We start from the raw sequence: 114,351 nt of genomic DNA, 5'->3' as shown, positions 1-114,351 counted from the left end.
AGGATGATCCGAACGCCCGAATTCAGGAAAGCCAGTTCGCGCAGGCGTTTTTCCAATGTCTCGAATGAGTATTCAAGGTTCGAGAATGTGTCGGTCGAAGCCAGAAACCGCACCTCTGTTCCTGTCCGGTCCCCGCATTCGCCAACAACCTTCAGGTGCTCAACGGTTTCGCCACCTTCAAATCGCGCGATGTGCTCTTTGCCATTGCGCCAGACGCGCAGTTCCAGCCAATCCGAAAGCGCGTTCACCACGGAAACACCCACACCGTGCAGGCCGCCCGACACCTTGTACGAGTTGCTGTCGAATTTCCCACCGGCGTGCAGCTGGGTCATGATGACCTCGGCCGCCGACACGCCTTCTTCCGGGTGGATGTCCACCGGAATACCGCGTCCATTGTCGCTGACCGAAACACTGGAATCGGCGTGAATTTTCACCGTCACATGGTCGGCATGACCCGCCAAAGCCTCGTCAATCCCGTTGTCGACAACTTCATACACCATATGGTGCAGACCCGAGCCATCATCCGTGTCCCCGATATACATGCCGGGGCGTTTGCGAACTGCCTCCAAGCCCTTGAGAACCTTGATAGAATCTGCGCCGTATTCTTGGGGGGCCTGTGCGTCTTCGGACATTCAGTCAGTACCTATATTATTTTGGTAACTTATACGTTTTCTGGTAGGGATTGTCACGCCATCCCCCAATATTTTGTGTTGTTCCGGATCGTTTTTTGCCGCCCGAAAAAGGGATCACAAACGATCGATATCAGAAGCGATATCCGCGGCAATTTCCAACGCGTCGACATCCTTGCGCTCGGCCGACAATCGCAGCCCGAGAATGTCCGACTGATACCGTGCCGCCAGTCGATCCGGATCATGTCCCGCCCCGATTTCACCGGCATCCTGAGCCCTGCGAAACAGATCAGCGAAACAGCCTTTCATTTCCGCCATGTGATGCGCCGCCTGATCCGCAAGGTCATGATCCTTCGCCTTCAACTCGGCATATGTCTTTGCCAACATGCAGGCCTTTGCCGGGGTCTCGACCGCTTCGATCACCAATCGGGGCTGCGCTTTCAGCGCCTCCTTCGGACCCAGTCTCTCTGCCAGGGCCTTTAAGCGCGCCACACCTTCTTGCGTATAACTCTCCAGCGTCAGCGCATAGAGCGCATCTTTCGACCCGAACGCCGCATAAAAACTGCCAGGCTTCAGCTTCAGTTCCCGCTCCAGATCCTTCAGCGATGTACCAGCCCAGCCCTGACGCCAGAAGATATCCTTCGCCTTCGCGATCAACACGTCACGATCGTATGCGGGTTTGCGGGGCATCAGCATCACCAATTTTTGAACGTTCACTCAAGTATATACTTGAGCGTTCACTCAAGAAACCCTAAATACGACCCATCGCGCCAGAAACAGGAGTTCCGACATGGCCAATTTCCCGTCTCACGACCTCGAAACCGCGCCTGAAGCGTCCAAACCGCTGCTGCAAAAGTCTCAGGCCGCTTTTGGTCGCTTGCCCGGCCTGCATAAGGTCATGGCCGAAAGCCCTCAGCATCTGGAAGGCTATCAGGTTCTGCACGGCCTGTTCCTGCAAACTGATTTCGACAATGATGAGAAAACCGTCGTCTGGCAGACCATCAATGTGGAAAACGAATGCCACTACTGCGTGCCCGCCCACACCGGGATCGCCAAGATGATGAAGATCTCGGACGAGATATCGGACGCCCTGCGTAACGAAACTCCGTTGCCTTCAGCCAAACTCGAAGCACTGCGCACCTTCACCCTGCAAGTGATGGAAACCCGCGGCAACCCGACCGAAGACCAGCTTCAGGCGTTCTTTGACGCGGGCTATTCACACCGCGCGGTTCTGGATGTCGTGCTGGGTCTGGCCCAGAAAACCATGTCGAACTACGTCAACCACATGGCCAAAACCCCGGTGGACGAGGTTATGCGCGGCTTTCTGTGGGAACGCAAAGTCAGCGAACCGGCCTAAGCGGTCACGACCGAGCCCTGATCGCTGTCGGTAACGATCAGCGTCTGGGCCCGGTCGCCCATTTCCGCAAACAGCTCAGGCCCGGTACCCGTCATCCAGGCCTGAGCGCCCAGCGCGCAAATCTCGTCATAAAGCGCTGCACGCCGCCCAGCATCCAGATGCGCGGCCACCTCATCCAGCAGAACGATCGGAGGTGCGCCCAGCATCGCCGCCAGCGCCCGCGCATTGGACAGGATCAGCGACACCAAGAGCGCTTTCTGCTCACCAGTGGAACACTCCCGTGCCGGCACGCCCTTGGCCGCGAACACACCGTACAGGTCGGACCGATGCGGCCCCACCAGGGTTCGGCCCGCTGCCAGATCCTTGAACCGGCTCTCGCTCAACGCGTCTCGCAAATCTTCCGCTGTCTCGGGCATTGCGCCTTCGGTTTGCACCAACTCCAGTTCGGCCGAAGGAAAGACCGTTTCCGCCCGGTCCTGCGCCGCCCGTAGAAGATCCAGCGACCTCAACCGCGCGGTATGGATGCGGTGCCCCGTCTCGGCCAACTGCCCTTCAAGCGCGGCGTACCAATGCGCGTCCCTGATCTGCTCTTTCAGCAGACGGTTACGTTCGCGCATCGCTTTTTCATAAATCAGCGATGTTTCGGCGTGGGCCGGGTCAAAACTCAGCGCGATACGGTCCAGAAACCGACGGCGTCCCTCAGCCCCTTCAATCCACAGACGGTCCATGGACGGGGTCAGCCAGACTACCCGTGCAAGTTTCCCCAGATTGATCTGGGTCGCCGACTTGCCATCAATTCGCACCTGTCGCGCTGCGCTGCCCTCGGACCAGGTTTCGATTTCAAACCGCTGCCCCTGAGCGTCCAGCAACCCGGACAGTTTCCAACCCAACGCCTCGGGCCGACGGGTCATCTCGGCCGCGCTCGCCCGCCGCATCCCGCGACCGGGCGAAAACAACGACACCGCTTCAAGAATATTGGTCTTCCCGGCCCCGTTCGGCCCGTGAATGGCAACCGGTCGGCCGTCCAGAGACAACCGCGCCAGCTTATGAGATCGAAAATGCGAGACCGTTAGCTCGGTCAGGGCCAATCCCATGACCCCTCCCTTCATCTTTTCAAAAATACTCCCGCCGGAGGCATCGCATCCGCGCGATCAGACGCGCATCGGCATGACGACGTATACAGCGCTCAGATCGTTGCCTTCACGCATCAATGTCGGGTCACCAGCCGAGTTGAACAGGAAAACTGCATTCTCACGATCCACCTGAGACGCAATCTCCAACAGGTATTTGGCGTTGAACCCGATCTCCAACCGCTCATCTCCGTAAGCGACAGCCAATTCCTCCTCGGCCGCGCCGCTGTCAGGAGCATTCACCGACAAGATCAGCTTGTCGCCTTCCAATTGCAACTTCACTGCCCGCGACCGTTCCGACGAAACAGTCGCCACGCGATCTACGGCCTGCGCGAATTCAGCAGCATCCACTTCAAGCTTGCGGGTATTTCCTTGTGGGATAACACGTGTGTAGTCGGGGAAGGTGCCGTCAATAACCTTCGACGTCAGCGTGATATCCGGCGTGGCAAAGCGTACCTTGGTTTCACTGACCGAAACGGCGATATCCATCTCGTCGTCATCCAACAGCTTGCGCAACTCGCCCACTGTTTTGCGAGGCACGATCACGCCGGGCATATCCGCCGCGCCAGCTGGCAAATCTGCGTCAATTCTCGCAAGCCGGTGGCCATCGGTGGCCACACAACGCAACACTTTTCCACCCTCGGACCCATCTGCCACATGCATGTACACACCGTTCAGATAGTACCGGGTCTCTTCGGTCGAGATGGCGAATTTTGACTTGTCGAACAACCGGCGCAGCAATGCTGCCGACGCGCTGAAATTCGATTGATATTCCGAGGACGCCATCACCGGAAAATCTTCTTTTGGCAGTGTCGCCAGCGAAAAATTCGACCGACCCGCTTCAACTGTCAGCCGTCCTGCGGCGCTGTCAGCAGTCAATGTCACCAGCGCACCGTCCGGCAGTTTGCGCACAATCTCATGCAGGGTTGTTGCCGCGACGGTCGTCGCGCCCGCCTTTTCGACCTGTGCGGGTGCCTTATCGACCACTTCGATATCCAGATCGGTGGCACGGAACTGGACCTGATCGCCTTCGGCCTCGATCAGGACATTGGCAAGTATAGGAATGGTATTGCGACGTTCTACAACGGACTGAGCCTGCGAAACGGCTTTAAGAAGGGTGCCGCGTTCAATGCTGATCTTCATACCCTCAATTCCTCTGACTTGCGTACCGACATGGGCGGGACTGGCACGTTAGCGGTTCCACCCCGAGGCACAAGGATTTTTTACGGATTTCTGGGTTGGAATGCACCAACCGTCAAGTGCGGCGTGCCCCACACGCCTCAGTTCTGGTGCAACCGTGGATTCTTACGCACAAAAAACGCCCCGGCACAGAAGTCCGGAGCGTTTCTTAGCACTACTGGCCCGGTTCAGGCTTCGAGAGAACGGCGCAGCATTTCCACGTCTTCAGCGATCTGACCATCGGTCAGTTTCAGCTCTTCAATGCGCTTGACGCCATGCATGACCGTGGTGTGGTCGCGCCCGCCGAACCGGCGGCCGATCTCTGGCAGCGACCGGCTGGTCAGCTGCTTGCACAGATACATCGCCACCTGACGAGGGCGCGCGTAGGATCGCAGGCGCTTGGGACCGATGATATCAGACATGCGGATGTTGTAGTATTCGGATACTTTCCGCTGAATCTCTTCAACCGTGATCTTACGCTCGGATGCGCGCAGGACATCTGCCAGACAATCCTGCGTCAGCTCCATGTCGATCTCGCGTCCAACCAACGAGGCAAAGGCAAACAGACGTGTCAGAGCACCTTCCAGCACGCGGACATTGGTCGAGATACGATGAGCCAAAAATTCAAGGACGCCATCTGCAATCGTCAGGTCGGGATAGGAACTGCTATATTGCTGGACCTTGTTCTGAAGAATGCCCAGACGCAATTCATAGTCGGTCGGATGCAGGTCAACGACCAAACCACATTGAAGGCGGGACTTTACACGATCTTCCAGATCCTTGATTTCGCCCGGGGCGCGGTCGGCCGAGATGATGATCTGCTTGTTCTGATCCACCAGCGCATTGAACGTATGGAAAAACTCTTCCTGAGTAGAATCCTTTCCGGCAATGAACTGCACGTCATCGACCATCAACACATCGACCGAACGGAACAAATGTTTGAAATCCATCATCCGGCGTTCCCGCAGGGCCTGCACGAAGCGATACATGAACTGTTCGGCTGACAGGTACAGGACATTCAGTTCCGGATGCTTGGTTTTCAGCTCCCAGGCAATTGCGTGCATCAGGTGGGTCTTACCCAGACCCACTCCACCATACAGAACAAGCGGGTTGAATGTTACCGGGCCACCTTCGGACACACGGCGCGCGGCAGCATGGGCCAGCTCGTTGGGTTTGCCCACCACAAAACTGTCAAAGGTGAAACGTGAATCGAGCGGCGCGGCCTGCAACGACTCCAAAGCGTTCTGCGCACTATCCGTCGCCGCTAAGGGTACCGGCTCTGGCTGAGTTTCGGTGACCACCTTGGCTGCGGGCTTGGGACGCGCGGGCGAGTTGGCAGCAACACGGAAGTCCAGACGCTGAACGGTTTCCCCAGCCGTATTCAGCTCGTACAAGATGAGGTCCGCAAAATTCTGGCTGACGTAGTTCCCCATAAAGTTCGTTGGCACGGAAAAAACCGCCACACCATCCTGCAGCTCTTTAAATTCCAGAGGCTCGATCCATGTGGTGTAATTATTCCGACCGACAGCCTTCAGCAATTTGTTACGCAGTAGTCCCCATTTCTCTTGTGTCATTCAGCGCCTCACGCATCCCATTCTTATTGGCCTGTCGGCCTTATCATACGAAGCCGGTTGCCCGGTCTTGCATTCACACGCCCAAAGGGAACCTGTCGCCAAACCTAACGGCTTGGCGGGATCGCCCCTGAAAGTTCGGTGCACCCGGATTTTCGACGCTCAACAATAAATGAGCGTCCCGAAACTCGGGCTGCACGTCACAATCTCATTTTTCAGACAGGGCCGAGAATCCCGGATAATCCGGACTTCGCGGCAGATCGGCAGCCCAGCTTGCGCCAGTCGTCGACGAATGTTTCCTGATCGATCTGATGCCCGTCAGTCCGATCGAGTAAACAGCCTGTCCCCCCAAGCGAGTGAATCGCTGACATCAGTGGTAGCAACTTGAAATGGGGCGCGGCAACGAAACTCTGATATTGACTCGGGTCTTTGGTCGAAAGAATCTCTCGGTTTCGTGAAGGCGCGGTATTCCGGCAACACGAAAAAAGGCGCCGCAATGCGCAGCGCCTTTGACATTAGTTCAGCCTTGCTGACTTGACCTAGGGTAACCCGCAGGCTTCAACCCAGAGCTTTGACCCGGGCCGACAGGCGCGACATTTTACGCGCAGCAGTGTTCTTGTGGAACACGCCTTTGGTGACGCCGCGCATCAGCTCGGGCTGGGCGGCGCGCAGTGCTGCGGTTGCCGCATCTTTGTCACCGGATGCAATCGCTTCTTCGACTTTACGCAGATAGGTGCGGATGCGCGAACGACGCGCTTTGTTAACAGCGAAACGCTTTTCGTTCTGACGGGCGCGTTTCTTTGCCTGGGGCGAATTTGCCATGTGTCTCTGACCTTCGTTCGGTACGGTTATCAAGGGTTGCGCGCCACGGACATATCCGCACCGGATCAGAAATCACGAGTGTGAGTCGGGCCAAGCGGGCCGCACGCGCATGTATTGCGGCGCTCATTACCGAACATTTCAAGGATTGCCAAGCCGATTCTTGGATCTCACAGACCCGGCAAAGAAAAGGCGGGCAACACCCGCCTTTCATTAGTCTCTTGCGTTCTACTTGTCACGAAACTGCGCAGCCCGCTTTTCAAGAAACGCCGCCATGCCTTCTTTCTGGTCTTCGGTGGCAAACATGGAATGGAAGACCCGACGCTCAAACAGCATACCTTCACTCAGCGGAAGCTCGTAACTGCGATTGACCGCTTCTTTTGCCGCCGCTGCCGTCAGTGCCGATTTCTCGGCTATTTTTTGCGCCGCACCGACGGCTTCTTCGATCAGCTTCTTGGCCGGTACGACCCGGCTGACCAAACCAGCGCGCTCGGCTTCGTCCGCGTCCATGAACCGCCCAGTCAGGTTCATGTCCATCGCCTTGGACTTGCCGACAAAGCGCGTCAAACGCTGGGTGCCGCCCAACCCGGCTATGACGCCAAGGTTGATTTCAGGCTGGCCGAATTTTGCAGTGTCCGCAGCAATGATGAAATCGCAAAGCATTGCCAACTCGCATCCCCCACCCAGAGCATAGCCCGCGACCGCGGCGATGATCGGTTTGCGAATCGCCGAAACCCGATCGTTTGCATCAGCAAAAAGGTTGGTTGTGTAGACATCGACAAAGCTCATCTCGGACATTTCCCTGATGTCCGCGCCTGCGGCAAAGGCCTTGTCCGATCCGGTGATGACGATGCAACGCACCTTGTCGTTGCTGTCCGCCTCTTCCAGCGCGGTACACAACTCACCCAGTAACTGGGAGTTCAGCGCATTCAACGCATCTGGTCTGTCGAGTTTGATTAGGGCGACGTGGTCTTCGATTTCGACGATGATCGTCTCAAAAGCCATGAGAAAAAAGCTTCCGGTTGTTCCGTTCAGTTACGAGTCCTTACCACGCGAATTCTCTGGATCAAGCTATCTTTGGCATTGCGCACAGTAGAAGGATGAGCGACCGGACTGGGTGATTCTCTGGATCAGACCATTGCAACCCTCGGTTCGGCAGGGCTTTCCTTCACGACCGTAGACATCAAAACTGTGCTGAAAATATCCAAGTTCTCCATCAGCTTGCCGGAAATCCCGCAGGGATGATCCGCCTGCTTGGATCGCGTCCTGCAACACCTTCCGAATGATGGGAACCAGCGATGCGACACGCGCCGCAGAAATTTGCCCTGCTTTGCGACGTGGCGACACCTTGCCGCGATAAAGCGCTTCGCAAACATAGATATTCCCCAATCCGGCAACGATTCCCTGATCCAGCAGGGCTGATTTGACTGGGGTATTCCTGCCTTTGAGCGCCTCAATCAGGTGTTGCTCGTGGAAATCATTGCCCAAGGGCTCTGGTCCCAGAACCGCCAGAAGCTTGTGATCCTCGGCTGTGGCTGTGGGCAGCAGGTCCATCGCTCCGAACCGGCGTGGATCGTTAAATGTGATACGCGTCCCGTTGGCCATGTGAAAAACAACATGGTCATGTTTATCAGCGGCAGGATGTTCGCGCAGGAAATGACCTAGTGGATCCCCTGACACCGTCATTCGCCCGGACATCCCCAGATGGATCAACAATGTCTCGCCGCTGCTGAGATCGGCCAGGATATATTTTGATCGCCGCCGTAACCGATCCACGCGCTGCCCGGTCAGCCGTTCTGCCATGCGTTCGGGAAATGGCCAGCGCAGATCCGGGCGATTCACATCGGCGCGTTCGATCTCGACCCCCTCCATCGCAAGGCTCAGGCCGCGTCTTACGGTCTCGACCTCGGGCAATTCCGGCATTACAGGGCTCCTATTCCAAAGGGCCGCATTGTGCCCCGCTTCCAGAGCCCTATAACAGAAGCGAAATTCGACAAACGGCAAGGCTTATGTCCGACAACAGCGACAACACCACTCATTTCGGGTTCGAAACCGTACGCGAGGCTGACAAGGCCGGGCGCGTGCAGGGCGTGTTCAACTCGGTCGCCTCGAAATATGACGTGATGAACGATGTCATGTCGATGGGTATCCACCGGGTCTGGAAAGACGCGATGATGGACTGGCTAGCTCCGCGTCCCGGTCAGCGTTTGCTGGATGTTGCGGGCGGAACCGGTGACATTTCCTTTCGCTTTCTGAAACGTGCAGGCTATGGCCATGCCACGGTTCTTGATCTGACAGAACCCATGCTGGTCGAAGGCCGGCAACGCGCCGAAGCCGACCAGATGGCCGACAGCCTGAACTGGGTGGTGGGCGATGCCATGGCCCTGCCGTTCGAGGACAACACCTTTGACGTCTACACGATCTCGTTCGGCATCCGGAACGTGACGCGCCCGCAAGAGGCCCTGAACGAAGCCTTTCGCGTGCTGAAACCCGGTGGCCGCCTGATGGTGCTGGAGTTCAGTCAGCTTCCTAATGACGGGTTGCAAAAGCTCTATGACCTCTACAGTTTCAATGTCATTCCACGCATGGGAAAACTGATCGCGAATGATTACGACAGCTATCAGTATCTGGTGGAGTCGATCCGTAAGTTTCCTGATCAGGAAACCTTCCTGAACATGGTCCGAACTGCTGGCTTCGAAAACGCCAAATACCGCAATCTCAGCATGGGTATCGCCGCGCTGCATTCCGGCTGGAAAATCTGACACATGCGTGGCCCACATAATATCATCCGCCTGATCCGAACGGGTGCCACGCTTGAGCGCACCGGTGCCATGAATGTCGTGCTGGATGCATTCGAAGCCCCGCGCCCGCTTCGCGTCATCGCTCATGCTTTGGGCAAACCGTTTCAGTGGCTGGGCTACAAAGGCGACCCGCAGATGCCACCCGCAACCCGTGCCCTGACCGCTTTGGGTCCGGCATATATCAAATTCGGGCAGGTGCTTTCCACCCGCCCTGATGTCGTCGGCAACGAACTGGCAGAACAATTACGTGTCCTACAGGACAAACTCCCGCCTTTTTCCCGGACAAAAGCCATGGCCGAGGTTGAAAAGGAACTTGGACAGCCTGTGGCGGACGTGTTCTCTGAGTTCAGTGAACCTATTGCAGCCGCGTCCATCGCTCAGGTCCACAAAGCCAAACTGGTTAACACAGGCGAAGATGTCGCCGTCAAAGTTCTGCGCCCGGGGATCGAGCGCGCATTTCGTAAGGATGTGGATGCATTTTATTTCGCTGCTCGCATCGTGCAGCTTTTCGCCCCCGGTGCCCGCCGTCTGAGGCCCATGGAGGTCATTGAACATTTTGACGGCGTTGTTCGGGGCGAACTGGATCTGCGTCTGGAAAGCGCTGCCGCCTCGGAATACGCGGCCAACACAAAAGACGACACAGGGTTCTGGCTGCCGCCCGTCTTGTGGTCACTGTCGGCACGGCGCGTGATGACACTCAGCTGGGCCGACGGTGTTGCATTGGGTGAAAATGACGCACTGGACGCCGCAGGCCACGATCGCCGCGACCTGGCTGAACGTGTGCTGCGTCTATTCCTTCTTCACGCCTTGCGCGACGGCTATTTCCACGCCGATATGCATCAGGGCAACCTAAAGGTCGCCGCCAACGGTGACATCATCGCTTATGATTACGGTATCATGGGCCATATCGACGAATACACGCGCCGGGTCTATGCCGAGATCCTGTTCGGTTTCATCCGCCGCGACTACAAGCGCGTGGCCGAAGTGCATTTCGAAGCCGGTTACGTTCCTGCACATCAGGACGTCGATGAATTCGCCCGCGCCCTGCGTGCGGTTGGCGAACCGATCTTCGGTATGGATGCCTCGCATATTTCGATGGGCCGTTTGCTAAGCTATCTGTTCGAAGTGACAGAGCGTTTTGGCATGGAGACACGTACCGAGCTGATCCTCCTACAGCGCACGATGGTCGTGGTTGAAGGTGTTGCCCGGTCACTGGATGACCACATCAATATCTGGGAAGTCGCCCGCCCCGTGGTCGAAGATTACATTAAACAATCCATCGGCCCGCGCGCCGCGCTTCGTGACTTTGCCAAAACCGCTTTGGTTCTGGCACGCTTTGGTCCGCGCCTGCCGACATTGGTCGAAAACGCGTTGATTGCACAGACACACAAAGAAGAACCGAAAAACTCGGGTCTTTTGCCAAAAATCCTGCCAGCCGCTCTCGGTGCAGTTGCCGGCGCAGCCATAGTTTTGTTGATCACGACACTCGGCTGGTTGTGATCCGCAGCTTCATCTGGCTGAAAACATCCTCGGGGGGAATCGCGCCTTGCGCGATGGGGGGGCAGACAGCCCCCCTTGCCCAAACCTGGATCAGAGCCGCTCGATGGCAATGGCTATCCCCTGACCGCCACCAATACACATGGTGATCAACCCTTTTGATCCACCTGTACGCTCCAACTCGTAAAGTGTCTTCATGGTAATGATGGCGCCCGTCGCGCCTACAGGGTGCCCCAGCGCTATCGCGCCTCCATTCGGGTTCACTTTCGCTGCATCCAACCCAAGCTCCTGATTGACGGCCAGCGCCTGCGCGGCAAATGCTTCGTTGCTTTCGATCACATCGAAATCTTCCACCGAAAGACCCGTCTTCCTGAGCAGGTTTTGCACGGCCGGTACCGGGCCAATACCCATGACTTCGGGGCGCACGCCAGCATGTGCATAGCCGATTACACGCGCTTTTGGCTTCAACCCGGCCTTTTCCGCCGCATCCGCCGTTGCCAGAACCATCGCCGCCGCGCCATCGTTGATGCCCGAGGCATTGCCTGCCGTTACACGCCCATCTTTCTTGAACACAGGTCGCAACCCGGCCAGCGCTTCGGCGGTCGTCGCTTTGGGATGCTCATCAACTTTGAAATCCACCATGTCCCGCTTGACCTTCACCTGAACGGGCACGATCTGGCTTTCGAAATATCCGGCTTCAATTGCGGCGGCCCCGCGGGTCTGGCTGGCAAGGGCGAATTCGTCCATCTGTTCACGGCTGATCTGGTGTTCATCGGCAACGTTCTCGGCCGTCACACCCATGTGCCCTGTGCCAAAGGGGCAGTTCAACGCACCCAGCATCATGTCCAGTGATGTGACATCACCCATTTTCGCGCCCCAGCGTGCCTGTGGAACAATGTAAGGGCTTCGCGACATGCTTTCTGCCCCACCTGCCACGGCAAAATCGGCATCGCCAAGCATCAAGGACTGCATTGCCGACACGATCGCCTGTGCGCCTGAACCACACAGTCGGTTTACATTCATCGCAGGGGTGCCGTTCGGAATCCCGGCCTGCATCGCGGCAACGCGCGACAGGTACATGTCCCGAGGCTCGGTGTTGATGACATGACCAAACACAACATGCCCGATTTGAGCACCTTCTACCCCTGACCGCTCCAAGGCCGCTTCGGTGACCACCGTCGCCAGATCAATGGGCGCGGTTGACGCAAGTGCGCCACCAAAAGTTCCAATCGCGGTGCGCGCACCATCCAACAATACGATGTCTGTCATGTCTTTCTCCTCTTGGAATCGTCGTCAGTATGCACATGCAGCATGATCCTGTCCTATAGGACGTGCCGTCACGGATGGAATTGACAAGCGGGGTCCCAACACGCATGGATTCCGTCATGACGGAGAACACAGACGATATCCTGAACCTTTTGCCCGCCCGCCTGAAAAACGCACGCCGGGCCAAAGGACTGTCGCTGGAAGCAGTCGCAAACCTGAGTGGCGTGTCCAGATCCATGGTTAGCCAGATCGAACGCGGGGAAAGTAGCCCGACGATCTCGACCCTCTGGAACCTGACCCGTGCGCTACAGGTGGATTTTGCCGGTCTTCTGGAAGGTTCAAAAGCCAGTGATCAGATCGAGGTGCTGCGCGCGTCCGAAGTGCCCAGCATCGACAATATGGGGCAGAACTGCCGCATTCGCATCCTGTCCCCGCCGGAAGAGGCCGGAGGTCATGAGGTTTACGATATCGAGTTCGACAAAGGCGGGGCCTTGAACAGCCAGCCCCATGCGCGCGGCGCGCGTGAGCAGCTGACCGTGCTGGAAGGCGCCGTCAAGGTTACATCGGGCAGTGCCGTGTCGGAACTGAGCCAAGGGGATACCGCCCGCTATGCCGCGGATATCGTGCATTCCATCTCGGCCAAAGAACCAGCGCGGGTGTTTCTGATCGTAAAGAACGCCTAACATCAGCAGATTTCCGCCTTCACGGAAAATTTTCCTGTATATTGAAATTCCCCTATTTGGGAAATCCATCCGCTATGTTAGACGTGCGACTCAGTTGAACGGAGGTCGCCATGGCAGATGCATTCCTGTCCCACATCACGGACACACTCGCGCAGATCGAATCCGAGGGGCTGTATAAGCGCGAACGAATGATCACCTCGCCTCAGGGCGGTGAGATTACGGTTGGCGGCAAACGGGTGATCAACCTGTGCGCCAACAACTATCTGGGTCTTGCGGATCACCCCGCGCTGATCGAGGCCGCAACAAATGCGATGGGTCCGAAAGGATTCGGTATGGCCTCGGTCCGGTTCATCTGCGGGACGCAGGATATTCACCGTGAACTGGAACAGCGGTTGGCGAAGTTCCTGAACAAGGACGATGCGATCCTGTTTGCGGCCTGCTTTGATGCCAATGGCGGGCTGTTCGAACCGTTGCTGGGGCCTGAAGATGCCATCATTTCGGACAGTCTGAACCACGCCTCGATCATTGACGGGGTGCGGCTGTGCAAGGCCAAGCGCTATCGCTATCTGAACAATGACATGAACGACCTGGAAGCGTGGCTGAAGCAAGCGCGCGAGGATGGCGCGCGTCACATCATGATCGCAACCGATGGCGTGTTCTCGATGGATGGCTATCTGGCCAACCTGCCGAAAATTCGCGAACTGGCTGACAAATACGACGCCATCGTGATGGTCGATGATTGCCATGCAACGGGCTTCATGGGGCCGCGCGGTGCAGGAACACCGGATCACTTTGGTGTTGATGTCGACATTCTGACTGGAACTTTGGGCAAGGCACTTGGGGGGGCAATCGGCGGCTACATCGCCGGGCCGCAGCCAGTGATCGACCTGCTGCGGCAGCGGGCGCGGCCCTATCTGTTCTCGAACTCGCTGCCGCCATCCATCGTCGCCGCAGGGATTGAGGCGATCCGCCTGGTCGAAGAAGGCGACATTCTACGCGCGCAGTTGTTCGGAAACGCAAAGTACTGGCGTGCCGGTTTGGAAAAGCTTGGCTTTGACGTTTTGCCCGGCGAACATCCGATCATCCCTGTCATGCTGGGCGACGCGACGCTGGCACAAGAGATGGCCACCAAGCTGTTTGACGAGGGCGTGTATGTCTCGGGCTTCTTCTTTCCTGTTGTTCCCCGCGGGCAGGCGCGGATCAGAACACAGATGAACGCCGCCCTGACGCGGGACGAACTGGACCGCGCTCTGGCGGCCTTTGGCAAAGTCGGCAAGGAACTGGGGGTGATCTGATGCGACCCAACACGATGAAAGCGCTGGAAAAGTCGAAACCCGAAGAGGGGTTGTGGATGGTACAGGCCCCGGTCCCGGAAATTGGGCCTGATGAGGTGCTGATCAAGATCAACAAGACCGGAATTTGCGGTACCGACATTCACATCTGGAACTGGGATGAGTGGGCCTCTCACACCGTTCCGGTTCCGATGATCACTGGTCATGAGTTCGCTGGGGAAATCGTTGAGATTGGGCGCAACGTAACCGGCCTGAACGTTGGGCAGCGCTGTTCCGGCGAAGGGCATCTGATCGGCACTGAAAGCCGTCAAAGCCGCGCAGGCAAGTTTCACCTCGACCCCGGCACGCGCGGGATCGGGGTGAATGAACAGGGCGCGTTTGCGCAATACCTGAAACTGCCTGCCTTCAATGTTGTTCCCCTACCGGATGATATCCCGGATGAGATCGGGGCAATCCTTGATCCGCTGGGCAATGCGGTACACACCGCGTTAAGCTTCGATCTTCTGGGCGAAGATGTCCTGATCACCGGCGCAGGACCCATTGGCATCATGGCCGCCGCCGTTGCCCGCCATGCAGGTGCCCGTAACGTTGTGATTACCGACATAAACGCTGAACGATTGAAACTCGCGGAACATGTCGTGCCGTCGGTGCGGACCGTTGATGTTTCCAAACAAGATTTGCACGACATCATCGCACAGCTAGGAATGAAAGAAGGCTTTGATGTGGGGCTTGAAATGTCCGGCTCACAAGCCGCGCTTGACCAGATGGTCGAAGCGCTTGTGATGGGTGGGAAAATCGCCTTGCTGGGGATACCGCCGGGGAAATCTCCAGTCGACTGGTCGCGTATCGTTTTCAAGGCGATCACAATCAAGGGTGTCTATGGTCGCGAAATGTTCGAGACCTGGTACAAGATGATCGCCATGCTGCAAAATGGCTTAGATGTGTCCCGCGTGATCACGCATCGCTTTGCGGTTGATGATTTCGCGGATGGTTTTGCCGCGATGAAATCCGGCCTCTCAGGCAAGGTTGTCCTTGACTGGACCTAACCCGCTGGAAAGTTACGAACTCAACGCCTAGACAGGTGCAAGGATCGCACAACGGAGGCATGAGATGGGCGAGAACAAAGACGATCGTCTGTTGCAAAGAGGTGTCGAAGACACTCTGATCACTGATTTCGCCGAGACACATCGCAAAAGCTATGGAGATTTTCTGCAACTCAAAACGCTGCTGAATCTGCAAAAGACCTTTCAGGACCCTGCGCAGCCGGACGAGATGCTGTTCATTATTATCCATCAGGTCAGCGAACTGTGGCTGAAACTGATGCACCACCAACTGGTCGAGGTGCGCCGTTTTCTGCAACAGGATGAATTTGGCCCAGCCATGAAAAACCTCGACCGAATCAAGGCCATTCAACGGCAGTTGATTGCGGCTTGGGAAACCCTGCTGACCATGACGCCTGCCGACTATATGACGTTTCGGCAGGCTCTTGGCAGCTCGTCAGGGTTTCAGAGCTACGGGTATCGGCAGATCGAATTCATTCTCGGCAACAAGGATGCCTCAACACTGAAGGTCCATACGCATGACCCAGAGGTGATGGAGATGCTGAATGCCGCACTGACCAAACCGTCGCTTTATGACGAGGTGTTGCACATGTTGGCCCGCCAAGGGTTCGATGTGCCCAAAGATCTGATCGAACGCGATTACGCCCAACCCTATTCCGGCGATTCGCGCGTGGTGCAAATTTGGGTGGAGGTGTTTCGAAACACTGAAAAATACTGGGATCTTTATGCTTTGGCCGAAAAGCTGATGGATGTGGAAAGTTTGTTTCAACGCTGGCGCTTTGACCATGCCACCGCGGTTGAGCGCGTGATCGGGATGCAACCTGGCACTGGTGGCTCAAGCGGCGTGGCCTTTTTGCGAAAGGCGCTAGAGCTGCGGTTTTTCCACGACCTTTACGACGTGCGTACGGAATTGATATATAGCGGGCAGAACTAAGACATGTTGTATCGAGGATTTTCGCAATCCGATCTGGAGCGGGAGTACTCTCCCAGCACAATGATCGGCGGCGACCTGAGCCCCTATCTTGCCAGTTATCAGGCGCTGAGTGCTCAGGCGCGGGCCGGCTTTCCGGTACGGGAAAGTCTGGCTTATGGTGACAGCCCCCTTCAAGTTTTGGATTTCTTTCCCGCTCGCGATGACAAGGCACCCCTGCACGTCTTCATTCACGGCGGGTACTGGCAGGCGCTCAGCCAGAATGAGTCGTCTCTGATGGCGCCGGGGCTGTTGGAACACGGGCAAGCTTTTGCGACTGTGAACTACACGCTGGCACCCGATGCCCGGATTGGCGACATGATCGACGAGTGCCGTGACGCGTTGTTGTGGCTGGCGGCCCAGGCTGAGGAGTTGGGGTTCGATCCGTCGCGGATCACCCTGTCAGGTCACAGTGCAGGCGCGCATCTGGCGGCGATGGTGATGGCAACCTCATCAGACGCCCTTGCCAAAGCGGGGCTCCGGGTGCGGGATGTGCTTCTGATCAGCGGCATATACGACCTGGAACCGATCAGCCTGATGTCGGTGAACGATCCGCTGCAATTGACACCGGTCGAGGTCAACGATCTGTCACCCATCCGCAATCTGCCCCGGCCCGGTCCTCGATACCATGTTTCGGTGGCCGAACGGGATACGGATGAGTTCATTCGCCAAAGCCGTGACTATGCCGAAAGGCTGCGAAAGTCCGGACACTCTGTCAGCTTTATGCTCGCGCAAGGAATGCATCATTTCGATATCATCATGCATTCAGCTACGTTTCTGCCCCAAACAAAATAAGCGCCTCGACAAATGAAAACAGCGGCCTAAGGGGGTCGCTGTTTTTCGTTTTCAACTTATGCCGGGTTAGTCCAGCGTGCGGGTGACTTCTTCGCGCTCGAAGATTTCGATCACGTCGCCTGCGCGAATGTCATCGTAGTTCTCGAATGCCATACCGCATTCCTGACCCGACTGAACCTCGGCCACTTCGTCCTTGAAACGCTTCAGTGTTTTCAGCGTGCCTTCGTGAATCACCACGTTGTCGCGCAGCAGGCGGACACCGGCGGAACGGCGCGCCACACCTTCGGTAACCAGACAGCCGGCAACCTTGCCAACGCCGGTGACCTTAAAGACTTCGCGGATTTCGGCGTAACCGATGAACTTCTCGCGAATCTCGGCGCTCAACAGACCCGATGCGGCAGCTTTCACGTCGTCCACCAGATCGTAGATAACCGAGTAATAGCGAATCTCGACACCTTTCTGGTTTGCCGTGTTCCGGGCAGACGCATTGGCCCGCACGTTGAAACCCAGGATCGGAGCACCCGAGGCCTCGGCAAGACCGACATCGGTTTCGGTGATTGCACCCACGCCCGAATGCAATACGCGCACGCGTACCTCGTCGTTGCCGATCTTCTCCATCGCCTGAACGATGGCCTCAGCCGAGCCCTGCACGTCCGCTTTCATCAGAATCGGCAGTTCGGTGACGCTTTCGTCTTCCTTGGCCTTCTGCATCAGCTGCTCAAGGGTGGTAGCGGCACCGGCGGCAGCGCGTTTGTCCTTGGCGGCCTGCTCGCGGTAGGCGGCGATCTCGCGCGCCTGTGCTTCAGTCTCGGTCACGTTCAGAACGTCACCGGCTTCCGGTGTGCCATTGAGACCCAGAACCTCGACCGGAACCGAAGGACCCGCTTCCTGAACGCGTTCACCCTTGTCATTGATCAGCGCACGGACCTTACCGTACTGCTCACCCACAACAAAGATATCGCCCTGACGCAGCGTGCCGTTCTGAACCAGAACGGTCGCGACCGGACCACGGCCTACATCCAGCTGCGCCTCGATCACGGCACCCTGGGCTGCGCGATCGGGGTTGGCTTTCAGTTCCAGAATCTCGGCCTGCAATGCGATGGCTTCCAGCAGCTCGTCCAGACCCTGACCGGTGATGGCGGACACTTCTACGTCCTGAACCTCACCCGACATTTTCTCGACGATCACCTCGTGTTGCAACAGATCGGTGCGCACCTTGTCCGGATTTGCATCATGCTTGTCGATCTTGTTGATCGCCACGATCATCGGCACTTTGGCCGCCTTCGCGTGATTGATCGCCTCGATTGTCTGCGGCATGACCGCGTCATCGGCAGCGACAACCAGAACCACGATATCGGTCACCTGAGCACCGCGCGAGCGCATCGAGGTAAACGCCGCGTGGCCGGGTGTATCCAGGAATGTCAGCGTCGATCCACCATCGGTTTTCACCTGATAGGCGCCGATATGCTGGGTGATGCCACCGGCCTCACCAGCCACAACGCGCGCATCGCGGATTGCATCCAGCAGCGATGTTTTCCCGTGGTCGACGTGACCCATGATGGTGATGACGGGCGGACGAGGCTTCAGATCGTCTTCGCTGTCTTCGACCTCTTTGATGACGTCCTCAACATCCGAATCAGAGACGCGTGTGACCTTATGGCCAAACTCTTCGATGATCAGTTCGGCAGTATCAGCGTCGATGGTCTGGTTTTGCGTGACCATCATACCCATCTGCATCAACGATTTGACCACGTCAGCCACACGCTCGGCCATACGGTTGGCCAGTTCCGAGACCATGATCGCCTCAGGCAGTTGTACGTCGCGGATCACCTTTTCACGCTCGACCGAACCGCCCATGGCTTTCTGACGGGCGCGTTCCTGCTTGCGCTTCATCGCTGCCATCGACCGCTGGCGGCTGCCTTCGTCACCAGTGGCCTGACCCAGTGTCAGCTTGCCTGAACGACGGTTGTCTTCGCGGCCCTTGCCACGACCGCGCTGTTCGCGTTCGCGATCCTGCTTGCGAGGCGCGGCTGCAGGCGCAGGTTTGCTGGCCGGGCTACGTGCAGCTTTGGCTTCTTCAGGGGCCGGCGAAGCAACAGCAGCAACAGCAGCACGCTTGGCTTCTTCTTCAGCCTCCACGCGCTTGCGCTCTTCATCTTCGGCTTTCTGACGGGCGCGCTCTTCGGCTTCACGCTGCTCGCGCTCTTTCGCTTCCTGTTCCGCACGGCGGCGCACGCGCTCTTCTTCGCGTGCCTTTTCAGCGGCTTCGCGTTCAGCGGCCTCTTCGACCTCGCGGGCCTTGGCAGCCTGCAAAGCTTTCATACGGCGCGCCATTTCCGCGTCGGAAATACCTGCGGGACGACGCGACGGATCACCCGAAGGGGCGGCACCGCCACCCGGCTTTGCCGCGCCCGGCTTGGGGACCACCACGCGCTTGCGTTTGGTTTCCACCACGACATTCTTGGTGCGTCCGTGGCTGAAACTCTGTTTCACATTTCCGGGGCGTGCCCCGCCACGAAGACCCAATGTCTTTTTGCCGTCACTATCGCTCATAAAGCTTCTTACCCTTCCGCGCGGCCCTTGCCGCCGTCATCCGTTTCGCGCAAGCCACGCAGGCGCTGCGCTTCCTCTACAACACGTTTGGCGAGTCCGCCAGAGGCCAAGGCCGCATGAATCACCGTTTGGCGCCCAAATGCTTGCCCTAATTCGTCTGCCGTCAGCCAACCGATGTATTTTCCTAAGTGCGGCGTACTGAGCTTCGACTTGCCGCGCCCCGATCCATCAGTGGCCTGAATCAGCACCTGAGCCTCTTCCCGGTCCAGCCACGACTTGACCTTTTCATACCCGGCAACCGCGTCGCCGGACTTGCGCGCCAGACTGAGCAACTCAATCACACGGCGCGCGATCTGTTTTTCAACCTCTGCCGTCAGGTCTTGAGGCACGGTCACCTGTGCCTTGAACCCCCGCGCAAACAGTTTCTTGCCAATGGCCTTGTCCAGCGCGGCACGATCCGCCGCCACATAAACGCCCCGCCCCGGCAACTTTGCCGCGACATCCGGAAAGACCTGACCGTCCGGCCCCGTCACAAAGCGGATCAAGCCATATTTAGGCTGAACCTCGCCTGTGGCGATGCACTTGCGTTCGGGTCCGTCAGACCGATCCTTATGGACGCCACCGCGACCCATACGCGCCACCCGAGACCTGAGATCAGGCCTCGACCTCCTCGTCTGCTGCGTCGTCGTCGATGTCTTCTTCCGCCTGCTCCAGCTCGGCCGGATCAACCCAACCCAACAGGATACGCGCTGTCATGACCATGTCTTGTGCTTCTTCGAGCGTGACGCCAAAGGGCTCCAGAACGCCATCATCCTTGACGCGTTCACCGTCAACTGTGGTCCAGCCACCGGCCAGTTCCCAGTCTGCACAGGTTGCGAAGTCTTCCAGCGTCTTCACATCGTCCTTGGCCAGAGCCTCTACCATCTGGGGTGTCAGGCCTTCGAATTCAATGAGGCTATCCTCGGCACCCAGTGCGCGCGCGGCATCCAGAGCGGCTTTGGCCTGGGCTTCCAGGAATTCACGCGCCCGGGTCTGAAGTTCCTGCGCGGTGCCTTCATCGACGCCGTCAATGACCAGAAGTTCATCAATCTCGACATAGGCAACTTCTTCGAGATTGGTGAAGCCTTCGGACACCAGCAGCTGCGCAAAGAATTCGTCCAGATCCAGACTGTCCATGAACAGCTTGGTACGAGATTCGAATTCCTTCTGACGGCGTGCTGATTCTTCAGCTTCGGTCATGATGTCGATGTCCAGGCCGGTCAGTTGGCTTGCCAGACGCACGTTCTGACCGCGACGACCGATTGCAAGAGACAGTTGCTCTTCAGGAACCACAACCTCGATCTTGCCTGCTTCTTCGTCCAGAACAACCTTCGAAACCTCGGCAGGTTGCAACGCGTTCACCAGGAAGGTCGGTTGGTCTTCGTTCCACGGGATGATGTCAATCTTCTCACCCTGTAGTTCGTTCACAACGGCCTGTACGCGGCTGCCGCGCATACCAACGCAGGCGCCAACGGGATCAATCGAGCCGTCATAGGAAATTACAGCGATCTTGGCGCGTGAACCTGGGTCACGGGCCACGGCCTTGACCTCGATGATACCGTCATAGATTTCCGGTACTTCCATCTTGAACAGCTCGGCCATGAATTCCGGAGCGGTACGCGACAGGAAGATCTGGTGGCCACGCACTTCGCGGCGGACTTCCTTGATATACGCGCGCACACGATCATTCGGGCGATAGCTTTCGCGCCCAATCTTGTCGTTGCGGCGCAGAACGGCCTCGGCACCGCCCAGATCGACGATAACATTGCCGAATTCTTCGCGCTTGACGGCACCGTTGATGATGGTGCCCGCACGATCCTTGAATTCTTCATACTGACGATCACGCTCGGCTTCGCGGACCTTTTGCAGGATCACTTGCTTGGCGGACTGCGCCGCGATCCGACCCATTTCGACCGGCGGCACTTCTTCAACAAAAACGTCACCGACCTGCGGGTCTTCCATGTACTGTTTGGCCTGTTCGACGGTGAATTCGGCCTGATAGTTCTCAAGCTCGTCATCCTCGACCACGGTGCGCACACGGGTGAATGTCGCCTTGCCGGTCTTGCGGTCGATCGACACGCGAATGTCCATCTCGGCGCCGTAGCGGCTCTTGGCAGCGCGGGCGAGCGATTCCTCCATCGCTTCGACAACCAGACCGGGGTCGATCATCTTTTCGCGGGCCACGGCCTCGGCAGTCTGCAGCAGCTCCAGCTGGTTGGCTGAGGTAATTGCCATCAGTTCGTCTCCTCTTCGGACCCTTCGGTCTCAATCTCGTCGAAAGCTTTTTCGTTCAGGGCGCCCATATCTTTGCGCTGGCGCAGCATTTCTTTGATCAGATCATCGGTCAGGACCAGCTTGGCATCACTCAGCCAGTCGAATTGCAGGCCGATTGTGATCGTCTCGGACCCTTCGGGAATATTGATCAGAACCTCTTCCCCTTCGATCCCGGCCAGTTCCCCTTTGAACCGGCGGCGGCCATCGATCAGTTCAGAGGTTTCGATCTTGGCCTCATACCCCTCAAAAGTCTCAAAATCCTTGAGGCGCGTCAGGGGGCGGTCGATACCGGGGCTGGACACCTCAAGCGTATAGGCGTCGAGGATCGGGTCCTCCACATCCAGGGTGGCGCTGACCGCATTCGAAATCTCGGCGCAGTCATCCACTTCGATGCCGCCTTCGGGTTTGTCAGCCATGATTTGCAGCGTGGTCTGCTTGCCACTCATCAGCCGGACACGGACCAGCTCATACCCCAGGTCTTCGATCACCGGGGTGATGATCTCGGCAAGTCGCCGGTCGATGGCAGCTTTGGCTATCAGGTCGTTTGTCATCAGGTTCTCTACCCTGTCAATCGGGCACAAAAAAACGGGCGCGCGGCCCGTCGAATTTTCCGGTGGAGCCTTGGACCGGAAGTCCAACGCGCCGCTGTTGAAACTGCATATACGCAGGATGATCCGAGTCTGCAACCCCCGACAGAAGTATCACCCGGAATTACACGATCCACCACCGTTCAGCGATACGACCGTCGTCCAGAACCGTGCGTCCGGCAATCTGCCGCGGCAATCCCACCGTCCCAGAAACGGCCAGTGCCATATCGGTCTCGGAAGGATGGAAGCGAAGACCGCGCGTACTGCGGATCTCGGACGGATCTGGGAAAGCCGCAATATCGACGTAGCCATCGCGCAATGCCTCGGCGCGGACACGGGCATCGGGAATAACGATCACTTCGAATGCATCGACCCAACCGGCCTGACCGTCCTTGTAATGTCCCGAAACACGGCGACCCAGGAAATGTCGCCCGTCTTCGGCGCGCTCGACACGGTAGCAACCCGTACCGTTGGCCCTGTGTAGCGGCGTGACGTCTTCGCCATTGCGGGCAATGACAAAACGACTTTCCGCCAAAAGGAATGGAAGGCCCGGATTTGCCTCGGCCAGTTCCAGCCGCAAACGGTTGGCGGTCAATGCCTCGGTATACCCGACTTCGGCCAATACGGTCGCAACGTCTGAGATGTCCAAAGGCGCGCCGTCGTGGAACACCGCATCATTGCGCAGATCAAAGCTCCAGACCCTCGCATCGGCGTCGGTTTGCCAGCCCGTCGCAAGCTCGCCCCGCAAAGTGCCATCCGGGGCGATCTCGGTCAGCGTGTCGAAAACAGCACCGCGCGCCACCTGCTCAAGACTGTCGTCGCGCGGCACGGCCAATCGCAGCGTTCCGCCTTTCTCGGGTCTGTCCGCCAGAGACGCGCCTGTCGCGGCAAGCAGCGCGGCGGCGGCACCCGAAGCAAACAAGGCACGGCGGTCGATGCGTGTCATGCCAAACCCTCCGCCACGCGATCCATGATCCGGATCAGTTCTGCGCTGATCCCGGGTTCAGAAAGCGCATGACCGGCCTGACGTACCATCTTGATCTCGGCATTCGGCCAGCGTTCGCTTAGCGACCAGGCGGCCTGCGGCGGGCAAATCATGTCGTATCGCCCCTGCACGATGTGACCCGGGATATGAGCGATCCGGTCCATTTGATCTAGGATCTGCCCATCCTTTTCCAGAAACACCTTATTGTAGAAATAGTGATTCTCGAGCCGCGCAAATGTACGGGCGTATTCGCCGGGACTTTCGCCCACTGATCCGTTCGTATGGATCGATGCCAGCGCATTTTCCCAGTGCGACCATGCCCGCGCATACAGGGTCTCGGTCGCGCGGTCCCCCGAGAACAGGCGTTTGTTATAGGCGGTGATGGTGTCCTTCAGCTCGGCCTCGGGCAAAAGCGCGGTGAATTTCTGCCACTGCTCCGGCCAGAAACGCCCCACTCCGCCGCCATAAAACCAGTCAAGTTCAGCCTGAGTTGCCAGAAACACGCCCCGCAGCACCAAACGGCTGACCCTGTCGGGATGCGACTGCGCGTAGATCAAGGCAAGGGTCGCGCCCCAGCTGCCGCCAAAAGCTATCCATTCATCAATCTCGAGCAGGTCGCGCAACCGTTCAATGTCGGCCACCAAATGCCATGTCGTGTTGTTTTCAACCGAAGCCGTGGGGCGAGACCGGCCACACCCACGCTGATCAAATAGAATCACCCGGTAGACACGCGGATCAAAGTAGCGGCGCATTGCAGGGCTGCAACCGCCACCCGGACCGCCATGCAGGATCAGCACCGGTATGCCTTCGGGATTACCGCATTGTTCCACATAGATACGGTGCCCGTCGCCCATATCGACCATACGCTGGTCGAACGGGTCGATCGGCGGGTACAGATATTGAACTGCGCGCTTTTGGTCCGGGTACTTGTCCATTATGGCCCTATATAGTCCTTAAGCGTAAAAGAGCATACGGAGACAGGAATGCAAGCGCATCCGAACACGGTGGATCCATCCGAGATCGCAAAATTCGAAGCGATGGCGGCGGAATGGTGGGATCCTCATGGGAAATTCAAACCCTTGCACATGCTGAATCCTTGCCGTTTGGATTATATCACACAGCAGATCGCCGGTGAATTCGACCGCGATCTGAAAGCGCGGAAACCGTTCGAAGGTCTGCGCCTGTTGGATATCGGTTGTGGCGGTGGTCTGCTGAGCGAACCGATGGCGCGTCTGGGGGCCGAGGTCGTCGGGGCCGATGCCGCCGGAGGCAACCTGCCTGTTGCGCGTATCCATGCCGAGCAGTCCGGTTTGCAGATCGACTATCGCCACACCACAGCCGAAGACATGGCCGCCGCGGGTGAGCAGTTCGACGTGGTCCTGAACATGGAAGTGGTGGAGCATGTGGCCGACCCGGAGGGTTTCCTGACCGCCTCGCAGCAGTTGCTCAGGCCCGGCGGGCTGCTGATTTGCTCAACCATCAACCGCAACCCGAAATCTTATGCGATGGCTATTTTCGGGGCCGAGGTGGTAATGCGCTGGCTGCCGCGCGGCACGCATGAGTGGAACAAGTTCATCACCCCTGACGAGTTGTTCGACCTGCTGCGCCAAGCCGGGGTCGAGCCGGTGGACCGCAAGGGATTCGTGTTCAACCCGATCCTGTGGAGCTGGTCGATTTCGGACCGGGATTTGAGCGTGAATTACGTAACGGCAAGTGTGAAACCGGGTTGAAGGTTATTCCCCTTCCAGCTGCTTTCTCAGATCGCGCAGCACCGGCAGTGTCGAACGAACACGGTCGTCCCCCAACTCTCCGACCACGCGGTTGATCAACGGGGCAATCGAGGAAATCGCCTGATCCCGCGCGCGTTTACCGGCGGGGCTGATCGCCACCATCTTGCGGCGGGCATCGTCCCAATCGGGTCGGATGTGGATGTATCCGGCCCATTCCAGCTTGGCCAAGGTGTTGGTCATCGCGCCGCGGGTGACGTGGAACGTGTTGGCCAGCTGCGCCGGGCTGCGCTCATCCGCGACAAAAGCCAGGTGGTTCAGAACCGAGAAATGCGAGATTTCCATGCCCTTGGGCAGCACGCGACTAAGCCGGTTCCGCAATAGCTGGTCGGCGGTCAGGATCTCGCTGAACAGCGTGACCGCAAGGGCATTGGTGTCGTCTGTCATTGTTCCGTTCTGTCAGGGTCCGTCGAAGGATCGGCGGTGGTGCAGTGAAGGGACACGTCGGCGTGCCTCAGTTACAGAACTATCATCCAAATCGAAAATGTGAATGCCTGGATCGGTCCCTGCGTCGATCAGCACCTTTCCCCACGGGTCGACGACCATGCTGTGACCGTGAGTATAACGTGTTTTGCTACCGGTTTTCGGGTGTTCCCCTGTCTGGGCCGGGGCCAGCACCCAACACCCGGTTTCGATTGCGCGTGCGCGCAGCAAGGCCTCCCAATGCGCGGCGCCCGTGACCGGTGAGAACGCGGCCGGGACGGTCAGAATGCGCGCGCCCGCCTGCGCCAGCGCCGCGTGCAAATATGGAAAGCGGATATCGTAACAGATCGTCAGACCAACCTTGCCGAAATCCGTTTCGGCGATGACCGCTTTTTCGCCAGGGCGGTAGTTTTTTGATTCGCGGAACGTCTCGGTCTCGGTGACCTGCACATCGAACATATGGATCTTGTCATACCGCGCCACGATCTGACCTTGCGGTCCGATCATAAAGCAGCGGTTGGCAAAACGACCGTCATTGTCATGAGTCTTGAGCCCCAACGAGCCGATCAGAAGCCATACACCCAGATCAGCAGCCTGTTCGCGCAGGCCCGCCAAGGTGATGTCATCTTCTTCATGTTGTAAAACCGCGCGCTGCCGTGTGGTGCTGGTCGAAACGCAATTCGTAACCTCTGGCGTCAGAACAAAGCGGGCGCCCTGTTCTGCCGCTTCAGCCATCAGGCCTCGTACCATCCCGACGTTTTCAGCCGGATCGTCCGACGAGGTGATTTGCAGCAGCGCGGTTTTCATCAGGCCGCAAGCAGACGGTCAAGCTTGCCCTGACGCTCCAACTCGTACAAATCATCGCAACCGCCGACATGCGTTGTGCCGATGAAAATCTGCGGGACCGTGCGTTTGCCTCCGGCACGTTGAATCATTTCAGGTTTGCGTTTGGGGTGCATCAGCACGTCGATTTCCTTGAACTCGACACCTTTCTGGTTCAGCAGGCGTTTGGCTGCATGACAATACCCGCACAGTGGCGATGTATAGATCTCTACCGACTTCATTTTCCGTTCCCTTCGGATTTCGCGCAATCTTGGGCGAATTAGGCATTCTTAGCAACGCGCGCCAGAGCCAACACAAAAATATGATTTGCCCCCGCCGCCTGACAGACCCGAGTGCATGCGGCCAGTGTTGCCCCGGACGTCATCACGTCGTCTACCAGCAAGACGTTCCGGCCAGTTAGATGGCGGGCATTTCGGGGCTGAAGGCATATCGCGTCTTCCAAGATCTGTGCCCGCTCGGCTGCTGTTTTGCCGTCCAGCACCGGCGTCTTTTTTTTGCGAATCAACAAATCGGGCACGCATTCCAATCCTGTCTCACGCCCCAGGTTCCGCGCCAAGAGAGCTGACTGGTTGTATCGCCTTTTGAGCAAGCGCGACCAATGCAGAGGAACCGGAGCAATCACCATACCCGCTCGCAGCAATGGGCGCCCTGCCTGCGCCATCCACTGCGCGGCAGGGCGGGCCAGTTCGGGCCGATCACCATGTTTCAACGCCAGGATCAGTGACCGCGCCTTGCCGTCATACAAAAGCGCGGCGCGGCCTGCCCTCCAGGGGCGCGCGGTCTTCAGGCAATCGTCGCACTCAGTCCGAAACCCGTCCTGCCCCCCAATCAGGGGCAAACCGCAGCTTTCGCAGACCGTGCCGCCAATGAATGGCGTTTCCCGCCAGCATGGGCCACACAGGCCAAAATCGGACTCGGTCAGGTCGCCGCACCCCATGCAACGTGGTGGATAAATCAGCGCAAGTGCGGTTTGAATCCGTTGCGCGATACGATACTTGCCAGCTATGAAACTGCCCGAACCCACTGCACCCTCACTTTTTGACCGTGCCGCCATTCTGCGTCATCGCAGCCGCGTGCAGGATGACGCTCTTTTTCTGCACCGCGCCGCGATGGACGAGGTTCAGGATCGGCTCTCCATGGTTAACAAAACCTTTACGGCGGCAGCGATCGTGACGGCCTACCCACAGCTTTGGACGGACGCTTTTCCCGCGGCCTCGATCATTGCGGATAACGACGTGCTGGCACTGCAACCCGGCGCACATGATCTGGTGATCCACGCCATGACACTGCATTGTGCAAACGATCCGGTAGGTCAGTTGATCCAATGCCACCGCGCGCTTAAGCCCGATGGGTTGTTGCTGATTGTTTGTCTGGGCGGCGAAACGCTGCACGAATTGCGCGCGGCGTTGGGTCAGGCCGAGATTGACGTTACCGGTGGCCTCAGCCCCCGCATCGCTCCAATGGCCGAGCTGCGGGACATGGGCGGTTTGTTGCAGCGGGCCGGTCTGGCCTTGCCCGTCGCAGACTCGGTGACACTCACGGCTGAGTACCGTGACATCTGGCACCTGATGCACGATCTGCGGAATATGGGTGAGGCCAATGCGTTATCCGCGCGCCTGAAACACCCGACCAAACGCGCAGTATTTGAAACCGCGCAAAACGTCTACGCGACTCATTTCACCACGGGGTCCGGGCGCCTGGCAGCCACGTTCGAACTGATCTGCCTGACGGGATGGGCCCCCCACGACAGTCAACCAAAGCCACTGCGTCCCGGGTCGGCGCAAACACGTTTGGCTGACGCCTTGCGCACCGACGAGGGCAAACTGCCCGATTGACGCGCGACCAAATCCCCTTATTTCAGGCCCTAACGCAAGAAATTCAGGAAGCCTCATATGTTTGATGCCACGCGACCCGCTCATGCTCCTACGGATCACCCCAAGATCAGGATGGGGCGCGTCGGCATATTGCTGGCCAATCTGGGCACGCCGGACGATTACACCTATTGGCCGATGCGTCGGTATCTGAATGAGTTTTTGTCGGATCAGCGCGTCATCGATTATCCGAAATGGAAATGGCAGCCGATTCTGCAGGCGATCATCCTGACTAAACGGCCATTCAGTTCCGGCGAGGCATACAAATCAATCTGGAATCAGGAAAAGGGCGAAAGCCCGCTGATGACCATCACCAAGGACCAGACTGCCAAGCTGAGCCAGGCCATGCACGCACGATACGGTGATCAGGTCATGGTCAATTTCTGTATGCGTTACGGCAACCCGTCGACCAAATCCAAAGTGCGCGAGATGGTAGCGGCAGGGTGCGATCGCATCTTGTTCTTTCCGCTTTACCCTCAATACGCTGGCGCAACGACGGCCACCGCCAACGACCAGTTCTTTCGCGCGCTGATGGACGAAGCCTGGCAGCCCGCCACGCGAACCGTTCCGGCCTATTTCGATGAACCTATTTATATCGATGCGCTGGCACAGTCAGTTGAACGTGCATACGAGGCTATGGAAACAAAACCCGACATTCTGGTCTGCTCATATCATGGGATGCCCGAGCGGTATTTGCAGCAGGGCGATCCCTATCACTGTCAGTGTGCTAAAACGACGAGGCTGTTAAAGGAGCGACTGGGCTGGACGGATGATCAATTGGTATCGACCTTCCAGTCGCGCTTTGGCCCCGAAGAATGGTTGAAACCTTACACTGTGGAACACGTGGCCGACCTGGCGAAGCTAGGCAAAAAGAACATTGCTGTTATTGCCCCGGCGTTTTCTGCGGACTGCATCGAAACGCTGGAAGAGATTAACGAAGAAATCAAAGAGAGCTTCGAAGAAGCAGGCGGCGAGACGTTTACCTATATTCCATGCCTTAACGATGACGGCGCCCATATCGCGGCACTTGGAAAGGTGATCGAAGACAATCTGCGCGGGTGGCTGGCGTAAAGCGTTTCCAGAACACAAGCCGCATTTCTCATGAGAACGTCAGGCTCGGCTTGATACTGGCGCGTCAGTATCCCTTCGGCGCGCAACAGGCTTGAAGACCTGTTGGAATTAAAAAAGGCGGTGGATTGCTCCACCGCCTTTTTCATGAATTCCGTGTCGGATTAGCTTGCAGCAACAGCAGCAGCAACAACGACCAGCAGGATCAGCGGCAGCAGAATGCCCTGCGACGAACCCTGAGTTTCTTCAACAACAACAGGTGCTTCAACAACCGGCTCATTCAGGTTGCCAGCATATGCAGTCGAAGCTGCTGCAGTCAGAGCTGCGGCGAGAACGAGTTTCTTCATATTAACCTCCAGAATTTGCACGGTTCCAATATCCGGAGCCGCACATCTAAGACTTACCTCGTAGTTTTTTCTAATCAGCATTAGAGCGGGAATGCAATTGCAACTTGACCTGTAAGCGGCTTCGCACATGAAAATGTCGTCATATTAGCAACACTTGCGTGCCAACCTTTGCCATCGAAAACAGCTCGGCGATGTCTTCGTTGAAAAGGCCGATACATCCATTCGACGATCTGCGACCAATTTTACGCGTATCATGGGTGCCGTGAATGCGATAATACTTCCAGCTCAGATATAAAGCGTGCGTTCCCAATGGGTTATCAGGACCCGGAGGAATATAGTCCGGCCATTCCGGATTTCGCTTTTTCATCGACGGCGTCGGAGACCAGCTCGGGCCTTCGACCTTGCGGATCACACTGGTGCGCCCGCGCCGGGTAAGGTCTTCGGTCAGCGGAACCGACGACGGGTACAATTTGTACACCGATTGATCATCCGACCAATAATGCAGCGCTCTTGAGACGGTATCGACCAATATGGCGCCATTTCTGGTGTTCGAGAAATACGGTTGCCAATCCAATGCCCGGAACCCGGATACGTTGCGGCGAACCGCTGGTTCACTCTCGGGCGCGGGACGTAGCGGGTCGCCTGGGATATACTGCGCCAGTGCAGGTGTCGCCAGAGTGGCGGTAGCCCCTGCTAGAAATCCCCTGCGGGTAGGCGAAAGAATGCGCTTTTTGACCATGACAACGGGTCCTGTGTTTTGGTGAAGTCTGAAATCAGAGGCATTCTATGGCCAGAATGCTTCAGTCGCAAACCAAACCGGCAGAATCACGCAAGTTGTGGCCATTGCACGTTTGCTCAGAACAAGCAGGCACGCTATGCCCTGTTGTGATACAATAATCAGGTCGAACATGACGCGCATCGTTTCTTTACTGTTGATTTGCTTTGTCGCGCTTGCGGCATGTACTAACACTGGCTCAACCACCCTGGGATCTGATGGTCGCCCATTGCCGACCGTATATAAGATCCGCGGCAATCCGGAAAAGCTGCAGTTCCGCATGCTTGATTCCGTCAATGCCTTGCGTCAGGCCCAGGGATTGCAGCCCGTACAGCTGAACGCGCAGCTGAACGCAGCGGCGGCGACTCATTCGAAGGATATGTCGCGGCAGAACCGGCCCTGGCACTTTGGTTCAGACGGTTCATCACCGATCGACCGGGCAGCGCGTGTTGGCTATTTCGGCACGTTTCTGGGGGAAGCCATTTCCGAAACTTACGAGACCGAGACTGAAACGCTTGCCGCCTGGATGCAGGAACCCGGACCGAGGGCTGTCATAATGGACGCCAAGGCCACCCAAATGGGATTCGCCTGGCATCAGGAAGGCGGTGGTAAAATCTGGTGGACGCTGGAAATGGGAACCGGCGGCTGATCCGGCCAAACGGAAAGAAAAAAGCCCCCGGTTTTCGGGGGCTTTTTTGTTAATCAGGCGGCTTGCATAGACTGCGCCTCGGTCAGGATCGCATAGAGCTTTACCGGATCAGGGTTCGCCCGGAGCTTGGTGCAAACCGAAGTATCCCGTAATGTGCGAGACACTAGAGCCAGAGCTTTGAGGTGATCAACGCCCGCCTCTTCCGGTGCAAACAGCGCGAAGGCAATGTCCACAGGCTGGCGATCAACCGAACCGAAATCGATCGGCTTCTCAAGCATGACAAAAACACCTGACACCGAATCAAGATCGGGCAGGCGCGCATGTGGCAACGCCACACCATGGCCGACACCGGTCGGTCCAAGGCTTTCCCGCTCCAGCAGGAAATCAACCGCTTCCTGAGGATCGATACCCAGCGTCGCCGCGGCGACGTCACCGATTTCCTGAAACAGCCGCTTCTTGCTGGAAGCCGCGGACAAAACACGCACCGCTTCGGGCTTCAGTATGCTCGAAAGCTCCATGATCACGCTCCATGGCACGCACCCGCATCAGCGGGCGCGGCCCCGTATCCTTGCCTGTTACGGATCAATCCAGCCGATATTACCGTCATCGCGACGATAAACGACATTCAATCCGTCCTTGTTTTCATTTCTGAACACCAGTACTGGCGCACCGGCAAGTTCCATTTGCATAACGGCCTCTCCGACGCTCAAAGATGGGATTTTTGTTTCCATCTCGGCCACAATCATTGGCTGAAGCGATTCGGGTTCATCGGCCGACTCCGATTCGTTAGAAGCGAGGATATAAGAGGACGCCCCAAAGAGTTCAACCGGTTCGACCCGATCCTTGTGGTGGTCCTTCAGGCGACGCTTGTAACGACGCAACTGTTTTTCCATTTTATCACAGCATGCCTCAAATGCCGCGTAGATCTCGGTTGCATGGGCTTTGGCCTGAGCCGTCAGGCCAGTGGACAGGTGCACTGTTGTCTCGCATACATATTCATGCGCCGAACGGGAAAAGACGACGTTTGCATCCGTAGGCCGCTGCGCATATTTGCCCACGACCTCATTCAGTTCGGTCTGCACGTGTGTCTGCAACGCCGCACCGATGTCGATCTGTTTTCCGCTGATTTGGTAACGCATGTGATCTCCTTCACAATTCACACCCATTCTGACGCCGCGAAACGCGACGAGCTTGTTTTTATCGGGTGGGGGGTCGAGACATTTTCCGCGGTTGCCTTGTTTCCAGCCCTTCGAAGAAGGGACATCGAGATCCAGACTGGAGCCGGGTAAATGCCATAAGCCAATTGAGGCAAGAGACGAGGGAAGAGTCAATCAAAACAGATGTGTATATACGCGATTTCCGCCATGCAATTGGCACAACTCCGCGCAAGATTATGAAATGCGGAAATTCTCGCCCAGATAGACGCGGCGCACATTCTCGTTTTCGACAACCTCATCAGGTGTGCCGGACATCAAAACCTGACCGTCATGCAGGATATAGGCCCGGTCGACAATTTCCAGCGTTTCCCTGACGTTGTGATCGGTGATCAGCACACCAATACCGCGTTTTTTCAGATCCGCGACCAGATGGCGAATATCCCCGACACTGATCGGGTCAACGCCTGCAAACGGTTCATCCAGCAGCAGGTATTTGGGGTCTGCGGCCAAACAGCGCGCGATCTCGACCCGGCGGCGCTCGCCGCCTGACAACGCCAATGCCGGGGCCCGGCGCAAGTGTTCGATCGAGAAGTCCGACAGCAGCTCTTCCAAACGCTCTTTGCGCTTATGCGCATGAGAGACCGTGATATCCAGAACGGCAGCAATGTTGTCCTCGACGCTCATGCCGCGAAAGATCGACATCTCCTGCGGTAGATAGCCGATCCCCATCCGCGCCCGCCGGTACATCGGCAAAGTAGTCACATTCTGGCCGTCTATCGTGACTTTTCCCGCCTCGGGGAATACAAGTCCCGCAACTGAATAAAACGTTGTGGTCTTACCTGACCCGTTCGGCCCCAGCAGCGCTACCACTTCGGACCGGCCCAACGTCATCGAGACATCGCGGATCACCGTCTTTTTTTTGTAGGACTTCCGCAATTTCTCGATGCGCAGCCCGGAACTGCCCTCGGTCAGTTTCAGGTCGGGACGCGCCATCAGTTGTTTCCCTGCTGCAAGATCGTTTTGACCCGCCCGGTCATGGTCGCAGTGCCCGTAGTCAGGTTGGCGTTCATCTGATCGCCACTGATGATGCTGGGGCCCTGTGTCAGCAGGACATTGCCCTTCATGACAATCTCACCCGAACCGATCTTGTATTCAGCCCAGTCGCCTTCCGCTGCATCCGGCGGGCTGACCAGAACCACATTCTCGGTCGCTTCCATTCGCTCGATCGCCGAGCGTTCCTGATTGTAGATAACCAGCACGCGTTCGGCTGTCAGGCGCATTTCACCCTGCACGACGATAACGTTCCCGATGAACTCGGCCGATCCGTCCTCTTGATTGACGTTCAGGGTTTCCGATGTCACCTCGACCGGCAGGCTCGGATCGGCATTCGCGGACCCAAAAGCCACCTGCGCCTCCTGCGCGATCACGGGCGCGGCGCCCGCGATCAACGCGAGGCACAAAGGAACAAATCGAAAATCGAACACAAGTTATCTTTCTGCTTTTTCAGGCTCGTATACCAGCTTCACACCATCTGTAAAAACAATATGGACTGGCCCGTCCGTTTTTTCAGTGCCAAAGGTCATACGCCCCGCAGAAAAGTTACCGATCGGACCGGTTCCGTTCACCTGCCCCGGCGTGTCGCCCCGGACTTCATCCAACGAGGTATTGAGCAGATCCGTCGTAACCTTGAGACCATCCGCCGTGGTGATGACCACGTCACCAACAAAGGTTGCTGTTCCACTATCCGGACGGATCTGGCCGGAATTCGAATCCAGGGAAATTGTGCCGCCATTGAGCAGCCCAAAGCGGCCGCGAAACTCGGACGCGGTCGGAACCGACGCCTCGGTGCCCTGCCTGGCTTGCACAGCCTCGATATGCACGGTCTCTCCCTTGCGGGTCGTTCCGCGGTAATCCGGCCGCGTTACCACCTGTTGTTCCAGTCTCTCATCAATGTCTTTCTGCGCGAAGGGCACGGATACGTTTGTTTCGATGCTGCGGGACAGCAAGAATACCGTGGACAACATCACAATAGCCGCGAGCGGCAACAGCACCTTAAGGAACTGCACCATGCGGGAATATCTGTCCACTTCAGCCTCCCTCAGCCCAGACCGACACGCAGGCAGTCGTGGATATGAAGCAGCCCCAAAGCCTGACCTGATGTAGCCTCGTCAACCACGAAGAGCGAGGTGATCTTACGGTCATTCATGATCGCGACCGCTTCTTCCGCCAACGCACCCGGGGATATGGTTGTGGGGTTGGGGGTCATTACCTGCTCGGTCGTTTTGTTCAGCAACCCATCCATGTGGCGCCGCAAGTCACCGTCTGTAATGATCCCGGCCAACTGACCCTGCGGGTCCGTTACACCAGCAACACCAAACCCCTTCTGGCTGATTTCGATCAGCGCATTGCTCATCGGAGTATGCGCCGCAACCAGAGGCAGGGCCTCTCCGACATGCATCAAATCCTGTACCGTACTCAATTGCGCACCCAGTTTGCCGCCGGGATGGAAGGCGCGGAAATCCTCGGGTCGGAAATCGCGGTATTTCATAAGGGCAATCGCCAATGCATCGCCCATGGCAAGGGTCAGCGTCGTGGAAATCGACGGCACCATACCATAGCCACAAGCCTCGCCCATCGACGGGATCAGAAGATGTACGTCGGCCTGTTTCATCAATGTGCTGTCAGGTTTGCTGGACAATCCGATCAGCGGAATGCCAAAGCGGCGCGTAAAGGCCAGCAGATTAGCAAGTTCCGGTGCCTCTCCCGAATTCGAGATCGCGAGAACCACATCACCTTTGGAGACCATGCCCAAATCCCCATGGCTGGCCTCTGCCGGATGCACGAAATAGGCAGGCGTTCCGGTGCTGGCCAGCGTGGCCGCAATCTTGTGACCTATGTGGCCTGACTTGCCGATACCGCTGATGATGATGCGCCCGGTGGCCTGAAGGATCAGTTGCACCGCTTCGGCAAAATGCTTGTCCAAACTGTCGGCAAGGACGTCCAGCGCGCGGGCTTCGTCTATCACCACCTGACGGGCGGTTCTCAGGAATGCTTCGGTATCGGTCATGAGTGCGCAAAGATATCCGTTTCGGGCCAACCGGCAAGGTCCAGTTTCGCACGCATCGGCAGGAAGTCAAAACAGGCCTGCGCCATTTCAGTCCGGTCCTCGCGAACCAGACGAATGTTTAGCGCATCGCGCAGCTGATGCAGATAGAGTACGTCTGACGCAGCATAATCCAATTGAGCGTCTGTAAGTGAGACTGCGCCCCAGTCGCTCATCTGTTGCTGTTTGGAAATATCGACACCGATGAGTTCCTGACACAGGTTCTTGAGCCCGTGCCGGTCGGTATAGGTCCGCACCAGGCGGCTGGCGATCTTGGTGCAATAGACCGGCGCGGCCAGAGCACCAAAGGTATGGTACATGGCGGCGATGTCGAAGCGCCCGAAATGGAACAGCTTCAGCACGTCAGGGTTTTCCAGCATGGCACATAGGTTCGGCGCCTCTGTCTGGCCTTTTTCCACCTGCACGATATGGCTGTTGCCGTCTCCACCCGACATCTGAATCACACACAAGCGGTCACGATGTGGGTTCAGACCCATGGTTTCACAGTCAATGGCCACAACGGGGCCCAGATCCAACCCGTCCGGCAGGTCGTTTTTGTACAAATGGTTCGCCACCCGATTATTCCTTTGTGCGATATCGCCTCCGAGATAGGCGGTTTGGTCCATAAACTCAACGCCGTCTAAAAGTCACGGGCAGATCCCCGCAACAGGATTGACAATATCCTCATGGGGGGGATAGGGATACATCATGACAAATTTACCCCGCGAGTCGCATCCGCATATCACGGCAAGGCTGAAACGGGCCCACGGGCATCTGGCAAAGGTCATTGCCATGCTTGAAGGTCAGGCGCCCTGTTCTGACATCGCCCAACAGCTGTTTGCCGTTGAAAAAGCGGTCACCAACGCCAAGCGCGCCTTGATCCATGATCACATCGACCATTGCCTGTCTTCCGATGGCGATAGCGGCGGGATCGAGGATTTTAAAGCCATCACGAAATACCTCTGAACCATGCTGAGCATTCTAAAAAACCGGACCTACCGCCACCTGTTTGCTGCCCAGATCGTCGCCCTGACCGGAACCGGGCTGGCCACAGTCGCGCTTGGGCTGCTGGCCTTTGATCTGGCCGGAGACGCTGCTGGCCTTGTGCTGGGCACCGCGCTGACAATCAAGATGGTGGCCTATGTCACCGTGGCCCCCCTGGCCGCCGCTTTTGCCGAACGGCTGGACCGTCGGAAAATGCTGGTTTTTCTGGACCTGATCCGCGCCGCAGTCGCCGTATGCCTGCCTGTCGTGACCGAGGTCTGGCAAATCTATGTGCTGATCTTCGTGCTCCAATCCGCCTCGGCCGGGTTCACGCCCGCCTTTCAGGCGACGATCCCGGACGTCTTACCAGATGAAAACGAGTATACCCGCGCTTTGTCTCTGTCACGTCTGGCCTACGACATGGAAAGCCTGCTGAGCCCGATGTTTGCCGCGGCACTTCTGTTGCTGGTCAGCTTCAACAGCCTGTTCTGGGGCACAGCGCTGGGGTTTGTTGCCTCGGCATTTCTGGTTGTCTCGGTCGCCCTGCCCTCGCCCAAGCCCAGCAAACCACGCGGAATCTATGACCGCACTACACGCGGAATTCGCATCTACCTGAAAACGCCCCGGCTGCGTGGGCTGCTTGCACTCAATTGGAGCGCGGCAGCGCTGAGTTCGATGGTGATCGTCAACACAGTGGTCATCGTGCGGGCCACGCTTGGCCTGTCCGAAAGCGCCGTGGCCATTGCACTGGCCGGATTTGGGGGCGGGTCGATGCTTGCGGCGTTCACTCTGCCCCGCCTGCTGGATCGGATCGAGGATCGCAAGGTTATGCTGTCCGGAGCCATTCTTGCGTCGGGCACTATGGCCGTCGCCTCGGTTCTGACCGCGACGATCCCGCTTACGCTGGGTGTCCTTGCCGTTTTTTGGGCCTTTACCGGCTTTGGGTATTCTACAACCCTTACGCCTTCGGGCCGTTTGTTGACTCGTTCGGCCCATCCTGAAGACCGCCCCGCTGTCTTTGCTGCACAGTTTACTCTGTCGCATGGCTGCTGGTTGGTGCTTTATCCGCTGGCTGGGTGGATAATGACCGTCTATGGACCGACTGTCGCGCTCGGCAGTATGTCTATTCTGTCCATGACGGGTGTGATTGTAGCAGTCAGCCTTTGGCCGCGTGACGATCAGGAACCGGTTGTTCACAATCACCCCGATCTGCCGACCGATCATCCGCATCTGGCCGGGGTAGGCCCGCACGCGCACCCGATCATTATCGATGATCTGCACCCACGCATGCCGCGTGAGCCTTGAGAAAGGGCGTCAATCTGATCTAAACCCGGACTTGCCGCAAACCGGAGCCCCAATGGACCAGCTTGACCGCCGTATCATCGCCGCCCTTCAAGCCAATGCGCGTGCCTCGACCACGCAGATCGCGGCCTCGCTGGGTGTGGCCCGCACGACTGTGCATGAACGGATCAGTCGGCTGGAACATCGCGGCGTAATCACGGGATACACCGTGCGCCTTGGGTCCACGGAAGACACGCCTAAAGTGCAGGTCATCGTTATGCTGGAAGTGCAGCAGAAGGAAACCAACCGAATCCTTAAACGGCTCGAGGCCTATCCCGAGGTCAAACTGTGCCTGTCGATCAACGGCGAATTCGATCTGATGCTGACTGCAGATGCCCCGAGGCTGGAGGATCTGGACATACTGGTGGACGATCTGGCGAAGATCCCCGGTGTCCTGCGCACCAATACAAGCGTTGTTTTCGGGCGCAGGATCGACCGAAACTGAGGCTGCGATAACACTCTGTAAACCGATCGGCGTCTAGCTTGGCCGGGAACACCAGAATCCCGGACCGGCAGAATGCCAATTCACAGAATACCGATTGCTTTCATGATACTGCATGTGCTGTTGGCGCAGGCGGGTACCGCCATGCACAATGTGCCAACAGGCGGGCTTTGTGATCAGGCCGCGCGCCGTGCATCACTGTCCGAAGATGTTCCGCTGGACGTACTGCGCGCCATAACACGCGTTGAAACCGGGCGAACAGTTGGCGGAATGTTGCAGCCCTGGCCCTGGACTATAAATGTCGAAGGTCAGGGGTATTGGTTCAAGTCCGAGGCCGAGGCCAAGGCCTATGTTTTCGATATTCTCAAAGCGGGCTCTCGTAGCTTTGACGTCGGGTGTTTTCAGGTCAATTATCGATGGCATGGCAAGGCCTTCCGCTCGATCGATTCGATGTTCGATCCGGATGAAAATGCGACCTATGCCGCCCGCTTCCTGAAAGACCTTTATTTCGAGCTTGGTTCGTGGCCGGCTGCGGCCGGGGCTTATCATTCCCGTACGAATGCTCTGGCCAAGGCTTATCGTGGTCGGTTCCAGACAGTGATGGCCCAGTTGGACAACCCGTCCTCGTACGGATTTTCTCGTATGTCACTCGATCCGTTCACAAGGGCCGCAGCGCCCTTGATTCCGATGCTAGTGGCCACACCCGCCACCACTGCCCTGGGCTCTCTGGTCCCGACCAATAGCACAGCAACTGCTTTCATCCCTTTCAATTAGGATACCTGCGTGCCCCAGTTTGACATCCGGTCCCTGTTATCACCTACTGTCTTGTTGGTAGTGGCGCTGATGACCGTCATCGTCATGATGATCCTGCCCATGCCCGCCTGGGTGCTGGACGTCGGGCTAGCCGCCTCTTTCGCGCTTGCCATCCTGATTTTCACGCTGACGCTGTTCATCGAGCATCCGTTGGATTTCTCATCCTTCCCAACGATTCTTCTGGCATCGCTGATGTTGCGCCTGTCGCTGAACGTCTCGTCAACCAAACTGATCATCGGTCAGGGGCATACCGGACCCAACGCAGCGGGTGACGTGATCGAAGGGTTCGCCAATTTCGTCATGGGCGGCAGCATCTTTCTGGGTCTTGTTGTATTCGGCGTGCTGCTGATCGTGAACTTCATGGTCATCACCAAAGGGGCCGCCCGTATGGCCGAAGTGGGCGCTCGCTTTGCCTTGGACGGGATGCCGGGCAAGCAGCTTGCCATCGACAGCGACATGTCAGCCGGGGCCATCGACCATCAGCAAGCAAAGGGTCGGCGGGAACGCGAACAGCAGGAGACAACGTTCTTCGGCTCGCTCGACGGTGCGTCGAAATTTGTCAAAGGTGATGCCGTTGCCGGTCTTCTGATCACTCTTTTGAACCTTGTTATGGGTTTGGTCATGGGGGTGATCGTGCACGGAATGCCAGTGTCTTCGGCGTTCGAGACATATGCAATCCTGACCGTCGGTGATGGTCTGGTCTCGCAGATCCCCGCTGTTATCATCTCGATTGCCTCTGCATTGCTGCTGGCGCGCGGCGGAACACAGGGTGCCACTGACAATGCCATTTTCTCCCAACTCGGGCGGCATCCGGCGGCGCTGTCTACCGTGGCTGTTCTAATGGTCCTGTTTGCGCTGGTGCCCGGCCTGCCTTTCCTGCCGTTCATCCTCGGTGCAGCTGTGCTTGGATATGCGGCCTACAGAATTCGGAAAAAGCAGAAAGAAACGGACCCGTCATTGCATTCGCAGGCGACCGACACCGAGGTGCCTTTCTCGCAGGCTATTGGTGATATTCTGGATCTGGATGACGTGCACCTTGAATTCGCACCTGATCTGGTAAGTCTGGTGTTGAATCCCGGGACCGGGTTGGATGCCCGCATCGCCAATATGCGCACCTACGTGGCGTCCACCTTCGGATTGATCCTGCCCGAAATTCGTCTGACTGATCGAGCCGACCTGCCAACCGGAACCTATGTGATCAAGGTTACTCAGGCAGTATCAACGGCCCATGCCATCGGGCGAATCGAGAATATTCTGGTCGAGCCGGAAGCAAAAGCGCGTGTGGTCGTCGATCAGCGGTCCGGCACTATCGTTATGGGGCAGGAAGTCCGGATATCGCGTGTGGCTGTCTCTCAGGGTAATCTGACCCTGACAGTTCAGGAAGCGCCGATTGCCGTGCAACCCAACCCGTTTGCCAAGGGCGAAACAGTAATCGTGCCGCGCACTATTGCGGGGATCGAAGAGGAAGAAGGAACTGGCCTTGCCGAAATCCCCGAAGCTACGACCCTGTCGGAGGTTGTCGCAGGCCTGAACGCGCTGGGGGTGTCGCCCCAGGATATGATCGACATCTTGAAAACCATCAAGGCGGCGGGTGCCTTGCACGCAGAATTTGTCGTCAGGTAGCCGGCATCTCTGGCCCAACGGGCGTGCTGAGAACATGCCCGCGACGTTAAGGCCTATTTCGACTTCCAGCTGTCCAGCCAGCGCTGAAATCTGTTTCGGCGTTCTTCAATCGCGTCGCCGGCAGCATAAAAGCCGTCTTCCACATTCTCAATCATCGGATCAATTCGGGCCTTCCGGAACCTGCGCCAGCGCACCCAAACCGCCCAGACCAGCGCGGCAAAAATTGTCAGGAAAATGATGTTGAACCAGGGAATGACCTGCGCATCCGGCCCTTCCACATGTTTGATGAAAATGGCGTTGGGAAAGATCGACATGAACTCGTTGCGCCACCCGTAATGGGTCACGACCACCCATTTCGGGTTTTCCTTGGTCGATTTCGCATCATTAGCTTCGGTGTAAAGGTTCGCCGTGTCGAACTTGAAGTAGGGTGGCCACCCCCACCCGGTGTCTTCGTTTCGGTACACGATCGGCTTGCCATTTTCGCGCACGGCCTGAATGAATTGCACATCCCGGTTAGACAGGCTGGTCGATTGGTCTTCGGGTTCGGACCAGAATATCCGTGTCCAGTCGTTCAGATCCTGCCGCTCTTCGTAGGTGTTTACGATACGCACAACGTCGTGTTGCGGCAGCGAGTATTGCAGGACCGCAGCGATCGTTCCCCAGAAGATGATGATGAACGCCCATTTCACGTAGGCCATGCCTAAACCCTCACATGTAATTCACGATGTAGATCAGCGCGCCAATCGCCACCCATGGCACAATATAGACACCCAGGATCAGTTTGCGCCGGAACGAATTGTCATACACATGCAACCCGCGTTCGACAAAGGCGTCCTTATTGCCCGACTTGCCCTTCTCGTCCCACCAGCTTTCCAGTTTACGACGGCGTATCCCGCGCGAGTAGAAAGACAGCGCGACATAGGCGATCGTTTGGATCACCAACAAGATCAGCAAAAGGCGCAATAACCCGAACATCTCAGCCTTTCCTTACCGAACCCCACGGACCGACCCGCGCGATTATGTCATCGCTGACCCGGTCTTCGCCGCTCATGTCCGGCTCATGGCCGAACAGCGCGGCACGGGCCCCTTGCTTGTCCACCTGATACTCGCGCGCGAGGAAGTCGGCAACATAGGCTTTCTTGCTCTCGGGCCATCTGGAATAGGTGTTATAGAACAGCTCTTTGTGGCAGATGAACATCTGGCGTGGATCCAGCGGGGCCAATTCGGCCAGCAGCATATTCACCAGATCACGGTTCGGCGTGTCAGCGGCGCGCAAAGTGTAGAAATAAGCCGGATGATCCGACGTGATACGCGGCCACGGCCCCCCGTCGCTTGCCCAGCGCAGCAGTTGCGCAAGGCCGTGATAGGCTTCGGGCAAGCGATCCGAGTGATTGCGCGCCAACCGCCGCATATCGCTTCGGTCCAGCCCGGTAAGGTCGACATCCGCATCCGCCGCCGCGTCGACAGTCAGGAAATCCATCTTCTGCTGCAGGATTGCGGCGGCATCCACGCCGCGCGCCTTGACGATGGGTTCGACCAGATCATTGTAACCCAGAAACTTTGCAATCTGGTTCCGCTGCGACGGGTCAAAAACGTATTTGATCGGCAAATCGTCAGGCTTGTCACCCATACAAATTGCCGCCGGGTGATCCAGGTCCGGGAACAGGTACAGCCCGCCGAAATGCGCCGTCCAGAAGTTGCGTTGCTCAAAATCCGTGTGGCGCAGATGGACTGGGTTGCGCGTAACGTCGCCGGTCTCCTTGGCGGTCTCGATCATCCTGGCGATCAGCACATCGTCGAACCAGGCGTCCTCGGCGGTTTTGAATTGTTCGACCATGCCCGCCAGTTGCTGCGCCTTGCGCAAGGTGCCGCCTGCGGTGTCGGCCTCAATCTCGATTTTGCGCAGATTAAACAAGTCACGGGGACTGCTGAGCTTGAAGACCGAATTCACCAGCTCTCCGGCCACGGCATCGGTGGCGGTCAAGGCGAACAGTTGCGCCTCGTTCATCTCGATGAATTCGCGCAGGATATCGCGCGAGGTCGAGAATTTGACGTTCAGCAAAGGCGCGCGTTTCTGCTCGGTCGTCAGCAGGATGAACTGCCGGTTGACCCCATTGGGGTTGAGGTAGAGCTCGTCCTCCAACTCAATCCCCACCTCCGGCGAATAGCCCGAGATATCGACATGGAAATCCGAAAGCTGAGTGGTCTTGCCCGCCAGATGCTGCAACGCGCGGTTATACCGCTCGACCAGAGCCGGGCTGGAGATGTAGACGAGGTTGCCGAACATCAGGCCTTTTTCGATGAGGCGGATCATACTAAATCAGCATCCCAAATCGGTAGTTGAGTTAGTTTTCTCATAGAGCTCACTATTTCTGGAACTCTAAGCCTTTTGAAATAGCGCTGATCAGCCTGACTTAGCTTCTCAAACAAGTCACTTGCTTCTTCAAGAGAGGACAACACAGCGACAAATTCGATGAGCTCACTAGACTTATCTAAAGTGTCACCAAGGTTCGCCAGTCGTTCAGCGACCTTCAAAATTTCCATGAAGTCCGTGTCCACAGACTGCATCTGAACCGTTAAGTCCTCTTCTTGCACCCATGGAAGCAATACTAATCCTACTTTTTGGTTTGACCGTCTTCTCAGTAGTTTTCCCGAAACGTCGGCGTAGTAATTTCCGGGTTTGGCACAGATTATCATTCTTTCACGACTTCGGTTCATATTTGAGCAAAAAAGTTGAAGTTGCTCTCGAAATAGCTCACCGAAGTTTTTTCGGATCGTTCCTGTTGCTCCTGAAGAAAGATGCTTGCTTGTTTCTCCATAGTCTCAAGTTGCTTTTCTTGAGCTTGCCGAGCTAGTTTCAACTCTTTTCGCTGCGCAGCTAGTTCTTGGCTTTGAAGCCAAACTGTGATGATGATCCACAGAAACGCCAGCACGCCGGCAACCCCCGCAAGCGTGTCTCCAATTTCGTTGGACGGGGAAAACACGAACCCGACAATTCGAAATTGCCAACCCTCCTTTTCTGTATGTTGCGGAAGGATTGCCAAAACCAGAACGACCACCAAGAATACTTTGGAAATGGTCTTTCCGACTTCCATTGGATCGTCGCTTTTGAGACCAGCCCGAACAGCGCCAAGTTTGTGTATTATCCAGCTCTTCACCCCTTCCCCTCCAGATACCGCCGCTTGGCCTCTTCCATCCGGCCCATCTCACGCACGGCACTCTCAATCGCGACCTCGTCGCTCTTGTCGGCATAGCGGAACTCGCTATCGGCGTAGCGGTTGATCTCTTGCATCACCATCTCGACCGTGATCGGCTGGCGCAGGTCCTCGATCATGGCCTTCTTGGTGTCGTAGTCCCGGAACAGGAACAGGTCGGGGTTTTCCATCCACTCGTCGGGCAGTTCGAAATCCATCGCGCGGACCTTGACCGCGTCGGTGATGTTCTTGATCGCGCGGCCTGTGAAGCGCTCATCCGCCTGCTGGATCGCCTTGAGGTAGGTGCCCAGTTTGGCGATGGTATCCATCTGGCCGATCTGGCCGGACACCCGGTCATGGACCTGTAGCAGAGCATCCTCATGCGGACGGGAATGGCTTTCGAAACTGGCGGCGACGGCCTTCTTGATCTCCTGCGCGGCATAGGCGTCGTGCTCGCCTAAAGGTATGTCGTGGTTTCGGCCCATCAGCAGGTGCAGGATGTCGATGTAATCCTCGCGCGTCTGCGGCCCGTCCACAAGGAACCGCGCGCCCGCCCGCTGGCGCAGGGCGTCGTCCACATTCTCGGGGTAGTTCGAGAACATGCCAAAGGTGCAGTTGCCGCGCACGACGGTATTGGCACCGGCAAAGCTCTCCATCAGAACGGCGGTGATTTCCAGTTGCCCGGCTGACGACTGCCGGTCACCGCGCTTACCCGCCAGCTGGTCGATATCGTCGATGGTGCCAAAGCCGATGACCGAGGGGTCGATGATCGTGTTGATAAACGCCTTGGCGTTCTGGCCGGATTTGCCCTGATAGCTGTCGATATTGTCGGTGCTCAGGTTCTGATAGCGGAACGGATAGCCCGCGTTCTGGCAATACTCGTTGATCAGCCCGGCCATCATCTGGATCAGCGTGGTCTTGCCGGTGCCCGGTTTGCCGTCACCCATGAAGGTGAAGATGAACCCGCCAAGTTCCGCAAACGGGTTCAGGCGGCGGTCGAAATCATAGGCCATCACCATCTTGGCCAGCTTCATCGCCTGATACTTGGCGATATGGTTGCCGACCACTTCGTTCGGTTTCTTGAACGTCATGGTCAAGGTGGTTGATTTTGCCTTTGAAGCGGGCTCGAACCCCCTGATCGTCAGATCGTCGGCCTCAATATGCCAGGCTGCGTTCTGGAACGGGGCCAGATAACCTGCGGACCCTGCGCGCAGGGCTGACTTCTCCATCAGTTGCTCGGCATAGGCACTGGTGGCCGCAATCAGATGGGCATCGTCCAAGGCGTATTTGGCCAGCACCTGATCCAGTTCCCACAACGCGCCGTGCAGGGCAACTTGGCCGTTGTCGGTCAGGACCTCTTCGATCTCACCAATAGCAACCGTAGTCTCACCCAGATGCGAGGACAACAGATAAGCCAGCGCATTGCCGAACGTGTGCAACGTTATCAGCGCTTCGGCTGTCAGTACCTCCAAAAACTCGGTCTTCCGTGCGGCGGGCAGATCCCCGGCCAGGTTTGCCCGTTTCAGATCGGCCAACGGGGTCTGTTCCGCATAAGTGTCCGCCACGGCCAGAGCGATTGCGACGGCGCGGCGGATCACCTGTTGTGCAGTCGCTTGCGGCGGCGAAACCAAGGCGTCACCATCGTCCGAGGCTTCGATCCTCTCAACCAGATGCACCCCGTCTGCGCGCACGGTCCGGCGTGTCACCAACCCCGGTGTCGTCGAGCGAAACCGCCGACCGGTTGACACGCCTGGCGAGCGTTCAACGGTGGTTTCCACGGCTTTGGCGATCCGCGGCGCATGTTCGAACCCATTCAGCAAAGCGGTCGCTGCCGGATAATGCTTGCGAATATCGTCTTCGCGCAATTCCATCTGATCTGACGTCAAACTCATCTAAAAAACCGCCCTTGCTTCATCTTTTCAAAAATACTCTCGCCGAAGGCGAAAATTAGTACCTCAAAACCTGCCCCGCATTGCTGACGACGAACTTGCGCACATCTGCAAATCCCGGCGGGTTGCGTTCGGCCAGCACCTGAAACGGGCGCTGTGGCAAGATGATCGACCGTTGGGTGCGGGTGGCCCCGGTCTCGGCCCCCTGCCCGCCGAAAGGATCCAGCGCAAAAACCTCACGCTCGACAGTTGAAAACCAGCCAGCGCGTTCCTCGATGACCTCTTCGCTGTGCAACTCTTCGGTGGTCCAGGCCAGCGCCCAATCCTGACCTTGCGGAGATTGCGCATCCTCCAGCACCTGCCGCAAGGGGCCGGATTGTTCGGTAAAGGCCGAAGAATACATCGGCCCCACGTGAATACGTCGCAGGTGTTTGGGGTGCAGGTCGTTGAAATCCTGATCAAAGCCCTTGGCGATGGTCACCAGTTTCAGCCCGCCTAAAGACTGCGCCATCAGGTGAGCCTGCACCTCAGGCCAGCGGCGTTGGTCCTTGGGCAGGGCGGTTTTGCCTGTGTCCTCCAGCTGCATCAGATAGATGACGGGCAGGTTGATCTGGCTGTCATAGACCGCCCAGTGGATCATGAACTTGCGCCGCTCGCCCTCATTCCCGATCCAGTGGCACTCAGGATCGTTGCGGGCCCAGAACAGCTGACCCTTCAGCAACTCTTCATAATAGAGCCTTTGTGACAGCGCAAATTGCAGTTTGGTGGGGATTTCCCGGTCGCCGATGATCGTGCGGACCATGTCGGTTTTCAAGTCATCTTCCGAGGGCATATTCGCCAGATGCACCTGCGCCTGCTGCGCGTCATTGGCCATGGTCAACAGCTCGGCCGCCACCGGAAACCCGCTGTCGCGCTTGTCCATGGCGAGGCTGCCAAAGAACCGCCCCGTGTCGCGCCCGACCAGCAGGTATTTCATCGACAGCGCGCGGAAAGTGTAGAGCAACCCCGAGAGGTAGCGCGATACGATCCGCACCTCTTGCTTGCTGATTGCGCCCTCCGCCTCCATCGTCGCGGCCACACGCAGAAGATGGACAGTGATCACCTCAAATTTGCGGAAATAGCGACGCGAGGCGAAGGAGTCAGTCAAGCCGACATGGTCTTGGCTGGGGTTAGTCATTTGCGCATACGCGAGCGAAAATTTTTGCCCTGCAGTCTTCAAGTTGAGCCACAAAAATGAAGAGGTAGAGCCCAACAACGCCGCTCACCGGCAACCCCCACCGCAAAAACAGTGGAGCTCCTAGGAACATACCTGCAAAAGGCAATGCCCACTCCTTTCTATACTTTCGCCAGAGAGCTTTTGAGAAGATTGCTTTTCCAAATGTAAACTCGCCCCCCCAACCCTCAGCAGCGTCTGATGAGGATTTCACAAAGTAAGCAATCAGAAGCTGACTGGGTAGTATGGTCCAAATCGCAACCACACTTAGAGTTGGGATATTTGCAATCAGCCCGACGCCAAACGCAATCGTTAGGGCCACCGTTATAACTGCCAATACGGCTAGAGAGATTTCTCGCGCAGAATAACGCACGCACTCATCCCCCATACAAATTCTTATCATGCTTCTCGACAATCGAGGCAAACCGGCGCGCAAACCGCTCATCCGCCTTGGCCTTTTTCTCCAGCACGTCGCGGGCAAAGACCATGTGGTCCTCGTGCGCCTCAAGCATGTCGGCCATTTTCTGGTTGGTCGCGGTACCAATAGCAGCCATTGCCGTCTGAGCCTCCTGGTCGGTTTGCACACCGATCTCGTTAATGCGATGGGCCACGTCCTGCTGCTGCGCGGTTTTCAGCGATTTGGTCAGGGCGTCATACAGCACCACGCGCTGCTGCGTGTCTGTTTGCAGCTTGTTGATCAGCACCATCTGCGTCGCCGCCTGGTTCTGGAGCGAATCGACCCAGGTCTTACCCTTTTCGATATAACGCTCCAGTGTCTGAGACTTGGCCAACTTGACCTGCTCTTCCTGAACCTTGGCGTTGTATTGCTTGTTCAGCTCGGCCAGCTGCGTTTCCAGCTGGGTCCGCGCGGCGGCGTCCTGTTCGACACTGATCTTGTTCTCCAGCGTGATAATCGCCGGGTCCATGTCCTGAATCTCGGCCCGCAGTGCTTCCAGCTCGGCCACGGTTGCCTCGCGATCGTCCAGCGTGCCTGTCAGGTTGTCCTCGACCTTTACACGTTGCTCTTCCAGCACGGTCAGCTGCCCTTGCAGCAGCTTCACGATCACATCGGATTTGGCGATCAGGTCCTGCAATTTGTCGTCGATATTGGCCGTGCGCATCCGCTCTTGCCGCAGCGACTCGGATTTTCCCTTGGAAAAGATGCCAACAAACGACTCCCACCCGGTTTTCGAGCGCATCTCGTCGAAATCCTTGGAAAACGCGTTGGTAACATCGTCCAGACCCATGATCAGCTCGGCGATGTTGGCGTTCATCACCTCAGTGTGGGCGTGAACATCCTCGAGCGTGGCATTTTCGATGTCGATATCGGCCTCGGCCGTTCCAATCTTGGCCCGCGCCGCTTCGATGCGCGAGGTCAGCCCCTCAATCTGCGACTGGCTTTCGCGCACTTTCGTTTGCGTTTCTTTGATAAGCGCTTCGAATTGCTGGTTCGACATCTCTGCTGTCCTTTTTTCTTTAATTACCCAACAAGATAGGAAATGTTACGATCATTTACATCCCCTTGAGTCCAAAAATCACGCGAACTCTGGCAAACTTAGGGTGGAAAGAAAAGCCGCGTGATCGCAACCTGACGTAGAACTCAACGCTGCGACTATGCTGCAACGATTAGGTCCGAAAATAATTTGATCAAAACTGGGCTGATCGACCTGTATCAGTGGCCATAGACAAAGCCTTCAACACCTGATTGGGTGCGCCAACTCAATTTCTGCGCGGAGAATGACATGCTGGACGCAACGACTGATCTAAAATCAATTCTGAAGAACCCAGGCCTGCTTGTAACCAAAGCCTATATCGGCGGTCAGTGGGTGGATGGTGACAACGGAACGTTCGACGTGACCAACCCGGCCCGGGGCGATGTGGTGGCCAAAGTGGCCGATGTCAGCCGCGCGCAGGTTGCCGGAGCAATCGCACAGGCCGAAGCCGCGCAAAAGGAATGGGCCAAGCTGACCGGCAAGGAACGTGCGGCGATCCTGCGGCGCTGGTTCGACCTGATGATGGAGAACGCCGAAGATCTGGGCAAGATCCTGACCGCAGAACAGGGTAAACCGCTGGCTGAGGCCATCGGCGAAATCGGCTATGGCGCGTCCTTCATCGAGTTTTTCGGTGAAGAAGCCAAGCGAGTGTATGGCGAGACCATCCCGGGACATCAGCGCGACAAGCGGATCATGGTGCTGAAACAGCCCATTGGTGTGGCGGCTTCGATCACACCCTGGAACTTTCCAAACGCCATGATCACGCGCAAGGCAGGGCCGGCGCTGGCGGCGGGGTGTGCCTTTGTTGCCCGCCCGGCGGCAGAAACACCACTGTCCGCGCTGGTTCTAGCGCTTCTGGCGGAACAAGCCGGCGTGCCAGCTGGTGTGTTCAACGTGGTGCCTTCATCCCAGGCCAGCGAGATCGGCAAGGAGTTCTGCGAAAACCCCGGTGTGCGCAAGCTGACCTTTACCGGCTCGACCGAGGTGGGGCGTATCCTGCTGCGGCAAGCTGCTGATCAGGTCATGAAATGCTCGATGGAACTGGGCGGCAATGCACCCTTTATCGTGTTTGATGACGCCGATCTGGATGCTGCGGTCGAAGGCGCGATGCTGTGCAAATTCCGCAATAACGGCCAGACCTGTGTCTGCGCCAACCGCATCTATGTACAGGCCGGTGTTTACGACGCGTTCGCTGCCAAACTGAAAGCGGCAGTTGAAGCCCTGAAAATCGGCGACGGTCTGACCGAGGGCACCACAACCGGCCCGCTGATCAATGCCGATGCGGTCGCCAAGGTGGAAGAGCATATCAAGGATGTCACGGACAAGGGCGGCGCCGTTCTGACCGGCGGATTGCCTCACGATCTGGGCGGTACGTTCTTTCAGCCGACCATTGTGACCGGCGTGACTCAGGAAATGATGGTGGCGCAGGATGAAACCTTTGGCCCGCTGGCACCGCTGTTCAAGTTCGAGAATGAAGATGACGTGATCGCCATGGCGAATGACACGATCTTTGGACTGGCCTCGTATTTCTATGCAAAGGACCTGAGCCGCGTCTACAAAGTGGCCGAGGCGCTGGAATATGGCATTGTCGGCGTGAACACCGGCATCATCTCGACTGAGCTGGGCCCGTTCGGCGGCGTCAAGCAATCCGGTCTGGGCCGAGAAGGCAGCCATCACGGCATGGAAGACTATCTTGAGATGAAATACGTCTGCATGTCGGTCTGATCTGGCGGGCCATCGCCTTGGGGCGGTGGCCATTCTGCCCGCAGGCGAGGCGTTGTTCGGGTCAAACGAACCGGTGGCGGCTGGGAAATAAGCTTATTTCACCAAGCATGAATTCCCCACGCGCAAGCATCGCAGGAACTTTTCGTATGGGGCTCGATCCGATCCCAAACTTACGTCTTTTCGTTTTTCGCTATCACGGTCGTTACGGTGCGCGTCACCCGACTTCTGGTTATTGCAATCGCCCCTAAGACCAAAGCACAGGCTATGGCTTGCGCAGTTGTGATCGCTTCTCCAAACGCAAAGAACCCGACTGCAAACATCGTGGGCAATTCAATGCTTCCGACAACCGCAGTTTGAGAAGCGCCGATCAGCGGCGAACAGATCGTGTAGACAAGCTGCGGCACAAGCGCCGTGACCAATCCAATTCCAATGATCAGAACCCAATCGGACTGACCTTCAGGAAGCAGCGTGGAAACGTCTGCATTCAGCATCAAAGGCAAAAGCCCAAGTACCGATCCCAGAGACACCGAGGCGATACGTGCAAGTGGCGCAATTCGGGACAACCTGTGGACCAGAACAGAAATCCCGAAGCCAAAACCAAATGGCGCCGCCAGCGAGATTAAAAGCGTAGGAATGTGCTCGACCGGAACGGATGCTGGCGAGCCTGCTATGATGGCAGCCAGAATTATGAGACCAGAAGCAAGAATCGCACGCCTTGTGGGAGTATCGGCGAACAAAGCCCAAGCAATGATCAACGTGAAAACCGGATATGTCATATAGAGCACGCCCACCGTCGATGCGGGCAGTGTCTTTAGGGCTGTGACATATCCGATCCAGCCAAGCCCCATCACCACTCCGACCGCAAGACCCCAACAAATCTCGCGCCAGGCTGTTCGATGTACGACGAGAACTGGCAGTAACAAAACCGCCGGAACGATGTAGCGGTAGAATGCGACCGCGAAAGGTGCGACGCCCTGCTCGGTCAGCCCCCTGCTGAAATAGGGAACAAGCCCGAAACAAATTGAAGCGAAAAGAACGCCAACAACCGCAAGCGGTTGAGGAATAGCCGGTCTAGTCTGCGTGGATGTCGTCGACATCTGCAAGTTCTAGCACAGGTTCGCGATTAGTGTAGCGGAGTTTACCGGGCCCACGCTTTGATATGCAAAGGCGTTTTCATCAAAAAAACAACGCCCCGCGTCTGGAGGAACGCGGGGCGCGGGTGTTGCGGCAGTCCGGGAGGAGGAGACTGCCGCTAGGCTTTCAAAGCCTCAGTTCACGGCCTTGGCGTCAACCACATCTTTTTCGATGGCTTTAGCCGAGGTAATTTCGATCCGGCGCGGTTTCAGTGCCTCGGGCACTTCGCGCTTCAGGTCGATGTTCAGCATTCCGTTCTCATGGCTTGCACCGGTGACACGGACGTGATCGGCCAGCGCAAAGCGACGCTCGAACGCGCGGGTTGCGATGCCGCGATGCAGATAGCTGCGGCTCTTGTCCTCGGATGCCTTCTTACCTGCAACAACCAGCGCGTTTTCTTTCACTTCAACGGACAGGTCGCTTTCTGAAAAACCGGCGACGGCCACCGAGATACGGTAAGTGTCGACATCGGTTTTTTCGATGTTATAGGGTGGATAGCTTGGCTGTGCCACATCATTGGTCAGAACACGATCCATCATGTCGGCGATCTGGTCAAAGCCAATGGTGGCGCGGTGCAGCGGTGCAAAATCAAATGTACGCATGTGTCATATCCTCATTTTTGAGCGATTCACGATCTGGCCCTCCGGCTGGACGGACCAATGTTGATGACGGACCCCGTTGTGGCGATCCGATATCAGTGACATGGGAAGCGATTTGACCGAGTTCAACCCCCGCCGGAGCTGATGAATTTCGCGCCAGACCCGGACGCGCCGGACCCAGCCTGTAACCGGCGGATCGTAGCTGTTGGTTTTGGCGCATCGCGCCGCATGATGGACTTGAGCTCGGCCACTATTCCGTCAAGCTCCATGCCGAACCCCACCTTTCTGCGACCGTTGGTGCCTACCGCTGAAACCACGGACAAAACCTGCCAGCGCGAACCGTTTTTTACCAGAATGGCGGATCCGGAAGACCCGAAGGTGACGTCGCAATCAAATGTGATCAGGCCCTGCCTGCGATCCAATACGCGGCACGACCTTTCGCGCGTGATCGCCTCGGATCGTCCGCGCCCATACGAGGCTATGCTGATCTCGTTTCCCGAAACTCGCCCGCTGTGCAACACGAAAGGATCGGCAATCGAATACGGAATGGGCTCATTCAGCCGCATCAGGGCGACATCCATCCGAACACCTTCGTGCGAAAGCGGGTTATTTGAAGCGTAGCCGGGCAGAACCGCAATCTGCGTAATCTGACGCTCGGCCAACGCGTTGCCGTTGCTCAGACCCGCACGAAACGTGATGTCTTTGGGCGCGTATGTTTCCCCGGTACGGCGGTCCACAGCACAATGGGCAGCGGTCAGCACCATGTCCTGCGCGATCAGCGTACCTGTGCAATAGGACTCTTCGCGCACATCCAGCCGCCCGATTGCTTCCCAACCATAAAGGTCATCCTGGTCTGTCAGCTTGCGTTTGTTGGCTTGCGCATGGGATGCGGTCGCCAGAACACTCAGGCCCAAAAGCAAAATTAATAAGACCTTGGTCATGGCCTGACAAACCTTGCACCGACGTTCTTGCCGGTACTTGAACCGGAGGTCGACAATCCAAATCCGTGCCCGGCAGACAGCTCGTGGCGCAGCAGTTGCAGCGAATGTTCAACCGCAGTGCCGATCGCAACGCTCTGGCCATCCATGCTGGCCTTTGCCGCCACAACCGACACGATTTGAGGGCGAGCGCCTGTAAAGGAAAAAACCGGTGCCCCTGAAGATCCGAAGTCGACGTCGCAGGACATGATCATAACGCCTGCCTGCCGGTTCATGACCGAACAAACCTGTTGCAACGAAGGCGCTTCTGACCGGTCATGTGCATAAGACACCACGCCCACTTCCGCACCCCGGCGGGGCTGATCTCCTGATTCAAACGGAATGACCGATGTGTTGCGGATCGGCTGCCAAAGCTCGATCAGGGCGACATCCGCGCCGACACGGTCCGTCGACGATTCGGCACTGAATTGATAATCCGGGTGAATTACAGCTTGTCTTGCCGTTCGATAGGCCAGAGCGCGGCCCAGCCGCCACCCAGCCAGAAATTCGATATCGGACGGGTTCACCCGCTGCCCGGACACCTTGTCGAACAGGCAGTGCGCAGCTGTCAGCACAAGGGTCGGCGACACAAGCGTTCCGGTGCAAAACCCTTTTCCGGCAATATCCAGACGCCCGACAGCCATCCATTCGCGCCCGGAATCCGAGGTCTCCAGGCTTTCCAGCCTGGTGTCCTGTGCTGTAGCCGCCATCGGCAAAGCACAAAGCACAATCGCCTTAATCCAGTTGCGCACTCGGGTCTCCGGAGACTCACTCTGAAGCTTTTGTCGTACGTGCCCCGTTGGGCGAAAATAGGGCGATCGGTGTACAGGGGAATTTCCTGAGGAAATGATGCGGGTCGGCATCAGGGCGGCTCATCGCAATATGGGAACAGCGCCCTCTGCCCGTTGCAAGGCGGGTGGCTTTGGCCCCCCTGTCGCCCAATCCAGCAGCTCGACCGTATGAACGACTGGCACTTGGGTGCCGGACCCGATCTGCATCATGCAGCCGATATTGCCTGCGGCGATGATATCGGGTTTCTTGACCTCCAGTGCCTTTATTTTACGCTGCTTCAACTGACCCGAGATTTCCGGCTGCATGAGGTTGTAAGTCCCTGCGCTGCCGCAGCACAAATGGCTGTCGGCGGGCTCGACCACTTTGAACCCGGCACGTTTCAGCAGGTCTTTGGGATAGGTCTTGATCTTCTGCCCATGTTGCAGTGAACAGGCTGCGTGATACGCAACAGTAAGGTCCTGATCACGCCCTTCGGGCAAATTCAGCTGCATAACCAGCTCACTGATATCCATCGCAATACCCGAGACCCGCGCAGCATCATCCGAGAGCGTGTCGTTTCGGAACATATGCCCGTAATCCTTGACTGTCGTCCCACAGCCCGAGGTATTGATCACGATGGCGTCCAATCCGTCGCCGTCCATCTCGCGAATCCAGGCCCTGATATTGGCGATTGCGGCTGCATGGCTGTCTTTCACCTTGCCCATGTGATGGGTCAGTGCTCCACAACATCCAGCACCCTCAGCCACCACAACCTCACATCCAAGCCGGGTCAGCAGACGGATCGTGGCGTCATTAATGTCGGTATTCAGCGCTTTCTGCGCGCATCCCGTCATCAGGGCCACCCGCTTTTTCCGCTCGCCTTCGGGCGCAAAGTTTTGTGGATCATCGTTGCGGCTGACCGGTGGAATGTTCATTGGCGCCATGTCCAGCATGGCACGCAACCGGGCATCTGGCATCAAGAACCGGAACGGGCGACCCAGTTTAGCCCCGATCAAGGCCCAGCGAAAGCGCATCGGATAGGGCAGGATCCGCGCCAGAACCCAACGCAAAATGCGATCCCTCAAAGGGCGCTTGTAATTCGCCTCGATATATTCACGCGCGTGATCGACCAGATGCATGTAGTGCACACCTGATGGGCAAGTGGTCATGCAAGCCAGGCAGGACAGGCACCGGTCGATATGTTTGACCGTCTTTTCGTCGGGCTGCCGCTCGTTTTCGAGCATATCCTTGATCAGATAGATGCGCCCGCGCGGGCTGTCCAACTCGTCGCCAAGAACCTGATAGGTCGGACATGTTGCCGTGCAGAATCCACAATGGACGCAATTTCGCAGAATTTCGTTCGCGCGTTTAGTTGCCGGGTCTTGCAACTGCCGTTCTGTGAATGATGTCTGCATAAACCTATCCCATCAGCCCCGGATTAAACAAACCACGTGGGTCAAACTTCGCGCGCAATCCCTTTGTCAGGGTCGAGACGGCCGCGTTCTCCGGTTGAAAGCGCCCCAGTCGCGCGACCGTTTTTGCATCCGCTCGCACAAGTGTCGCGTGGCCGGAAAACACTCCAAGCCGCACGCGCAGATCCGTACCTTTCGGGACGCGCAGCCAGACAAGCCCGCCGCCCCAGTCAAAAAGCAACTGATCCGCTTCAGCACGCGCTGAAACTTCGGCCGCATCTCCGGGTTTAACTGAAAGCCGCCAGACATCCCCGTCCTGCCCCTGAAACGGATGAGCATCGCGGATACCAGCCCAAAGCGTGTCTGCATCCGCTTCCTCTGAAATCTCACCAAACCGGGACAGTTCAGCCGTCAACCTGCCTGTACGATATGCGACCGCATCCGTGAAGCCTTCGACCCTAAGCAGGGCTTTCCCGGCGTCGGGATCATACGCAGCCCCGGTTATCTCGAACGGCGATCTCAGTGCAGCGGACAACACCCGAACCGCAGTTCCAGCATCCCGAACCGCAACAGATAATGTTGCTGCCCGTTCCGGTTTGGGCAGCACCTTCAGCGAGACCTCGGTCAAAACCCCTAAAGTACCCCAGGACCCGCCCATCAATTTGACCAGATCGTACCCGGTGACGTTCTTCATCACGCGGCCACCGTTCTTGATCACCTGCCCGCGCCCATCGACATAGCGCACCCCCAGCAGAAAATCCCGGCAGGCCCCGGCCTGAATCCGTCGCGGGCCCGAAATATTGGCCGCGACGACACCGCCAATGGTCGGTTCACCCTGTGTTCCCAGCAAACCGCGATGGTCCATCGGCTCAAATGCGAGGTGCTGGCCCTCTGCTTCCAGCGCCGCCGTGATCTCGGCCAAAGGCGTCCCTGCCCGTGCAACAAGGGTCAGCGCCCCGGGTTCATATAGCGTGATACCGCGCAAAGCTCCGGTTTCGATTTCTGCATGCGGACCGAAAATTCCACGCGTCCCGCCTCCGACAATGCGTACAGGGTTTTCCAACCCGGCCACCAGCTTTGCCAGATCGGCCTCAGTCTCAGGTCTCATTGGCTTCATCTTTTCCAAAATACTCCGGGGGCAAGGGGGCAGCGCCCCCTTATTCTGCAGCTATACGCCGCGGCTCCGACACGTCGAGTGGAAACACTTTGGCCGCGTTCAGCAGCCATTTAGGATCGAAAACGTCCTTAACCGCCATCTGCGCCTCAAGGTCGGCAGTTGAATATTGATGAGACATCAGATCCCGCTTTTCGATCCCCACACCATGTTCCCCAGTCAGACAGCCACCCTCGTCAACACACAGCTTCAGAATCTCTGCCCCAAAAGCTTCGCATTTTTCCAGATCGCCGGGTTTGTTGGCATCGAACAAGATCAGCGGATGCATATTTCCGTCGCCCGCGTGGAACACATTTCCGACCGGCAACCCAAACTCCTCACTCAATTCTCCGATACGACGCAGAACGGTTGGTAGGGCTGACACCGGGATCGTGCCATCCAGACACATATAATCGTTCAATTGTCCCATGGCACCGAATGCAGATTTCCGACCCAACCAGATCTTAGCGCTTTCCTCAGCCGACTGGCTTTCGCGCAATTCAACCGGGTCATGGCGTTTTGCTATCTCGATGATTTTCGAAAGCTGAAAATCTATTTCAGCGTCAGACCCCTCCACTTCGACGATCAGCAGCGCGTTGCAATCGGGATACCCGGCATGGGCAAAGTTTTCGCAGGCCCTGATGCACAATGTATCCATGAACTCGATCGCGACCGGCAATATGCCCGATTGGATGATGTCCGAGACACACTGCCCCGCAACCTCATTGTCATTAAAACCCATCAGGACCGGTCGTGCGCCCTCGGGCTTGCGAAGAATACGCAGCGTGGCCTCGGTCACCACACCCAGTTGACCTTCGGACCCACAGATGACGCCCAACAGATCCAGACCTGGTGCATCCAGATGCGCACCACCGATTTCGACAACGCTGCCGTCCATCATGACCATGGTCACGCCCAACAGGTTGTTTGTTGTTACCCCATATTTGAGGCAATGCGCTCCGCCCGAGTTCATCGCAATATTGCCAGCAATGGCACAGGCCAGCTGCGAAGACGGATCGGGGGCGTAGAAGAAATCCTCCTCCTCGACCGCGCCGGTAACGCTCAGATTGGTGCGACCCGTCTGTACTCTGATGAAGCGGTTGTCGTAGTCGATTTCCAACACCTCATTCATCCGTGCGACGCCCAGAATGACGCAATCCGCCGTGGGCAAGGCTCCACCGGCCAGTGAAGTGCCCGCGCCGCGCGGCACCACAGGCACGTTTTCGTCATGACAAATGCGCAGAACGTCCGAAACCTGCTGTGTGCTTGACGGCAGCACGGCCAGCATCGGCGGGCATTTATAGGCTGTCAAAGCGTCACACTCGTAAGCGCGGGTTTCGGCGGGGTCATGGATGATCGCATCTTCGGGCAGAACCCGCGACAGCCGCGCAACAAGCGCAGATTTCCGGCTCAGAACATCCGGGCTTGGCTTTGGCATCTCCATGGCATCACTCCTTTTGGTAAAATAATATTACCAATTTCTTACTCTGGCAAGTTCCCATGCCCGGCCTTACTGTCGCGGCCATGACCTGGATCGAACGCGCCGCTCTTTTTGCCCCTTTGGACTATGCATCACTGCTTCTGCTGCTGGGTGCGTGGCTGTGGATCGGGTGGAAAATCGAACATCCGTCGCCGCAGAGACAATCCGTAGCCCTCATGATGGACGATTACCGGCGCGACTGGATGCGCGAGATGGTGACCCGCCAACCGCGCATGTTCGACGCGCAAGTCGTGGCGGCCATGCGGCAGGGCAGTACATTTTTCGCGTCGACCACGATGATTGCCATCGGGGGCGGGCTGGCCCTGCTGGGCAACACTGAAAGACTGGCAGGCGTCGCAATCGACCTTGCCATCGGCAGTGTTCCGGCAATGGTCTGGGAGATCAAGATCCTTTTCGTCGTATTGCTGCTGGCCAACGCATTTCTGAAATATGTGTGGGCGCACCGCCTTTTCGGGTATTGCGCCGTGTTGATGGCTGCAGTTCCCAATGACCCCGAAGACCCGCAAACCTATCCCCGCGCCGGTCAGGCGGCCGAGATCTGTGTCACCGCAGCGCGCAGCTTCAACCGTGGCCTGCGCGCCACCTATTTTGCATTGGCATCGCTGGCGTGGTTTTTTGGACCTGTCGCGCTATTTTTGGGCACAGCGGTCACGTTTGGCGTCTTGTATCGGCGCGAGTTCGCCTCACATTCCCGGGAAATACTGATGGCTCGAGCCGCCAGCACGGATACGTGATACCGATGCGCTACCTCACTGGCTACACTGGTGCGATGCGATACTTTATTCTCTGTGCCTTAATGGCCAGCCCTGCCCTTGCCGACCCGCCAACTATCGAACAGGTCCGCACTAGTGCGAACGGCGAAACATGGCGGTTCGATGCGACGATCCGGCATCCCGACACGGGTTGGGACCATTACGCCGACGGCTGGCGTGTTCTGGATATGGATGGAAACGAGTTGGGAATGCGCGTCCTGCTCCATCCACACGAAACCGAACAACCCTTTACCCGCTCTCTGGGCGGGGTGGTCATTCCCGAAGGCATGACACAGGTGCAAATTCAGGCACGGTGCATCGTCGATGGATGGAATGAAGGCACCACAGTGGTCAAACTGGATTGATCCTCAGAAAATACCCATGGCCAGACCCGCACCCAAAGCGGCTCCTGTCTCGCGGCATTGATCCAGCTGGTCTTGCGGGATTGTCTTTTCGGCCAAAATGGCCTCGGGCGTTTGCGCATGGGTGCAGATGATCAGCGGAGGCTGAACAGCTTTCAATCGCCAACCGGTGGCTATCCGTGCGATCTGACGGGCGGCGTTTTCGCCATCTGATCCTGCGCAAATCATCTGCGCATAGGGTCGGCCTTCTAGTTTTCCCAGCACCGGGTAGTAGCAGCGGTCGAAGAATTCCTTCATCAGACCCGAAATTGCCGCCAGGTTTTCTGGCGCGCAAAAGATGTAGCCATCGGCAGCCAGCAGATCTTCCGGCCCGGCTTGATCGGCAGGCATAAGCTTTGTGTCAGCCTCACCTCGCGCTGCTTCGGCCGCTGCTTCGGCCATCTGCCGGGCACCGCCTGTGCGGGAGTGATAAACGATCAGAAGCTGCGCCATGTCAGACCCGGTGGTAGGGGCCACCTGACAGAATGGTCGCGGCCCGGTAAAGTTGCTCGGCCAGCATCACACGGACCAGCATATGGGGCCAGACCATCGACCCGAATGAAATGGAAAAATCCGCCTCGGCCCGCAGAACTGGGTCGATTCCATCCGCGCCACCGATAACAAATGCCAGGTCCTGCCGACCCGCGTCGCGCCAATCACCCAGCTTCTTCGCGAAATCGGGCGAGGACATGACCCGCCCCCGTTCATCCAGCGTGCACAACACTGCCCCTTTGGGTAGGGCCTTGCGTAGCAGCGCGGCCTCGGCTGCCATGCCTGCGTTTTTCTTGTCTTCAACCTCGATCACCTGCGCAGGCCCAAGGCCCAGCGCACGGCCGGTCCGGTCAAAACGGGTCAGGTAATCGTCAAGCAGTGTCTTCTCGGGTCCGGCGCGCAATCGCCCGACCGCAACTATGCTGATACGCATATCTCTCTCGCCTCCGGCCTGTTAATGCAGGCCGGGATGGCGCCTCAGTTCGCCGAGGCGCTGCCGCCCTGAGGCAGCCACATCTTTTCCAGCTGATAGAATTCACGCACTTCGGGGCGGAAGATATGGACGATGACGTCGCCCGTATCGATCAGCACCCAGTCGCCGGTGTCCTTGCCTTCGACCTTCGAGGTGAAACCGAATTCCTGCTTGATGCGATCCGTCAGCTTTTCCGCCATGGCCGAAACCTGACGGGTCGACCGACCCGAGGCAATCACCATGTGATCCGCAACCGATGATTTGCCCTGCAGGTTGATCTGCACGACGTCTTCGGCCTTGTCATCGGAAAGTGAGGAAAGGATTCGTTCAAGCAGCTTGTCGCTGATTGACTGAGAGTGGGCCATTATGTTGACCCCATCATCGGCGGGCAAACCCGCCTGTGTATGTAGAGACAGGACATAGTCCTCCTTTGCTGCGCGCCGCGAAACCCCGGCGCCGGGGTACTAATTAGGTAGCAAGGGGAATGCAACATTTCAATGAATGCACGCTGCAGGGCGTCCACAGACGCTTACTCTGTGATGATCTGTTGCGCAGTTGCGCCGTCCGACAACAGCCGGACTTCGCGCTGCGGGAAGGGGATCGAGATGCCTTCTTCCTTGAATGCGTCCCAAAGCGCCAGATAGACGTTGCCCCGGATATTGGTCAGCCCCTTTGTCGGGTCGCTGATCCAGAACCTCAGCACATAGTCCACGCTGCTGTCACCAAATCCGGTGATGTGGCAAACCGGTTCATGTTTGCCGCCGCTCAGGACCCGGGCAACCGCCTTTACCGCCATGATTGCGGTTGCGCGCACTTTATGCGGATCGTCGTCATAGCTGGTACCAAAATCCAGATCCAATCTCACGAACCGGTCGGAATGCGACCAGTTCACCACCTGGTTGGTAATCAGATCTTCGTTTGGGATCAGGTACTCGCGCCCGTCCCGTGTTACGACCGACACATATCGCGCGCCAAGCGAGTTGATCCAACCGAACGTATCCCCCAACGAGATCACATCGCCCGGCTTGATCGAGCGGTCCATCAGGATGATGATCCCCGATATCAGGTTCGACACCACTTTTTGCAAACCGAACCCGATACCCACGCCGATGGCGCCGGACAAAAGCGCGATGCCGGTCAGATCGAACCCTAACGTTCGGATCGCAGCCATAAAGACTGCCCCGTAAAGCAGAACCTGTATGCCTTTTGACAATAGCACCTGCATGGACGGGGTTATGTCGTCATTGCTTTGCAATGCGCGTTCGGCTGCGCGCGTGCCGATACGGGCCAGTGTCAGCAGGATGCCAATCAGCAATGTGGCTTTGAGAATACCAAGGGCCGAAATATGCAGGTCCCCGATGGAAATCGCCACTCCGTCAAGAAAACCCGCGACATCATCTGTCAGATTCAGCGCGACTAGCGTTGCGTAGATCCACATTGCCCACTTGAAAATCCGGCGAAGCGTGCGGTTTTGGACCAGTCTCGCGACCAGTGCTATTGCCAGCCATGCCGCCGCCAGCGTAGCTATCACCCCGATGATATAGCTGCGCGACGGCCAGGTGAGCTGCTGCATGATCAGATACAATGCCCACGAAAGCAGGATGAAGTAGACCAGCGCCAACCGCCGCATCAACTGTACCAAAACCCGGAGCCGCCATTTCGGCCATCCCGTGCGTGAACGGGCCCAGGCATCCCATCTAGACTGGGTCAGGAATTTCAGCAGCAAAGCCAGCGCCCACAGCAACAGGATGATGAGCAGTTGATATTGTCGCCAGCCCGGCGTGACGATCAGATCAAACAGCTTTGCAAATTGCGCGGAAAAAGCCGCAACCATGTTGTTATAGAGGTCAGTCAGCGTACTTGGGATCAGGTCTTGGTTCATGCACGTCTCCTGCGGGCCAGCTTGAACAGCAATGCGGAGTGATGCAAGCCTGACACCGGTTTTGAACCTTGATTGCCGGAAGGGCGCGGTATATCTGAACCGCATGAGACTCAATGTGGCCCAACTTCAGAATCTGGAAGATCGCGCGCGCTTGCGTGAACGGTTCTTTGGCGCTGCCCGCACGGTTCTGGCGCGCCTATCCGTCGCCTGAGCCAACTCGCCAGCTATTTCTCATTACATACGGGAGAGGACCGATGTCCCCCAAGACACTCTATGACAAGATCTGGGATGCCCATGTCGCGCACGAAGCCGATGATGGAACCTGCCTGCTTTATATCGACCGCCATCTGGTGCACGAAGTCACCAGCCCGCAGGCTTTTGAAGGGCTGCGCATGGCAGGCCGCAAGGTGCGCGCGCCGGAAAAGACCATCGCCGTACCGGACCACAACGTGCCGACCACGCCGGACCGCGTGAACGGGATCGAAAACCCGGAATCGCGCATTCAGGTCGAAGCGCTGGACAAGAACGCCAAGGATTTCGGCATTCACTACTACCCGGTGAATGACGTGCGCCAGGGCATTGTCCACATCGTTGGCCCGGAACAGGGCTGGACCCTGCCGGGTATGACCGTTGTCTGCGGCGACAGCCACACAGCGACCCATGGTGCATTCGGCGCGCTGGCTCACGGTATTGGTACGTCTGAGGTTGAGCATGTTCTGGCAACGCAAACGCTGATCCAGAAGAAGTCCAAGAACATGAAGGTGGAAATCACCGGTAAGTTGCAACCGGGCGTGACCGCTAAGGACATCACTCTGGCCGTAATCGGTGAGACCGGCACCGCTGGCGGTACCGGCTATGTCATCGAGTATTGCGGTGAAGCAATCCGTGATCTGTCGATGGAAGGTCGCATGACCGTCTGCAACATGGCAATCGAAGGCGGTGCTCGTGCCGGTCTGATCGCGCCGGATGAAACAACGTTCGACTACGTTAAAGGCCGCCCGCACGCGCCGAAGGGCGCGCAATGGGAAGCGGCTCTGACTTGGTGGAAAACGCTCTTTACTGATGAAGGCGCGCATTTCGACAAGGTCATCACCTTGCGCGGCGAGGACATCGCGCCGGTCGTGACTTGGGGCACTAGCCCCGAGGACGTTCTGCCGATCACCGCAACCGTACCGAACCCCGAAGATTTCGAAGGCGGCAAAGTCGACGCGGCCCGCCGCTCCATTGAATACATGGGGCTGAAGGTCGGTCAGAAGCTGAGCGAAGTTGAGATCGACACTGTCTTTATCGGCTCGTGCACCAACGGCCGGATCGAGGACCTGCGTGCTGCCGCCGAGATTCTGAAGGGCAAAAAGATCAAGGACGGCATACGCGCCATGGTCGTTCCGGGCTCGGGTCTGGTCCGCGCGCAGGCCGAAGAAGAAGGTCTGGCGGATATCTTCAAAGAAGCCGGTTTCGAATGGCGTCTGGCAGGATGTTCGATGTGTCTGGCGATGAATCCCGACCAGTTGCAACCGGGTGAACGCTGCGCCGCGACTTCGAACCGCAACTTCGAAGGCCGTCAAGGCCGGGGCGGGCGTACCCACCTGCTGAGCCCGGCAATGGCCGCCGCAGCGGCAATCACAGGACGGCTGACAGACGTCCGTGAAATGATGTAAGCTGCCCTCATAACTGGATATTTGAGGGATTGAAGACATGAGTGACTGGACAAAATGGCTATTGCTTGGACTTCTGTCCATCATGTTCGGCATCTTTGTGCTGGGCGCACCGGTCGTGGCATCAATTACCGTGACGGTGGTCACAGGTGTATTGCTGCTGATTTCTGGCGCATTGCAGGTTGTTGGCGGCTTCACAGTCGAAGGGACCGGCAACAAGATACTGTCATTTATCATGGGTGTCGTGATGCTGTTTCTGGGCTGGTCCTTTCTGGATCACCCACTGCAAGGAACGCTGACGCTGGCAACCGTCTGCCTGATCCTGTTCATGGCTGGCGGCATTGCCCGAGTGATCCTATCGTTCCAGATGCGCGGAACACAGTATTTCTGGGCGACGCTGGTCTCGGGCATCATGTCAATTGTTCTGGCGATCCTGATCTGGCGCTTTGCCGCGATGGATCCTTCGGTGCTGCTGCAATTGCTGGGCATCCTGCTGGGGATCGAAATGATCTTTAACGGGCTCGGCCTTGTCTTCATGGCGTTCTTCGTCAAGGACGCTCCAAAAGAAACGAAACAAGCTTAACGCGGGGCCTGGGCGCGGCCCTCTCCCCCAGGAGTGTGAACATGGATAAGTTTGAAAAAGTCCACGGGGTGGCCGCCCCAATGCCGCTGATCAATATCGACACCGATATGATCATCCCGAAAGTGCACCTGAAAACCATCAAACGGTCCGGCCTGGGCATCGTTCTGTTCGACGAGATGCGCTATCACGATGACGGTCAGGAGAATGAAGAATTCGTCCTGAACAAGCCCGCCTATCGCGAGGCCGAGATTCTGGTTGCAGGCGACAACTTCGGCTGTGGGTCCTCGCGCGAACACGCGCCCTGGGCGATCAAGGATTTCGGCATCAAGGTCGTGATCTCGACCAGTTTTGCCGACATCTTCTTCAACAACTGTTTCAAGAACGGCATTCTGCCGATCGTTGTCGGGGCAGAACACCACGCGATCCTGATGGATGATGCGCATAAAGGCGAAAACGCCCGCATGACCGTACATCTGGAAGATCAGCAGATCACCACATCGGACGGCATCGTGATCGATTTCGAAATCGATCCTCACCGCAAGCACTGCCTGCTGAATGGTCTAGACGATATCGGGCTGACGATGGAAAAAGATCATCACATCGACAAGTTCGAGGATCACGCCAGTCAGGCCCGTCCCTGGGTGTGATTCTGGGGGCGAATCTGTGGATACTCAACCTGACGGGGTCGCCAAGGCGGCCCCGCTCGCATTCTTGGGGTTGATTTTTTGAAAACCACAACATGTGGGTATCAATTTGAGATACACGTCGGATTTGCGTCGAAAATGATGCAATACCGCACCAGTTGCGCCATCTTTTTGCCCGAAATCACGTGTTTTCTGCACCTCGGCTTGAGCAAAATGCCGCTTATCGTTCATGTTGGCGCTAAAGAGGATCCGTCAACGTCAGACGAAGCGACGGGCGCAAGTTGGAAACAAGTCGACAAAGATCGGCTGATCCGGTTTGAAAAAGGGTTCGGATAGTGATTGCGCGCACAACAGGGGCGGCTATACGCGGTATACTTGTTGCACTTATGGTGCTGACACCTGCGTTGTACCTGCCTGTCTCATCTACGAACGGGACCGAGATACTGGTCTTTCTCGCGATCCTCGCGTTTATCCTGACCTTTGCCGAATACAATTCCGCATTTCCCAGCTTTATCGAATTCCGCGACGCGCCCCCGGTCAATCGCCTTCGGTTTGTCGGCCTGATGTCGATGGTCACCTTTCTGACGCTGATCTGCAAAAACGCCTTTGAACCAACGCAGCTGACCACATTCTCTTATTCGGTTGGCCTGGCTGTCGCAAATGTGGTGGACTTCCCCTATTCTCCGGTGCGCCTCATCGTGCTGATGTTACCCCCGGATGCCAGCCACGCCTTGATCGAACTGGTCCGCATCACGGCCAGCGTGGCTTATGTTGCGGCTTTGGTCACGATTGTCAGCTTTGCCTATGCGGTCAGGGTTCGGGGATGGCCAACCGGCAATGGCGCCTTCAATGTGTGGACTAACTTGCCGCTGTTTGACCCGACCAAAGGGGGTGATGTCGTTACGCGCCTTCAAAGGGATGGCCGCCTGAACATCTGTATCGGCATTCTGCTGCCATTCCTCATTCCGGCGATCATCAAGTTGATGAGCAGTGTGATCGCCCCGATCTCCCTCGGGAATCCACAGACCTTGATCTGGACCATGAGCGCATGGGCCTTCCTGCCCGCCAGCATGATCATTCGCGGCATGGCGACCCTCAGGATCGCGGGCTTGATCATGGAAAAACGCCGCGCCTATTCGACCAGCGAGTCAACACAGACCGCATGATCCGCATCTTGTGTCTGCTATGGCTGCCCTTTGCGGCACAGGCAGAAGTCGTGCGCATTGCCACCTATAATACCGAGCTTAGCAGAAATGGTCCCGGTTTGTTGCTTCGCGACATTCAACGCGATGACGCGCAGGTTCTGGCCGTTGTCGACGTTATTGCGTCGGCGCGCCCTGACATAATCGCCCTTCAGGGTATCGACTGGGATCTGAACAATACCGCTGTAATCGCCCTGATTGGGAAACTGCGCAACGCGGGGCTTGATTATGGATATTACCTTGCCACACAACCCAATGCCGGCCTGGAAACCTCGCTTGATCTGGACGGTGATGACAAGACCCAAGGCCCCGGCGACGCGCAAGGCTGGGGGCAGTTCACCGGTCAGGGTGGGTTGGCGTTGTTGTCGCGATACGAAATTATCACCGCCGAGGTTCAGGATTATTCCGAACTGTTGTGGCGCAGTTTACCGGGCGCCACCCTGCCTGGCGTAAACGGGCACCCCTTCCCGTCTGACGCGGCACATCAGATACAACGCCTGTCTTCGACCGCACACTGGGTTGTACCGATCGAAACCCCTTATGGGCGGCTCAACTTGATGACCTTTCATGCGACGCCACCCGTTTTCGATGGGCCCGAGGATCGAAATGGCTTGCGCAATCAGGATGAGATCCGGCTCTGGTCCGTTTTACTGAACGGTGAACTGGGGCCAGTCCCCGAAAGCCCCTTTTTGATCGCCGGCGATGCCAACCTTGACCCAACGCGTGGGGAGGGCCGTAAACAGGCCATTCAGTCCCTTCTGGCCCATCCCCGTCTGCAAGACCCGCTGCCGAAAGACCCGTCAGGCTCGACCTCAACGGTCGCTTGGAAGGCCACGGGTGAAATGCGCGTGGATTATGTGTTGCCGTCCGCCGACCTGCGCATTTCGGACGCCGGTGTTACGTGGCCGAAAGAAGGCAGTAAGCTATACGAATCTGCCCTGCGCGCCAGCAGGCACCGATTGGTCTGGGTTGACGTCACCCTGCCCTAAGGCGTGACCGTCTCTCCGTTCGCATAGGGCAAAGCCACTTGGCTGGGTGAGATCGCAGAACGCAATGCATCATCCAGATCTGTCTGATACACAGAACCCAGCAACTCGGTCAGGTACGATCCGTCCAACTGGTGCGACACCTGCCACAGATACCGCATTTCAATCAGGTGTGAGGACATGCGCCAGAATGGTCGCGCCAGCTGCAATGGCCACCATTGCATAGGCTTCACGAATATGTCCCTTCCAGTCACTCTCGACAAAGACTGCGCGATCTCAGTTCCGGTCAGAGTATAGCCAGCGAAAGGAACATCGCAGAACCGCGGCAGATCCTTTCGGATTTCACACAGCGCGACGGCAGCTTGGGCCAGATCAGGCAGATAGGCCCAGGCGTGCAAAGCTTCTGGATCTCCGGGATACACGAATTGATTGCGCGACAGATGCTTGATCATGACCTGATCGAACCAGTTTCCAGATGCCTCGGTGTCAATGAAATCACCCGCACGCAGAAGGATCGTTCTGACGGTTGAAGCGCGATACGCCTCCTCCATCTCGATCCGGATACGGCCAAGCGGATTGGTGGCCAAGTGCGGTGTAAGGCCGGACCATGGGCCTTGCGTGCCCGGTCCAAAAACGTAGACGTTTCCGGGAACCAGTACGGTGGCTCCGGTCTCGGACGCGGCGTCTATCACACGTCTGGTCAGGTCGTGCATTTCACGCGACCAATCAGGATAGAGCGGGTTCCACCCGTTTACGATGACATCCACCCCTTTTGCCGCCTGGGAAAGAGAACCGGACCCGCGACGGAATGTCTGCACGGCCCAGCCTGCATTCCGAAACGCCTTTGCAGCATTGCGCCCAAACCGGCCCGATGCGCCGAGTATCAGTGCAGTTTGTGTCATTGATGCCTCCTGTTTCAGACCAATCTATCCATTCAATGCACGTATTGAATTGCCGAGAAATGCAGAATGTGTATTCAATTTTGAATGGACAAAGCACTGACACATGCGGATTGGTCTCTGATCCAGAGCTTTCTGGCCGTGGCCGAAACGGGGTCCCTGTCCGCCGCTGCACGGCACCTTGATCGCAGCCAGCCCACATTGGGACGACAAGTACAAAGCCTTGAGACCGAACTGGGCGTATCCTTGTTCGACCGGCACGCGCGCGGCCTGAAACTGAGCGTGGCAGGGTCCCAGCTTTTGCCGATGGCGCAGCAAATGCACAGCGCCATGACTGCATTCAGCCTTGCCGCCGCAGGGCAGTCGCAGCAACTTGAAGGCTCGGTCCGCATCACCGCTTCGGTCTTCGCGTCGCATCACCTGCTGCCACCGATTCTGGCGTATATCCGAAGGCAGGAACCCGCCATTCAACTTGAGCTGGTCGCCACAGACACCACGGAAAACCTGTTATACCGCGAGGCGGATATTGCCGTTCGCATGTATCGCCCGGCGCAGATGGATATCATTTCGCGATATCTGGGGGAGGTGCCGCTATGCTTTTGCGCGGCCAAGTCCTATCTCGACCGTAGGGGACGCCCCAAGACACCCGAAGAACTTTTTTCCCACGACCTAGTGGGGTTTGACGCCAATCAGGAAATCATCAAGGCAATGCGAGAAAAAGGGTGGCCCGCAAGCCGCAACAGTTTTTCGACCCGCTGCGATCTGCAAAGCGCCTATTGGGAACTGATCCGCGCGGGATGCGGCATTGGCTTCAGCCAGGTCCAGATGGCCGAAGCCGACCCGGATGTCGAAATCTTGCCGCTGGATGTTGAAATCCCGGTTCTGCCCGTGTGGTTGGCTGCGCCGCAGGCCATGCGCCAGACCCCGCGTATCCGCAGGGTCTGGGATTTGTTGGCAGAAGGGCTCAAAGCCTCTCTTTGAGCGTCAAAGTGGGCCGGTATAAGTTCCACGCGCGGGATAGTTGTTGCCCAAAGTGAACTTCAGACCACCCGCGATATCCGACATCGACGGGCGACCGAAAGGCGTGGTCTGTCGCCAAGCATAGTACAGCGTCCGGTCAGGTGCGATGTAGAAATGTCCAGGCTCTGCGAACAGGTCTGGTTCGGCACTGCCTTCGCGCTTGGTCGAGATGTTCAGCCCCCAACCCTCCCGCGCCTCAGACAGGGGCAGGCTGTGGCCTACGCGTAAGCGGGAAACATTGGCTTTTGCGGCGGTTTCAGCGGCACGTTCGGCGGTATCGGTGGTGATCATGATAACCTCGACACCCAGCGCCGCGAAATCGTCCAGCGCCGCCTCGGCCTCGGTCATCTGTCTGATGCAGATCGGGCAATGCAATCCGCGATATTGAATCACCAGCGTTCCGTTTTCGCCCTTGTTGGTCTCAAGGTCGAAACTGCCATGGGCGACGGTTTCAATTTTCAGGGCAGGAACCGGATTTCCAGGTGTCAGCATGTATTTTCCTTGTGTTTTGACAGGTCTGTCTCATTGACCCGATGCTGCGCAGACGCTAGGGCCTGTGCAACAAAACGCAAGGAGACCCTTCATGCCCAACCCCTCGCTCCTCATCCTGCCCGGAGACGGAATTGGCCCAGAAGTTATGGCCGAAGTGCGCAGAATCATCGATTGGTTCGGTGCCAATCGTGGTCTTCAATTTGACGTGAGCGAGGATCTGGTGGGCGGTGCCGCTTATGACGCCCACGGCAAGCCTCTCTCCGATGAGACCATGGCAAAGGCGCAAGAGGTTGACGCGGTTTTGCTGGGCGCTGTCGGCGGTCCGAAATACGACGATCTGGATTTCAGCCTGAAGCCCGAGCGTGGCCTGCTGCGCCTGCGCAAGGAAATGGACCTGTATTCGAACCTGCGCCCCGCGCAGTGTTTTGACGCGCTTGCCGATTTCTCGTCGCTAAAGAAAGACATCGTTGCCGGTCTCGACATCATGATCGTCCGCGAACTGACGTCGGGCGTCTATTTCGGTGAGCCGCGCGGCATCTTCGAGGAAGGCAACGAACGCGTCGGCATCAACACCCAGCGTTACACCGAATCCGAGATCGAACGTGCCGCGCGCTCGGCTTTTGAACTGGCAATGCGCCGCAACAAAAAGCTGTGCTCGATGGAAAAAGCCAACGTGATGGAATCGGGCATCCTGTGGCGCGAAGTCGTCACCCGCGTCGCAGCGGACTACCCCGAAGTTGAGCTGAGCCATATGTACGCCGACAACGGCGCGATGCAGCTTGTGCGCGCTCCGAAACAGTTTGATGTGATCCTGACCGACAACCTGTTCGGTGACATCCTGTCCGACTGCGCCGCGATGCTGACCGGGTCGCTGGGCATGTTGCCTTCGGCCTCTCTTGGCGCGCCGATGGCCAATGGTCGACCCAAGGCAATGTATGAACCCGTCCACGGCTCGGCCCCGGACATCGCGGGTCAGGGCAAAGCCAACCCGATCGCCTGTATCCTGAGCTTTGCCATGGCCCTGCGCTACAGCTTTGATCAGGGCGAAGAAGCGGATCGTCTGGAGGCCGCGATCGAGAAAGTACTGGCCGATGGTGTACGCACCGGCGACCTGCTCGCAGATGAGGGCGTTCAGCCCGTATCAACCACTGAAATGGGCGACGCGATCCTTGCGGCCTTGGATGCCAGCGTCTGAAACACGCAATCAGCGAAATGGCAAAAAGGCGGTGCCCAGTGCACCGCCTTTTTCGTTTTTTCCATCAAAGAAGGCTCTAGTTTCCGCCAAAAATATTCTTCAGCAGATTGTTGATGTCCTCGGCAAAACCTCCGCGCTTTCGACGCGGCTGTGGCTGTGCGACCTGAACCGGCGGTGCTGGTGCCATCATCGGCAAGGGTGTCGGTGTCATCCCTTCGGTGACACGCAGCATGGTTTCTCTCCAGATTTCCGCGGGCAAACCGCCGCCGGTCACACCAGACAGGGGCGTGTTGTCGTCATAGCCCATCCAAACACCGGTTACATAGTCCGCAGTAAACCCGATGAACCACGCATCCCGCGCCGCTTGGGTCGTGCCTGTTTTGCCCGCGACCTGCCAGCCAGGTAACTTTGCCCGTCCACCTGTGCCTTCGGACACTACACGTTCCATCATCCATGTCAGCTGCTTGGCGGCCGCGTCGTTGATCACCCGTTCACCGATACCGGTTGTCGTGACCATGACAGGTGCTTCATCACCCAGCAGCTTCAGCTCGGTCAGGCCATAAGGTTCGACGGCAGAGCCACCGTTCAGAATACCTGCATAAGCCCCCGTCATCTCAATCAGCGTGCTTTCCGACGCGCCCAGCGCCAGGGCAGGCCCTTGCGCCAGATCGCTGGCAATCCCAAAACCACTGGCCACCGTGCGGACGTTATCCAAGCCCGATATCTCAGCAACTTTCACCGCCGGAATGTTCAGCGAGTTCTTCAACGCATCCGCCAGTGACACCCGCCCGTAGTACTTGTTGGTGTAGTTCTTGGGGCACCATTGTCCGGACCCGGGAATGTCCACGCAGTAAGGTTCATCCATCACCGTATCCAGCGGGGAATAGCCGAGTTCCAGCGCGGTGGCATAGACAAAAGGTTTGAAGGACGAACCGGTTTGGCGCTTGGCGATGGTGGCCCTGTTGAACACCCCGGCAACCCGTGTTTCTCGGCCGCCGACCATGGCTCTTACCGCTCCGTCCGCGGACATGACCACGATGGCCGCCTGCGCCTTGGAACCTTCCCGCACCTTTTCCTGAAAGATGAATTGCAAAGCCTCTTCCGCCGATCGCTGAATCCGCTGATCCAAAGTCGTCTGGATTACAACATCTTCGGTTGTGTTGTCGCCAAAATAACTGGGAAGTTCCGAAACAACCCAATCTGCGAAGTAACCGCCCGCTCGGGCAGCTGCCGCTTCAGACAGTTGCGCCGGTCGCGTACGCGCTTCGCTGGCCTGTGCGGCGGTCAGATATCCCTGATCCTCCATCAGACCGATCACCAGCCGCGCCCGATCCTGAGACCGCTGCAGGTTGTTGGTCGGTGCATAGCGTGTAGGCGCAACCAGCAGACCAGCCAGCATCGCGGCCTCTGCGGGCGAAACCTCGGCGGCGGATTTTCCAAAGTAGCGCTGGCTTGCGGCTTCGAACCCACGCGCGCCTGCGCCAAGAAAGGCACGGTTCAGGTAGATCGTCAAAACCTCGTCCTTGGAGTATTTCACCTCCATTGCCAGCGCATAGACGGCTTCCTTAGCCTTGCGCCACAAGGAACCCTGACGGCAGTCGGCCTCATACGCGGCCTCGGAATCCCAATCGCTGGGATCATAGGGAACACCCAGACACAGCAGTTTCGCGGTCTGTTGCGTGATTGTCGACCCGCCATGCCCCGACAAAGGCCCGCGGCCTTCGCTCAGGTTGATGCTGACCGCGCTGGCGACGCCACGCGGGCTGACCCCGAAATGCCGGTAAAATCGCTTGTCTTCGGTTGCGACAACCGCGTTTTTCAGATGCGGAGAGACGGTATCGGCCGTGATCACTCCACCAAACTGATCGCCACGCCAGGCAAAGACCTTGCCATCACGATCCAGCAAGGTCACGGAACCCCGCGCGCGCCCATCCAGCAAGGCATCGACATCCGGCAACGTGGCGTAAACGATACCCACCGCCAGCGCGAGCAGCATGGCCGAAATCGCACCGACACGCCAGGTCAATCCCCAGATCAACCGCCAGATCCATCGGAACAAACGGCGAAAGATACCACCGCCTTTACCCCCTGATGACTTGCGGGTTTTCCTGCGCGTGGTTTTGCGCGTGGTCGGTTTGCGCACCGTCGATTTCTTGCCCGCCGTGCTTTTGGTCGCAGCCAGTTTTCGGCCCTTCGAAGGGTACCGTTTATCCGCGACCAATGTCGGCTTGCGGCGCTTGGACTCAGTCATGCTCAAACTCTGCCCGGTTATACTTTTTGGTCACCATACCTCGACAACCGCAGTATGTAGAGGTCCGAATTTCCGGAATTTCCCCTCTCTATAGCGCTCATTTATTGGGCACAATGCCCAAGTTGTGCAAAAAATGTGCAACTTTGCATTACTTCCCGGCAGGTTTTGACCCCGAAAGCGTTTCTTACTGCGTCGCGGCGCGCTTTTTTTCTGCAGGTGCAAACAAGCCGGTCCCACCGGACAACCAGAGGGGAAAGACGTGAAACTGATCATTGCGACAATCAAGCCGTTCAAGCTGGAGGAGGTGCGCGAAGCTCTGACCGAGGCTGGCGTGCGCGGCATGATGGTAACCGAGATCAAGGGCTTCGGCTCGCAGTCCGGTCACACCGAAATCTATCGTGGGGCCGAATATGCGGTGAACTTCGTGCCCAAGATCAAGCTTGAGATCGTGGTGCCTGCGACAATGGCCGACCAGATCGTCGAGACGATCACCAAAACCGCCAAGACCGGCAAGATCGGTGACGGCAAGATTTTTGTCCTCGATGTCGAACAGGCGCTGCGTGTGCGTACCGGGGAAACCAACGAGGACGCGCTGTAAGCGCGCCCATTCACAATCATTCGAGGACTGACAATGAACCTGATGAAATCTCTCATCCCTGCCGCCGCCATTGTTGCGCTGCCGCAGATGGGTCTTGCGCAAGAGGCCGCCGCAACCGGCGAAGCGGCACAGCACACCCAGTATATCTTTACCACGCTGCTGTTTCTGATGGCGGGCTTTCTTGTTTTCTTCATGGCCGCAGGTTTTGCCATGCTGGAAGGCGGTCTAGTACGATCCAAGAACGTTGCCATGCAGATGATCAAGAACGTGGCATTGTTTTCATTTGCCGCAATCATGTACTGGCTGATCGGGTTCAATCTGATGTATCCCGGCGACGGCTGGTCCATCACGGGCTGGCTTGGCCCGTTCTTCTCGACCACAACGCTTGATGCGGTTGGTGTTGCGCCGGCGGATGCGGCACTGGACTATGCTTCGGTCGGTTCGGACTTCTTCTTCCAGCTTGTGTTCGTGGCCGCGACTGCGTCCATCGTGTCGGGCGCCGTGGCGGAACGGATCAAGCTTTGGCCCTTTCTGATCTTCGTCATCGTGCTGACAGGCATCATGTACCCGATTTCCGGTTCGTGGAAATGGGGTGGCGGCTGGTTGGATGCCAAGGGCTTCTCGGACTTTGCCGGTTCGACCATCGTACACTCGGTCGGTGGCTGGGCTGCGCTGGCAGGGGCCCTTATCTTAGGCCCGCGGATCGGCAAGTACAAAGATGGCAAAGTTCACCCGATGCCCGGCTCTAACCTGGCGCTGGCAACACTGGGGACGTTCATCCTGTGGCTGGGCTGGTTCGGGTTCAACGGCGGCTCGCAACTGGCGATGGGAACAGTGGGCGATGTATCGGACGTGTCACGCATCTTCGCCAACACCAACATGGCGGCTGCTTCGGGCTCGGTTGCAGCGCTGGTCCTGACCCAGGTTCTGTACAAGAAGCCCGACCTGACGATGGTGCTGAACGGCGCACTGGCGGGTCTGGTCTCGATCACGGCCGAACCGCTGGCCCCGACCCTGTTCGGTGCCCTGTGGATCGGTGCCGTGGGTGGTATCATCGTGGTCTTCGCGGTCCCGATGCTGGACAAGTTCAAGATCGATGATGTTGTCGGTGCCATCCCGGTTCACCTGTTCTGTGGCATCTGGGGTACCATCGCCGTCGTCTTCTACGGTGACGCGAGTCTGGGCGCGCAGCTACTGGGCATCGCCGCATACGGCGTTTTCACCTTTGTCGGCGCACTGTTCCTGTGGACGATACTGAAATCCACCGTCGGCATCCGTGTCAGCGAAGAGGATGAGATCAACGGCCTCGACATGGCTGAACTGGGAATGGAAGCATATCCCGAATTCTCGAAAGGCTAAGCCTTGCCTTCACCTGACAAAAAAACCCGGGCGTTCGCGCCCGGGTTTTCGTTTCGAATGTCGCGTCGGCATCTAAACCCCGACATCCACAATTGCTTTGGCCAAAATCGGCACAGTCACTGCGTTCAGCCCGGCAATGTTCAGTCGACTGTCACCGACCATGTAGATACCGTGTTCAACGCGCAGTTTCTCGACCAGTTCCGGTGCCGCCCCAAGGCGTGAGAACATGCCGCGGTGCTGGGCGATGAACCCAAACCGGTCGGATCCGGCCAGACGCTGCAACTCGTCAGCCAGTTGCTGGCGCAGGCCCAGCATGGAGAGGCGAACCTCTTCCAGCTCAGTTGCCCAGTCTGCCCGCAACGCCTCATCCATAAGAATGGTCGTCACCACGCGCGCGCCGTGGTCCGGCGGGAAGGAGTAGTTCTGGCGATTCAAAAACGCCAGTGTGGCCTGATTCAATGCGGTTTCAGCCGCGTTGTCACTGACGGCCATCAGCAACCCGGTGCGCTCACGATAGACGCCGAAATTCTTCGAACATGACGCCGCAATCAGGCATTCCTTGACCGATGAGGCCACCAGCCGCACGCCTTGCGCATCCTCTTCCAGACCGTCACCGAAACCCTGATAGGCAATGTCGATCATCGCAACGAGGCCCAGCGCATTGATCAGGTTCACGACCTCCTGCCATTGCACCATGTTCAGATTGGCACCGGTCGGATTATGGCAGCAGCCATGCAGCAAAACCACGTCACCCGCTTTGGCGGTTTTCAGGTCTGCGATCAGCCCGTCGAAATCGACGCCCCGGGTCTCTTCATCGAAGTAACGATACTGAACCGTTTCCATCCCCAGATAATTCAGGATCGACAGGTGGTTGGGCCAGGTCGGGTTCGACACAAACACGCGTGCCGAAGAGTTCGCCATCCGGATCAACTCGAACGCCTGACGGCAGGCACCGGTGCCTCCGGGTGTCGCCACTGCGGCGATGTTGCCGCGTGGCACAGAAGTACCCAAGATCAATCCGATCATCGCATCCGCATAGGCCGGATCACCGGCCAGACCGGTATAGGCCTTGGTTTCCTGCTCTTCCCAGATACGCTGTTCGGCGGCTTTCACCGCGCGCATCACCGGCGTCACGCCTTCGGCATTCTTGTAGACACCAACACCCAGATCGATTTTCTGATCGCGCGGGTCTTCGCGGTACATCTGCATCAGCGCCAGAATCTTGTCGGCGGGCTGCGGTTTCAGGTTCTCGAACATCAGTTCTCTCCGGTTGCGACGGGCAGGGTCGGGAAGGCACCCCATTCAGCCCAGGAGCCGTCATAAAGCGAGTGGTCTTTCTTGCCCATGCGTTCCAACGCAAGGCTGAGAATGGCGGCCGTGACACCCGAACCGCAAGAGGTGATAGCAGGCTTAGACAGATCGACGCCTGCAGCCTCGAATATGGCGCGGCAGTCCTCGGGCGACTTCATTGTTCCGCTGGCGTTCAACAACTGCCCAAAGGGCACATTGCGCGAGCCCGGAATATGGCCCGAACGCAGCCCTTCGCGCGGCTCGGGTGCGGTTCCGGCAAATCGGTCGGCCGAGCGGGCATCGATGATTTCGTGATCCGCCAGCTTGGCGGCGGCGGAAACTTGCGTGACGTCCCGGACAAGTTGGTTTTGCACGCGAACGGTCATGTGGCGGTCGCGAATGACCGGAGGCAGATCCTCGATCTCGCGCCCCTCGGCCTGCCATTTTGGCAAACCCCCATCCAGAACCGCGATGTTTTCCTGACCCATCAGACGGAACACCCACCAAACGCGCGCTGCGGACATCAGCCCGGCACCATCATAAACCACAACCTGATGACCATCACCGACACCCATGGCCCGCAGGCGTGACATGAATTTTTCGACCGGTGGCGCCATATGAGGCAAGTCGGAACGGTGGTCTGATATCTCATCAATATCAAAGAACCGTGCTCCGGGGATATGCCCGGCATCATATTCGGCCTTGGCATCACGGTTTTGCGCCGGCAAATACCACGACCCGTCCAGAATCCGCAGATCCGGGTCTTTCATATGCGCGGCCAGCCATTCGGTGGATACGAGGGTTTTTGGATCGTCCTGCATCAAAGCCTCCCCTAAGCGAGCTTGGGGTTTCCCTATACCCCGTGGCATGGGCGTTCAAGGCTGGATAGCGCTAGCGCTTGTTGACCTCAGGAATTATCGCGCTTTGCGCAGGCGGAAATGCTGGATGATGCCGATGACACTGATCAAAATCCAGAACCCTTCGATCAGCATCGAGGCCAGATTGAAATTCTCAAGCAGCGAAAAGACGATCAGGACAGACCCCAGCAGGTTGATCATCGGAAAGGCCAGATCATCGGAATTCATCATCCGCATCTGCGTTGCGAAATACGCGGCCACCACGATCAGCGCCCCGAATGAGCCGAAGGCATCCACGATGGTAAGAGTGTCAAAAATGGCAGTCATGAAGGTGCCTTACCGATTTCAGGAGTTTCTGTGTGTTGGGAATAGTGATGCATATTCAGAAACGCAGCCCCTTGCGAACCAGCACGATACCCGTGCGGCAGGTCCGCAGCAAAGCGCAACCCCTGCCCGGCCTGCAACGGCACCCATTCCTCGCCACGCAGGATTTCCAAAGTGCCGCTGAGGACAAATACTTCCTCGGTCACCCCGGCGGCATGAGCCGGGGATTCGTGGCTTTGGTTCGCGGCAAGGTTCACATGAAAGGTCTCGGCACCCAGCGCGGGATCGAAGGGAAAGACAATCTTGACCTCGATACTGCCGGGAAAGGTTACAGTCTGAAAGACCGATGGATCGCCCAGAGTCGTGTCGATCAACCCGCTGAGCGGTATCTGAAAGCCCTTGGCGATTTTCCAAAGCGTCGCGATCGTTGGGCTTGATTCGCCGCGTTCAATCTGGCCCAGCATGGCTTTGCTGACACCGGTCATCTCGGCGACTCTGGACAGGCTCAACCCCGAGGCTGCCCGCACATCCCGTAATTTCAGCGTAATGTCGTCCATAGCCATACCCGCGCTCTGCGATTTACCTTGTACGTTATAACGCACATGTGCTACGTGCGCTATAACGTACGAACCCCGAATTATGCAACCCGAGGCAACAGGGAAAACAGCATCATGCCATTGTACCGATCCAGAACCTCTACCCATGGCCGCAATATGGCTGGCGCACGCGGCCTTTGGCGGGCCACAGGTATGGGTGATGACGATTTCGGCAAACCTATCATCGCCATCGTCAACTCGTTCACCCAGTTTGTGCCGGGTCACGTGCATCTGAAGGACCTGGGCCAGATGGTCGCGCGCGAGGTCGAAGCAGCAGGTGGTGTGGCGAAAGAGTTCAACACGATCGCTGTGGATGACGGCATCGCCATGGGCCATGACGGAATGCTGTATTCGCTGCCCTCACGCGAAGTGATCGCAGATTCGGTCGAATATATGGTCAACGCCCATTGTGCGGACGCTATGGTCTGCATTTCGAACTGCGACAAGATTACCCCGGGTATGCTGATGGCCGCCATGCGTCTGAACATCCCGGCCATTTTCGTTTCGGGCGGTCCGATGGAAGCGGGCAAGATCGACATCGCCGATCTGGAAGCCAAGAAGATTGACCTTGTGGACGCTATGGTCGCCGCCGCAGATGACAAGTTCACTGACGAACAGGTTCAGCACATCGAAGAAAACGCCTGCCCCACGTGTGGCTCATGCTCGGGCATGTTCACCGCGAACTCGATGAATTGTCTGGCCGAAGCGCTGGGCCTAGCCCTGCCGGGCAATGGGTCGACTCTGGCGACACACGCAGACCGCAAAGAGCTGTTCCTTGAGGCTGGCCGCCGCATCGTCGAGATCACCAAGCGCCATTACGATCTGGACGAAAAAGGCTTTCTGCCCCGTGAGATTGCCACCTTTGAAGCGTTCGAAAACGCCATGAGCCTTGATATCGCCATGGGTGGATCGACCAACACGGTGCTGCACCTGCTGGCCATCGCGCATGAGGGTGAAGTTGACTTCACCATGGCCGATATGGACCGCCTCAGCCGTCGTGTTCCCTGCCTCTGCAAAGTCGCTCCCAATACCGAGAACGTGCATATGGAAGACGTCCACCGTGCCGGTGGTATCTTCTCGATCCTGGGTGAGCTCAGCCGCGCGGGCCTGCTGCACAACGAATGCAGCACAGTGCATTCGGCCACGATGGGCGAGGCGATTGCCAACTGGGACATCACCATCGCCAACAATCCCAAAGCACAGGAGCTGTTCAAGGCCGCCCCCGGCGGAGTTCGCACCACACAGGCGTTCAGCCAGTCGAACCGGTTCAAGGAACTAGACACCGATCGCCGAGGCGGCGTGATCCGGTCCAAGGAACACGCATTCAGTCAGGATGGCGGTCTGGCGGTTCTGTTCGGCAACATTGCCCGCGACGGCTGTATCGTGAAAACCGCTGGTGTGGATGCCAATATCCTGCAATTCACCGGCTCGGCCTATGTATGCGAAAGCCAGGATCAGGCTGTTAGCGACATTCTCACCGGCAAGGTGAAAGAGGGCGATGTTGTGGTGATCCGCTATGAAGGCCCGCGTGGCGGTCCGGGTATGCAGGAAATGCTGTACCCAACGTCTTACCTGAAGTCGAAGGGTCTTGGCAAAGCCTGCGCCCTGCTGACCGACGGGCGGTTTTCGGGCGGCACTTCCGGTCTGTCGATCGGCCATGTCTCGCCCGAGGCGGCCGAAGGCGGAGAGATTGGTCTGGTACAGAATGGCGACACGATTGAAATCGACATCCCCAACCGCTCGATCCATCTGGCCGTCTCAGATGAAGAGCTTGCGGCCCGGCGCGAAGCACAGGACGCAAAGGGCTGGGTGCCTGCTGCGCCGCGCAAACGCAAGGTGTCTACTGCGCTGAAGGCCTATGCGAAACTGACCACCAGCGCGGCGAAAGGAGCCGTGCGTCAGGTCTAAACTGATAGATTACCGGTCTGCTGACGCGGCAGACCGGTAAGTCGATCATGCACAGGCGCACCCGGGCGCAACCAGATTAAATGTTTCGCAAGAAACGTTGACGATGGACGGGTCATCCTGCCTAAGGATCAATCGCCCAGTTTGGCGTGAATTTCATCCAGATCGATTTCGCCAATCGGCATCTTGTTGGCCGGGTTTTCGAAATCGTATTTGAACAGCTCAAAATCCTGCTTGTAGATCTCATAGACCAGATGCATCGACAGGTCGTCGAAATAGTCTTCAACCGGATGCGCGCGCTTGGGTCCGTGGCCTTCGGATTCGTTGAACCGGGGTATTTCGGACAGCGAAACAGAATGCTTCAGCTTTGTATTGTCCAAGACACCCTGCATCCCGTCGTTGAACGCTTCGGTCCAGAAGATCCGATCATAACGACCACCGTTCACGATGAAGGTCGACACGTGACCAGACATGGCTGACCAGTGAATGTCCGGGTCCATCGGACGCCGCCAGCGGATGGTATCACGCGCAAACAGCAGGAACCGGCGAAAGCTGGCGATTTGGTCAAACTCTCCCTTGCCATCGTCACCGCCCACCTCGATCCCGTAATTGTAGATCAGCGTCGGCACCAGATTGCCACGATACCGTTTGCCGTTGCGCTGGATCCCGCAGATCTTGTCGAAAAACGAGCTCAGAATACGCGTGTACGGGTTGCGCACACAGGTAAAGGAATACGAGGCGTGATCGCGCACATTTTTGGAAATCAGGTCCTGGCTCTGATCAAAGGCCCATTTGTGCATGCCATCCTTGGCGTCATGGATGTCACCGTCAAAGAACTGACCGTGATCCGAATAATACATGATCTGCCCAATGGTCGAGCAGGCGCATTTTGGCACAACGCGGTACACCATGCTTTCGCTCTCGGTCATCCAGGTACCGGGAAAACCCATCTGCTGTGCCTCCTACGCTGGTCTGGTCTCAAACCGATATGCCAGCTTTTGATAACAAGGAACCAAAATTATTCTGTTTATTCAATCGCTCATCCTCAGTATCACGGTTGAAACCGGGCAGAAACGGAAATTACCTAACCTCGATGGCGAAGATTGCCTATATATTGCTATGCCATAAGGACCCTGATGCAATCATTGCACAGGCCGAACAGCTGACCGCTGCGGGCGATTGCATGGCCATCCACTTTGACGCCCGTGCCAGCGCCGAAGGTTACGGGCGCATTCGTTCCGCGCTGGATCAAAATCCGAACGTGACCTTTGCTAAAAGGCGCATCAAATGCGGCTGGGGAGAATGGTCGCTGGTGCAGGCCACGCTGAACGCCTTGCAGGCTGCCGTCGAAACCTTCCCCCGCGCCACGCATTTTTACATGCTGTCCGGTGATTGCATGGCGATCAAAACCGCAGAATACACTCATCGGTTTCTGGATGATCACGACAAGGATTTCATCGAATGCCACGACTTTTTCGAAAGTGACTGGATCAAGACCGGCATGAAAGAAGATCGGTTGATCTATCGCCATTATTTCAATGAACGCACCCAGCCAAAACTGTTCTACACTGCCTATGAAACGCAGAGGCGTTTTGGGCTGACGCGGCTGATTCCCGAAGACCTTCAGGTTATGATCGGCAGCCAATGGTGGTGTCTTCGCCGCCGAACGGTCGAGATGATTCTGGACTTCCTGCGACAGCGCAGGGACGTGATCCGGTTTTTTGCAACCACCTGGATACCCGATGAAACCTTCTTTCAAACGCTGGTACGCCACCTGATCCCGAAGGGTGAAATCGAAAACCGTACACCGACATTTCTGATGTTTTCGGATTATGGAATGCCCGTCACGTTCTACAACGATCACTATGACATGCTTCTGGGTCAGGACTATTTGTTTGCCCGCAAGATCAGCCCAGAGGCGCATGAGCTGAAAGAGCGTCTCGGCTCACTTTATGCGAGTGAGGGCATCGACTTTCCCATCTCGAACGAGGGGCGTAGCCTTTATGCGTTTCTGGCTGGCCGGGGGCGCATCGGGCACCGGTTCAGGCAACGCTTCTGGGAGGCCGGAAGTGTTCTGGGCCCCGACCGAGAGCTGTTTGTGATCGTGTGCAAAAAGTGGCATGTCGCCAAAAGGCTGGTCGATCAGATCGCGTCTGAAACAGATATCCCCTGCGTCGAATACCTGTTTAACGAAGGGGATACCCAACTGCCTGATCTGGGCGGTATTGAAACGACGCTGACCAAGCGCTCGCGCCATCGGCGGGCCGTTGTACGAATGCTTTTCGAAAGTTTCGGATCAGACCAGTTGGTTCTGTGCCTCGACCCGGCCAATCTGGACGTTGTTCAGGATTTCAGCGGTGATCAGGCCAAAACCCATGTGCTTGAGATCGAATGCGAATACTCGGACGAATACCTGATTGGCCACGCGCGGCGCGTCGGATTGGCGGGTGACAACAGCCCGGTTGAGACTGTTTCCCATCTGCTGCCGACACTTCGCAACGACCTGAGTTACGAGTCCCAACAAATCCGTGCCGCCGGTTTGGACAATTACCTGCGACTGCGGGAAACCGCCCAGCGCGCCGAAAACATAGCTGTCATATCCGAATTTCTTGGGGTGGACAAAGAAAAGGCCGACGCGGTGATGCGGCTGGACTACCTGTTCGCCGACTAAACGGAAAGTCAGCCTGACATCCGACAGCTTTTCGGCCCCCTTTGCTGCATTGGGTGCACCGCATATTTGCCTGTCGGAAAGGACAGCCTAAAACCCAACATCACTGCCATCGTGATTTTTATTCAAAAATCGGATACTGTGCAGCCAATTGGGCCAATTTGCTTATACTTTTTCTCTTTGGCAGGCCGGCCCTGGCCAGTGAAAGGCAAAAACAGACGCGTCCTTAATTCTGAATGACGGGTATCTGCGCATCGAAAACCCGAAAGCCCCTGCTGGCCGCAATTAGACATTTGAAACGCAACTCCGGGGGGAACAGTTGTGCTTATAGATCAAATTGAAACATCCAGATCATATATCCCAAATGACGCAGACTGGAACCTGATATACAAGGTTCTGCCGGGCGAGGCCAAGATTGCCGACCCGTCAGTCATCAACCGTCATTTCGAATGTATCGAGGTGACCGACAACACGGTTCTGCCAGCAAGCGGCATGTATGTTGTTCTGCGCGGTGTGGTTCAGCTGCGGCAGAACGGTAATCCTTTGGCCAGCGCGGATGTCGGTGACTATTTCTATGAAGAGCACCTTCAGATATCAGACATTCCCGTCAGCCTCGAAGCGCTCGCGCTGGACGGATCGCGGGTGGCTTTTCTGTCCAGCGAGAACTGGCGTCAGATACCAGAGGAAATCCGGCAACCCTGCTTCGCCACGATGTTCGGCGATCTGGTCAGTGTTCAATTGCAGAACTTCCAGCAGCCGATCAATTGTTGCAGCGTGACGGCTGCCGCCCTCAGCATGTCCGCGTTGGGCTTCAGTTGCGAAGTGAACGACATTTTCCGTGAATGCGCGCTGCCTTCGTCTTTCGTCGTCAATGACGGTATCTCACTGGGTGAGCTGTTTGACGTCGCCTGTACCTACATTCATTCGCAGGGCTTGCGGGACAGTGTTCAGGTTCAGGCCTATTTCATGGACGAGGACACGACAAACGTGCAGCTGTTGCTGGATGCGATTGACGAATCCAACCGGCTGGGTGGTGACAATGATATTCTGGTGGCGAATTTTCAGGTCGGCGTCGCCCATGGCAAAGCGAATATGCCGGGCGGGCATTTTGCCGTCATCGCCAAGTGCAACCCAAGCACTGGGCTGGTGCACATGATGGACGTACATCCTGAAAAATACGGCAAACTTTGGGTTACAACCGCAGACCGGCTTTGGAAGGCGATGTCGGACCGTGACGGAACCTCGATGCGGTCGCGTGGCATTTTGCGCTTCTCGGCGCGTGCCGCGGTCAAGACGCATCTGAAGACATTCAAGCAACGATGCAACTATGTCGACAGCACGCTCTATCTGGCAAAAGACCCCAAGAAACGGCGCAACCTGTTCCGCCGCGCCACTCCGAACATGAACTCCTTAGGTGTGTTGGTGGAAAGCCTGGCCATTCACGGCGATGACAAGGTGGACGAAGACGAGCTGCTGCGGGCCACCGAAGCCTCTTTCACGGATGTTGTCTCACGGGTGGCCACGGCCGCGGACATGCACAACATGGCCCAGAAATATCTGAACGCGGCTGAAAACATACACCTGAGCAGTTCACTTCGCAGTTTCGGAACGCGCGAGGACACATCGATCCTTACCCCCGAAGACTGGTTCAAGATGCAACTACAGGGCCTGGACGCCAACACGGACCGTCACCTGATGATCAATATCGACTTTAATCGGGTAACCGGGATCGAAGCCATCCGCCCGCCGGTAAACGTTTACCGGGAAACCGCGTTGCTCGAAGAATTCTGGTGCCTGTGTATCGCATATGATGAAGCAGCCGACCTTGTGACGATCGTCGACATGAGCCCCGCAACGTCACAGGTCTGGCAAGCCCCTCGTGGCAACATCTTCCGCGGCTTGCGCGATCTGGAGGACCCGGCTTTGCTGGTGATCGAAACAGTTGAGCCGCCCGAAGATCCCGGCGATGTCGCCAGCATTATCCGGAACAACCCCATGGTTCTGTTTTATGAAGATGAAGACCCGTGGTCCTACATGCTCAGAAGTGTTCTTTCGAACATCGGTGCGACCAGCGTAAAGCAGGTGGATGTGGGCGGTCGCGACCCCAACGCGATAAAGATGCGACGTCAGCTGATATCTTTAGGTGAAAAACCCAAAGTTCCCTACCTGTTTTTCCAAGGCCAGTGCATCAGCAAAGGCGAAAAGCTGGAAGACATTGTGGACATGATCAAGGCAGGTCACCTTCAGGACCGCATGATCGAAGCAGGTCTTCCCGTTTCTAAGCTTGAAGAGACACCCAGCCTGAATAAGAACATGTTCGGCTATCCCAAAGGTGTGATGAACGAGGTAAGCAGCGGCAAACGCAACGTGCTGCTTTGTGCCTGCGGGTCATCGGCGGCAGACAAGATACCAGAACTTGTTGAGCGCATCGTCGACGCCGGACACAATGTCAAACTGATCCCTTCCACTTCGGCTGAAAAGTTTTTTCGGGACTTCGGCGCTGAACGGATCGACGCCAAGATCACCCATAACGACTATTACCGCGACGATGATGAATGGAATTTCCGTTACATGGAATTCGACATGCCAGTGCGTGCGTCGCATCTGGCGCTTTGTGACTGGGCCGATTGCGTGATCGTCGCACCCATCACCTGCAACACCATGGGAAAGGTGGCAAACGGGATCGCCGATAACCTTCTGACCTCTGTCTTTGTGGCGTGGCAGTACCAGAAGAAGCCCGTGATCCTGTGCCCGGCCTGTAACACGAATATGTGGAACAACATCACCACCCAGAACAATGTCGCAAGGCTGAAGACACTGGGCATCGATTTCATAGGCCCACGGGAGGGCCGCCTGTCCAACGGCCGGATGGGGATTGGTATGATGGCCACGCCTGACCAGATCATGGAAGCACTGGGCGAGGCATTCGAAGAACTGGACGACCAGAAATACCGCGTGTGCAAATGGGCCCGGGAGGCTGCCGCCGCCGATGACATCAATGAATGGAAACGTGTGTTCCGCGCCATCGATGAAGGTGTCGTAGGTATCAATATTGTTGACGAAGCCCACGGCGATTCATTGCTGCATTATGCGGCTGGCGGCGAAGGCGAATTGAACGAAGGCGGTCACGATCTGGGCAAGCCAGATTATGAAGCGGCACAGGATTTGATCGGCCGCGATATCGACGTCAATATCGTCAACGATCACGGTTTCACGGCATTGCATGTGGCTGTGATGAACAAAGCCCCAAGGATGGTCGACATCCTGTTGCGCGCCAAAGGCATGGATGCAACCTCGTGCATTAAATTTGTTCAGGGCATGGATATCGCCCCTGAGATACGGACCATGCTGGATGCTTGGGCGCGAGACCACAACCTTAAGATAAAAGACGCGGAACAGGGCCGTGACGAAACCTTTATTGCCGTTCAGGAACCCACCTATCTGTATTTCACATACGGCTCCCTGAAACAGGGGTTCCCGAACCATGAGGCACACAGCCGGGTCTTGAATGACTTTGTCGGGCCTGCCCGCACGCGGCAACCAATGCCCCTGATCGTTCCAAATGAACCGTTCTGCGACAATCCGAACTGTGGCTTCCTGCACCGAATGGCGACCCTTGTCGATCAGCAGGGCATGGGCAAACAAGTAAGCGGAGAGGTTTACCGGGTGACGGAATCGGGCCTGCACGAGCTGGATAAGCTGGAAGGTTATCATGGTCCGGGCTCGTCCAAGAACGTCTATATCCGCAAGAAGATCAACGTGATCTTGGATGGGGTGATGAAACCCGCCTACGCCTATGTGATCGCCGATCCTGAAAAGTACATGCAAAACTGGCGTGACGGAAAATCAGATGTTATCAGCGACTACACACTGGATATGGCGCAGGGTGAACCCAAGCCCGGATTCGAGCCGGCTATCTAGTTTTCCGCTGTGCTGACTGGTGGCGGTTTCGGGCTTTCCTTGGAACTGAGATTATAGGCCGTGATCACCACCATACAAAGCAGGACGAACGGCCAGAACCCGGCCTTGGGAATAAGGTTGTCCCGATAGTGGATGATCCGCAACGACGTCTCAACGTCGGACGCAAACAGGTATGTATTGACCGAAACTGCCAGCAGCATGAAGTACATCAGGAAAAAGAACGACTCCATATAGATCACAGGAGAACCTGCGAACCCTTCACGCAGCTGCACATGGGCCAACAGGATCACGAAAAACAGAACCGAGCAGGTTCCGATAACACTGGACGTGCTGAAGTCATGCCGATCGGCCAGCCCCTCGCGGCGCGTGACGGTCATCAGCGCCCCAAACAGCAGCATTGTCACGACAAGCAGCGGGACCATGTGCACGATGAACGCGTTTGCGAAATTGCGTTTGATGACAAAGTTATAATGCAGCTCGGGCATGTTGGTTTGATAGGCGTTCTGAGCGATGCCCAACGTCGTATCCAGGCTTGACAACTTATAGTCGAAATAGGTGTTCTCACGTTCCCACGTACCCATCACGATCTGACTGTCGATGCCGAAAATATCATCCGGGCCGGTCGCGGAATAAGCCTCAAAGTCAGGAACCAGCGCAACATTGATGTCAAAAGATGCGGGCCAGAAGCGCACCCAGACCGTTTTGTGATCAAAGGGGTAGCGGGTGTAGTCAAAACTCTGCCGAAGGGTTTGTTCAAAATACCACCCGATCAGCAACCCATCTTGTTGCGGCAGCCGATAGGCCTCTTCGATCAGTCCGTTTGCTGTATCGACCGCTTCCGGCAGAAGGAAACCGATCTCACCCTCGGCCGGACGGATCTCATCATGAACACCTGTGATGTAGCGCTGCCAGACGTAACCGGTGACCTGCACGTCGCTGGCACCAAGAAAGCTGAATGATTTTAAGAAGATCCCCGTTTTAACGCGGTAATCCGGCACGGCATCCAGTTTTTCCAGATACGCGTCCACTGATGCCTGATCCGGAAGTTGAGTGGGATCACCCTCAAAATGATTCAGTTCGATCCAAAGTTTGAGCAAGAGACCCCCAAGCCCAAGGGTCAACAAGCCAGAAATCAGCCACACCTTTCTTTCAACGCTCATTCAGCCTCCTGCCGTGTCACCTAATCAGCCAGAAACCCCACTGAACCCAGAAGGGATTGCGTGATACCCATAGCGGCAAACTGCGTTGCCAGATCGGCATACCCCCCGTGTTGTATTGGCGGAGTGTTCTGCTGTCCGCTTTCAGCCAAAAGTCGTGTTTGACAAATGGATAAATCGACCATTGGCAAAGGCTCGGTGGTCGTGAAGGCTGCAAGCCCATCCGCATATTCAATTGCTGCGTCCCAATCGCCGCGCGCCAGCATGACGGCGCAGGCGTCCGAGAAAAAGTGAAGGTGACTGTGACCCACACATCCCTCGGAAATGATCTCAGACCCCAGGTTCAACAAGCGCGTTTGCTCATCAGGGTTGGCCTCGGCCATTGCCAGGGCCGACAAGGCCTTGGGCCCTACAAAGTTCCGCCCATGTTCAAGCGCGATTTCAACCGCGCGACGACCTGTTTCCCGACCGTGGTCCAACTTTCCGGCATAAACCTGCGTTCGCGCCAGATGTTCAAGGGCCTGCGCCTCTAGGCGTTTTGCACCGACGCGTTCCGCAATTTCAGCTGAAACACTGAACGCTTCCAGCGCCTGATCAAGGTTGCCCAAAAAGGTCTCGGCCACGCCAAGGCAGGTCTGTGCAACGCATTCCGGAACAAAGGCAAAATACCTTTGCGAGACTTCGATGGCCTCAATGGCGTCCGCCTTGCCTTGTGCTACGTCCCCGGTGTAACTGCGCGCGACGCTGAGATTGTGCAGATTGGCGGCCAGATCGCGGACCAGCCCTTTTTCGCGCGCTCGTTCAACAGCTTGCGTATAAAAGCCTGTCGCTGTCTTCATGGTGGCTTTCATGAAGTTTGCATCACCAAATCCGCTTAGCGCCCCAACCTCGAGGCGGGCAGAGCCAAGTTTGCGAGCAAGCGTCAGGGCGCGTTCATTGGCGCTTAGCGCTTCCTTGTCCCGGCCCAGAGGGAAAAAGACATTACCGCGCACATAATTGATCTGCGCCACATCCCGCTCTGACCTGCAACGCTCGGCGGCGGTTTCAGCCATATCGAGTGCCTCCAGCGCGTCCTGATACAGGCTGGATTGCCGCGCAGCCTGCGCGAGCCCGATATACGCGCGGCTTATTTGCTCATCGGTTTCGGCAACGCGTGCAGCTTCCCGAAACTCACGCAGTGCGTCGCCGGACAGACCCTGAAGCCTGTGCGTCTCAGCCCGAGCGCAAAGCAGATCGAACCGGACACCTGCGGGGGACGGCAGTTCCAGAGCGCGTTCGATCAATGGGCTGGCATCGTCAAATCTGAAGGCCTGGATCAGTTTCTCCGCCGCGTCCAGATACGCCTGTGCGGCGTTATTCGCCCCAGCCCGGTCCAGATGCTGTGCGCATAGGGTCGCATCGCGATCCTCGAACCACTTGGCGGCCTGTCTGTGCAGGCGCGCACGCTCGGATTTGACCAACGTTGCATAGGATCCATCCCGGATCAGCGCATGGGCAAACATGAGGTCAGGCCCTGCCTCTCGGACCAGCGCGGATCGGATCAGACTGGTCGTATCCAGATGCCCTTCACCCAGAATGAAGTTCAGCACTTCTGCCGAGAACCGTTGCCCCAGTACCGATGCTGCCTGAATGGCGGCGCGGCTGGTTCGATCCAGTGCATCCAGTCGGGACTGAACGATCCCCTGAATACTGCCGGGCACGCTTTGTTGGGTAAGTACATCTGTATTGCGCAACAACTGTTCAAGAAACAGCGGATTGCCCCCGGCGCGTTTGACACAGGTTTCCAGCAACTCGGGGTCGATGGCCGTGAATTCTTCGACCAACAGTCTGGCCTGTTCCTCGCCCATCAGCGCCAGTTCCATCTTGGACACCGGCGCGCCATCGGTTGCCATTTGCCAGTCCCGGTCAATCGGGTCGCCTTCAACCCGGCTGGTCATCATCAACACGCAAGGGATATTCCGCGTCGCCGCCGCAATATGAGAGCAGGTCACCAGGATCTCGGGCGAGGCCCAGTGGATGTCCTCGATCTGGATCAGCAGGGGGGCTTCCCGGCTGCTGGCCGACAGCAACTCTTCAATGACCTGCCGCCTTCCGCGCAAGCGGGTCTTGTTGTCCATCACCGCAAACACCTCGGCCAGACCGGCGTCCTGCTCCAGCTCAAGCAGCGCGTTGAGGTGCGCGGCGTTCGCGGGGCTGACCCAGCCCCTGGCGATTGCGTCCCTGGCCGCTGCGGCACCCGTTTTCGCGCCATCCGACGGGTCAAGACCCAGAATGCTGCGGGCGACCATCTGAATGGCCGAATGCCCTTCGCGCGCGCCGAAATCCATCACGACACCGTTGTGGATCGTGTAGGACTGGCCGGATGCCAGTTCAGCGACTTGCTCGGACAAATGGGTTTTTCCGATCCCGGGCTCACCCAGAATCACATGGACTTCGCCCTTGCCGTGGCGTTTGCATCGGTCAAATGTGGCCGAGAACACCGACAACTCCCGCTCGCGCCCGATGAACTTATGACGCCGTGTGCGAATGTTCCGGGCCAATCGATCCAGACGCCAAATTTCAACGGGATCATTCAGCCCTTTGATGGCCTTCACACCAAGGGATTCGCCCACGAATAGCGGTCCCAACGCGCGCTGAATGTCATGTGAAACCAGAGTCTCGCCGCCTGCGGAAATATCCGTCAGACGGGACGCCAGATTTACCCCATCCCCTGTGACAGTGTATTCTGTATGCGACTGACTTCCGGTCGTACTGGCAATGACCTGACCTGACGCAATACCGATGTGGCAGGAAAGCGGTGGTGACAAAGTCGGTAGAACTGCATGTATCTCGGCAGCAGCACGCGCCGCCCTTTCGGTGTCATTGGTATGTGAAATCGGCGCTCCGAAAACGGCCATGACCGCATCGCCAATATGCTTGTCTATACGACCACCATACTTTTCGACGACATTGTCCACTTTGCTGAAGAATTGATTCAGCAGCGCATGCAGATCTTCTGCATCCAGCTCACTGGATAGTTTCGTGAATGCGGTAAGATCGGCAAACATCACTGTAACCTGTCGGCGCGCGGGCTCGAGCTGTGCAGCAGGTTCAGGCTCTGCTGATGTTTGGCTGGTATCAATCTGTTCTATGGCGCGCAGCAGCCGCCGCCGATCACCGACGGCCGTCACCCCAATTTCGATCAAATCCTCGGCCGTCAAATCAGGCAGGATGGAGAAATCGATTTTGTTGTCTGCGAAGGCCTGCGCGTACTCGTTTAATCCAATTGCGCTCAGCCAGCCCCTAAGGTCCTGAGACATGTTGCCCCTCTGAAGTCCCCCGCTTCATCCTGGAACCTAGCATGTGAGCCGCTTCGAGTCTGCTAGAACCTAATTAATTTGTGTTTTTGAGCAGGGTTAATCCAAAACTGGCTCCTGCACCAAGCCAGTGTTTCCGAAACCGCTCGACAGGATATACGAACAGCAGGCCTGGGTGATCTCGCGGAAGCGGGCTCTTTCCCGACGGTAAAGATATACCTCTCGCTTGTCCGGCAAATCTGAAATCGGGCGAAAGGCGACCGCGTCCGGGATGAATTGCGCGACGGTCTGCGGCAGGACCGTGATCCACTGGCCTGCCCTGACCGTTGTGATCAGCGAGTGCGTGTTGTGAATAGTAACCTCGGCCCGGTCCAGAATCTTTTTGAACGAGGATGATTCAATGATGTCGCACAAGGCGTTTCGCACGAAGGGTGCCGCCATCAGGTCACGGATTTCGGGCGGTTTGGCCTGTGTCATAAGCGGATGATCAGAAGCTGCAACGAGTCCGAACTGATCCTGAAACAGAGGCTCGGTACTGACCCCGTTCAGGGGATGATGGCCGGATGCAATGCCGATATCCGCCTTATCCCCGGCAACGGCGTCCAGAACCTGTTGCGAATCCCCGTCTCGCAACTCGATCTTCAATCCGGGAAAGCGTGAAGCCATATGTCCCAGCAAGGCGGGAAAGACCAAAGCCCCCACAGACGGCACGGATACGATACGGATCAACCCATGTTCCGCCTGCGCCGCCATTTCTATGTTCAGAACAGTCTGATCAAAATCGCGCACCTGTTTGAGCGCAAGGTCCAGAACCTGCTGACCCAGCGGCGACAGGTGATTTTTCCGTTCACCTTCAAACAGTTTCTTGCCCAGATGATCTTCAAACTGTTTCAGCATCATTGAGACGGCGGATTGTGTCCGACCCAGACGGCTGGCAGCCTCGGCAAGGTTTCCGGTTTGGGCCACGGTACAAAAACACCGCAGCATCTCGACTTTCATCGCCATACTTCAAACTTTCTGAAGTTTACTAAAGTTATTTGAGTTTGACTGATGTTAGTCGAAAGTTCCATCCTTACCCAAATCGAAATTTGCGAATTTGGGGCCTGACGTGACCAAACTGAACCTGATTGCCGGCGAATGGCTGGCGGGCGAAAGCGAAATTGAAAACCGCAATCCTTCGGATTTAAGCGATCTGGTTGGCATGTTCACACAGGCCAGCGCCGATCAGCTTGAGGCGACTTTGGATCAGGCGCGCGTCGCGCAGACCGAATGGGCTGCCTACGGGTTGGAGCGGAAACAGGCCGTCCTGAACGCCATCGGCAACGAACTGATGGCCCGCGCCGAAGAACTGGGTACATTGCTGAGCCGCGAAGAAGGCAAGCCGCTGGCCGAAGGCAAGGGTGAGGTTTACCGGGCCGGTCAGTTCTTCACGTATTACGCTGCCGAGTGTCTGCGCCAGATCGGTGAAAACGCCGATTCCGTACGCCCCGATATCGAAGTGGATGTGCGCCGCGAAGCCGTTGGCGTTGTCGCAATCATCAGCCCGTGGAACTTCCCCACTGCAACGGCCTCGTGGAAGATTGCCCCGGCGTTGTGCTATGGCAACGCGGTTGTGTGGAAACCCGCCAACATCACCCCCGCCTCGGCTGTGGCCCTGACTGAAATCATCGAACGGCAGGATATCCCGAAAGGTCTGTTCAGCCTTGTGATGGGCTCGGGCCGTTCGGTTGGGCAACGTCTGGTGGAAAGCCCCAAGGTCAATGCGATTTCCTTCACCGGATCGGTGCCCGTAGGCAAAGGTATCGCCGCCGCAGCAATCCAGAACCTGACCAAAGTGCAAATGGAGATGGGGTCTAAAAACGCGCTGGCCGTGATGGACGACGCCGATCTGGATCTGGCGGTGACGCTGGCTCTGGGCGGGGCCTTTGGTGGCACCGGTCAGAAATGCACCGCCTCGTCGCGTCTGGTAGTTCACGCGGGCATCCATGATGCCTTTGTCGAGAAACTGGTTGCCGGTGCGCAGGCAATGAAAGTGGGTCACGCGCTGGAAGCGGGCGTGCAGATGGGTCCCGTCGTCAGTCAGCAGCAATTGAATGAAAACCTCACCTATGTCGACCTGGGCAAATCCGAAGGGGCCGAGCTGGCCTGTGGCGGTCAGCGCCTGGAGATGCCCCATGACGGGTTCTACATGTCGCCGGGCGTGTTCCTGAACACCACCAACGACATGCGCATCAATCGCGAAGAAATGTTCGCACCGCTTACATCCGTCATCAAGGTCGGCAGCTATGACGAGGCGCTGAGCGTGGTCAACGACACCAATTTCGGCCTGACCTCAGGCATCGTGACCAAATCACTGGCCCGCGCCACCCATTTCCGCCGCAACGCGCGCACCGGCGTGGTGACGGTTAACCTGCCCACCGCTGGCACCGATTACCACGTACCATTCGGTGGCCGGGGCGACAGCTCGTACGGACCGCGCGAACAAGGCAAGGCGGCAGCCGAGTTCTATACAACCGTCAAAACCGCCTATATCAGCGCAGGCCCGGTCTGATGCGGATCGACGGCCTGCAATATACCAACTGGTCGGAGAAGATCTTCCGCCAGCTGCGCGAAGGGGGCGTGGACGCGATCCATGTCACCATCTCCTATCATGAGAACTTTCGCGAAACGGTTCTGAATTTCGAGAAATGGAACCGTTGGTTCGAGCAGTACCCAGATCTGATCATGAAGGGCCGGTGGGCCAGCGATATAGACTCAGCCCGTAAAACGGGCCGGACCGCAGTGTTTTTCGGGTTTCAGAACCCGTCGCCCATTGAAGACGATATCGGGCTGGTTGAAATTCTGCATGATTTGGGCGCGCGGTTCATGCAACTGACCTATAACAACCAATCCCTGCTTGCGACCGGTTGTTATGAGGCCGAAGACACCGGCATAACCAGAATGGGCAAGCAGGTGATCAAAGAGATGAACCGCGTGGGCCTTGTGGTGGATATGAGCCATTCGGCAGACCGGTCCACAATCGAAGCGGCTGAGATTTCGGACCGGCCCATCGCAATCACACATGCCAATCCGCACGAATGGTCCCCGGCCCTGCGCAACAAGCGAGATGATGTCATCCGCGCCGTGACTGAAAACGGTGGGATGCTGGGTTTTTCGGTCTACCCTCACCACCTGAAGGACAAGTCCGACTGCACTCTGGAGAGCTTTTGCGAGATGATTGCCCGCACTGCGGACAAATATGGGGCCAGTCATCTGGGGATCGGCACTGACCTGTGTCAGGATCAGCCCGACAGCGTCGTTGAATGGATGCGTGTCGGGCGGTGGACAAAAGAAATCGACTATGGCGAAGGCTCGGCCTCGGCCCCGGGGTTTCCACCAATGCCGGGCTGGTTTCAGGACAACCGAGACTTTGGAAACATCGAACAAGGGTTACGCGCGACCGGCCTGAACGATGACGAAGTGGCCGGGATCATGGGCAGGAACTGGTATCGGTTCTTTGCCGAGAACTTCGTCCCACAAAGGTAACCAAATGGAACCACACGCGCAGACAGAGATCGCCAGACGTGACCCCTCTATGGTCATGCGACTGTCACGACTGGGATCACTACACCAATGTCGGCTCAGCTTTATGCGGCAACTGACACGCCGCATGGCCGATGAAAAATGGAGATTTTCGCGCCCTGCATTTGAAATTGACGACAAAGGTGTCGGCCACGCGGTCTATACCGCGCAAGGCCCCGATCGCGCCTACTCGCTGGTCGCCTTTGCCCATGACCTGCCTGCCGATCAACGGTCAGACCGGGTTATTGCCGAAGCGTGGGACGCCACCTTTGCGCTGTTTGATGGCATCCCGACGCCAGAAGACATTGATCGCCTGTCCCTGAACGTACCGCTGCAAGAGGCAGGGCGTGTCAGCGAAACCGAATTGTCACTGTCACGCGCCAACCGTTCCGTGCGACTCTGGGCTCATGTGGTGGATCGTCTGGCTGCGGGCCAGCAACCGGACCTGGAACAGATTTATCAGGTCGGCTATCTGATGAGGACCACGGCTGTTTACGGGTCGGGCAAATTCGGCGCTGCGGATCGTGAGAAAACGGCGGACCGGAATGAGGTCAGTGGTCCCTTCCAGATCGAAATGCTGTCAGTCTATCTGACCCGAGTTTTTGTACGCGATCTGGTGCAATGTATGGCGCAGGTCAAAGGCGGGGATCAGACCTCTGCGCTTAATCCTGAAATCGCACGCTGGCTGGGCATCGGAAATTCCACAGGACTGGGAATGGCGCCGTTCATCGTGAACCATCCCGTTCTGTTCAACAACTGGATCATGGCGCGGGAAGAGGCCATCTCGCGCGTGCGGTCAATTGAGACAGCAACCGGAAAAGACGCGCGTGTCTTTCGCGACGTTTTCGCGCGCAGCAAACAGTCAATCACGTGGTGGCAATCTGAACACCCGATACAGGTTGAAAAACTCGCTGCGCTAAAGGACGACCTGAATTCGATCGACGTATTTCTGGCTACAGACGACCTGACACGAGACCATCCGTGGGATCGCATGATCCGATGGTCGGAAACTGCGCTCAGCGAAGAAGGCCAGGAGTTGCTGGCCTCGCTGATCCTTGAGCCTTACGGAGATGTCGTGGACGGGCTGTCCAGCTGCATGGCGGACACAAATGCGGCTGCACAGGTGATTGATGGAGCGATGCGGGTATCCGATGTGCGCGACTTGATCCGCCAAAGCTTTGACTGGGCGCTGGACCTTGATTGGAGTGATCCGAAAAACTGCGCGCGGGCCTGGTACGTTTCGGAAGAGAAACTGGAACCCCGACTGGGTGAACGGTTTGAAGAACCGATTGCAGACTATGAACAACCGCTCGCGCCCGCGCGTGATGCGGCGATGGCTTTCAAGGCTTTGCAAGAGTGGCCGGATGATGCGCCGATAGCAGAGTTTCTTATGCGCCACCCTGAGCACCGCCACACCGTACGCCGCGCACAAATCAGCCGTGTCGCGCCATATGGTGAGATCCATGACAACACAATCGGCGCGAATGTGATGCCCATCGATATGTTGCGCGCAAAACTATCCTTCTTTGGCGCAACGCATTTCGACCCTCGTTCAGATCGCTGGGTCCGCATCTGCATGTATGCCGGCGCCCCCTACCCCGATGAGCTAAATACCGCGAACGCAGATTTGTGGGTTTATCCGGAGGTTGCGCAATGACCTTTTCATTGAACGAAGTCGAAGCAACAGCCAAACGCGCAACCCGTGGGGCCGGATATGCCTGGGGCGTGGCGGAAGAGGCTGCGAAAGCCACCCGGTGGCTAAACGGCCAAGGGTTCGACGGGCCCGCCATTCTGGCCCAACTGCTCAAACGTGAATATGCGCCCTGTCTGGAACGCCACATTCCTGTGCTTCAGAACGGAGTATGGGTTGGCCAACAAGACCTGTGCCCCCTGATGACCGGAGCTGCGATATCGGATTCACCGACCGTCCTGTCCCAAGGCACCATTTCGATTTCAAATCTCGCGGCACCGCTGCTGTTGCTGCCCTTTGTCGCTGCGGGGGCCAAAAAACTGGGAACGACAGTAAAAGTCACCTTTGACGGGTATGCTGCGATAACTGATGGTGTTCATTTAAGCTGCGCAGACTGCAATTTAGACCGCGCTGATCATGTTGAGATAACTGAGGGCGGCCACATTCAAAACAGTCGTCCTCTGCAAAGCCGTGCCGCCCCAAATGCAGAGGTGTGGCAGATTCTCAACTCCATGGCGCACCGTACATATGCCCCTGCAACTGAAGAATCCCGACTGCTTGGCGCTGGTTCCGGCCTGTCGGACAATGACTGAAGGATCATCAGATGACCGAGACCCAAACCCTGTCGCTTGCCGAAATCGAAAAGCTGTCCTTCACCGCGTTGGTTGCCGCTGGCACAAGTGAAGAAAACGCGCGCCCTCTGGCCGTGGCCACGGCGGCAACCGAAGCAGATGGGGTGGCCAGTCATGGTCTGGCTTATATCCCGATCTACTGTGAACATGTACAATGCGGGAAGGTCGACGGTCAGGCAGTACCGACGCTGGAAACCCCGCGCCCCGGCCTTATCCGTGTAGACGCTGCGACCGGGTTCGCACATGCAGCCATTGACCTGGGCTTCGAAGCATTGATCACGGCGGCACGCGAACAGGGCATCGCGGCCCTTGCGATCACCAACAGCTACAATTGCGGTGTGTTGGGTTATCACACGTATCGACTGGCGCAGGCGGGCCTGGTTGGTCTTGGATTCACCAATGCACCTGCATCCATTGCTCCTTCGGGTGGATCGAAGCCCGTTGTCGGCACCAACCCGTTCTCTGTTGCGGTACCGGGTCCAGACGGACAACCCGCGTTGCTGATCGACCAGAGCGCCAGCACCATCGCCAAAAGCGAAGTGATGAAACACGCCAGAGAAGGCAAAGCCATTCCGGTCGGCTGGGCGCTGGACCCGGATGGAAACCCGACAACAGACCCGAATGTCGGTCTGAAAGGAAGCATGGCCCCATCCGGCGGATACAAAGGTGTGGGTATCGCTTTGCTGACTGAAATCATGGCGGCCGCTTTGACGGGGTCTACACTTGGGCTGCATGCCTCTCCGTTCTCGGGGACGGTCGGGGGTCCACCGAAAACCGGGCAGTTCTTCATCGCTATTGACCCTGCGGTTTCGTCAAATGGACTGTTTTCAAACGCAATTTCGGACTTGGTCGCGTCGATCAGAAATCAGGACGGCGCGCACTTGCCCGGAGATGGGCGCCGTGCATGTCGCTTTGCGGCAGGTCAAAAAGGTGTCGCCGTCAACTCTGCTTCATTGGCCAGAATTGAGGCGATTATTCAGGAAAACAGTTAAGAGCAGCCACCAGACCGGGCGATTGTGGTGGCCGCTTGCGCCTAGTTCACGAAATGCAGCGTGTCGAATTCACTGCGCCAGGCAGAGGCTTCCAAAGCAACAGGCTCGCCGTCCAGTCCTCGCCTGATCAAATCGGCGAGGCGCTCGGCATCTTGAGAGGTCATGCCCCAGCGAACCAATTCAGGAGTGCCGATCCGCAACCCATTCAAGTCCCCTTCAATCGGCTTGACAGGCAATCCGATGCCGCACGCAAGGAACCCGCTTTCGCGAAGTTTCTTTGATGCGGCCTGCCCTCCGCCATAGGGCTCTGCCAGAACCGCGAACTGATGCGAATTGGTGAAGCCTTCCGCACCCGCATAAACGCGAACGCCCCGCGCATCCAACGCGGCGGCAAGTGCTTTTGACAGTGCAATCATCTCGTTCGCGTACGCCTGGCCAAAATCTTTCCAATCCAGCATCGTAACCGCAAGCGCAGCCGTTTTGGCGGCATCGAAATTGGCCGTCATCCCGGGAAAAGCAATGGCATCCAATGCTTTGGCGATGTCGACATCATTCGACACGATCAATCCACCTGCTGGTCCACCAAGGCTTTTATAGGTGCTCATGGTCATGAAATGCGCGCCCTCATTCAACGGGTTCGACCATGCACGCCCCGCGATTATCCCGCACTGATGCGCGGCATCGAACATGACTTTCGCGCCAACTTCGTCCGCAATGGCCCGCACCTCGGCAACAGGGTGTTCAAAAAGGTTCAGACTTCCACCGATCGTAATCAGCTTGGCGCGCTCAACCCGCGCCAGATCGCGCAGCTGGTCCAGATCGACGGTGTAACCTTTTGTGTTAACCGGGGCCTCGATCGTGCGTAGCCCGAACAGCCCTGCACAGCCCGCAGTATGATGGGTCACATGGCCGCCGATCGTTGCAGGCGGAGCGATGATTGTATCCCCTGGCTTACAAGTCGCCATGAAACCATAAAGATTTGCAATTGCGCCCGACGGCACGCGAACCTCTGCAAATCGGGCATCAAAGACCTCTGCACAAAGCTCGGCCGCGATGACTTCAATTTCTTCGATTGCTTCCAGCCCCATTTCATATTTGTCACCGGGATAGCCCAGCGATGGCCGGGATCCGATACCCGACGACAAAAGCGCCTCGGCCTTGGGGTTCATGACATTTGTCGCGGGGTTAAGGTTGAAACACTCTTTCTCGTGAATGCGGCGGTTTTTCTCTGCCAGATGCGCGATCCGGCCCAGTAGGTCGCCGGACGATGCTGATGCTGTCTTTGTTGAGATACTCTGAACCAGCGTTTCGCTTGCGGCGGGCACCCAGTCTCTATGTGCAAGTGTCATCTGACATCCTCCTGTTTCTTCCACTGTGGCCGCTGCTGCGTGACTTCGCAAAGCAGAATTGTTATTTCTTGGCGTAGAAAAACTAAGGCTATGATGATGAGCGTTTCCCCAAAGCGCCCCAAAGGGCCCCCACTGAACGCAATGCGCGCTTTCGAGGCGGCGGCGCGCCACATCAGCTTTATCGCCGCGGCCGAAGAGTTGAACGTCACACCGGGCGCCATCTCGCAACACATCAAAACGCTGGAAAGCTGGGCCGGTGCACCCCTTTTCCGACGCAACGCACAAGGCGTAGAACTCACGCCCGAGGGGCAATCGCTGGTTGCTGGATTTACCCGGGCTTTTGACCAATTGGCCGACGCGACCCAGGCGCTGCGCAACCTTAAACCCAATGCAGATTTTCATATCGCTGCCTTGCCGGCCATTGCTCAACTCTGGCTCCCCAAAAGGCTACGCCAGATCCGATCTCATTTTCCCGACATCAGTTTTTCCGTCACAGCGCTGGAAGCGCCGCCGAGCCTTGGGCGCGAACTGTTCGACCTGTCAATCTTCTTCGCTCCACCGAACGACACGGCAAATCAGGTGGTTGTTTGCCCGGACGAGATCGTGCCGGTTTGTGCCCCGACGCTTAAGGACCAAATATGCGGCGCAAACGGTTTTCGGGATTTACCGTTGCTGCACGATCTGGTGTGGAGTGAAGATTGGACCAAATGGGCCCAGCACTCTGGCTATGACCTGCATAATGCCGAAGGTGGTGCTCAATTCTCCCTCTACAGTCTGGCCGTAGAGGAAGCCAAGGCGGGCGCAGGAATACTGATGGGACACCTGTGCCTGATCGAAGACGCCCTGGCCACGGGCGAGCTGATCGTTGCGCATACCAAGTCGTTTCGAACCAACCGAGGACTGGTGATTCAAATGCCACAACGCACGCGCAGGAGACCGGAAACGGACCAGATTGTCGCCTGGTTGTCCCGTTGACCGAAGCCACTGACTTTCGGGTTATGAGGCTGACGAGATGAGGACGTTAAGCAATTGATCGAGTGGATCAATTGTAGTCTGAACGGCCTGTGTTGAGATTATTCGACCCGGTTGCGGGAGCCGGATTTGGCCTATGTCGAATGTCAGAGGAACTATTAATCTAACGGACAACCAGTACACATGCCCCGGTTGTTTAGATAAATGACCTTATTGGGACGGATGGCAGACCCACAGTAGAAAAGCGCTGAAGATGTCTTGCGGATTTTTCAGCCATTGGCCCGCTTGTGCCGGAGGGCCGCGGACTACCCGAACTGGACATTCTAAAATAGACTTTGCAGTTCCGGTTGGCGGGACAATCCTGCCGTTAGCTCATCATCCGCTGTAGAGTCGATCAGGTCGCACCGATCACCCTAGCCGGTGTGCTTTCTCCCGCCTTGTACGTCATCTGAATAGAACCAGTCGTCGGGATATGGATACCACCAGTCCGCCTCCTTCGCCTTCGGGTCGATCACGACCATCTTGGATCGCCTGAATGCCTCGAGTCCCTGAAGGCCTAGCGTGCGTCCAAGTCCAGAATTCTTGATACCGCCAAAAGGCAAGGCATCGTTGTCCACCAGCGGGTTGTTGACCCAAACCATCCCCACCTGTAGTTCATTCACCCCCTGAAATGCCTCCTCCAAGTCGCTGGTAAACAGGCATCCGCCAAGGCCGAACTGCGACGCGTTTGCCAGTTCAAGTGCTTGGTCAAAGTCGCTAACCCGAATGACCGAAGCGACCGGCCCAAAGACCTCTTCCTGAGTTAGCAACATGTCCGCCGTCACGCCGGTCAGGATCGTTGGTTCGAAAAACCAACCTGGCCCTGCATCATCCGGGATACAGCCTCCTACTTCAACCACCGCGCCTTTCTCCGTTGCATCGCGCACCAGCCGCACGACCTTATCTCGCGCTTCCTTGGAGGCCAGAGGTCCAATTTCCGCCACCCCCATGCCGTCGCCGATGCGCAGTTTCCGGGTTCTGGCCACGAACTCGTCGACAAAATCGTCATATACATCATCGACCACAAAAATCCGTTCAGACGATGTGCAAACCTGACCCGACTGCAAAAAGGCAGCAGTCACTGCTCCGGCAGCAGCGACCGCGATGTCGGCGTGTTTACTGACGATAAGTGGATCGCTCCCGCCAGCCTCGATAATTGCCGGTTTTAGACTCTCTGCTGCGGCCACTGCGACTGCACGACCTGTCGGCACGGACCCTGTAAAGGCGACCACATGGGTTTTGGGGCTGGCAATCAACTGTTTACCCACGTCTGCCCCGCCCGGCACGCAAGCAATAAGATCTTGTGGCAGCGCCTGAAAAAACTCCATGAACGCCATCGTGCACAAAGTTCCTGCGGGTGAGGCTTTCAACACAACACCGTTACCTGCCGCAAGTGATGCGGCCATCGACCAGCAGCCAAGAATGAGGGGGAAATTATATGGAACCACATGCACGGACACGCCGTAGGGCTCGTATGTCTGATACTGAAAAGATCCAGTTTGCATGGTGCCCGCGATCTTGCCCGCGTCATTGCGCGCCATCTCGGCATAGTACCGGAAAACCGGCGGGATATTCGCAATCTCGCCGATCGATTCAGGGTAAGGTTTGCCCGTTTCCAATGTCATCAAAAGGGCGACCTCAGTCATGTCGCCGCTTTCGATCTCGTTGGCGATCTGATGCAATACCCGCGCGCGAGACTTGCAGTCCGTTGCAGACCATTTCCTTTGCGCCGCATTGACCCGATCCAGAACCTGGTCCACGATCTGCGGCGACGGTTCACCAAAAACCCCGACGGGCTGCAAGGTAGACGGGTTGACCAGCGTGGTCCCACTACCCTCCAATAGGACATGCCGAGGGTTTAGGTAGTAGCTGGATTTGAACGGGTCACGCATTGGGCAGCCCCCTTGTTTAAAAGGCATTGCGCCGTTAGCGGATCATGTACACTTTCTTGACCGTCTCGTGGACAGTGCATACGCCTTTCCAGTCCTGCGGAAAAAAGGCCGCCGTATCGGGCGTAATCTCAATTACCTCTCCGTTTTCATGGACATAGGTACAGCGGCCTTCCAGAAAGTGGCAGAACTCGTCCTTGGTGACGTGACATTCCCACTTACCGGGAGTGCAGACCCAAAGGCCGCATTCGGACCGGCCGTCAGGCCCCTTGTGGATCAGCTTTCCCGACGTGCGGGATTGCCCTTCAATCATCGTCGGGATTACCCCCCAATCGACAAGGTCAGTCTGCTGGAGCGGGTTTTGCATACTTGGCGTGGTCATGATTCAGGTTCGCGATCCGTTAGGTAGTAAGTGTTGCGCAATGTTTCCACGACCGTGCATTCCCCTACCCAACCGGCGGGGAATAGTACGGCCGTTCCGGGCGCAACTTCGATGCTTTCGCCTGCATCCGACTGATACACCGCGCGGCCCTGCACAAAATAGCAAAACTCGTCACGCGGGATCGTTAGGCGCCAACGGCCTGGAGTACAGACCCATGCGCCGATCTCCGGCCGATTGTCCGGGCCTTTGTGAACCAGCAAGCCCGATGAATGCGACTGGCCTTCAATCATGTCCGGCTGTAATCCCCAGTCCGTAAGGTCGGTGCGGGTCGAGATTTCGGAAAGATGCGGGGCGCTGCTCATTCCGCAGCTTTCAGGATGTCGTCGAGAATGCCAGCTGCCTTGGTCGGGCCATGCCGTGACTGCATGTGAGCAGAGGTTGCCGCCATCTTCGCCTGCATTCCTGGATCGTTGATACATTTGTCGAGGGCAAAAGCCAATTCATCATCGGTCCAGTCGTATCGGTGAAACCCGAACCCGTGGCCTGTTTCCTGAACACGAGTGGCGTTATCGTGGCCGTCCCAGACATAGGGCATGATGATTGCTGCTTTGCCAAAATACAGGCACTCGGTGAACGAGTTGTTACCGCCATGATGTATCACCGCGTCAACCTGCGGAATTACTGAAGGCTGGGGATACCAGCTCTGTATGTGCACGTTGTCGGGAATGTCTGTGTATTCGTCCATGTAATCCCCGACATTTACGAGCGCCCGGTAGGGCAACTTGGAAATGGTCGAAATGATCCTCTTTAGCAGGTCGGTGTCACCTGCGCCAAGCGACCCGAAAGATACATAGAGAAGTGGTTTGTCATTGTTGGACTTAAACGTTGGCACCTCAAAGGGTTCTTCTTCGCGTACGCAACCTTCGAGATACTGGAATCTGTTCGGGTCCAGTGGGTTCTGCCTTTCGTACTTTGCCGGCTCGGGATAAAGCAGAAGGTTCATTGTGGGCGACGCTTCGAAAAACTCTCCGATCGGATAGGCGTCTTCGTTGCATCTGGCCAGGAACGCATTGTAGTCGTCGTGGATCGGCTTGATCACCTCGTGGAACTTTGCCTCATAGGCCTCCATGCCCTCGCGGTCATCCACCCGGCAGCCCGATAAGTGCGGCGGCACAATCGGGTCTGGGATTTCGTTTTCGGAACATGAGATGATCCGCACCCACGGTACGCCGAACTGCTTGATGGCTGGGAACATAATGACATTATCCACGCAGATCATATCTGGTTTGATTTTTGCCAGTACCTCGGGCAGATCTTTTTGCGCCCATTTCGCGCTGTCGACGATCGCCTCCCAGCAATCCTTTACGTAGTTATCGATCTGGTCAATCGGGCTTTTGCGAAAATTTGGGATGTGACCGTTGATGAAATCTTCCCAAAACTTTGCCATCGCCTCGGGTTCCATCGGCTCGGACAGGGCAACAGGATGCGCCTCAAACCCATAACCTTCATATACCTCGACAAAGCCGGGATCGCTTAGAAATACGGCCTTATGGCCCAGTTTCTCGCAGGCCTGCGCGATGCCAACCGAATTCAGCGCAGGGCCAAAGGCAGCTTCGGGGAAGAAGGCGATGGTTTTCTGTGACATTGTAGGTCTCCGGTTAGATTTGGCTTAGCAGTTGGGCAGGATGCGGGAATATTTGGCGTCCCATACGCAGTGGACATCCTGACCCGGCTGGATACTTTCACGGTCGGCTTGGCTGGCGGGCACGCGGGCGGAAAGGATGCTCCTCCCGCCGCGAACGCGTACATGCACACCCAGGTCTGACCCGTGATAGGCGACTTCTTCGACAATGCCGGGAAGGCAGTTGCGTCCATCTTGAGGGGCGGTCTGCATCAGGTTGACCCGTTCCGGGCGCACAGCAATTGTGGCAGCACCGCGCAGCTCGGAAACACCCCTCAGCATTCCCGCCCCGTCGACATCGACACCGCCGTCGACGGCGTTTCCGTCCAGAAAGTTCATCACGCCGATAAAATCTGCAACAAAGCGCGATCCGGGTTGTTCGTAGAGCTCGTGAGGAGTACCGACCTGCGCCAGCTTACCGTCATGCAAGACAGCGATCCGGTCGGCCATGACCAAGGCCTCTTCCTGGTCATGGGTCACAATCAGAAATGTAATCCCTACCTCGTGCTGCAACCGTTTGAGCTCCAGCTGCATCTCTTCTCGCAGTTTCTTGTCCAGAGCTGAAAGGGGCTCATCCAGCAACAGGACCTTTGGCCTTTTGATCAGCGCGCGCGCCAAAGCAACCCGCTGTCGCTGCCCACCGGAAAGCTGATCCGGCTTGCGCCCTGCGAAGCCCGAAAGTTTCGCACTTTCGAGAACCTCGGCCACTCGCGTTGCGATTTCGTCCTTGGTCAATTTCTCCATTTCTAACCCATAGGCGATGTTTTTTTCGACGCTCATGTGCGGAAACAAGGCATAGGACTGGAACATCAGGTTCAGGGGCCGCCTGCTGGGGCGTATATTTGTCACGTCCTGCCCGGCAACGATTACCTGTCCTTCCTGTGGTGTTTCGAACCCGGCCAGCGTCCGCAACAGTGTGGTCTTGCCGCAACCCGATGGGCCCAGAAGTGCAAAAAATTCGTTGTCGCGAATATCCAGCGAAACGTTGTCGATCGCAGTCACCAAACCGTATCTCTTGGTTATATTCCTGAGTTGAATCGCTTGGTTCATCGGCTGAAAACCTCTTTGTCGGCACGCTGCGCGAAGAAGACCAGCGTGAACGATACAAACATGACGATGGTAGCCATCGCGTTGATTTCCGGCGTGACGCCAAATCGGATCATTGCGTAGATCTGCATCGGCAACGTGGTCGAGGATTGCCCGGCACCGGCGGTGAAAAAGGCAATAATGAATTCGTCCACAGACAGGGTGAAAGACAGCAGCGCCCCAGCAATAACCCCCGGCGCGATGGCGGGCAGCAGAATGCGACGAAAGGTGGTGAATTCGCTGGCCCCAAGGTCGGCACTGGCCTCAAGTATCGAATGGTCGAAATTGCGCATCCGCGTTCGCACCACGGCGACAACGAACGCAATGTTGAACACGACATGGCTCAGAATGATCGAATGAAGCCCGAGCGTCATGTTGAGCAGAGTGAAAAAGGACAACAGCGCGATGGCCAAAACTATGTCCGGGATGATCATCGGCGCGAACAGAACCGCGTCTAGAACTGAAGAATTACGCCGTGTTTCGACACCGACCGCCAAAAGCGTGCCGATTAATGTCGCCAGAACGGTCGAGATTAAGGCCACGATTAGCGTGTTGCGCGCCGCCGACAGTATTGGATCCGCGGCAAACAACTTGCCGTACCATTCCAACGAAAACCCGGTCCATACAGTTGGAAGTCCGGCCCGGTTAAAGCTTAGCGCCATGAGCACAAGGATCGGCACATAGAGAAAGGTATAAAACAATACCAGGTGCAGCTTCAGGCCCATGTTGGATCGGCCCCGCATCAGTCCTGCCCTCTCTGTCCCGCTGCGCGATTGGCCAATACCGCCTGTGCGAACAAAAGCCCCATCATAATCGCAATCAGGAACATCGACAGCGTTGCTCCGAACGGCCAGTCGCGGGCGCTCAGGAACTGGTCATAGATCAGGTTTCCAACCATCTGAAGTCGCCCGCCACCAAGCAAATCGGGCGTTATGAAATTACCGATCGACAGCACAAAAACAAAAACACCACCTGCCGCGATGCCGGGAACGGTCTGTGGCAGTATCACCCGGTAGAAAGTGATCCAAGCGGGCGCTCCAAGATCTTCCGAGGCTTCTATGGTTTCGACATTTATGCGGTTCAGCGATGAATAGATCGCCAGAACCACAAAGGGGGTGTAGTTGTAGACAAGTCCAACGATCACCGCGAAATTGTTATAAAGCAGAGACAGCGGCTCATCGATCAAGCCTGCCCCCTGGAGAGTATTATTGATCAAGCCCTCGCGGTTCAGCATCACGATCCAGGCGTAAGTGCGGATTAGGTAGTTGGACCAGAACGGCAGGATCACCAAGATCAGCAAACCGGTCTGCCAACGCCGCGGCGCCAGCGTGATGGCATAGGCCGCCGGATAGGCGATGAGGATCGCGATTATGGTGGCCAGAAATGCAATCTTGGCCGAGCGCAGGAAGATTCCGAGGTATAGTGGGTCGGCGGCCCGCACAAAATTTTCAAACGTAAAGACGTAGTCGATGCCGCCATAGATACCGCGTTCAAAGAACGCATAGGTAAAAATAAGACCACACGGCACCACCATAAGAAGCGCAAGCCAACCCAGGCCCGGCCCCAGCAAGATCACCGATTTCAGTCGATTGGTCATATACTTGGCAATCTGTGGAGTGATATCGTATCGGCCCGACCCTTTGTTCGGGTCGGGTTTTGCTCAGGGTTTGATCACTTATTGTGCGGCCATAATTTCGGTCACGGTACGTGCAAAGGGTTTCTGGCCATTGCCGAGATCGCGCAACTGCTCGTACTTGGTAAGGTCTGCAGGCGACATTCCCATGTTCGGGAAGGTTTCGATCAAGGACGGGTCCAGCGCCGCCATCGCAGCCTTGTTCGGCGTTTTGTAAAGGATATTACTGGCAACCCAGACACCGACATCCGCGCCCAAGACATAGTTCACAAAGGCATGCGCCGCGTCTTTGTTTTCAGATGCATCCGTGATGACTAGCGCATCTACCCACAGATCCGATCCTTCTGATGGGATCGTATACTTGATGTCTGCGTTCTCACCGATGCCGTAGTTACACCAGCCATCCCAGGCGTGAACCATCGTTGCCTCGCCCGATACCAACTTCAGATAAAAAGTTGCATCGTCGTAGGCCAGCAGATCCTGCTTCGCCGCAACCAGCAGGTCCTTTGCAGCCGCCAACGTCTCATCCGACGTATCGTTCAGCGACTTTCCGAGGGCTAGCGCGGCAGCTCCCATCAGCCAACGATCCGTCGAGAGCATTGTCACTTTGCCTTTCAGGTCGTCAGAGGGTTTGAGCAGATCATTCCACGAAGTCGGCTCTGCCATCAGGTCTGACCGGTAGCATAAGCCCGTCGTGCCCCAAGCGTATGGCATTGAATAGTTGTTGCCCGGATCATGAGCCAGTTCTTTAGCTTCGTCATACAAGTTGGACGCATTCGGAACCTTATCGTGGTCGATAGCAGCCACCAGCCCCAAGTTGTTTAATGCTTCGGCAAATGGCGACGAGACGAAAAGAACGTCATAGCCCTTGCCCCCACCGGCTACGACTTTGCCCATGATTTCTTCGTTGGTGCCATGCACCGAAAGCTCGGCCTCGATACCGGTTTCCTTGGTGAAATTCTCCAGCAGGTCCGGCGGCATGTAACCGTCCCAGTTCGAGATCACGATTTTTTCTGCTTGGGCCGCTCCGGCGAATACGCTGAGAGCGCAGACCGCCCCGGCTGTGAGCCAAGCAAATGGCAAACGGAACGAATTGGTGAACTTGCTGGTCATGTCTTCCTCCCTTGACATCCGCGCTCGCTTCTGGGGCGAGATATGTGATGCAATCACGGTATTTTTTGATTAAATAAAACTCAACAATTTTTTGAATCATTTTTGTGTGGCCCGATGAAGACATTTAAAGTACCGTTTTTATTGTATATTAATTAAGAGTGACGAAAGCCGCCTTGTTATGTCGCCAAGCAAACACTTGAAACTTGCTCAAAAAATACTGGACGTTGCGATGGATCTCGACTTGCATCAGGGCGACAGGCTGGTGGAAAAAACCCTCGCTGATTCGTGCAGCGTCTCTCGCACTCCAGTTAGATCCGCATTGAGGCTACTGGAAAAAGAGGGGATGGCACGCAAAGCGGCAGAAGGTGGGTTTGTCCTAGAATGCGAACCCGAAAAGGGGCATTCGATACTCAACCAGCATTCGGTTGGAGCAGGTGCCGATCTCGCTGGTGACATCCTACGAGATCGCGGAGCCCGACGCCTGGACGGCGCCATCAATGTCACAGACCTGATCCGGCGATATTCAGTTTCCCGCAGCGCTGCACAGCGTGCGCTCGAAGCTCTCCTAGCCCAAGGCGTGATTCAGAAAGCCGAAGGCCAATCCTGGGTGTTCACTCGCATGCCCGGAGACCGTTCAGGACGGATTGAGAGCTACGAATTTCGTCTAATACTGGAACCGCAGGCCATTCTGTCCGACGGTTTCAAGTTGGACACCAAGCGCGCCGATCTGGTCCGCACCCAAACCGAAGCGCTTCTGGCGCAGTCGGAAAACTCCTTCAACAGCCAGGAATTCCAAGACGCGGATCTTGCCTTTCACAAGCTTATCGCTCGTTCGTCCGGCAATCAGTATCTAGCTTCTGCTCTCATTGCCCATCATGGGTTGCGCCACCTGCCAGGCGGATCGTTCGGTATGATCGACTTTCGGATGAGGCAGGCGCTTGAGGAACATCTGCGCATACTTGATTTCATCGAGCAAGGTCATTTCGATCTTGCGGCGGATCAGATGAGGGTTCATTTGCGGCTTTCAATGAACCAAAGACCCAGCGTCGCCAATCGTGGCGCGCCGGCGCTTGTCCAAGCGACCCGCGGGTCAATCCGATGAGTGAATGATGAACCGCGAGGAAGCACCTTTAATCGCTTTTTTCCCTGAAGCTAGTTTTGGGGCTGCACTGAATTGTGTGGGGATCGCTCAGGAGCTTCGCGCAATGGGCGCACTCCCCGTTTTCCTGACCCACGGTGGCTTTGGTGGCGTATTCGCAGATTACGGTTTTGACGAGTTCGCCGTCCCAGTTCAATCAAAGTTGACAGAAGAGGAAACCCAGACCTATTGGCAGGAATTCCTGAGTCATCACCTACCGCATTTTAGCATGCTCCCAACTGACCAACTGGCCACCTATGTAGAGCCCGTTTGGAGCGCAATCGTCGAGACTGCGGAATCGGTTGAGCAGGGGTTGGAAACGGCGCTAGAGCGGATCAACCCGGATGTCGTCGTTCTCGACAACGTCATCATGTTCCCAGCCATCGTACGATCCGAGCGCCCATGGGTCAGGGTCATTTCTTGCGCGGAAACCGAGTTGCCAGACAACTGCCTACCGCCGTACCTGTCCGGCCTGCCGGCATCTGACGTGGCCGGGTGCGCGGCATTCCGGGACCAGTACCTGGAGACCCTTGGCCCAATTCATGCTCGCTACAACAAATTTCGCCAGGATCGGGGACTTGAGCTATTGCCTAAAGGTGAGTTCCTAGAAACATCACCGCATCAAAACCTTCTTTTGGCGCCATCGATAATTCGCCACGATCGTGATCAGGCGCTGAGTCCTGGACAATTCACCTTTCTCGAAGGCTGCGTACGCCAAGAAGGTCCCTACCGTGTACCTCAGATGCCCCGTAACGACGGGCCTCTGGTGTATGTGAGTTTTGGTAGCCTGGGTGCTATGGATGTCACATTCTTTGAAAGCCTGTTCGACGTATTCAAGACAATGGACATGAGGTTTCTGGTCAATGTCGGGGGCCAGATCGATGCCTATTCCAGAGTACCAGACAATGTTCATCTGCAGGAATGGTTCCCGCAGCCTTCCGTGGTTGAACAATGCGATCTGTTTATTCACCACGGCGGTAACAACAGCTTTTGCGAAGCGCTGTATTTCGGGGCCCCGTCGCTGATCCTCCCCTATTGCTGGGACGGGCACGATAACGCCCAGCGAGCAGTTGAAACCAGTGTCGGGCTCAGGTTGAATCGGTGGGATTGGACGCCGGAGCAGCTGGAGAATGCGATTAACCGACTACTTGGGGACGCTGAGCTAAAGGCCCGGCTGGCTGCGAACTCAGAGTTCATGCGGTTGAGAAAGTCGGTTCAGTTAGCTGCTCAGAAAATTCTGGATTGTGTAAAACCTAACTGAATCTAGTTTTGTCCCGTCGGTCATCCGTTTTGCAATTAAGGATGGAAGGGAACATCGCAATGAACTCTTAATCACTGAACCCAAAGTGTAGGTTTTGGGCTTATTCTGGCGAAAAACTCTTCGTTGATTGACGCACAAGTCGCTGATTCAGTTTCCGTACTGAACGGGAGAATGAGCGATGAAGGGGCCAAGGCAGCAAACACAAGGGTCACAGTTCTACGAGTTCTCGATTGAGGATCATGTTCCGCAAGACCATATTCTTCGAGGTATAGACCGGTTCGTCAAGCTGTCTGGTATCCGTCGGCACCTTGCTCCGTTCTACAATTCGACTAGCCGACCGTTGAACTGCTCCGGGTTTTCCGGAGGCTCCAAATCGAGGAAGGATTGGAGCCATGGAAAGAGACAACAGAGCGAACCGCTATTCACCTGAGACGCGCGCAAGGGCCGTGCGGATGGTGCTTAACAATCAAGGCAGCTATGAGAGTCAGGCGGCAGCGATCAAGGCGATTGCGCCGAAGATCGGCTGTGGCCGGGACACATTGCGGCGTTGGGTTCAGCAGGAGGAAACTGACCTTGGCCACCGGGATGGTGTGACGTCGGAAGAGCGGACCAGGATCATGAAACTGGAACGCGAAGTGCGGGAGCTGCGTCAGGCCAATGAGATCCTAAAAAACTGTTCCGGGCCGTTGCCCGCCTGTGCGGGGCGGAAACAGCTTATGCTACGCTCTACGCGAAGGGCAGTTGCCGATAGCTTATTGGTGGGCTGGACCCCGTTAAAAAACGTGGCACATGGGTTGATGCGTACTTGAGAGTGGCGACGCCGCTATCGCGGCGATCCCGGTTAGGAAGATGACGAACTTGCATGGCCCACGCCCTTCGATTTGAACGGAGGAGATGCTATGACAAGGCGCAGAACCGGCGACCACCCGGATTTGAAGTTGGTCAATCCGAATGCAGCGGCGATTGATATCGGCTCAACAATGCACATGGCAGCGGTGAACCCGGATGTTCATGCCAGTCCGGTACGGGCCTTCGGAACATTCACTCAGGACCTGCATGATTTGGCCGATTGGTTCCAGTCTTGCGGCGCCACTACTGTGGCGATGGAATCGACCGGCGTTTACTGGATACCAGCGTTCGAGATTTTGGAGGCGCATGGTCTCGAGGTGATCTTGGTGAATGCCCGCTATGCCAAGAATGTACCAGGTCGCAAAACTGATGTGAGCGATGCAAGTTGGCTACGGCAACTCCATTCCTATGGTCTGTTGCGCGGCAGCTTCAGACCCACAGCAGAGATCGCCACGTTACGCGCCTATATGCGCCAGCGAGAACGGCTGACGGAGTATGCTGCCGCTCATATCCAGCACATGCAGAAGGCCCTGATGGAGATGAACCTGCAACTTCATCATGTCGTCTCAGATATTACAGGCGCGACAGGGATGAAGATCATCCGCGCCATCGTGGCAGGCGAACGTGACCCTGATGTGTTGGCCGAGTATCGCGATGTGAGGTGCAAATCTTCTATCGAAACGATCAAAGCCGCCCTTATCGGGAACGACCGGGACGAACATGTTTTTGCGCTGACACAGTCACTTGAACTCTATGACTTCTACAAATCCCAGATTGCCACTTGTGATGCCAAGCTTGAAGATGCCGTTTGCGCATTGACCGTGCGGACAGATGGCGACTTAGCACCCATTCCAAAAGCCAGGTTCAAAGGCAAGCAACGCAATGCGCCTGCCTTCGACATACGAGCTGCGCTTTACGGTGTGCTGGGCACAGACCTGACGCAAATCCATGGCCTTGGACCGTCTCTGGCTCTCAAGCTGGTATCCGAATGCGGGACGGATTTGCGGGCGTGGCAGAGCGCAAAGCACTTCACGTCGTGGCTCTGCCTCGCGCCCGGCAACAAGATCTCTGGAGGCAAACTGCTGTCTTCAAGGACTCGCCGATCTTCAAGTCGCGCAGCTGCGCTCTTACGACTGGCCGCTGTTACTCTTGGTCGAAGCGACACCGCATTGGGCGCGTTCTATCGACGTCTCTCGGCCCGGGTCGGCAAACAAAAGGCTGTCACAGCCACGGCGCGAAAGATCGCAGTTCTGTTCTACAACGCAATCCGTCATGGCATGACATATCAAGATCAAGGTGCGGCTGCCTATGATGAGCGACATCGGAAACGTGTACTCTCGAACCTCCAGCGCCGTGCAAAGACGATGGGATTTGCCCTGGCACCCATCTCAAACGCTGAAGCTGTTTCTTAGGAAGGCCAGCGCGTATCTTGCTCAGGCTGAGCTCGACCGCCCACTGAAACGATGATCGGGTATATCCACTGCCCGGCTAGGCATTGCGGGACGCAATGTCCCGAGAGGGGGCGATCACCGGGCCGAGTATTGGGTCGAGCCGATCTGCCGGGTTTTGCCGATCGCCCCTTCGACCTTCTACAACCATCTGGCCGTTGTCCGTGATCCGGATCGTGCATCTGATCGCGCCAAACGGGATGCCGTCCTGCGGCGCGAAGTGCACAGGGTGTGGGATCAGAACTTCAAGGTCTACGGGGTGCGCAAGGTCTGGCATCAGATGCGCCGCGAAAGCTTCGATGTGGAACGCTGCACGGTGGAACGGCTGATGCGACAGTTGGGCATACAGGGCGTTGTTCGCGGCAAGGCCCAGAAAAAAACGCGGCCGGACAAGGCACTGCCATGCCCGCGCGACAAGGTGAACCGGCAATTCCGGGCACCGGCCCCAAACACGCTCCGGGTCAGTGACTTCACCTATGTCTCGACCTGGCAGGGATTTGTCTGTGTGGCCATCGTAATCGACACCTTCGCCAACCGGATCGTTGGCTGGCGAGCGTCACGTTCCCCGCAGACCCAGTTCGTGTTGGATGCCCTCGAACAGGCGCTCTATGAACGGCGACCAAGTGACGATCTCATCCATCACAGCGACCGGGGCAGCCAATATGTGTCGATCCGCTATACCGAGCGGCTGGCCGAGGCCGGGATAGAGCCCTCGGTCGGTAGCGCCGGCGACAGTTACGACAATGCTCTGGCCGAGACGATCATCGGCCTGTTCAAAGCCGAGGTCATCCACCGGTTAGGGCTGTGGAAAACCGCCGATGCTGTCGAATGGGAAACCCTCAAATGAGTCGACTGGTTCAACAACCGCCGCCTGCTGCAACCCATCGGAAACATCTCGCCAGTAGAAGCCGAGGAGACATTCTATGAACAGTGCAATGAGTCCGATAAAGTCGCCTGAAACAGAGTAATCGGTCTCCGGGAAAACCGAGGCGGTTCAGCCCTTTTGAACCGTCTGGAAACGCACAAGTAACGACTTCAATAAAATTATGACCCATAAATCGACGTAACTTGCAGGTAGTTCCAGAGACTGCATCGCTTGCGTCACTGTCCGAACTGCGGATCATAGCCCCCATAGACTTGGCGCCCGGCGCTATGAAAGTCTTCCTGAAATTGGCAATCGCGGCCGCGAACTTTCAATATAGCTGTTGCAGCCAATGAATTTTTAAGTTCGCTATCTTTAAAAAGGACACGAGCGATGTCGGGCAAAAACTCTTCCCCGCGAGGGCAAGCCAAGGCAAATTTCGAAACGAAATCGCCGAAGAATTTGCGTAATCTCTCTGGGCTAGTTTCATTTGTCTCGCAGGCTGCATTGATCAATGCATCTTCAAGAGCCTGCTCAAATGCAACGTATGCCTTCGAAACGCCATTCACATCGATCCACAGTGGGTGGTCTTTGCGTCTTGCGAAGTCAGCTGCACGCAAAAAGAGATCTTGAGTAGATGCTGTAGTGGAGGGATACGTTCCTCTAAGAGAAATCAGTTTCCGAAACTGTGACATTTCCCAACTCCATTTTTGGTTATCGATACAAAAATGGAGATGGCGTTTAGTTCGGGATGATAGGATGTAGCCTACGGTATAATACAGTTATATGGTTGTGTCGCTAACCTTGGATCAACGAATTACGTGAACCGAACACCTTGCGTGATGCACGACTCTGTTCGCAGTGGAACCTAAGAATATGTCCTCAAAACCAGGCTTGTGCGAAACCAAGACGATGCAATCCGCGTCGCTCTCATTTGCGAAGTCTACAATAGCCCTACCCGCGTGCCCAGAGATGAGCCGAGCCTTCGCGCCTGGAATTTCAGAAGCTGTCTGATGCAGGTTTTCCAGGATTTCATGCCGCGTATTGGCAAGTACTTCGCTGGGAATCTGAGACCCTACATACGCCGGAATTGGCTCTTGGA

Annotated in this window: 113 protein-coding genes and 3 pseudogenes (1 of these 116 only partly in view); 45 read left to right on the top strand and 71 right to left on the bottom strand. The window is 56.9% G+C overall.

The genetic code is table 11. The features are described 5' to 3' along the window. Positions 1–632, bottom strand: partial view of a DNA topoisomerase (ATP-hydrolyzing) subunit B gene (gene gyrB, locus ACR0ID_RS14910; protein WP_480474814.1) — the 5' portion only. Its footprint begins 1,786 nt before the window's first position; the window shows 632 of its 2,418 coding nt (coding positions 1–632); it begins with the start codon at positions 630–632; its stop codon lies beyond the left edge, outside the window. A 114-nt stretch (positions 633–746) separates the two neighbouring features. Further along, the gene (locus ACR0ID_RS14905; RefSeq protein ID WP_480555246.1) at positions 747–1,319 is read right to left on the bottom strand and encodes a TetR/AcrR family transcriptional regulator; all 573 of its coding nucleotides are present in this window, start codon (positions 1,317–1,319) and stop codon (positions 747–749) included. 100 nt (positions 1,320–1,419) lie between these two features. Between ACR0ID_RS14905 and ACR0ID_RS14900 the strand changes: the two genes are divergently transcribed. Then, the gene (locus ACR0ID_RS14900) at positions 1,420–1,986 is read left to right on the top strand and encodes a carboxymuconolactone decarboxylase family protein (protein WP_209507178.1); all 567 of its coding nucleotides are present in this window, start codon (positions 1,420–1,422) and stop codon (positions 1,984–1,986) included. On the opposite strand, the gene recF is transcribed toward ACR0ID_RS14900, so the two are convergent. From recF to mutM, 6 genes are all read right to left on the bottom strand, one after another. Then, the gene (recF, locus tag ACR0ID_RS14895; RefSeq protein WP_480606572.1) at positions 1,983–3,080 is read right to left on the bottom strand and encodes a DNA replication/repair protein RecF; all 1,098 of its coding nucleotides are present in this window, start codon (positions 3,078–3,080) and stop codon (positions 1,983–1,985) included. The genes ACR0ID_RS14900 and recF overlap by 4 nt on opposite strands. Before the next feature lie 57 nt (positions 3,081–3,137). Continuing rightward, on the bottom strand, positions 3,138–4,259 hold the full coding sequence (gene dnaN, locus ACR0ID_RS14890) for a DNA polymerase III subunit beta (RefSeq protein WP_480519984.1): 1,122 nt from the start codon (positions 4,257–4,259) through the stop codon (positions 3,138–3,140). A gap of 224 nt (positions 4,260–4,483) precedes the next feature. Then, complete coding sequence (gene dnaA / locus ACR0ID_RS14885) at positions 4,484–5,869, bottom strand: chromosomal replication initiator protein DnaA (protein WP_480488104.1); 1,386 nt, start codon at positions 5,867–5,869, stop codon at positions 4,484–4,486. Positions 5,870–6,424: 555 nt separating this feature from the next. Next, complete coding sequence (gene rpsT / locus ACR0ID_RS14880; RefSeq protein ID WP_039541017.1) at positions 6,425–6,688, bottom strand: 30S ribosomal protein S20; 264 nt, start codon at positions 6,686–6,688, stop codon at positions 6,425–6,427. Between the two features lie 225 nt (positions 6,689–6,913). Continuing rightward, positions 6,914–7,690: an enoyl-CoA hydratase gene (locus ACR0ID_RS14875; protein WP_480494565.1), complete on the bottom strand. Its 777-nt coding sequence runs from the start codon at positions 7,688–7,690 to the stop codon at positions 6,914–6,916. Positions 7,691–7,756: 66 nt separating this feature from the next. Then, a complete protein-coding gene (mutM, locus tag ACR0ID_RS14870; protein ID WP_480606570.1) occupies positions 7,757–8,608 on the bottom strand; it encodes a bifunctional DNA-formamidopyrimidine glycosylase/DNA-(apurinic or apyrimidinic site) lyase in 852 nt (283 codons plus the stop codon). An 86-nt stretch (positions 8,609–8,694) separates the two neighbouring features. Between mutM and ubiE the strand changes: the two genes are divergently transcribed. Continuing rightward, entirely contained in the window at positions 8,695–9,447 is a 753-nt protein-coding gene (gene ubiE / locus ACR0ID_RS14865; RefSeq protein WP_480474807.1) for a bifunctional demethylmenaquinone methyltransferase/2-methoxy-6-polyprenyl-1,4-benzoquinol methylase UbiE, read from the top strand. A 3-nt stretch (positions 9,448–9,450) separates the two neighbouring features. After that, positions 9,451–10,986, top strand: a complete 1,536-nt coding sequence (ubiB, locus tag ACR0ID_RS14860) for a 2-polyprenylphenol 6-hydroxylase (RefSeq protein WP_480606567.1) — start codon at positions 9,451–9,453, stop codon at positions 10,984–10,986. Positions 10,987–11,076: 90 nt separating this feature from the next. Here the strand turns inward: ubiB and ACR0ID_RS14855 are convergent, their stop codons facing one another. Beyond that, the gene (locus tag ACR0ID_RS14855) at positions 11,077–12,252 is read right to left on the bottom strand and encodes an acetyl-CoA C-acyltransferase family protein (RefSeq protein WP_480606564.1); all 1,176 of its coding nucleotides are present in this window, start codon (positions 12,250–12,252) and stop codon (positions 11,077–11,079) included. Positions 12,253–12,368: 116 nt separating this feature from the next. On the opposite strand from ACR0ID_RS14855, the gene ACR0ID_RS14850 reads away from it, so the two are divergent. The 5 genes from ACR0ID_RS14850 to ACR0ID_RS14830 all read left to right on the top strand — a co-directional run bounded on the left by ACR0ID_RS14850 (position 12,369) and on the right by ACR0ID_RS14830 (position 17,050). Further along, on the top strand, positions 12,369–12,932 hold the full coding sequence (locus tag ACR0ID_RS14850; protein WP_480606561.1) for a helix-turn-helix domain-containing protein: 564 nt from the start codon (positions 12,369–12,371) through the stop codon (positions 12,930–12,932). A 110-nt stretch (positions 12,933–13,042) separates the two neighbouring features. Beyond that, positions 13,043–14,227: a glycine C-acetyltransferase gene (locus ACR0ID_RS14845; protein ID WP_480606558.1), complete on the top strand. Its 1,185-nt coding sequence runs from the start codon at positions 13,043–13,045 to the stop codon at positions 14,225–14,227. A gap of 14 nt (positions 14,228–14,241) precedes the next feature. Beyond that, positions 14,242–15,270: an L-threonine 3-dehydrogenase gene (gene tdh, locus ACR0ID_RS14840; protein WP_480606586.1), complete on the top strand. Its 1,029-nt coding sequence runs from the start codon at positions 14,242–14,244 to the stop codon at positions 15,268–15,270. 64 nt (positions 15,271–15,334) lie between these two features. Continuing rightward, positions 15,335–16,219 (top strand): tryptophan 2,3-dioxygenase, encoded by an 885-nt coding sequence (locus ACR0ID_RS14835; RefSeq protein ID WP_480606555.1) that lies wholly within the window; start codon positions 15,335–15,337, stop codon positions 16,217–16,219. Positions 16,220–16,222: 3 nt separating this feature from the next. After that, on the top strand, positions 16,223–17,050 hold the full coding sequence (locus tag ACR0ID_RS14830) for an alpha/beta hydrolase (RefSeq protein ID WP_480606552.1): 828 nt from the start codon (positions 16,223–16,225) through the stop codon (positions 17,048–17,050). Between the two features lie 66 nt (positions 17,051–17,116). Here ACR0ID_RS14830 and infB read toward each other — a convergent pair whose 3' ends face one another. The 6 genes from infB to pip form a co-directional block, all read right to left on the bottom strand. Beyond that, on the bottom strand, positions 17,117–19,603 hold the full coding sequence (gene infB / locus ACR0ID_RS14825; protein ID WP_480555262.1) for a translation initiation factor IF-2: 2,487 nt from the start codon (positions 19,601–19,603) through the stop codon (positions 17,117–17,119). 8 nt (positions 19,604–19,611) lie between these two features. After that, positions 19,612–20,235 (bottom strand): RNA-binding protein, encoded by a 624-nt coding sequence (locus ACR0ID_RS14820; protein WP_480474799.1) that lies wholly within the window; start codon positions 20,233–20,235, stop codon positions 19,612–19,614. A 22-nt stretch (positions 20,236–20,257) separates the two neighbouring features. Further along, positions 20,258–21,877, bottom strand: coding sequence for a transcription termination factor NusA (nusA, locus tag ACR0ID_RS14815; protein WP_480555264.1), 1,620 nt, complete (start codon positions 21,875–21,877; stop codon positions 20,258–20,260). Beyond that, positions 21,877–22,467: a ribosome maturation factor RimP gene (gene rimP, locus ACR0ID_RS14810; RefSeq protein ID WP_480606548.1), complete on the bottom strand. Its 591-nt coding sequence runs from the start codon at positions 22,465–22,467 to the stop codon at positions 21,877–21,879. The genes nusA and rimP overlap by 1 nt, the downstream gene beginning before the upstream one ends. 160 nt (positions 22,468–22,627) lie before the next feature. Continuing rightward, entirely contained in the window at positions 22,628–23,449 is an 822-nt protein-coding gene (locus ACR0ID_RS14805) for an ABC transporter substrate-binding protein (RefSeq protein ID WP_480606545.1), read from the bottom strand. Then, a complete protein-coding gene (gene pip / locus ACR0ID_RS14800) occupies positions 23,446–24,423 on the bottom strand; it encodes a prolyl aminopeptidase (RefSeq protein ID WP_480474792.1) in 978 nt (325 codons plus the stop codon). Before pip ends, ACR0ID_RS14805 begins: the two co-directional genes overlap by 4 nt. A 48-nt stretch (positions 24,424–24,471) precedes the next feature. Between pip and ubiG the strand changes: the two genes are divergently transcribed. Continuing rightward, positions 24,472–25,218, top strand: coding sequence for a bifunctional 2-polyprenyl-6-hydroxyphenol methylase/3-demethylubiquinol 3-O-methyltransferase UbiG (gene ubiG / locus ACR0ID_RS14795; RefSeq protein WP_480606542.1), 747 nt, complete (start codon positions 24,472–24,474; stop codon positions 25,216–25,218). Between the two features lie 3 nt (positions 25,219–25,221). On the opposite strand, the gene ACR0ID_RS14790 is transcribed toward ubiG, so the two are convergent. The 4 genes from ACR0ID_RS14790 to ACR0ID_RS14775 are packed head-to-tail and all read right to left on the bottom strand — an operon-like array spanning position 25,222 to position 27,565. Continuing rightward, entirely contained in the window at positions 25,222–25,662 is a 441-nt protein-coding gene (locus ACR0ID_RS14790; RefSeq protein WP_267363106.1) for a MarR family winged helix-turn-helix transcriptional regulator, read from the bottom strand. Between the two features lie 12 nt (positions 25,663–25,674). Further along, a complete protein-coding gene (locus ACR0ID_RS14785; RefSeq protein WP_480606538.1) occupies positions 25,675–26,505 on the bottom strand; it encodes a carbon-nitrogen hydrolase family protein in 831 nt (276 codons plus the stop codon). After that, positions 26,505–26,762, bottom strand: a complete 258-nt coding sequence (gene grxC / locus ACR0ID_RS14780) for a glutaredoxin 3 (protein WP_480606535.1) — start codon at positions 26,760–26,762, stop codon at positions 26,505–26,507. The genes ACR0ID_RS14785 and grxC overlap by 1 nt, the downstream gene beginning before the upstream one ends. 38 nt (positions 26,763–26,800) lie before the next feature. Further along, positions 26,801–27,565: a double zinc ribbon domain-containing protein gene (locus tag ACR0ID_RS14775; RefSeq protein WP_480606532.1), complete on the bottom strand. Its 765-nt coding sequence runs from the start codon at positions 27,563–27,565 to the stop codon at positions 26,801–26,803. Here ACR0ID_RS14775 and ACR0ID_RS14770 point away from each other — a divergent pair. Further along, the gene (locus ACR0ID_RS14770; protein WP_480606529.1) at positions 27,546–28,376 is read left to right on the top strand and encodes a methyltransferase domain-containing protein; all 831 of its coding nucleotides are present in this window, start codon (positions 27,546–27,548) and stop codon (positions 28,374–28,376) included. The two genes, ACR0ID_RS14775 and ACR0ID_RS14770, sit on opposite strands and share 20 nt — an antisense overlap. A 57-nt stretch (positions 28,377–28,433) precedes the next feature. Then, complete coding sequence (hemH, locus tag ACR0ID_RS14765; RefSeq protein WP_480606526.1) at positions 28,434–29,483, top strand: ferrochelatase; 1,050 nt, start codon at positions 28,434–28,436, stop codon at positions 29,481–29,483. Positions 29,484–29,644: 161 nt separating this feature from the next. Here hemH and ACR0ID_RS14760 read toward each other — a convergent pair whose 3' ends face one another. Then, positions 29,645–29,827 (bottom strand): hypothetical protein, encoded by a 183-nt coding sequence (locus tag ACR0ID_RS14760; protein ID WP_480474781.1) that lies wholly within the window; start codon positions 29,825–29,827, stop codon positions 29,645–29,647. 139 nt (positions 29,828–29,966) lie between these two features. Beyond that, entirely contained in the window at positions 29,967–30,566 is a 600-nt protein-coding gene (locus ACR0ID_RS14755; protein ID WP_480474779.1) for a L,D-transpeptidase, read from the bottom strand. Positions 30,567–30,735: 169 nt separating this feature from the next. Here ACR0ID_RS14755 and dalA point away from each other — a divergent pair, with 169 nt between their 5' ends. Then, entirely contained in the window at positions 30,736–31,251 is a 516-nt protein-coding gene (gene dalA / locus ACR0ID_RS14750; RefSeq protein ID WP_209507204.1) for a divisome-associated lipoprotein DalA, read from the top strand. A 53-nt stretch (positions 31,252–31,304) separates the two neighbouring features. Here dalA and ACR0ID_RS14745 read toward each other — a convergent pair whose 3' ends face one another. The 7 genes from ACR0ID_RS14745 to ACR0ID_RS14715 all read right to left on the bottom strand — a co-directional run bounded on the left by ACR0ID_RS14745 (position 31,305) and on the right by ACR0ID_RS14715 (position 36,086). Beyond that, the gene (locus tag ACR0ID_RS14745) at positions 31,305–31,769 is read right to left on the bottom strand and encodes a PTS sugar transporter subunit IIA (protein WP_267363095.1); all 465 of its coding nucleotides are present in this window, start codon (positions 31,767–31,769) and stop codon (positions 31,305–31,307) included. Between the two features lie 57 nt (positions 31,770–31,826). After that, positions 31,827–32,390, bottom strand: coding sequence for a ribosome hibernation-promoting factor, HPF/YfiA family (hpf, locus tag ACR0ID_RS14740; protein WP_480474777.1), 564 nt, complete (start codon positions 32,388–32,390; stop codon positions 31,827–31,829). A gap of 252 nt (positions 32,391–32,642) precedes the next feature. Then, a complete protein-coding gene (gene lptB / locus ACR0ID_RS14735) occupies positions 32,643–33,401 on the bottom strand; it encodes an LPS export ABC transporter ATP-binding protein (RefSeq protein ID WP_480474775.1) in 759 nt (252 codons plus the stop codon). Then, on the bottom strand, positions 33,401–33,892 hold the full coding sequence (locus ACR0ID_RS14730; RefSeq protein WP_480555273.1) for an LptA/OstA family protein: 492 nt from the start codon (positions 33,890–33,892) through the stop codon (positions 33,401–33,403). The genes lptB and ACR0ID_RS14730 overlap by 1 nt, the downstream gene beginning before the upstream one ends. Positions 33,893–33,895: 3 nt before the next feature. Next, complete coding sequence (gene lptC / locus ACR0ID_RS14725; RefSeq protein ID WP_480520011.1) at positions 33,896–34,495, bottom strand: LPS export ABC transporter periplasmic protein LptC; 600 nt, start codon at positions 34,493–34,495, stop codon at positions 33,896–33,898. An 11-nt stretch (positions 34,496–34,506) separates the two neighbouring features. Beyond that, positions 34,507–35,475, bottom strand: a complete 969-nt coding sequence (locus tag ACR0ID_RS14720) for a KpsF/GutQ family sugar-phosphate isomerase (RefSeq protein ID WP_480606523.1) — start codon at positions 35,473–35,475, stop codon at positions 34,507–34,509. Continuing rightward, positions 35,472–36,086, bottom strand: a complete 615-nt coding sequence (locus ACR0ID_RS14715; protein ID WP_480520013.1) for a ribonuclease D — start codon at positions 36,084–36,086, stop codon at positions 35,472–35,474. Before ACR0ID_RS14715 ends, ACR0ID_RS14720 begins: the two co-directional genes overlap by 4 nt. A 133-nt stretch (positions 36,087–36,219) precedes the next feature. Here ACR0ID_RS14715 and ACR0ID_RS14710 point away from each other — a divergent pair, with 133 nt between their 5' ends. The 5 genes from ACR0ID_RS14710 (at position 36,220) to ACR0ID_RS14690 (ending at position 40,714) form a co-directional block, all read left to right on the top strand. After that, the gene (locus ACR0ID_RS14710) at positions 36,220–36,477 is read left to right on the top strand and encodes a metal-sensing transcriptional repressor (RefSeq protein ID WP_480474768.1); all 258 of its coding nucleotides are present in this window, start codon (positions 36,220–36,222) and stop codon (positions 36,475–36,477) included. Between the two features lie 3 nt (positions 36,478–36,480). Then, a complete protein-coding gene (locus ACR0ID_RS14705) occupies positions 36,481–37,800 on the top strand; it encodes an MFS transporter (RefSeq protein WP_480606520.1) in 1,320 nt (439 codons plus the stop codon). A gap of 52 nt (positions 37,801–37,852) precedes the next feature. Then, complete coding sequence (locus ACR0ID_RS14700; protein ID WP_480474766.1) at positions 37,853–38,281, top strand: Lrp/AsnC family transcriptional regulator; 429 nt, start codon at positions 37,853–37,855, stop codon at positions 38,279–38,281. 72 nt (positions 38,282–38,353) lie between these two features. Then, entirely contained in the window at positions 38,354–39,052 is a 699-nt protein-coding gene (locus ACR0ID_RS14695) for a transglycosylase SLT domain-containing protein (RefSeq protein ID WP_480606518.1), read from the top strand. Between the two features lie 69 nt (positions 39,053–39,121). Continuing rightward, a complete protein-coding gene (locus tag ACR0ID_RS14690) occupies positions 39,122–40,714 on the top strand; it encodes an FHIPEP family type III secretion protein (protein WP_480606583.1) in 1,593 nt (530 codons plus the stop codon). 53 nt (positions 40,715–40,767) lie between these two features. Here ACR0ID_RS14690 and ACR0ID_RS14685 read toward each other — a convergent pair whose 3' ends face one another. From ACR0ID_RS14685 to ACR0ID_RS14645, 9 genes are all read right to left on the bottom strand, one after another. Then, a complete protein-coding gene (locus ACR0ID_RS14685) occupies positions 40,768–41,412 on the bottom strand; it encodes a DUF1523 family protein (RefSeq protein ID WP_480520045.1) in 645 nt (214 codons plus the stop codon). A gap of 10 nt (positions 41,413–41,422) precedes the next feature. Continuing rightward, positions 41,423–41,689 carry a hypothetical protein gene (locus tag ACR0ID_RS14680; protein WP_480474728.1) on the bottom strand — a complete coding sequence of 89 codons (267 nt, stop codon included), beginning with the start codon at positions 41,687–41,689 and terminating at the stop codon, positions 41,423–41,425. Between the two features lies 1 nt (position 41,690). After that, positions 41,691–43,028, bottom strand: a complete 1,338-nt coding sequence (locus tag ACR0ID_RS14675) for a DUF6638 family protein (protein ID WP_480606515.1) — start codon at positions 43,026–43,028, stop codon at positions 41,691–41,693. After that, positions 43,025–43,258: a hypothetical protein gene (locus ACR0ID_RS14670; protein WP_480606513.1), complete on the bottom strand. Its 234-nt coding sequence runs from the start codon at positions 43,256–43,258 to the stop codon at positions 43,025–43,027. The genes ACR0ID_RS14675 and ACR0ID_RS14670 overlap by 4 nt, the downstream gene beginning before the upstream one ends. Positions 43,259–43,428: 170 nt before the next feature. After that, entirely contained in the window at positions 43,429–43,872 is a 444-nt protein-coding gene (locus tag ACR0ID_RS14665; RefSeq protein ID WP_480606511.1) for a hypothetical protein, read from the bottom strand. Next, positions 43,869–45,800: an AAA family ATPase gene (locus tag ACR0ID_RS14660; protein ID WP_480606508.1), complete on the bottom strand. Its 1,932-nt coding sequence runs from the start codon at positions 45,798–45,800 to the stop codon at positions 43,869–43,871. Before ACR0ID_RS14660 ends, ACR0ID_RS14665 begins: the two co-directional genes overlap by 4 nt. Positions 45,801–45,855: 55 nt before the next feature. Beyond that, positions 45,856–46,974 carry a hypothetical protein gene (locus ACR0ID_RS14655; RefSeq protein WP_480606505.1) on the bottom strand — a complete coding sequence of 373 codons (1,119 nt, stop codon included), beginning with the start codon at positions 46,972–46,974 and terminating at the stop codon, positions 45,856–45,858. Then, a complete protein-coding gene (locus tag ACR0ID_RS14650; protein ID WP_480606502.1) occupies positions 46,967–47,383 on the bottom strand; it encodes a hypothetical protein in 417 nt (138 codons plus the stop codon). Before ACR0ID_RS14650 ends, ACR0ID_RS14655 begins: the two co-directional genes overlap by 8 nt. Positions 47,384–47,387: 4 nt before the next feature. Then, a complete protein-coding gene (locus tag ACR0ID_RS14645; RefSeq protein WP_480606499.1) occupies positions 47,388–48,467 on the bottom strand; it encodes a hypothetical protein in 1,080 nt (359 codons plus the stop codon). Between the two features lie 285 nt (positions 48,468–48,752). Between ACR0ID_RS14645 and ACR0ID_RS14640 the strand changes: the two genes are divergently transcribed. Beyond that, on the top strand, positions 48,753–50,228 hold the full coding sequence (locus ACR0ID_RS14640) for an NAD-dependent succinate-semialdehyde dehydrogenase (RefSeq protein WP_480606496.1): 1,476 nt from the start codon (positions 48,753–48,755) through the stop codon (positions 50,226–50,228). A gap of 170 nt (positions 50,229–50,398) precedes the next feature. Here the strand turns inward: ACR0ID_RS14640 and ACR0ID_RS14635 are convergent, their stop codons facing one another. The 7 genes from ACR0ID_RS14635 to ACR0ID_RS14605 all read right to left on the bottom strand — a co-directional run bounded on the left by ACR0ID_RS14635 (position 50,399) and on the right by ACR0ID_RS14605 (position 57,718). Continuing rightward, positions 50,399–51,325 carry a DMT family transporter gene (locus ACR0ID_RS14635; protein WP_480520062.1) on the bottom strand — a complete coding sequence of 309 codons (927 nt, stop codon included), beginning with the start codon at positions 51,323–51,325 and terminating at the stop codon, positions 50,399–50,401. A gap of 171 nt (positions 51,326–51,496) precedes the next feature. Next, on the bottom strand, positions 51,497–51,964 hold the full coding sequence (locus ACR0ID_RS14630; protein ID WP_480474711.1) for an Hsp20 family protein: 468 nt from the start codon (positions 51,962–51,964) through the stop codon (positions 51,497–51,499). 122 nt (positions 51,965–52,086) lie between these two features. Further along, positions 52,087–52,902 carry a trypsin-like serine peptidase gene (locus ACR0ID_RS14625; protein ID WP_480606493.1) on the bottom strand — a complete coding sequence of 272 codons (816 nt, stop codon included), beginning with the start codon at positions 52,900–52,902 and terminating at the stop codon, positions 52,087–52,089. After that, the gene (locus ACR0ID_RS14620) at positions 52,899–53,690 is read right to left on the bottom strand and encodes a trypsin-like serine peptidase (protein WP_480606490.1); all 792 of its coding nucleotides are present in this window, start codon (positions 53,688–53,690) and stop codon (positions 52,899–52,901) included. The genes ACR0ID_RS14625 and ACR0ID_RS14620 overlap by 4 nt, the downstream gene beginning before the upstream one ends. A 120-nt stretch (positions 53,691–53,810) precedes the next feature. After that, a complete protein-coding gene (gene glcF, locus ACR0ID_RS14615; RefSeq protein WP_480606488.1) occupies positions 53,811–55,124 on the bottom strand; it encodes a glycolate oxidase subunit GlcF in 1,314 nt (437 codons plus the stop codon). Between the two features lie 4 nt (positions 55,125–55,128). After that, on the bottom strand, positions 55,129–56,229 hold the full coding sequence (gene glcE, locus ACR0ID_RS14610; protein WP_480474706.1) for a glycolate oxidase subunit GlcE: 1,101 nt from the start codon (positions 56,227–56,229) through the stop codon (positions 55,129–55,131). Positions 56,230–56,278: 49 nt separating this feature from the next. Continuing rightward, positions 56,279–57,718 (bottom strand): FAD-linked oxidase C-terminal domain-containing protein, encoded by a 1,440-nt coding sequence (locus tag ACR0ID_RS14605; protein ID WP_480606484.1) that lies wholly within the window; start codon positions 57,716–57,718, stop codon positions 56,279–56,281. Between the two features lie 80 nt (positions 57,719–57,798). Here ACR0ID_RS14605 and ACR0ID_RS14600 point away from each other — a divergent pair, with 80 nt between their 5' ends. After that, positions 57,799–58,509 carry a DUF599 domain-containing protein gene (locus ACR0ID_RS14600; protein ID WP_480606580.1) on the top strand — a complete coding sequence of 237 codons (711 nt, stop codon included), beginning with the start codon at positions 57,799–57,801 and terminating at the stop codon, positions 58,507–58,509. A gap of 35 nt (positions 58,510–58,544) precedes the next feature. Beyond that, positions 58,545–58,892: a hypothetical protein gene (locus ACR0ID_RS14595; protein ID WP_480606578.1), complete on the top strand. Its 348-nt coding sequence runs from the start codon at positions 58,545–58,547 to the stop codon at positions 58,890–58,892. Between the two features lie 3 nt (positions 58,893–58,895). On the opposite strand, the gene ACR0ID_RS14590 is transcribed toward ACR0ID_RS14595, so the two are convergent. From ACR0ID_RS14590 to ACR0ID_RS14575, 4 genes are all read right to left on the bottom strand, one after another. Next, the gene (locus ACR0ID_RS14590; RefSeq protein ID WP_480520076.1) at positions 58,896–59,381 is read right to left on the bottom strand and encodes a flavodoxin family protein; all 486 of its coding nucleotides are present in this window, start codon (positions 59,379–59,381) and stop codon (positions 58,896–58,898) included. 1 nt (position 59,382) lies between these two features. After that, a complete protein-coding gene (gene rlmH, locus ACR0ID_RS14585) occupies positions 59,383–59,853 on the bottom strand; it encodes a 23S rRNA (pseudouridine(1915)-N(3))-methyltransferase RlmH (protein WP_480520078.1) in 471 nt (156 codons plus the stop codon). Between the two features lie 44 nt (positions 59,854–59,897). Then, a complete protein-coding gene (gene rsfS / locus ACR0ID_RS14580) occupies positions 59,898–60,257 on the bottom strand; it encodes a ribosome silencing factor (RefSeq protein ID WP_209599225.1) in 360 nt (119 codons plus the stop codon). Positions 60,258–60,421: 164 nt separating this feature from the next. Beyond that, entirely contained in the window at positions 60,422–61,774 is a 1,353-nt protein-coding gene (locus ACR0ID_RS14575) for a mechanosensitive ion channel family protein (RefSeq protein ID WP_480606481.1), read from the bottom strand. A 115-nt stretch (positions 61,775–61,889) separates the two neighbouring features. Between ACR0ID_RS14575 and ACR0ID_RS14570 the strand changes: the two genes are divergently transcribed. From ACR0ID_RS14570 to leuD, 4 genes are read left to right on the top strand one after another with little or no spacing between them, the layout of a single operon-like run. Continuing rightward, entirely contained in the window at positions 61,890–61,985 is a 96-nt protein-coding gene (locus ACR0ID_RS14570; protein ID WP_245220657.1) for an isopropylmalate isomerase, read from the top strand. Positions 61,986–62,028: 43 nt separating this feature from the next. Beyond that, complete coding sequence (gene leuC / locus ACR0ID_RS14565) at positions 62,029–63,432, top strand: 3-isopropylmalate dehydratase large subunit (protein ID WP_480494511.1); 1,404 nt, start codon at positions 62,029–62,031, stop codon at positions 63,430–63,432. Positions 63,433–63,469: 37 nt separating this feature from the next. Then, positions 63,470–64,012 carry an HdeD family acid-resistance protein gene (locus ACR0ID_RS14560; protein WP_480520084.1) on the top strand — a complete coding sequence of 181 codons (543 nt, stop codon included), beginning with the start codon at positions 63,470–63,472 and terminating at the stop codon, positions 64,010–64,012. A 41-nt stretch (positions 64,013–64,053) separates the two neighbouring features. Next, positions 64,054–64,659 carry a 3-isopropylmalate dehydratase small subunit gene (leuD, locus tag ACR0ID_RS14555; protein ID WP_480520086.1) on the top strand — a complete coding sequence of 202 codons (606 nt, stop codon included), beginning with the start codon at positions 64,054–64,056 and terminating at the stop codon, positions 64,657–64,659. A gap of 24 nt (positions 64,660–64,683) precedes the next feature. On the opposite strand, the gene ACR0ID_RS14550 is transcribed toward leuD, so the two are convergent. Then, positions 64,684–64,887 carry a hypothetical protein gene (locus ACR0ID_RS14550; RefSeq protein ID WP_480474697.1) on the bottom strand — a complete coding sequence of 68 codons (204 nt, stop codon included), beginning with the start codon at positions 64,885–64,887 and terminating at the stop codon, positions 64,684–64,686. 104 nt (positions 64,888–64,991) lie between these two features. On the opposite strand from ACR0ID_RS14550, the gene ACR0ID_RS14545 reads away from it, so the two are divergent. Continuing rightward, positions 64,992–65,822: a hypothetical protein gene (locus tag ACR0ID_RS14545; RefSeq protein WP_480606478.1), complete on the top strand. Its 831-nt coding sequence runs from the start codon at positions 64,992–64,994 to the stop codon at positions 65,820–65,822. Next, complete coding sequence (locus tag ACR0ID_RS14540; RefSeq protein ID WP_480606475.1) at positions 65,819–66,847, top strand: endonuclease/exonuclease/phosphatase family protein; 1,029 nt, start codon at positions 65,819–65,821, stop codon at positions 66,845–66,847. Before ACR0ID_RS14545 ends, ACR0ID_RS14540 begins: the two co-directional genes overlap by 4 nt. Here ACR0ID_RS14540 and ACR0ID_RS14535 read toward each other — a convergent pair. Further along, positions 66,844–67,746 carry a Rossmann-fold NAD(P)-binding domain-containing protein gene (locus ACR0ID_RS14535; RefSeq protein WP_480606472.1) on the bottom strand — a complete coding sequence of 301 codons (903 nt, stop codon included), beginning with the start codon at positions 67,744–67,746 and terminating at the stop codon, positions 66,844–66,846. The genes ACR0ID_RS14540 and ACR0ID_RS14535 overlap by 4 nt on opposite strands. Positions 67,747–67,830: 84 nt before the next feature. Between ACR0ID_RS14535 and ACR0ID_RS14530 the strand changes: the two genes are divergently transcribed. Beyond that, complete coding sequence (locus ACR0ID_RS14530; protein WP_480606470.1) at positions 67,831–68,724, top strand: LysR family transcriptional regulator; 894 nt, start codon at positions 67,831–67,833, stop codon at positions 68,722–68,724. Between the two features lie 3 nt (positions 68,725–68,727). On the opposite strand, the gene ACR0ID_RS14525 is transcribed toward ACR0ID_RS14530, so the two are convergent. Then, entirely contained in the window at positions 68,728–69,255 is a 528-nt protein-coding gene (locus tag ACR0ID_RS14525; protein ID WP_480494498.1) for a redoxin domain-containing protein, read from the bottom strand. A 91-nt stretch (positions 69,256–69,346) separates the two neighbouring features. Between ACR0ID_RS14525 and leuB the strand changes: the two genes are divergently transcribed. Next, positions 69,347–70,450: a 3-isopropylmalate dehydrogenase gene (gene leuB, locus ACR0ID_RS14520; protein ID WP_209507247.1), complete on the top strand. Its 1,104-nt coding sequence runs from the start codon at positions 69,347–69,349 to the stop codon at positions 70,448–70,450. 76 nt (positions 70,451–70,526) lie between these two features. On the opposite strand, the gene ACR0ID_RS14515 is transcribed toward leuB, so the two are convergent. Then, the gene (locus ACR0ID_RS14515) at positions 70,527–72,701 is read right to left on the bottom strand and encodes a transglycosylase domain-containing protein (protein WP_480555311.1); all 2,175 of its coding nucleotides are present in this window, start codon (positions 72,699–72,701) and stop codon (positions 70,527–70,529) included. Between the two features lie 259 nt (positions 72,702–72,960). Here ACR0ID_RS14515 and ACR0ID_RS14510 point away from each other — a divergent pair, with 259 nt between their 5' ends. Both ACR0ID_RS14510 and ACR0ID_RS14505 read left to right on the top strand, forming a co-directional pair. Next, entirely contained in the window at positions 72,961–73,299 is a 339-nt protein-coding gene (locus ACR0ID_RS14510) for a P-II family nitrogen regulator (protein ID WP_117871083.1), read from the top strand. A gap of 33 nt (positions 73,300–73,332) precedes the next feature. After that, positions 73,333–74,658 carry an ammonium transporter gene (locus ACR0ID_RS14505; RefSeq protein WP_480474686.1) on the top strand — a complete coding sequence of 442 codons (1,326 nt, stop codon included), beginning with the start codon at positions 73,333–73,335 and terminating at the stop codon, positions 74,656–74,658. A gap of 72 nt (positions 74,659–74,730) precedes the next feature. Here ACR0ID_RS14505 and ACR0ID_RS14500 read toward each other — a convergent pair whose 3' ends face one another. From ACR0ID_RS14500 to ACR0ID_RS14485, 4 genes are all read right to left on the bottom strand, one after another. Further along, positions 74,731–75,915 (bottom strand): amino acid aminotransferase, encoded by a 1,185-nt coding sequence (locus tag ACR0ID_RS14500; RefSeq protein ID WP_480474685.1) that lies wholly within the window; start codon positions 75,913–75,915, stop codon positions 74,731–74,733. Further along, positions 75,915–76,769, bottom strand: a complete 855-nt coding sequence (gene sseA / locus ACR0ID_RS14495; protein ID WP_480555312.1) for a 3-mercaptopyruvate sulfurtransferase — start codon at positions 76,767–76,769, stop codon at positions 75,915–75,917. Before sseA ends, ACR0ID_RS14500 begins: the two co-directional genes overlap by 1 nt. A 93-nt stretch (positions 76,770–76,862) precedes the next feature. Further along, the gene (locus ACR0ID_RS14490; RefSeq protein ID WP_480474683.1) at positions 76,863–77,132 is read right to left on the bottom strand and encodes a CBU_0592 family membrane protein; all 270 of its coding nucleotides are present in this window, start codon (positions 77,130–77,132) and stop codon (positions 76,863–76,865) included. Continuing rightward, positions 77,129–77,692: a helix-turn-helix domain-containing protein gene (locus tag ACR0ID_RS14485; RefSeq protein WP_480474682.1), complete on the bottom strand. Its 564-nt coding sequence runs from the start codon at positions 77,690–77,692 to the stop codon at positions 77,129–77,131. Before ACR0ID_RS14485 ends, ACR0ID_RS14490 begins: the two co-directional genes overlap by 4 nt. A gap of 108 nt (positions 77,693–77,800) precedes the next feature. On the opposite strand from ACR0ID_RS14485, the gene ilvD reads away from it, so the two are divergent. Then, positions 77,801–79,633, top strand: coding sequence for a dihydroxy-acid dehydratase (gene ilvD / locus ACR0ID_RS14480; RefSeq protein ID WP_480606464.1), 1,833 nt, complete (start codon positions 77,801–77,803; stop codon positions 79,631–79,633). Positions 79,634–79,761: 128 nt separating this feature from the next. Here ilvD and ACR0ID_RS14475 read toward each other — a convergent pair whose 3' ends face one another. Then, entirely contained in the window at positions 79,762–80,580 is an 819-nt protein-coding gene (locus ACR0ID_RS14475) for a sulfotransferase family protein (RefSeq protein WP_209599235.1), read from the bottom strand. 143 nt (positions 80,581–80,723) lie between these two features. On the opposite strand from ACR0ID_RS14475, the gene ACR0ID_RS14470 reads away from it, so the two are divergent. After that, positions 80,724–82,301, top strand: coding sequence for a DUF5928 domain-containing protein (locus tag ACR0ID_RS14470; protein WP_480606461.1), 1,578 nt, complete (start codon positions 80,724–80,726; stop codon positions 82,299–82,301). A 318-nt stretch (positions 82,302–82,619) separates the two neighbouring features. Further along, positions 82,620–86,219 (top strand): flavoprotein, encoded by a 3,600-nt coding sequence (locus tag ACR0ID_RS14465; RefSeq protein WP_480606458.1) that lies wholly within the window; start codon positions 82,620–82,622, stop codon positions 86,217–86,219. On the opposite strand, the gene ACR0ID_RS14460 is transcribed toward ACR0ID_RS14465, so the two are convergent. The 3 genes from ACR0ID_RS14460 to ACR0ID_RS14450 form a co-directional block, all read right to left on the bottom strand. Continuing rightward, positions 86,216–87,379: a hypothetical protein gene (locus ACR0ID_RS14460; protein WP_480474678.1), complete on the bottom strand. Its 1,164-nt coding sequence runs from the start codon at positions 87,377–87,379 to the stop codon at positions 86,216–86,218. The genes ACR0ID_RS14465 and ACR0ID_RS14460 overlap by 4 nt on opposite strands. A 20-nt stretch (positions 87,380–87,399) precedes the next feature. Then, entirely contained in the window at positions 87,400–90,675 is a 3,276-nt protein-coding gene (locus tag ACR0ID_RS14455; RefSeq protein WP_480606455.1) for an ATP-binding protein, read from the bottom strand. 96 nt (positions 90,676–90,771) lie between these two features. Then, positions 90,772–91,677 (bottom strand): LysR family transcriptional regulator, encoded by a 906-nt coding sequence (locus tag ACR0ID_RS14450; protein WP_480474676.1) that lies wholly within the window; start codon positions 91,675–91,677, stop codon positions 90,772–90,774. Positions 91,678–91,780: 103 nt separating this feature from the next. Between ACR0ID_RS14450 and ACR0ID_RS14445 the strand changes: the two genes are divergently transcribed. The 5 genes from ACR0ID_RS14445 to ACR0ID_RS14425 are packed head-to-tail and all read left to right on the top strand — an operon-like array spanning position 91,781 to position 97,547. After that, complete coding sequence (locus tag ACR0ID_RS14445) at positions 91,781–93,223, top strand: aldehyde dehydrogenase family protein (protein ID WP_480474675.1); 1,443 nt, start codon at positions 91,781–91,783, stop codon at positions 93,221–93,223. Continuing rightward, positions 93,223–94,197 (top strand): membrane dipeptidase, encoded by a 975-nt coding sequence (locus ACR0ID_RS14440; protein ID WP_480606452.1) that lies wholly within the window; start codon positions 93,223–93,225, stop codon positions 94,195–94,197. Before ACR0ID_RS14445 ends, ACR0ID_RS14440 begins: the two co-directional genes overlap by 1 nt. A gap of 4 nt (positions 94,198–94,201) precedes the next feature. After that, complete coding sequence (locus ACR0ID_RS14435; protein ID WP_480606449.1) at positions 94,202–95,890, top strand: hypothetical protein; 1,689 nt, start codon at positions 94,202–94,204, stop codon at positions 95,888–95,890. After that, positions 95,887–96,516, top strand: a complete 630-nt coding sequence (locus tag ACR0ID_RS14430; RefSeq protein WP_480555326.1) for a DUF3726 domain-containing protein — start codon at positions 95,887–95,889, stop codon at positions 96,514–96,516. The genes ACR0ID_RS14435 and ACR0ID_RS14430 overlap by 4 nt, the downstream gene beginning before the upstream one ends. A gap of 11 nt (positions 96,517–96,527) precedes the next feature. Next, a complete protein-coding gene (locus ACR0ID_RS14425; RefSeq protein ID WP_480606446.1) occupies positions 96,528–97,547 on the top strand; it encodes an Ldh family oxidoreductase in 1,020 nt (339 codons plus the stop codon). Between the two features lie 41 nt (positions 97,548–97,588). Here the strand turns inward: ACR0ID_RS14425 and ACR0ID_RS14420 are convergent, their stop codons facing one another. Next, positions 97,589–98,896: an aminotransferase class I/II-fold pyridoxal phosphate-dependent enzyme gene (locus ACR0ID_RS14420; protein WP_480606443.1), complete on the bottom strand. Its 1,308-nt coding sequence runs from the start codon at positions 98,894–98,896 to the stop codon at positions 97,589–97,591. Between the two features lie 96 nt (positions 98,897–98,992). Here ACR0ID_RS14420 and ACR0ID_RS14415 point away from each other — a divergent pair, with 96 nt between their 5' ends. Beyond that, positions 98,993–99,871, top strand: a complete 879-nt coding sequence (locus tag ACR0ID_RS14415) for a LysR family transcriptional regulator (RefSeq protein ID WP_480606440.1) — start codon at positions 98,993–98,995, stop codon at positions 99,869–99,871. A 410-nt stretch (positions 99,872–100,281) separates the two neighbouring features. Here ACR0ID_RS14415 and ACR0ID_RS14410 read toward each other — a convergent pair whose 3' ends face one another. The 8 genes from ACR0ID_RS14410 to ACR0ID_RS14375 form a co-directional block, all read right to left on the bottom strand. Continuing rightward, the gene (locus tag ACR0ID_RS14410) at positions 100,282–101,799 is read right to left on the bottom strand and encodes an aldehyde dehydrogenase family protein (protein ID WP_480606437.1); all 1,518 of its coding nucleotides are present in this window, start codon (positions 101,797–101,799) and stop codon (positions 100,282–100,284) included. A 34-nt stretch (positions 101,800–101,833) separates the two neighbouring features. Continuing rightward, positions 101,834–102,178, bottom strand: coding sequence for a cupin domain-containing protein (locus ACR0ID_RS14405; RefSeq protein WP_480474664.1), 345 nt, complete (start codon positions 102,176–102,178; stop codon positions 101,834–101,836). Continuing rightward, on the bottom strand, positions 102,175–102,540 hold the full coding sequence (locus ACR0ID_RS14400; RefSeq protein ID WP_480606434.1) for a cupin domain-containing protein: 366 nt from the start codon (positions 102,538–102,540) through the stop codon (positions 102,175–102,177). The genes ACR0ID_RS14405 and ACR0ID_RS14400 overlap by 4 nt, the downstream gene beginning before the upstream one ends. After that, positions 102,537–103,823, bottom strand: a complete 1,287-nt coding sequence (locus ACR0ID_RS14395) for a glycosyltransferase (RefSeq protein WP_480474660.1) — start codon at positions 103,821–103,823, stop codon at positions 102,537–102,539. The genes ACR0ID_RS14400 and ACR0ID_RS14395 overlap by 4 nt, the downstream gene beginning before the upstream one ends. A gap of 24 nt (positions 103,824–103,847) precedes the next feature. Then, positions 103,848–104,861: an ABC transporter ATP-binding protein gene (locus tag ACR0ID_RS14390; RefSeq protein WP_480606431.1), complete on the bottom strand. Its 1,014-nt coding sequence runs from the start codon at positions 104,859–104,861 to the stop codon at positions 103,848–103,850. 44 nt (positions 104,862–104,905) lie between these two features. After that, the gene (locus tag ACR0ID_RS14385; protein WP_480520132.1) at positions 104,906–105,688 is read right to left on the bottom strand and encodes an ABC transporter permease; all 783 of its coding nucleotides are present in this window, start codon (positions 105,686–105,688) and stop codon (positions 104,906–104,908) included. Then, a complete protein-coding gene (locus ACR0ID_RS14380) occupies positions 105,688–106,542 on the bottom strand; it encodes an ABC transporter permease (RefSeq protein ID WP_480606428.1) in 855 nt (284 codons plus the stop codon). The genes ACR0ID_RS14385 and ACR0ID_RS14380 overlap by 1 nt, the downstream gene beginning before the upstream one ends. A gap of 78 nt (positions 106,543–106,620) precedes the next feature. Beyond that, positions 106,621–107,691, bottom strand: a complete 1,071-nt coding sequence (locus tag ACR0ID_RS14375; RefSeq protein ID WP_480606425.1) for a polyamine ABC transporter substrate-binding protein — start codon at positions 107,689–107,691, stop codon at positions 106,621–106,623. Positions 107,692–107,869: 178 nt separating this feature from the next. Here ACR0ID_RS14375 and ACR0ID_RS14370 point away from each other — a divergent pair, with 178 nt between their 5' ends. The 6 genes and pseudogenes from ACR0ID_RS14370 to ACR0ID_RS14345 all read left to right on the top strand — a co-directional run. Beyond that, positions 107,870–108,793, top strand: coding sequence for a GntR family transcriptional regulator (locus ACR0ID_RS14370; protein WP_480474650.1), 924 nt, complete (start codon positions 107,870–107,872; stop codon positions 108,791–108,793). 7 nt (positions 108,794–108,800) lie between these two features. Further along, on the top strand, positions 108,801–110,090 hold the full coding sequence (locus ACR0ID_RS14365; protein ID WP_480606422.1) for a nucleotide disphospho-sugar-binding domain-containing protein: 1,290 nt from the start codon (positions 108,801–108,803) through the stop codon (positions 110,088–110,090). Between the two features lie 178 nt (positions 110,091–110,268). Further along, a pseudogene (locus ACR0ID_RS14360) lies at positions 110,269–110,430 on the top strand (IS5/IS1182 family transposase); the annotation flags it as partial. A 52-nt stretch (positions 110,431–110,482) separates the two neighbouring features. Next, positions 110,483–110,770, top strand: a pseudogene (locus ACR0ID_RS14355) (transposase); the annotation flags it as partial. 219 nt (positions 110,771–110,989) lie between these two features. Then, positions 110,990–112,351: an IS110 family RNA-guided transposase gene (locus ACR0ID_RS14350; protein WP_480606419.1), complete on the top strand. Its 1,362-nt coding sequence runs from the start codon at positions 110,990–110,992 to the stop codon at positions 112,349–112,351. Positions 112,352–112,463: 112 nt separating this feature from the next. After that, positions 112,464–113,345 (top strand): annotated as a pseudogene (locus ACR0ID_RS14345) (IS3 family transposase); the annotation flags it as partial. A gap of 143 nt (positions 113,346–113,488) precedes the next feature. Here ACR0ID_RS14345 and ACR0ID_RS14340 read toward each other — a convergent pair. Then, a complete protein-coding gene (locus ACR0ID_RS14340; protein WP_480520140.1) occupies positions 113,489–113,944 on the bottom strand; it encodes a hypothetical protein in 456 nt (151 codons plus the stop codon). Between the two features lie 114 nt (positions 113,945–114,058). Next, positions 114,059–114,268 (bottom strand): universal stress protein, encoded by a 210-nt coding sequence (locus ACR0ID_RS14335; protein ID WP_480606576.1) that lies wholly within the window; start codon positions 114,266–114,268, stop codon positions 114,059–114,061. Positions 114,269–114,351: the final 83 nt, after the last annotated feature.

It is taken from the genome of Ruegeria sp. AL2, from assembly GCF_056540845.1.
This window is presented reverse-complemented; position numbering and strand designations above follow the sequence as displayed.

Coding starts and splice junctions, on each gene's coding strand:
- ACR0ID_RS14905 (WP_480555246.1), bottom strand. CDS start 1,319: ATGCCCCGCAAACCCGCATACGATCGTGACGTGTTGATCGCGAAGGCG.
- ACR0ID_RS14900 (WP_209507178.1), top strand. CDS start 1,420: ATGGCCAATTTCCCGTCTCACGACCTCGAAACCGCGCCTGAAGCGTCC.
- recF (WP_480606572.1), bottom strand. CDS start 3,080: ATGGGATTGGCCCTGACCGAGCTAACGGTCTCGCATTTTCGATCTCAT.
- dnaN (WP_480519984.1), bottom strand. CDS start 4,259: ATGAAGATCAGCATTGAACGCGGCACCCTTCTTAAAGCCGTTTCGCAG.
- dnaA (WP_480488104.1), bottom strand. CDS start 5,869: ATGACACAAGAGAAATGGGGACTACTGCGTAACAAATTGCTGAAGGCT.
- rpsT (WP_039541017.1), bottom strand. CDS start 6,688: ATGGCAAATTCGCCCCAGGCAAAGAAACGCGCCCGTCAGAACGAAAAG.
- ACR0ID_RS14875 (WP_480494565.1), bottom strand. CDS start 7,690: ATGGCTTTTGAGACGATCATCGTCGAAATCGAAGACCACGTCGCCCTA.
- mutM (WP_480606570.1), bottom strand. CDS start 8,608: ATGCCGGAATTGCCCGAGGTCGAGACCGTAAGACGCGGCCTGAGCCTT.
- ubiE (WP_480474807.1), top strand. CDS start 8,695: ATGTCCGACAACAGCGACAACACCACTCATTTCGGGTTCGAAACCGTA.
- ubiB (WP_480606567.1), top strand. CDS start 9,451: ATGCGTGGCCCACATAATATCATCCGCCTGATCCGAACGGGTGCCACG.
- ACR0ID_RS14855 (WP_480606564.1), bottom strand. CDS start 12,252: ATGACAGACATCGTATTGTTGGATGGTGCGCGCACCGCGATTGGAACT.
- ACR0ID_RS14850 (WP_480606561.1), top strand. CDS start 12,369: ATGACGGAGAACACAGACGATATCCTGAACCTTTTGCCCGCCCGCCTG.
- ACR0ID_RS14845 (WP_480606558.1), top strand. CDS start 13,043: ATGGCAGATGCATTCCTGTCCCACATCACGGACACACTCGCGCAGATC.
- tdh (WP_480606586.1), top strand. CDS start 14,242: ATGAAAGCGCTGGAAAAGTCGAAACCCGAAGAGGGGTTGTGGATGGTA.
- ACR0ID_RS14835 (WP_480606555.1), top strand. CDS start 15,335: ATGGGCGAGAACAAAGACGATCGTCTGTTGCAAAGAGGTGTCGAAGAC.
- ACR0ID_RS14830 (WP_480606552.1), top strand. CDS start 16,223: ATGTTGTATCGAGGATTTTCGCAATCCGATCTGGAGCGGGAGTACTCT.
- infB (WP_480555262.1), bottom strand. CDS start 19,603: ATGAGCGATAGTGACGGCAAAAAGACATTGGGTCTTCGTGGCGGGGCA.
- ACR0ID_RS14820 (WP_480474799.1), bottom strand. CDS start 20,235: ATGGGTCGCGGTGGCGTCCATAAGGATCGGTCTGACGGACCCGAACGC.
- nusA (WP_480555264.1), bottom strand. CDS start 21,877: ATGGCAATTACCTCAGCCAACCAGCTGGAGCTGCTGCAGACTGCCGAG.
- rimP (WP_480606548.1), bottom strand. CDS start 22,467: ATGACAAACGACCTGATAGCCAAAGCTGCCATCGACCGGCGACTTGCC.
- ACR0ID_RS14805 (WP_480606545.1), bottom strand. CDS start 23,449: ATGACACGCATCGACCGCCGTGCCTTGTTTGCTTCGGGTGCCGCCGCC.
- pip (WP_480474792.1), bottom strand. CDS start 24,423: ATGGACAAGTACCCGGACCAAAAGCGCGCAGTTCAATATCTGTACCCG.
- ubiG (WP_480606542.1), top strand. CDS start 24,472: ATGCAAGCGCATCCGAACACGGTGGATCCATCCGAGATCGCAAAATTC.
- ACR0ID_RS14790 (WP_267363106.1), bottom strand. CDS start 25,662: ATGACAGACGACACCAATGCCCTTGCGGTCACGCTGTTCAGCGAGATC.
- ACR0ID_RS14785 (WP_480606538.1), bottom strand. CDS start 26,505: ATGAAAACCGCGCTGCTGCAAATCACCTCGTCGGACGATCCGGCTGAA.
- grxC (WP_480606535.1), bottom strand. CDS start 26,762: ATGAAGTCGGTAGAGATCTATACATCGCCACTGTGCGGGTATTGTCAT.
- ACR0ID_RS14770 (WP_480606529.1), top strand. CDS start 27,546: ATGAAACTGCCCGAACCCACTGCACCCTCACTTTTTGACCGTGCCGCC.
- hemH (WP_480606526.1), top strand. CDS start 28,434: ATGTTTGATGCCACGCGACCCGCTCATGCTCCTACGGATCACCCCAAG.
- ACR0ID_RS14760 (WP_480474781.1), bottom strand. CDS start 29,827: ATGAAGAAACTCGTTCTCGCCGCAGCTCTGACTGCAGCAGCTTCGACT.
- ACR0ID_RS14755 (WP_480474779.1), bottom strand. CDS start 30,566: ATGGTCAAAAAGCGCATTCTTTCGCCTACCCGCAGGGGATTTCTAGCA.
- dalA (WP_209507204.1), top strand. CDS start 30,736: ATGACGCGCATCGTTTCTTTACTGTTGATTTGCTTTGTCGCGCTTGCG.
- ACR0ID_RS14745 (WP_267363095.1), bottom strand. CDS start 31,769: ATGGAGCTTTCGAGCATACTGAAGCCCGAAGCGGTGCGTGTTTTGTCC.
- hpf (WP_480474777.1), bottom strand. CDS start 32,390: ATGCGTTACCAAATCAGCGGAAAACAGATCGACATCGGTGCGGCGTTG.
- lptB (WP_480474775.1), bottom strand. CDS start 33,401: ATGGCGCGTCCCGACCTGAAACTGACCGAGGGCAGTTCCGGGCTGCGC.
- ACR0ID_RS14720 (WP_480606523.1), bottom strand. CDS start 35,475: ATGACCGATACCGAAGCATTCCTGAGAACCGCCCGTCAGGTGGTGATA.
- ACR0ID_RS14710 (WP_480474768.1), top strand. CDS start 36,220: ATGACAAATTTACCCCGCGAGTCGCATCCGCATATCACGGCAAGGCTG.
- ACR0ID_RS14705 (WP_480606520.1), top strand. CDS start 36,481: ATGCTGAGCATTCTAAAAAACCGGACCTACCGCCACCTGTTTGCTGCC.
- ACR0ID_RS14700 (WP_480474766.1), top strand. CDS start 37,853: ATGGACCAGCTTGACCGCCGTATCATCGCCGCCCTTCAAGCCAATGCG.
- ACR0ID_RS14695 (WP_480606518.1), top strand. CDS start 38,354: ATGCCAATTCACAGAATACCGATTGCTTTCATGATACTGCATGTGCTG.
- ACR0ID_RS14690 (WP_480606583.1), top strand. CDS start 39,122: ATGACCGTCATCGTCATGATGATCCTGCCCATGCCCGCCTGGGTGCTG.
- ACR0ID_RS14685 (WP_480520045.1), bottom strand. CDS start 41,412: ATGGCCTACGTGAAATGGGCGTTCATCATCATCTTCTGGGGAACGATC.
- ACR0ID_RS14680 (WP_480474728.1), bottom strand. CDS start 41,689: ATGTTCGGGTTATTGCGCCTTTTGCTGATCTTGTTGGTGATCCAAACG.
- ACR0ID_RS14675 (WP_480606515.1), bottom strand. CDS start 43,028: ATGATCCGCCTCATCGAAAAAGGCCTGATGTTCGGCAACCTCGTCTAC.
- ACR0ID_RS14670 (WP_480606513.1), bottom strand. CDS start 43,258: ATGGAAATTTTGAAGGTCGCTGAACGACTGGCGAACCTTGGTGACACT.
- ACR0ID_RS14660 (WP_480606508.1), bottom strand. CDS start 45,800: ATGAGTTTGACGTCAGATCAGATGGAATTGCGCGAAGACGATATTCGC.
- ACR0ID_RS14655 (WP_480606505.1), bottom strand. CDS start 46,974: ATGACTAACCCCAGCCAAGACCATGTCGGCTTGACTGACTCCTTCGCC.
- ACR0ID_RS14645 (WP_480606499.1), bottom strand. CDS start 48,467: ATGTCGAACCAGCAATTCGAAGCGCTTATCAAAGAAACGCAAACGAAA.
- ACR0ID_RS14640 (WP_480606496.1), top strand. CDS start 48,753: ATGCTGGACGCAACGACTGATCTAAAATCAATTCTGAAGAACCCAGGC.
- ACR0ID_RS14635 (WP_480520062.1), bottom strand. CDS start 51,325: ATGTCGACGACATCCACGCAGACTAGACCGGCTATTCCTCAACCGCTT.
- ACR0ID_RS14630 (WP_480474711.1), bottom strand. CDS start 51,964: ATGCGTACATTTGATTTTGCACCGCTGCACCGCGCCACCATTGGCTTT.
- ACR0ID_RS14625 (WP_480606493.1), bottom strand. CDS start 52,902: ATGACCAAGGTCTTATTAATTTTGCTTTTGGGCCTGAGTGTTCTGGCG.
- glcF (WP_480606488.1), bottom strand. CDS start 55,124: ATGCAGACATCATTCACAGAACGGCAGTTGCAAGACCCGGCAACTAAA.
- glcE (WP_480474706.1), bottom strand. CDS start 56,229: ATGAGACCTGAGACTGAGGCCGATCTGGCAAAGCTGGTGGCCGGGTTG.
- ACR0ID_RS14605 (WP_480606484.1), bottom strand. CDS start 57,718: ATGGAGATGCCAAAGCCAAGCCCGGATGTTCTGAGCCGGAAATCTGCG.
- ACR0ID_RS14600 (WP_480606580.1), top strand. CDS start 57,799: ATGACCTGGATCGAACGCGCCGCTCTTTTTGCCCCTTTGGACTATGCA.
- ACR0ID_RS14595 (WP_480606578.1), top strand. CDS start 58,545: ATGCGATACTTTATTCTCTGTGCCTTAATGGCCAGCCCTGCCCTTGCC.
- ACR0ID_RS14590 (WP_480520076.1), bottom strand. CDS start 59,381: ATGGCGCAGCTTCTGATCGTTTATCACTCCCGCACAGGCGGTGCCCGG.
- rlmH (WP_480520078.1), bottom strand. CDS start 59,853: ATGCGTATCAGCATAGTTGCGGTCGGGCGATTGCGCGCCGGACCCGAG.
- rsfS (WP_209599225.1), bottom strand. CDS start 60,257: ATGGCCCACTCTCAGTCAATCAGCGACAAGCTGCTTGAACGAATCCTT.
- ACR0ID_RS14575 (WP_480606481.1), bottom strand. CDS start 61,774: ATGAACCAAGACCTGATCCCAAGTACGCTGACTGACCTCTATAACAAC.
- leuC (WP_480494511.1), top strand. CDS start 62,029: ATGTCCCCCAAGACACTCTATGACAAGATCTGGGATGCCCATGTCGCG.
- ACR0ID_RS14560 (WP_480520084.1), top strand. CDS start 63,470: ATGAGTGACTGGACAAAATGGCTATTGCTTGGACTTCTGTCCATCATG.
- leuD (WP_480520086.1), top strand. CDS start 64,054: ATGGATAAGTTTGAAAAAGTCCACGGGGTGGCCGCCCCAATGCCGCTG.
- ACR0ID_RS14550 (WP_480474697.1), bottom strand. CDS start 64,887: ATGAACGATAAGCGGCATTTTGCTCAAGCCGAGGTGCAGAAAACACGT.
- ACR0ID_RS14540 (WP_480606475.1), top strand. CDS start 65,819: ATGATCCGCATCTTGTGTCTGCTATGGCTGCCCTTTGCGGCACAGGCA.
- ACR0ID_RS14535 (WP_480606472.1), bottom strand. CDS start 67,746: ATGACACAAACTGCACTGATACTCGGCGCATCGGGCCGGTTTGGGCGC.
- ACR0ID_RS14530 (WP_480606470.1), top strand. CDS start 67,831: ATGGACAAAGCACTGACACATGCGGATTGGTCTCTGATCCAGAGCTTT.
- ACR0ID_RS14525 (WP_480494498.1), bottom strand. CDS start 69,255: ATGCTGACACCTGGAAATCCGGTTCCTGCCCTGAAAATTGAAACCGTC.
- leuB (WP_209507247.1), top strand. CDS start 69,347: ATGCCCAACCCCTCGCTCCTCATCCTGCCCGGAGACGGAATTGGCCCA.
- ACR0ID_RS14515 (WP_480555311.1), bottom strand. CDS start 72,701: ATGACTGAGTCCAAGCGCCGCAAGCCGACATTGGTCGCGGATAAACGG.
- ACR0ID_RS14505 (WP_480474686.1), top strand. CDS start 73,333: ATGAACCTGATGAAATCTCTCATCCCTGCCGCCGCCATTGTTGCGCTG.
- ACR0ID_RS14500 (WP_480474685.1), bottom strand. CDS start 75,915: ATGTTCGAGAACCTGAAACCGCAGCCCGCCGACAAGATTCTGGCGCTG.
- sseA (WP_480555312.1), bottom strand. CDS start 76,769: ATGCAGGACGATCCAAAAACCCTCGTATCCACCGAATGGCTGGCCGCG.
- ACR0ID_RS14490 (WP_480474683.1), bottom strand. CDS start 77,132: ATGACTGCCATTTTTGACACTCTTACCATCGTGGATGCCTTCGGCTCA.
- ACR0ID_RS14485 (WP_480474682.1), bottom strand. CDS start 77,692: ATGGCTATGGACGACATTACGCTGAAATTACGGGATGTGCGGGCAGCC.
- ilvD (WP_480606464.1), top strand. CDS start 77,801: ATGCCATTGTACCGATCCAGAACCTCTACCCATGGCCGCAATATGGCT.
- ACR0ID_RS14475 (WP_209599235.1), bottom strand. CDS start 80,580: ATGGGTTTTCCCGGTACCTGGATGACCGAGAGCGAAAGCATGGTGTAC.
- ACR0ID_RS14470 (WP_480606461.1), top strand. CDS start 80,724: ATGGCGAAGATTGCCTATATATTGCTATGCCATAAGGACCCTGATGCA.
- ACR0ID_RS14460 (WP_480474678.1), bottom strand. CDS start 87,379: ATGAGCGTTGAAAGAAAGGTGTGGCTGATTTCTGGCTTGTTGACCCTT.
- ACR0ID_RS14455 (WP_480606455.1), bottom strand. CDS start 90,675: ATGTCTCAGGACCTTAGGGGCTGGCTGAGCGCAATTGGATTAAACGAG.
- ACR0ID_RS14450 (WP_480474676.1), bottom strand. CDS start 91,677: ATGGCGATGAAAGTCGAGATGCTGCGGTGTTTTTGTACCGTGGCCCAA.
- ACR0ID_RS14440 (WP_480606452.1), top strand. CDS start 93,223: ATGCGGATCGACGGCCTGCAATATACCAACTGGTCGGAGAAGATCTTC.
- ACR0ID_RS14435 (WP_480606449.1), top strand. CDS start 94,202: ATGGAACCACACGCGCAGACAGAGATCGCCAGACGTGACCCCTCTATG.
- ACR0ID_RS14430 (WP_480555326.1), top strand. CDS start 95,887: ATGACCTTTTCATTGAACGAAGTCGAAGCAACAGCCAAACGCGCAACC.
- ACR0ID_RS14425 (WP_480606446.1), top strand. CDS start 96,528: ATGACCGAGACCCAAACCCTGTCGCTTGCCGAAATCGAAAAGCTGTCC.
- ACR0ID_RS14420 (WP_480606443.1), bottom strand. CDS start 98,896: ATGACACTTGCACATAGAGACTGGGTGCCCGCCGCAAGCGAAACGCTG.
- ACR0ID_RS14415 (WP_480606440.1), top strand. CDS start 98,993: ATGAGCGTTTCCCCAAAGCGCCCCAAAGGGCCCCCACTGAACGCAATG.
- ACR0ID_RS14410 (WP_480606437.1), bottom strand. CDS start 101,799: ATGCGTGACCCGTTCAAATCCAGCTACTACCTAAACCCTCGGCATGTC.
- ACR0ID_RS14405 (WP_480474664.1), bottom strand. CDS start 102,178: ATGACCACGCCAAGTATGCAAAACCCGCTCCAGCAGACTGACCTTGTC.
- ACR0ID_RS14400 (WP_480606434.1), bottom strand. CDS start 102,540: ATGAGCAGCGCCCCGCATCTTTCCGAAATCTCGACCCGCACCGACCTT.
- ACR0ID_RS14395 (WP_480474660.1), bottom strand. CDS start 103,823: ATGTCACAGAAAACCATCGCCTTCTTCCCCGAAGCTGCCTTTGGCCCT.
- ACR0ID_RS14385 (WP_480520132.1), bottom strand. CDS start 105,688: ATGCGGGGCCGATCCAACATGGGCCTGAAGCTGCACCTGGTATTGTTT.
- ACR0ID_RS14380 (WP_480606428.1), bottom strand. CDS start 106,542: ATGACCAATCGACTGAAATCGGTGATCTTGCTGGGGCCGGGCCTGGGT.
- ACR0ID_RS14375 (WP_480606425.1), bottom strand. CDS start 107,691: ATGACCAGCAAGTTCACCAATTCGTTCCGTTTGCCATTTGCTTGGCTC.
- ACR0ID_RS14370 (WP_480474650.1), top strand. CDS start 107,870: ATGTCGCCAAGCAAACACTTGAAACTTGCTCAAAAAATACTGGACGTT.
- ACR0ID_RS14365 (WP_480606422.1), top strand. CDS start 108,801: ATGAACCGCGAGGAAGCACCTTTAATCGCTTTTTTCCCTGAAGCTAGT.
- ACR0ID_RS14350 (WP_480606419.1), top strand. CDS start 110,990: ATGACAAGGCGCAGAACCGGCGACCACCCGGATTTGAAGTTGGTCAAT.
- ACR0ID_RS14340 (WP_480520140.1), bottom strand. CDS start 113,944: ATGTCACAGTTTCGGAAACTGATTTCTCTTAGAGGAACGTATCCCTCC.